A 115038-nucleotide genomic window follows, 5' to 3' on the forward strand; every position below is an offset into this window, starting at 1 on the left:
GGTGATGACGTTGCCATTGAGGACCAGGTTGTTCTCGCTCGCCGCCGTCAGGTTGACGTCGCTCACCGCCGTCGGCACGTCGTCCAGCACCACGACATCCAGACCTGCACTGGTCGTGTCGCCATCAAGGTCCGTCAACACGACGTTGAAGCTCTCCGTCAGAGCCCCATCATTTGCAGGTTTATTATGTGCTTCGTTATCGTTCAGGGTGTAGCTGTAGGTCACGCTGCCAACCCCTGTCACCGGGTTGTAGCTGACGCCGGTCACCAGCAGTTGATTGCCCAAAGGACTGGGGATCCCCTGGGGGAAGGTGGTCAAGACCTGGCCATTGCTGATCAGCGTCACACCTCCCAGCGTCAGGCTTTGCACTCCATCTGCCGCATTGAATGTAAAGGTACTGCTCTTGGTCAAAGCGGCGCCATCGGGGGCTGAGCCATCCGGCAACGCGGCTTCATCAAGGACAAGCTCACCACCCTCGACCTGCAATCCATTCAGCGAGACAGGCTCATCTACAGGGGTGATGGTGATGGTCAGAGTGGAGTCGTTGGTATCATCCCCATCCGTTACGGTGTAATTGACCGCAGGTACGGGGCCTGTGTAGTTCAGCGCGGGGGTAAAGGTATAGGAGCCGTCCGCATTGATGATCAGCGTACCAATCCCATCCAGCGTGCTCTCAACGCCAGCAGCAATTCCCTGATTGCTGCCCCAGCTATAGGAAATGACAGACGAATCAAGGGGACCATCCGGATTGTTGCTGTTGTCGAGCACATTGCCACTGATGGCCTGATCTTCCTGGGTAACAGCAGACTCATCCTGATCATCGAGCTGATTCTCGGGCAGAAGATCGTCTTCCTGCAGCACATTCTGATCGATCAACGTGTCATAGCCGGTATCGAATCCGGCCTCGGCTATGGTCGCATCTCCGATGCGATCTATGACAACAAAACCACCATTGCCACTGGCCCCAGCGACCCCGCCGATACCGCCACCACCACCGGCGGCAGGTGCCCCACCGGCAGCAGAGGCTTCGAAGTTCTTGGTCGGGTCAACCCCTTGCAGGATGGATTGTTGCAACGCCGCAATTTCTGGCGACACTTCAGGCGAGCCTTGCTGATGATTGGCAACCGATGAGGAAGATTGCCCCTCTGGAGGCATCTCTGTCCCTGCCGGGACACCATTGCCCTCTGCAGGTTTGTCATCGTAGGGCGCCAGCATCAATTTGGCATCATCAGCGATATTGAGTCTGGCGCCAGGCTGCAGGATCTCGCCAGGCTGGAGAGGGCGACTGCTGCCATCGGCAAGCAGGATCTGAACGTTGCCTTCTACGGAAGAGACGACCACGGTTTTGTCGATGATTTGGGTGCGCATATCCATTGCTCCAGGGTGACAGATCTTGATGCCTACACTCTAGATACGCCCCCGTCCTGCTTCCGTTGCAAAAATGTACAGGGTTGAGTCTCTTTGACTTCATCCGATGCAGCGAATCGAACGAATATTTTTTACATATAAAAATCAATTAAGTAACAGCGCGAGTTTTAGTGATATTACCTGTTTGTCGCGTAAAAATGATGTACATATTCTAAACAGATATAAAAAAGGGCCCTTAATGGGCCCCTTTCTATCGAGTTGTACCGCTTATGCCAGTGGAAATGCAGGGTGAACGAACCCCTGATAACCATCGATATGCAAACTGGACAACAATTCAACCTGCCGTTGATCTTCCACCCGGGTGGCGATCGTCGTGACACCCGCATTGTGGGCAGCCCGACAGACAGCCGCCAGGAAGGAGGTATCGGCGCCTGGTTCCATGACCTGGCTGGTATACCCGTGGTCCACCTTGACATAGGTGGGGGTCAGCTCTTCCAGATAGCCGAGGGACTGGAAGTGCCGGCCATAGTGATCGACCCCCCACAAGAAGCCGTGCTCTCGCAACAGCTCAACCAGATGAGTCACATACTCTTTGTGTTTCATGATGGCCGCTTCCGGGATCTCGAACAGCAGTCGCTCCTTCAGCTCCACGTTCAGCGACAGATAGCCTCTGAGCCATGTCAGGAACTCATCCGAACAGAGAGAACCCGCCGTGATATTGACTGCCAACACCAATTCCGGTTGCTGCTTGAACAAGGGGACGCAGGCTTCAAGCACCGCCTTGTCAAACTCGGCCCCCATCTTGAACTGCTCGATCGCAGGCAAGAACTGCCCTGCGAAGTAATCCGTTCCATCTCGCGAGATGGCCGCGAACAACTCGGCATGCAGGCGGGTACCATCATCGAAGCGACATGCAGGCTGTGCCTTGAAGCGCCAGAGATGTCTGGCAATGGCATCCTGCACCAGGTCTCGCCAGGCAAGGCGTCCCATCAGTCCCTGCTCATTGCCGCCTTCCATCACGACGGCACCGCGCCGCTCATTGCGCGCTTTGCCAAGGGCGTTATCCGCCTTCGTCAGCAGCGCCGAGAGATCGTCATTGCCATCACGGCCGGCGATGCCGACGACGGACAGCGCACCGCTTTCTCCCATGGGATTGACAACCAGATCGGCGATACGGCTGTTGATGAGCTCCGCCAGCTCCTTGAGCTGAGACAGATCATCGGTGGGGCAGAGCAAGGCATACTCGGTCGCCGAGATCCGGGCCAGCGCCGCGCCATCCCAGCCATCCAGCAGTTCCCTGAGCACCTGTGCAATGGACTTGACCATGTTGTCCCTTGCAGCAAAGCCCTCTTCCCGATAGAGATCGTCCAGCATGTCGACGGCCACCAGCATGACCCCGCCCTGCCCGGCCTCCGCAATCCAGGCATTGACCTGCCCGACGAAGTAAGAGCGGTTGCCAAGCCCGGAGACGGCATCCACATAGACGCGGGCTCGCAGATTCTCGGCCTCGTCGGCCTGCTCTTTGAATTGCACGGCAAGCTTGCTGGAAAGGGTATTGATGGCCTGTACCACTTGCCGCAGCTCGCGGGTCTTGGGCTCGGGAATTGCGTGGCCGAAATGGTGCAGCTCGATTTCAACCGCCTGATCGCAAATCAGCTTGAGCGGTTTGAGCAGATAATTGAGCGCCCGCATCAGCAAGAGAGTAGTGACGAGAAAGCCGACCAGGAACCAGGTGGCCAGTTCGCTCATTCCTTTCCAAAGCTCGTAGTAGGCTTGTCCAGGGTGGCCGACGACCTTCAGCTTGCCCAGTTGCAGCCAACCCGACGTCAAAATCGATTCATTGGCCACTTCAGGGAACAGATCCAGCCCAATGAACCACTGTGGGACCCCTTCAATATGGCTGCTGTTCTCCAGCTCGATGACATCCTTGGAGGCCAGCAGATCGAGACGGACCAGCTTGTAGTAACCCCCGTCGAACACCGCCTTGATCACGGATTCGGCACTGACCTTGTCGCCGTTCTCCAGATAGGGGGTCAGCGCCAGACCCAGTGCGGTGGACGTATTGATGACGGTGGTCTCCTGCTGCTGCGCCAGGTAGTTGCGGGTCGAATTGAATTGCACCCAATAGGTGGCGGCAAACAGCAATCCGAACAGCAGCAGCATGGTTGCCAATAGTTGTCTGTAGAGCGTCATAGGTTAATCATCCAAATTGACCGCAGGCCGAGCCAATCGCCCCGATGTCATGCGATTGCGTAAGTCTGTCCATAATCCCAAGCGGGATGATTGCCCGGCCAGTTCCCCTTGACCACGCGCTTTCATCAGCCACAAGTGACTACCGTTAAAACTGTAAATTGGCAACAAATCCGCCCGTTGGGTCGCCGGGCGAATTGAGCCGACAAGATTGTCCAGAATCAGGGGTACTGCCGCAGGCGTCTCATAGTAGGCAACGACCATATGAAACTGGTTATAATCCAATGCCTTGACATATACCATTCGCATTTTTTCATCAGGGATGCCAAGTTCCAGCAAGGTAAAATACTTGGAAATGCTGAAGTCTTCACAATCTCCTCCCGCTGCGCCCAGAAATTCCAGCGGTGTCGCCCAATAATCCTTCTTGTGCCACAACTTGATGTCATCGATGAAACGCATCTGGTTGAAGAACTGGTTCACCTTCTCCAGCTTCTGCCGATCCGTCAGCCCCGCCGCCTTGTTCTGCATTGCCAAAGTGCGCCAGCTGGTGACCCGTTTGCCGGCCCTGGGGCCATAGGTCTCCTCCGCGCGCTTGACCAGTTTCATATCCTCCGGTGAGAGAGGCTGGCTGGCGCTGAGCAGCAGGGGGATCGCCAGCAGGGCCAGCCACAGCAGGCGAACCCGCCAGGGCGCACGTGCACCTGCGACAGCTCGATACCCATCACGTCGGCTCCAGCCTGTCGATGCCACCTCTTTCTGTGTCATGACGCCGCCATCATCCCCTGACCACCGGACGCATAAAAGAATGACTGCAGCACGCTGCAGCCATTCCCCTTGCCTGATATGACATCAGTGGCAGGGCCATCAGTTGTTGTTGGCCTGCCATTCAGCCGGTTGCTGCACATTCAGGGCATTGAGCAGACCACCGGTGGCATTGAGGATACGATAATCTGCCAACAGGGAGTCGTACTCGGCCGTGATGTAGCTGCGGCGAGCCTCGAACAGTTCGTTCTCCGTGTTCAGCACGTCCAGCAAGGTCCGTTGGCCCAGGCCGAATTGCTTCTTGTAGGCCTGTACGGTGTCATAGCTGGCGTCCACGTGCTCTTTGAGGAAGACTTTTTGCTTGGCCAGCGACTCTTTGGCGTTCCAGGCGAGGCGGGTCCCCTCTTCCACCTGACGGAAGGCATTCATGTGAATGTCTTTGGCCTGGGAATAGAGGGCTGAGGTTGCCTTGCTTTCTGCCAGATCGGACCCACCGCGGAACAGGTTGTAACGCATCCGGACCATGGCGGTGAGATCGTCGTTACGGCCTTTGACCGCATCGATGTCCTCGTTCCAGTTCTGATCCACTTCAAAGGCTACGTTCGGGTAGAACCCGGACTTGGAGCCTTCATGCTGATACTTCGCCTCTTCGATGTCCTGCAGGGATGACAGCAGGGTCGGGTGAACCTCTGTTGCCGTCTTCAGCGCATCTTCCAGCGTTGCGGGCAGGAGTTGGGTGTTCGGTACGGGCTGAACGAGATCCTTGGGCACTTCATTGACGACACGGATGAACTCGCTCTCGGCATCCCGATAGTTGTTCTCCGCCGCCGCCTGGTTGGAGTACGCCCGAGCCACACGACCGTCGATCTGGGTCTGGTCAGCGGTCGACCCCAGACCGGAGTCGGTCCGTTTCTGGATGTCACTGCGGATCTGTTCGTGGGTTTCAAGGTTCTGCTTGGACAGCTCCAGGATCTCCTGCTGACGCAGCATGTTGAGATAGACCTCGGCCACGCGCAGGGCCGTGTTCTCCGCCTCGGAGATCATCGCCAAGCGCTGGGCCTGGGCGGCGGCATCGGTCCGTGCCACGTTGCTGCTGACATCAAAGCCGTCAAACAGCATCTGGCGAAGGCTGATCCCGGCCTCCTTGCGCGTCATGGAGTCATCGATCGTGGGACCTGCGGCACGGGTCGAGGGACTGTCAGTCTTCTCGTAACCGACGCCACCACGCAGATCAATGGTGGGGTAATAGCCGCCCTTGGCTCCATCATGCTGATACAGTCGTGCCTGATAGAGATCAAAAGCTTCCTTGATTTTCGGATGGGTAGCCAGTGACTGCGCCACTGACTGTTCCAGCGTCTGTGCCTGGCTCAGGCCCGGGAACAGTATGGTGCCACTAACCAGCATGGAAACAATCGTCTTCTTCATGGTATCTCCAGTCATGTTGTTTTTAGATTGTTGGCTTATCGTTCTCTCAGTGCCGACTGCTTAGCCCTCAAGATGGGTTTCAGCAAGTAGTCTAGGACACTTTTTTTACCAGTAATAATATCTGCACTGGCTAACATACCGGGGATGATGGGAAGTGCGTTAAGCTCATCGCCCAGATAACTCTTCTCGGTTCGTACTCGCACCAGATAGAAGGAATTGCCCTCCTCATCCTGGATTGAGTCGGCACTTATCTGTTCAACCTTGCCATGTAAACCTCCATAAATAGTGAAATCATAGGCAGTTATCTTGACCACGGCCTCCAGTCCGGGTCTGAGGAACGCGATGTCCTTGGGCGACACCTTGGCTTCAACCAGCAGGGTGTCTTCCAGCGGCACTATCTCCATCAGGTCCATGCCCGGCTGAACGACCCCACCCAGCGTATTAATCTTGAGCTTTTTGATGGTCCCCTTGAGAGGCGCGATCACACTGGTACGATCGACTCTGTCCCTGAGGCCGACCTGACCCTCCGACAACTGGCTCAACTTGCCTTGACGTTCGTTCAGCTCGGTCTGGGAGTCCGCCCGGAATTTCAGGGCGATATCATTTCGCTTCGAGATGGTCTCCCGCAGTACCGAGTTAAGCTTGGGCACCAGCAGGCGGTTCGCCTCCAGCTCCCCTTGCATTTCGTTGACCTGCCGCTCCAGTTTAATTAGCTCCACTTGAGGAACTATACCCTCTTTTGCGAGAGGACGGCTGATGTTCAGCTCCTGACGAGCCAGATCAACGCTGCGGCCCACGGTCCGGATCTTGGCATTGAGCTCTATGGTCTCCTGCTCTTTCTGCTCGATCTGCTGTCCCAGGATGTAGAGCTGGTTCTTGAGGTTGTTTAACCGCGCCTCCTGCACCGATCTTTCACGGGCGGCATATTCGGCAAAGACATTCTCATACCCTTCGGGGAACTCGATGGCCTGTTTGTCGATGGCAACCTGTTCACGCCAGCCCAGATTGGGCTCGTTCTTGACCACCACGCTGCGAATTTCGGCGCGCAGGCGGGCGATATCCCCCTTGAGGGTGACCAGCTCCTGCTCCCGTTCGCGAAAATCCGACTTGAAGCGGGTATCGTCGATGCGCAGCAGTGGCTGTCCCTTCTCGACGATGTCCCCCTCCTTGACGAAGATCTCCTTGACGATCCCCCCTTCCAGGTTCTGGATCACCTGCAACTGGCGCGACGGTATCACCTTGCCCTGGCCGACGGTCACTTCATCCAGCTCTGCCCAGGCTGCCCAGACGATGGCGCTGACAAAAAACAGGAAGCAGGCCCACAGCAGGACTCTGGCACGGGTGGGTGTCGTCAGCAGCACGGCGGCGGCGCCGTCATCCACGTACTCGAGATGCTCGGGTGCAGGCAAGACCGTATCTGAGGGCGTTTTCTTGAACCAGTGGTTAGCCATTCGCCGTCTCCTGCACCCGCACCTTGCCTTCCTTCAATTGCTGCAACACCACCTCTTTGGGACCGTCCGCCACTATCTTCCCCTGCTCCACGACGATGACCCGGGAAGCGACATCCAGCATGGAGGTCTTGTGGGTGATGAGGATAAGGGTGGTTTCGGGGCCGAGCCGCGCCAGCTCCTGCTTCACGTGCATCTCTGACTGGTTGTCCATGTTGGAGGTCGGCTCGTCCATCACCAGAATGGGGGGATCGTTGAGCAGGGCGCGAGCCAGCAGGATGGACTGACGCTGGCCACCGGAGAGCTGACGTCCCCCTTCGCCTATCTGTCTGTCGAGGCCGTTGGGATCCCGGTTGGTAAAGTTGGTGACCCCGGCCCGCTTGGCGGCGCGCAAGACACGGGCATCGTCCACCAGGGGATTACCCAGCATGATATTGTCCCGCACGGAACCAAAGAAGAGGGTCACATCTTGCGGCACGCAGCCGATGTTGCGGCGAATGATGGTCGGCGGCAGTTGGTCCAGCTCAAAGCCGTCCAGACGCACCAGACCGTCAGTCGGACGGTAGAGACCCATCAGCAATTTCTCCAGCGTGGTTTTACCCGCACCGATCCGCCCGATGATGGCCACCTTCTCACCCGGCTCGATGCGCAGGTTGATGTTGTGCAGGGTGCTGCTCTCCATGCCCGGATACTTGAAGGAGACATTTTCAAACTCGATGCGCCCCTGGATGACCGGATGGTGGATGTACTGCCTGCCCTCCTCCTGCTCACCCGGCGTCATCATGATCTTCTCCAGGATTTCGAGCGCCGACTTGGCCTGGTTGTAGCGAGTGGAGAGTACCGAGAGCTGCACCATGGGGGCGATGGCCCGGCTCGACAGCATCACGGCCGCTATCATGCCCCCCATGGTCACCAACCCTTCCGAGATCTGGTAAACACCGACGATCACCAGTCCCACTGTCACCACCTGCTGGATGTAGCTCGCCAGAGAAGACATGGAGTTGGTGATGCGCCGGGTCTGCACGCCCCAGGTCGAGATGTGGGACACCGCCTGCTCCCAGCGGTGCTGGAACATGCTCTCGGCCCCGAAAATCTTCACGGTCTCAAGGCCCGAGATGCTTTCGATCAGATTGGCGTTCTTCTGGGAGGCGAGCCGGGAGCCCTCCTCGATGGATTGCTTCAGCGGTGCCTGAATGTAGAAGCTGTAGGCCACCAGGATCAGGATGGCGATGATGGGCACCACCACCATGACACCAGCGAAAATCCAGATGATGAAGAGGAAGAAGATGGCAAACGGCAGATCGATCAGGGTGGAGACGGTGGCCGACGTGAAAAACTCGCGCACCGATTCAAACTCCTGCAAGTGCTTGGCAAAGGCACCGGTCGACGCAGGCCTGGACTCCATCTTCATGCCCATCACCTTGGCAAAGATTTTGGCCGACAACAGCACGTCGGATTTCTTGCCTGCAATATCGATGAAGTAGCTGCGCAGCTGGCGCATCACGAAGTCGAAGGTGAACACCACCATGGCTCCAACCGCCAGCACCCAGAGGGAGTCGAATGCCAGGTTGGGCACAATCTTGTCATAGACGTTCATGGTGAACAGGGGGCTGGCGATGGCAAACAGGTTGATGAGGATCGAGGCCACCAGCACATCCCGATAGATACCGCGGGACTCGAACAAGGTGCTCCAGAACCAGTGACCATCACGGGTCTCCAGCACTTTGGGCGAGCGCTCATCAAACTTGAACTGCCGCTTGACGTAGAACAAACGACCATTGTACTCGTCACCCAGCTGGGCAAGAGTGACCCATTGGGCCGCGTCTCCGGCCTGGGGAAAGATGACCCTCGCCTGGGTCCGTTCTTCATTCCATTCAAGCAAGATGCAGGCGCCGCCATTGCGCGTCTGCAAGACGCAGGGCAGCAGCAGGGAGGAGATCTGTTCAAGGGGCTGGATCACTTCGCGGGCAGAGAGACCGCCCCGCTCGGCGGCACGACTGAAGAGCGCCGTGCTGAGACGCCCGGAGACCAGTGGCAAGCCGGTGGTGAGAGCATCCTGACTGTTGGGCACCCCGTAAAAGCGGGTCAAAAAGACCAGGCACTCCAACAGTTCATCTATATGGCTGGTTTCTGCTTGCATAGCATCCCATCAAACATGATTCAGAAGGTTGTCTCGGGGCCGAATATCCAAAGCCCGGCGGCGATCCGGAAAAACAGAACAGACCTCGCCACCCAGACCCACAACCCGATTAGCGCACAGAGCCGGGACACTGCATGTCTCGCCTCCCTCACAGATTTTCATGCTGGAAACGGAGGGGACATGCCGGGCACCTGATGTTGCCAAGAAATATGCCACCCGGTACGAAGAAAGCCCGCCCGGTATACAAACTGCAAAGAGTTATTGATAACTATATCTTTTTTCAAGCCGACCATCTTATCAAGGTGACTTGAACGAAACTATACTCCAAAGACTGAATTTCATCTAATAACCCACTGTTTTTTTGACGAAATTAGAGTTGGCACTCGCCCGTGGAAGGGAGAGAAAAAGGACGTCCCAGGCAGTGCCCCTGAGGGCCTGAGCGTGCCAGCGCCGCGGCAATGGCGGTCATGGCGCTCCAGCGATTCTCGCACCAGGCGGGAGCCAGCAGGGTCGGGCGGCGCGCCGACGCCGAGACCCTGTGATAAACCACCTCGGGCGGCGTGTGCTGGATCATGGCGACCGCCGCCGCCACATACTGCTCTATCGTCAACACATCCAGCCGTCCCGCCTGCCACGCCTTGCCAAGGGTGCTCCCCTCCACCACATGCAGTGGGTGAAGCTTGATCCCCTCGACGCCGGTCTCCACGACACGGTGGAGGGTTTCCAGGCTGTTCATCGGCACCTCGCCGGGCAGGCCGACGATGAGATGGGCACACACCTTGATGCCTCGCAGATGGGCTCGGGCAACGGCATCGGCATAAGCGGCATAGCCGTGACCCCGATTGATGCGTTGCAACGTCTTGTCGTTGGCACTTTGCAGCCCAAGCTCCAGCCACACCTCGTAACCTCTGGCCTGATAACCTGCCAGCAGATCCAGCACCGCATCGGGTACACAATCAGGGCGAGTTCCGACGCAGAGCCCCACCATGTCGCTCACCGACAAGGCTTCTTCATACATGCGCTGAAGGTACTCCACTTCGGCATAAGTACTGGTATAGGCCTGAAAGTAGGCCAGATAGCGCCTGGCCCGGGTCACCTCGTCCCGGCGTGCCAGCAGTTGCTGCACCACGGAGAGTTGCTGGGCCGACTCGTCGGCAAAGGAGGAGACATTGCAGAAAGTGCAGCCACCCCGGCCCAGGGTGCCGTCCCGGTTGGGGCAGGTAAAGGCCCCGTGGATGGAGAGCTTGTGGATCTTCTGGCCGTGGCGCTGCTTGAGATCCTGGCCAAATGTATTGATGAGTTCGTGTAACTGCATGACACCTCCGAAATGAGGTGTCATTCTAGCGACACAGCCCGGCGGGCAGGCTGCGCTGGATCAATCCCGCTCTCTACCCAAAAATCATATAAATATTCACGTTAGATGCGATAAATACCCAACAGTCGGCATTCACGGTCACTTTTGACAACCTGTCACTCCTGCCACCTGGAGAAAAGTGTCATAACCTCTCGCCCATAACCGGCTGTAACTACTGAAAAAATCCTGTTTAGTCTGCTTATGGACAAATGCAAGCCGCAGGATCCTGAAATGTGATCCCCGCCAAGCACACCAGAGATGACTTTGTAAAATTACTACAGTTTCCCGCCACCATGCAGTCAACCACCAAACCGTCCATAACCAGAATATAAAGCCAACAAATAAATAAAAAGCAGTTATAAATACAGAAAAATGCTGATTGAGTCTCAAAAACCCACATTTTGTTATGGCAATGTAACATTGCAAACAAGCGGGATGTCCAATTGACCTTGCCCGAAAATCCCATTAGTTTGGAGATTCGCCACCTCAGGCGGACGGAACCACAAGAGCCAATCGCAATTTATGCAGTCTGTTGATGACAGTGCGATGGAAGGCCGAGCAAGGGAGAAATGCAATGTCACTATATGATCCAAAGCTGGAGAGGGATAACTGTGGCTTCGGCCTGTTGGCCCACATGGAAGGGGAAGCCAGCCACAAGCTTGTCCGTCTCGCGATGTCAGCCTTGGCTCGCATGCAGCACCGCGGCGGTATCTCCGCCGATGGCAAGACCGGCGACGGCTGCGGCCTGTTGCTGCAAAAACCCGACAGCTTCTTCAGAGCTGTCGCCGAAGAGAAGGGATGGCACCTGGGCCGCAACTACGCGGTCGGCATGCTGTTCCTCAACCCCGATCCCATCCTGGCCCAGGCCACTCGCGACATCATCGACGAGGAGCTGGAAAGAGAGACCCTGAGTCTGGTCGGCTGGCGCAAGGTGCCCATCGATACCAACGTACTCGGTTCCATCGCCAAGGCGTCCCTGCCCAGCATTGAACAGGTCTTTGTCAACGCGCCCCCGGGCTGGGTCGACAAGGATCTCGAGCGCCGCCTCTATATCGTGCGCCGCCGCATCGAGAAGCGCATCAGCGACGACTACTTCTATGTGGTCAGCCTTTCCAACCTGGTCACCGTCTACAAGGGACTGTGCATGCCGGTGGATTTGCCGCGCTTCTATCTGGATCTGGCCGACATCCGCATGCAGGCCGCCATCTGCGTGTTCCACCAGCGTTTCTCCACCAACACCAGCCCACGCTGGTCGCTGGCGCAGCCGTTCCGCTACCTCGCCCACAACGGCGAGATCAACACCATTGCCGGCAACCGCCAGTGGGCCAAGGCGCGCAGCTACAAGTTCGCCACCCCGCTGATCCCCGATCTGCAAGAGGCCGCCCCCTTCGTCAACACCACGGGATCGGACTCCTCCAGCCTCGACAACATGCTGGATCTCTTCCTGGCCGGCGGCATGGACCTGTTCCGTGCCATGCGCCTGCTGATCCCGCCTGCGTGGCAGAAGCACCCGAACATGGATGACGACCTGCGCGCCTTCTACGACTTCAACTCCATGCACATGGAGCCCTGGGACGGCCCGGCCGGCATCGTCATGACCGACGGTCGTTACGCCACCTGCGCACTCGACAGAAACGGTCTGCGTCCGGCACGTTACGTCATCACCAAGGACAAGTTCATCACGCTGGCCTCCGAAGTGGGCACCTGGGACTACACCCCGGACGAAGTGCTGGAGAAGGGCCGTGTCGGCCCGGGGGAGCTGTTCGTGGTCGATACCAGCAACGGCAAGATCTGGACCAGCTTCGAAATTGACGACGATCTCAAGAGCCGTCACACCTACAAGCAGTGGATGGACAAGCACTGCAAGCGTCTGGTGCCCTTCGAGCAGATGGACGATGCCAGCACGGGGTCGCGCGAATTCCCGGATGACCGGCTCAAGACTTACCAGAAGCTGTTCGGCTACTCCTTTGAAGAGCTGGATCAGGTGATCCGCGTGCTCGGCGAGAATGGCCAGGAGGCGGTGGGCTCCATGGGGGATGACACCCCGATGGCGGTGCTCTCCTCCAGCCAGCGTACCCTGTACGACTACTTCCGCCAGATGTTCGCCCAGGTGACTAACCCGCCCATCGATCCCCTGCGGGAAAATCACGTCATGTCCCTGGCCACCTGTATCGGCCGCGAACAGAACGTGTTCAACGAGACCTTCGGCCACGCCCACCGGGTGCTGTTCCAGTCGCCGATCCTGCTCTACTCCGACTTCCATCAGTTGCTGGCCCTGGAGGGGGAACACTACCGCCATGCGGTGCTGAGCCTCAACTACCTGCCCGAAGAGGGGCTGCAAGCCGCCCTCGAGCGCCTCTGCCACGAGGCAGCTGAAGCGGCCCGCAGCGGCGCGGTGCTGCTGGTATTGTCAGACCGGGACATCAGCCCGGACACCCTGCCCATCCCGGCCGCCATGGCGGTGGGGGCGGTGCAGCGTACCCTGGTGGACAACAACCTGCGCTGCGACGCCAATATCCTGGTGGAGACCGCGAGCGTGCGCGACCCGCACCACTTCGCCGTGCTGCTGGGCTTTGGCGCCACCGCCATCTACCCCTATCTCGCCTACGAGACCCTCGCCAAGCAGGTAGAGGAAGGCGTGCTCAAGATGAGCCTGCGCCAGGCCATGCTCAACTACCGCAACGGCATCAACAAGGGCCTCTACAAGGTGATGTCCAAGATGGGCATCAGCACGGTGGCAAGCTACCGCTGCTCCCAGCTGTTTGAGGCGGTGGGCCTCTCCAAGGCTGTTGTCGAACTCTGCTTCCGCGGCGTATCGAGCCGCATCCAGGGTGCCGACTTTGCCGACATCCAGCAGGATCAGATCAATCTGTCCCGTCTGGCCTGGCTCGGCCGCAAGCCGCTGACCCAGGGCGGCCTCTTGAAATTCGTCCACGGTGGCGAGTACCACACCTACAACCCGGACGTGGTGCAGACCCTGCAAGTGGCGGTGCGCTCCGGCAACTACGCCGATTACAAGGAGTATGCCCGTCTGGTGAACGAGCGCCCGGTCGCCACCCTGCGGGATCTGCTGTCGCTCAAACAGGGCACCACCCCGGTTGCGCTGGATCAGGTGGAGCCAGCCACCAGGCTGTTCCCCCGCTTCGACTCCGCGGCCATGTCCATCGGCGCCCTCGGCCCTGAAGCCCACGAGGCCCTGGCCATCGCCATGAACCGCCTCGGCGGTCAGAGCAACTCCGGCGAAGGCGGTGAAGATCCCAAGCGTTTTGGTACCGAGAAGAACTCTCGCATCAAGCAGGTGGCTTCTGGTCGCTTTGGCGTCACCCCGCACTACCTGATGAACGCGGACGTGGTGCAGATAAAAGTCGCCCAGGGTGCCAAGCCCGGCGAAGGGGGCCAGCTGCCCGGTGACAAGGTCACCGCGCAAATCGCCCAGCTGCGCTACTCGGTGCCCGGCGTGACCCTGATCTCCCCGCCGCCGCACCACGACATCTACTCCATCGAGGATCTGGCCCAGCTCATCTTCGACATCAAGCAGATCAACCCGAACTGCCTGGTGTCGGTGAAACTGGTGTCCGAACCTGGCGTCGGCACCATCGCCTGCGGCGTGGCCAAGGCCTATGCGGACTTCATTACCGTCTCCGGCTACGACGGCGGCACCGGCGCAAGCCCGCTCACCTCGGTCAAATACGCCGGCTCCCCCTGGGAGCTGGGCCTGGCCGAAACCCAGCAGGCGCTGGTGGCCAACGGCCTGCGCCACAAGGTGCGTCTGCAAGTGGATGGCGGCCTCAAGACCGGTCTGGACATCATCAAGGCGGCCATCCTCGGCGCCGAGAGCTTTGGCTTCGGTACCGGCCCCATGGTGGCGCTCGGTTGCAAATACCTGCGTATCTGCCACCTGAACAACTGCGCCACCGGCGTCGCCACCCAGGATGAGAAGCTGCGCCGCGAACACTTCACCGGCCTGCCGGAGATGGTGATGAACTACTTCAAGTTCATCGCCGAGGAGACGCGCGAGCTGATGGCCGAGCTGGGCGTCACCCAGCTCACCGACCTCATCGGTCGTACCGACCTGCTGGAAGCCCTGCCCGGCCTCACCGCCCGTCAGGCCAAGCTGGACTTGTCCGGCATCCTGGCGGCCCCGGTTGCACCGGCAGGCTCCAGTCTGTTCAGCCAGCAGCACAACCCCACCTTCGACAAGGGGCCCTTGAACCTCAAGATGGTGGAAGACCTGCTGGACGCGGTGGAAAACATGAGTGGCGGCGAGTTCCGCTACGACATCCGCAACACCGACCGCTCCGTGGGTGCACGTCTGTCCGGCGAAATCGTCAAGCGCCACGGCAACCAGGGCATGGCGGCCGATCCGGTCAAGGTGCACTTCAACGGCACCGCCGGCCAGAGCTTCGGCGTCTGGAACGCCGGCGGCCTTGAGATGATCCTCACCGGGGATGCCAACGACTACGTGGGCAAGGGGATGACCGGCGGCAAGCTGGTGATCAAACCCCACGTCGGCGTGGCGTTCAAATCCCACGAGGCGGCCATCATCGGCAACACCTGCCTCTATGGCGCCACCGGCGGCAAGCTCTATGCCGCAGGGACCGCAGGCGAGCGGTTCGCGGTGCGCAACTCAGGGGCCTTGGCGGTGGTCGAGGGGATTGGCGACAACGGCTGTGAATACATGACAGGCGGCATCGTCACCGTGCTCGGCAAGACCGGTGTCAACTTCGCGGCGGGCATGACAGGCGGTTTCGCCTACGTGCTCGACGAGTGCGGCAACTTTGCCAAGCGCACCAACCCCGAGCTGGTCGAACTGCTGGAGGTGGCGGATCTGGCCATCCACCAGGAGCACCTGCGCGGTATCATCACGGCGCACCTCAACGAGACAGGCAGCTCGCGTGCCGAGGAGATCCTGGCCAACTTCGACTCCTATGTGCCCAAGTTCAGGCTGATCAAACCCAAGTCCAGTGACGTCAAATCGCTGCTTGGCCACACCAGCCGTTCCAGTGCAGAACTCAGAATCCAGGCGCAATAAGGAGGGAACCCTATGAGCCAGAACGTATTCCAGTTTATCGATGTCCAGCGGGTCGACCCGCCCAAGAAGCCGCTCAAGATCCGCAAGATCCAGTTCGTGGAGATCTACGAGCCCTTCAACCAGGCCCAGGTCGGCATGCAGGCGGATCGCTGCCTCGACTGCGGCAACCCCTATTGCGAGTGGAAGTGCCCGGTACACAACTACATCCCCAACTGGCTGAAGCTGGCCAACGAGGGACGCATTCTGGAGGCGGTGGAACTCTCCCACCAGACCAACAGCCTGCCGGAGGTATGTGGCCGCGTTTGCCCGCAAGACAGACTGTGTGAGGGTGCCTGCACCCTCAACGACAGATTCGGCGCCGTGACCATCGGCAACATCGAAAAATACATCACCGACAAGGCGTTCGAGATGGGCTGGCGCCCGGATCTCTCCAAGGTGGTCAAGACCGGCAAGCGGGTCGCCGTCATTGGCGCGGGCCCCGCGGGCCTTGCCTGTGCCGACGTGCTGGCACGCAATGGCGTCACCCCTGTGGTGTTCGACAAGTACCCGGAGATCGGCGGCCTGCTCACCTTCGGTATCCCCTCCTTCAAGCTGGAGAAAGAGGTGATGCAACGCCGCCGCGAGATCTTCGAGGGGATGGGGGTGGAGTTTCGCCTCGAGACCGAAGTGGGCCGTGACGTCACCTTCGCCGACCTGCTCGGCGAGTTCGATGCGGTCTTCCTCGGGGTCGGCACCTACAAGTACATGAAGGGCGGCTTTGCCAACGAAGAGGCGCCGGGGGTCTACGACGCCCTGCCCTACCTCATCTCCAACGCCAATCGCTTGCTGGGCTTTGAGAAGGCGCAAGCCGATTACATCGACTTCGCCGGCAAGCAGGTAGTGGTGCTGGGGGGCGGCGATACCGCCATGGACTGCGTGCGCACCGCCATCCGCCAGGGGGCCGATCGGGTGATCTGCGCCTACCGCCGGGATGCCGAGAACATGCCGGGCTCCAAGCGGGAGGTGAAAAACGCCCAGGAGGAAGGGGTGGAATTTATGTTCAACCTCCAGCCCATCGGCGTGGAGCTGGACGCCCACGGCCGCACCTGCGGCATCAAGGTGGTGAGCACCGAGCTCGGCGCCCCCGATGCCAATGGCCGCCGCAATCCTGTGGTCATTGAAGGCTCCGAGCAGGTGCTGCCCGCCGATGCGGTGGTGATGGCGTTCGGCTTCCAGCCCAACCCCCAGCCCTGGATGGCAGAGCACGGCGTCGAGCTCGACGGCCGGGATCGCATCAAGGCGCCCGAGAAGGCCGAGTACGCCTTCCAGACCAGCAACCCCAAGGTGTTCGCCGGTGGTGACGCGGTGCGCGGCTCGGATCTGGTGGTGACCGCCGTTTACGAGGGTCGCAAGGCGGCCGAAGGGATCATGGACTACCTGGCCGTGTGATCTGCTGTCGCAACCACGCTGTCATGCAAACAGCCCCGCTCGTGCGGGGCTGTTTTTTTTATCTCGCTCTCAATCCGCCAGAACCGGCTAGATACTCCAGCTCTCCGGCAGCCGTTCGGTGAGGGTGGAGATGTATTCGAAGGTACGTGCCCGCTTGGGGGTGGTGAACATCTCGCGCGCACTGCCCGCCTCCACCACCTCCCCGGCCTCCAGGAAGATCACCTGCTGCGCAATCTGGGCTGCAAGGCGCAAGTCATGGGTGGCGATCAGCATGGTGGTCCCCTCACTGGCCAGCTGGCGCAGCACGGTCACCACCTCCTGGGCAAGCTCGGGATCCAGCGCCGAGGTAGGCTCGTCACAGAGCAGCACCTTGGGGGATGGCGCCAGCGCCCGGGCAATGGCGACCCGCTGCTGCTGACCGCCGGAGAGGGTGGCAGGCACCGCCTCGGCCTTGTGCCTGAGCCCCACCTTGTCGAGCAGTTGCAGGGCGCGCGCCACTGCCCTCTCCCTGGGCCACTTCAACACGGTCACCAACCCTTCCATCACGTTCTCCAGCACCGTCATGTGCGGGAACAGCTGGAAATTCTGGAACACCATGCCGGTCTGCTGGCGCAGGGCCAGCACGCTTTGCCGTGACAGATGCCGGGTAAAGTCGAGCTCGCTGCCCCCCAGCACCAGCTGGCCTGCATCGGGTCGCTCCAGCAGGTTCACGCAGCGCAGCAGTGTACTCTTGCCGCTGCCGGAGGGACCGATCAGGGCGGTGACGCTGCCCGCGGCCATCGCCAGCCCCACCCCTTTCAACACGCGCTGCCCCGCAAACTGTTTCTCGATGCCACTCAAGCGGATCATAGGGCGACCTCCCGGGTCTCTTTGTGAGCCAGTCGCTGCTCCAGCCTGTCTTGCAGGGTGGAGAGCACCGAGCTGAACATCAGGTAGATGAGGGCCGTCTCGATATAGAGGATGAGCGGCTCATAGGTGACGGAGGCGAGCCGCTGGGCCGCCTGAAACAGCTCGGGCACGGTCACCGCCGCCGCCAGCGACGTGTCTTTGACCAGGGAGATGAAGGTGTTGGAGAGCGGTGGCACCGCGATGCGCGCCGCCTGCGGCAGGATCACCCGCCACATGACCTGGGGCCAGTTCATGCCGATGGAGTAGGCCGCCTCCCACTGCCCCTTGGGGATGGCCGCCAGGGTGGCACGAATGATCTCCGAGCTGTAGGCACCGATGTTGAGGGTGAAACCGATGACGGCGGCGGTGAAGGCGTCCAGCACGATGCCGGCGCTCGGCAGACCGTAAAAGATCAGAAACAGCTGCACCAGCAGGGGCGTGCCCCGAATAAGCCAGACATAGAAGCGGACCAGCATCACCAGCGGGGCCGGACCATATAATCTGGCCAGCGCCACCGACAAGCCGAGCACGATTCCCAGCACGAAGGTAATCAGAGTGAGTGGCACGGTAAAAATAAGCCCCGCACTGAGCAGGGGCCAAAAAGAGTCGATCATTAACTGCAACCAGGCCGGCACGTTAATATCCTCAGTTGTTATTATGTTGCCACGATATTATTGCGAGACGTCGGTGCCGAAATATTTCTGCGATATTTTCTGATATGCGCCATCCTGCTTGGCATTGCGCAGCGCCTGATTGATGGCAGCCAGCAACTCGGGTTGCCCCTTGGCGAGCAGGGCGGCAGATTGATCCCCCTTGGCCTCGCTGGCCGCCACCTTCAATTTGGCGTCTGGCTTCTGTTTCTTGAAGTCGAGGAAAGAGAGGCTGTCGTTGATGGTGGCATCCACCCGCCCGGCCAGCACCAGTTCGAGTGACTGGTTGAATCCCTCGGTGGCTACCACCTCGGCGCCCGATGATTTCGCCAGCTGGGCGAAGTTGCTGGTCAGGGACTGGGAGGATTTCTTGCCCTTCAGATCGGCAAAACTCTTGATGCTTTGGTTGTCGCTGTGCACCACGATCACCGCCTTGGAGATGATGTAGGGGTCTGAAAAATCATATTTTTTCAGCCGTTCAGGGGTGATGGCCACTTCGTTGAGCACCAGGTCGTAGCGCTTGGCGTCCACCCCGGCGATGAGCCCGTCCCACTTACCCTCGACGAACTGCGGCTTCACGCCCAGACCGCTTGCAATCAGCTCGCCTATCTCCACGTCAAAGCCCACCAGCTTGCCGCTCTTGTCGTGGTAGGTGAAGGGAGGATAGGTCCCTTCGGTGCCGATCTTGATCACTCCAGCCCGCTGGATCTCGGCCAGGCTTGACTGTGCCTGTACCGATGTCATCAGTGCCAGCGGAAGTGCCGCCATTAAAAACAGGGAGTGCCGTTTTTTCATTATTCACCTCGTTATATTTATGAACATCCAGAGCGCTTGCCAACCACCACAAAATAAAACCAGCCGGTTATCATGTTTAATTTAAATTAATTATCGGCAGAGATAACCTTCATAGTGCTTGCTGGCGGTATGGATGAAACATAACGTGGCTCATGGCATGACCCAACCATGAAATACGGGGATATTTAGCGAAATAATGGATAACGAATAAATAATGGCCGGGCTAGCCGAGGAATTGCCCCGCTGGCGGCGCTCCGTCAGCGGAAACCATATCAGGCGGGTTGCAGCTCCCGCGGGATGGCAGTGGCCCAATCACGACATAACGTATCAATCGGGCCAAAATTCAGTCTGATGGCAAATGGGATTGCCACGCACCACGTGGAGGGCAAAGGCGCGATGGCGCGCACCTTGACGTCACCGTCGGTGATCACCCCTTCGGTCACCACCTCCCGCCCTGCTCCGGCAGGCGGACGATGTCGATATTCCAGGGCTCGGCCGCCGGGTAGCGCCGATGGACCTCGACGAAGTTGACCCGCCCCTCGCGCCGCCCCCCCGACGTTGGCCAGTCACAGAGAAAGTCATCGCTCAGCCACCTGGGGGTCTTGACGAAATCGTTGCTTTGCATGGCCTGCCAGTAGGCCTCCACAACTGCTTTTGGTTCCATGGTCTTGTTTTCCATGCCTTTCCCCTACAACCGCACCACCAGCCACTCCCCCTTGCCCACCGGCACCAGGGAAGTCAGGAAATCGGGGTCACGCCGCACCTGTGCCATCCACTCCCTCATCTCGTCTTCATGGGAGATGGCATTGTCCACCACCAGCAGGCCACGAGGGGCAAGCAGGCGCTGGATCTCGGGCCACCAGGCCTGGTAGTGGCGGCGATCGGAGTCCAGAAAAATGAGCTGATAGCCCGCCGTCGGCAGGCAGGGCAACAGGCTGCCGGCCTCCCCCGCCAACTGCTCAATCCAGGGAGTGAGCCCGGCCCGCTCAAAGTTGGTCGCCGCCATGGTCCGTTTGCCCTCGTCCAGCTCGATGGTGGTGACCCGGCCCCCCAGCCGTTTCACTGCCTCGGCCAGCCAGAGGGTGGAGTAACCGTTGGAGGTGCCGATCTCCAGCACAGCCTGCGCCCCCCTCGTCTGCACCAGCATCGCCAGCAGTTCGCCGGTATCGCGGGTAATGTTGAGCATCTTGCTGCCACGAGAGTGTTGCGCTCCGTCATTCTGCTCGCCAAAGCGCTCCAGCTCCCGTTTCAGTTGTTCCAGTGCCATGTCCCCTCCTTGACGGTGTAAACGAGTCGGCCCGGTGCATGGCATGGCTGGACCGCCCCTCATGTTCATCATTTTGCTATCGACCCACTCGGTGGCCCATCCCCTGTATCATCCGGATAAAGACGATACCCTGGATGACCATGTGATCACGCTGGTGCACTGCTGCTGGCGGGAAAGCCAATCGTCACGCGGTCTGGCGGTGGCCCCCCGCGCCGTCGGGCTGCTGGATACCAAGGGCAAGCCGCAGATCGCCTAGGGGGCCACCCGGGTAAAGTCGACGGCGGGGCAGCTGGGCGCCACGCCCTTGGTCAGCGTCAGGGGCTGGGCACGATAGCTGAGCCGGTAGCGGCCCGGTTGGGACAGATCGTAGGCCTGCGCCAGATCCGCATCGGCCTGGCTCTGCTCCCCTGCCCCCAGGTGCAGGAAGTCGCCGTCCCCGGGGGTACCTCGCTTGGCAAGCGGCCCTCGATAGTCCAGCGGCTGCCCATCGCGGGTCAGGTCGATGGCATCGGCAAACCACCCCTCGAAGGGGGTGAACCAGGTCAATACCTCGAGGGGCGTCTCCCCCCGGTTGGTCAGGGTCATCACCAGGGGCAGGGGTTCGTTCACCCCGCTCTCTGCGCTGACCGACAGCTCGCACTGCAAGGGCGCCAGTGCCAGGGTGGTGAGCAAGAGTGTCATCATGGTGCCTCCGTCAAAAAAGGGGCCATCCGGCCCCTGTTTGCAACTCAATTTTCGCTCGGAGTATTCTCGGCGAAATATTCGTGGTTGTCGGCATTGTTCAGGGCCTTCTGGGGATCCGTGCTCGCCAGATTGCGCGCATTGGCCTGACCGTATCCCAGATCGTCGGTGCCCGCCACCACGTTGAAGTGGCTCAGCTCGTGGACAATGGTGCCGGCGCGGGAATCGGTCCCGGTGACCGGCGCAGTCCAGAAGCTCTTGCACAGATAGACCTTGTAGGGCTGGTCCGGATAGACATAGGCAAAGTAGCTCTGCTTGCAACCGCAGTCGAAGGTGAGCGGCTTGTTGTCGATGGCATCCTTGATCTTGCTGAAGTTGGTCTCGGCCTGGTTCCAGCGGGTGGCGTCATAGGCGCCAAACCAGCTGCGGTAGCGCTGCCCATTCGGCTTGTCCACCGCGAGGTAGCTGCTGGAGTTGTTGGCGATGCCACTCGCGGCATCGAGCGCCGCCAGGATGTCGCTCTTCTGGGTGTTGGTGCAACGGCCGCTGAAGCTGACCGAGGCGCTCACCGCCTGGGGCTCGGCCACCTCAGCCTTGGCCAGTACCCGATCGTCGCTCACCCCGTCCACCCAGAGGGTCACGGCATTGGACTCGCTCGCCTGGGCCTGTTTGGCCTTGGCCGCTTTCCCCTCCTGCGCCACGGTCGGCAGCAGGTAACGGATGCTGTACTGGCCCTGGGCGTTCATGTCGTAGAGACCGGAGACCTCCGCCTGCACTGTCAGGCTCTGGCCCGCCTTGAGCAGCTGGTAGTCCTTGTCACTCGGGGCGGCCCGCTTGATCAGGGCCCCTTCGTAATCCACCGGCTGGCCGTCACGCTCTACCTGGAACAGGGGAGCATCCTCGCTGCCCGGCAGTTGCCATTTGAGCAGACGAACCGGCTTCTCCCCGGTGTTGGTCAGGGTCAGGTTGACGCGCACATCGTCTGTGCTGCCCTCCACCAGGGTGAGCCGGGCATCGAGTCCGGCGGCGCAGAGCGGGGACGCCAGCACGCCGGCCAGCAACAGGGCAATTGGAGTCGCTTTCATCATGTTTCCTCATTCATTGAGTGTCGCCTTGTCAGGCGGTCTGCTTCCTTTAAGGCCCTCTTTGGGGCCCATCCACCCTAGAGCAGAAGCACCACCCCACCATCCCTCCATATGGGGGACGCCCCCCATCAGAGGGGGAGCCCCTTGGCTGCGACAAAGATTGCCCGCCCGGCCCTGGGCGTGCAGGCAACCCCGTGGGGTGCATTTGCCATAAAAAAACCCGGCGCAGGGCCGGGTGACGGGATGAGAAGGCGGGATCAGGAGGACAGCAGCGCCAGGGCAGGCTGCGCGTTGCCCGGCATCAGCCGATAGGCCTTGTGGTGCTTGACCAGGGTGGTTTTCTTGTTGCCCTGGCTCAGCAGCAGGCCCCGGGCAAATGCCGCCTCGGCCAGTACCTGCTCGTCCCCGCGCACATAGAGGGTGAGGGGCTTGACCAGCTCACCTCCCTCGATATGGCCCTGATACTCGCTGGCAGAGATGATCAGGCTGGATTGCCCCTGGCTCAGCAGCCGCTGCCGGGTGTTCAGTTCGCTGTCGGTGAACACCAGCCAGCCCGCCCCCTCCAGCGCCAAAAGCAGATCGGCCAGGCGCGTCCCCAGCTGTACCGGCTCATGCATGGCGCGCTCATACTGGCGCTGCACCCGCTCAAGCAGCCCCTTGAGATCGGCCCCCGCCCCCAGCGTCCGCCCCAGTTGCACCCAGGTCTTGAGATCCTCCATCACCAGCCGGGAGAAGCGTTTCTCCTTGAGAGAATCCGCCATCCAGGTACAGAGAAAGTGGCTCTCCTGGGCGGGGGTGCGTTTGCCCGTCTTCTGGGCGGCGGTGCGCTCCAGCTCCGCCAGGCTCTGGCGGGCCATCTCGAGCAGGGCCTGATTGTAAGCAGGAAGGGTCATCTCGGATCCTCTGAAACGGGGCGGCCAAGGGGCCGCGTCATCGACAGCACAAAGGCGCCAGTGGCGCCTTTGGAGAGTAAACGCCCCTCCCCGACCGGGAGGGTGCGACGTTGCCTTATTTCGGCTGACGGGGCTTCTTGGCCGCCGCCAGACGCTTGAGGCGCTGGCCTTGCAGTTTCGCCTCGGCCATGGCCTGGGCGGCGGCATTGTCTTCACGCTGCGGGCGCTTGCCGAAGCGGCGGCGCTCCTGCAACTGCTTGATGAGGTCGTCACGGCTGCTCACCTCGTAACCCGGCACCATGATGCGGCGGATCTTCTGGCCGATGAGGGCCTCGATCTCCAGCAGGGTGCGCTCCTCCTCGCGACTGACGAAGGAGATGGCCATGCCGCTCTTGCCAGCGCGACCGGTTCGGCCGATACGGTGCACGTAATCTTCCGCGAGGAACGGCAGATCATAGTTGACCACGTATTCCAGGCTCGGAATGTCCAGGCCGCGGGCGGCCACCTCAGTGGCCACCAGCACCCGCAGCTTGCCTTCGGTGAATTCACGCAAGGCGCGGCGACGGCTCCCCTGGGCCTTGTCACCGTGCACCACGGCAGACTTGATGCCGTCGAGGTTGAGCTCCTCCACCAGTTCATCGCAGCTCTCGCGGGTGCTGGCAAACACCAGCACCTGCTGCCAGTTCTGCTTGCCGATAAGCTCGGAGAGCAGCTCGCGTTTGCGCTTCTGCTCCACCGGATAAACGGTGTGGCTCACGGTGTCGGCGGTGGAGTTCTGCTTGTCGACGGCCACCACCTGGGGTTTGTCCAGCATGAGGTTGGCCAGCTTTTTCACCGCCTCGGAGAAGGTGGCGGAGAAGAGCAGGTTCTGGCGGGTCTTGTTGACCGCCTGCAGGATCTGCTGCACATCGGCGCTAAAGCCCATGTCGAGGATGCGATCCGCCTCGTCCAGCACCAGGGTCTCGACCCCGGAGAGGCTCAGGTTGCAGGCGGTGAGGTGCTCGAGCAGACGGCCAGGGGTGGCCACTATGATGTGTGCGCCCGCTTTGAGCTTCTTGGCCTGCACATCCTGTTTGCCGCCACCCACGATGGTGAGGGTAGTGATATCAAGATACTTGGCAAAATCGTTGATATTGCTCGCCACCTGGGCTGCCAGCTCGCGGGTCGGGGTCAGGATCAGCACGCGGGCATTGGAAGGCTGCACCGGCGCCGGGTTGTCTACCAGACGTTGCAGGATGGGCAACGCAAAGGCGGCGGTCTTGCCGGTACCGGTCTGGGCACTGGCCAGCACATCGCGACCACGGCGAATGGCCGGGATGGCCTGGCTCTGCACAGGGGTCATCTCCTGATAACCGCAATCTGAGATGGCGCGCAAAATCTCGGGGGCAAAATCGAACGATTCAAATCTCATGTTGGGTTCCTGTGTTCCAGCGGAGCTGTAGTTGGCGTGGATGGCCTGGGCCGGCGTGTGGCCTGGCATCGGCGAGGCGTGGAGCCAAGGACGGCTGGGTCTGACATCAGATCAGAAGATGAGCCGGAAAATGGCGGGCGCGAAGTGTAACAGATAGGCGACAGGAATGCCGCCTCAAATGGCCTGTATTTTTCCGGGGGCTGCGCTCTCCAGACGCGGCAGCAGGCGCAGCCCGGGCAGTGAGATCAGCGCACCCGCTTGCTCGGACGCTTGAGCAGCCGCATGCCGATGGCCGCCACCGCGATGACGAACAACCCGAAAGAGGTGACAAGCAGGCACTTGGTCAGCAGCTCCTGATGATGGGCAAAGACCGGGGTCGCCATCACCATCTTGCCGGCCATGCTCAGCACCAGGGACCAGAGGAAGGCGCTGGCAAAACTCGCCACGGCCACCCGCAGCAGGTGCAGGCGGGAGACTCCCATCAACATGGGGGTCAACACTCTCACGAAGGGGATGAAACGGGAGACGAACATGGCCCAGAAGCCGTAACGATCCAGCAGTCGGGAGGCCCTGGGCAGGCTCCCTTCCGGGATCATTCGCTCCACATGGCCCATGAAACGGGTGCCATGCAGTGCCTGCCCCTGCCAGTAGGCGAGCACGCTCCCTATCCCGGCCGCGAGTGGCAGATAGAGCAAGGTCACCTCGGGTCCCAGCACCCCCATGCCCACCAGACCGCCCGCCAGCAGCACCAGGCTGTCACCGGGCAGGGGCAGAAAGACGAAGCTCGATTCAAGGAAGAGGATCACCACCAGACAGGTGACGAGCAGACCGATTGCCTGCATTTGTATAAGCTGATCAAAATCCTGATGCCATATGGCAAGCAGCATGTCCTGCATCTGGTGTGACTCCCATCAACGTAATGCGCATTCGTCATGATGACCCGAAGGCCCCGTCTGGTAATCCATCCCTGCTACCACCCCAATGTTCGTATGGGAGGCCTCTTATACACCCGGGGAACTGAACAATAAATTAATGTCTGTGATTTCTGCCCAGCGGTTCACCCTTCTCGCGGCCCCCTGCCCCCGCCAAAGCGAGGGCAGCTTGGCCCATCAGGCCAATGCGCCCCCCCAAAACAGGACGGGTCGGCCCTTGCCAAGCTGCCAAGCCAGATGAAACCCGTTACAGTGTGAACATGCCCCGATGGACGGGGTACTCATGGAGCCAGGTATGGCAAGACAGCTCTCTTCTCACACACTTTCCTTGCTGGCGGTGCTTGCCGGCGTCTCTGCCGGTCTTGTGACAAAGGCCCGTGCCAGCGACGAGAGCCTGGTGCAACAGCGCGCCAACGCCGTCGTCTCCCTGATGAGCTACGCCGTGGTGCCGGATATCACCGCCAGCAACCTGGATATCGGCAGCGGCACCAACGACACCTCCGCCCTCACCATCACCCAGCTCGGGGGTGGCGCCACCCTGAGCGAGGATGTTCCCCTCTATCTGGAGGGCACCCTGGGTTACAGCCGCTACGATCCCCAGTTTGTGTTCACCGATGGCAACGAGACCCGCACCATACCCACCAAATGGAACAGCCTGAGCGCCACCGGCGGCATCGGCTGGGATATCGGCGTCCACCGGGATCGCTTTGGTGGCAATCTGGTGCTGCGGCCCATCGCCAATGTCACCCTGGGCACGGTGGCCAGCGACCTTCGCATCGGGGCCGCCCTGCTCGAGCACAGGAGCGGCCAGAATCTGGACTTCCTCGACGGCGGCACCCTCAATGTCTATGGCCTCGGCGGCTCATTGATGCTGGACTATGAACTCTTCTCCGCCGCCCAGGACATCGATGCCGAGCTGCGCTACTCCTACCAGCATCTGCAAAGCTTCACCGGCACCGCCGAGAGCGTCAGCGGTCAGGCCGATGCGGAAAACCTCGGGCTTTACCTGCGCCGCCGCGCCCCCCTGTGGCACTGGACCCTGCTGGACAGGCCCCTTCGCTACGTGCTGGAAGGGGCCAGAACCGAATACCTGGGGCAGCAACGGGGGCTGCTCGGTTTCAACAGCCTCAACTCCCTGGGACTTGGCCTCGAACTCGACAGCAGCAAGTACGACATCTTCATCACCCGCACCCGGCTGGTGGCCCGCTATATGTTCAGCAACAGTACCAGCGGCTACTCCATCGGACTGGCGATGAGTTTCTAGCGCAGCAAGGCGACATGAACCGTCCCCATCACCAAATCTCTGACTGAACGCACATTTGACTCCATTACCGCTATGAGGTCCCACCTGTATCTCCTAGCATGGGGATACGGACGGTGGGTGAAGACGTGAAGCAGAACCACGCCGGGGATTGTGGTCAGGCTGACTACCTACTGTTGAGCAGAGAACACATGACATTTCCAGGGACAGGGAGCTTGTTATGGCCAAATTTCTGAATACCAGCGCAACCAACTATTTCCTCGAAGAGCTGATAAAGGATGCCAAGGAGCGGTTAATCCTGATCAGCCCCTTTCTCAAACTCAATGACAGGATCAAGGAGCTGCTGACCGACAAGAACCGGCTCAAGATCGATGTGCGGATCGTCTATGGCAAGAGCGAACTCCAACCGGAAGAGATCAGCTGGCTCAAGGAGCTCACCTATATCCGCACCAGCTTTTGCAAAAATCTCCATGCCAAGTGCTACCTCAATGAGGAGATGTGCATTGTCACCAGCCTGAACCTCTACGAATTCAGCCAGGTGAACAACAACGAGATGGGGGTGTTGATCCGGCGGGCGGATGACAGTGAGCTGTACCGCGATGCCTACGATGAAGCCCAGCGCATTATTCGGGTGAGCGAGGAGGTGCGCATCACGTTGGAGCGCGTCGCAAGCGACAGTGACCCGCAGGACAACGTGGCCGCCCATGCAGGTACAGCACCGGTTTGTCCAAAATGCGGCACAACCATGGTACTGAGGACCAGCAAACGGGGAGATACCAAGGGCAACAGCTTCTGGGGCTGCCCCGAATACCCCAAGTGTCGCAGCATCATCCCCATCGAGACCCATCCCTGACCGGGATCTGTGAAGGCTAAATCACATGGATATCACTGCTGCCATAGCGCCGCTGCTGACTCAGCTCTGGTTTTTCCTGCCACTGCTGTTGATTGCCACCCTGCTCAAAACGGCCTGGTTCAAAGGGATGGTCGGGGAGTGGTTTATCAATCTCTGTATTCGGCTCTTTCTCGACAAGCGGGAATATCGCCTGCTCAAGGACGTGACCCTGCCCACCCCCCAGGGCAGCACCCAGATCGATCACGTGATCGTCTCCCGCTTCGGGGTATTCGTGATTGAGACCAAGAACATGAAGGGCTGGATATTCGGCAACCCGACCCAGAAAAGCTGGACCCAGCAGATCTATCGCCGCAAGCACCACTTTCAAAATCCGCTGCATCAGAACCACCTGCACATGATGACCCTCAAATCCCTGCTGGGGCTCTCAGACAACCAGCTTCACTCCGTCATCTTCTTTATCGGTGACTGCACCTTCAAGACCCCTATGCCGCAGAACGTGATGAACCGCGGGCTCATTCGCTACGTCAAGGGTATAACCACGCCGGTATTGGCCGAGAACGAGGTCGCTCACGTTGTCGACACCATTCAACAAGGGCGACTTGCCGCCAACTGGCAGACTCACAGACAGCATGTGGCACAGCTCAAGGCCCGCCACGGGGAAGCCCCCACCAAGCCTGCGCCAGCCAGCGTGCCGAGCGCTCACCACCCTGCACCGCCAACGGCCATTTATCCGGCAAACCTCCAGAGCCCCATGTGCCCCAGATGTGGCAACCCCATGGTGCTGCGCACTGCCGGTCGAGGTGACAACAAGGGAAAACCGTTCTGGGGATGCCATGAATTCCCCACATGCAGGGGGACCAGAGCGCTGATGAAGTAGATGGGAAGGCTGAACGACGGAGGCATAAAACAAAGGCGGCCAATTGGCCGCCTTTGTTATTTCAGCAAATCAGCGGATCGTTGCCATCTTCTGCACGCAGCGCTGCTCGCGCTCATCCACCCGCTTGGCAAACCAGGCGGTGGTGAGGTTGCGGGTGATCTTGGGGCTCTTTAGCTGGATACCGGGCAAGATGGCGCGGGGTTGCCGTGTCCCGGCCTGTTTGTCGGCCAGGGCGAAGACCCTGTGGTAGAGATCGCTTTTGGCAAAGTCGCTGGTCTCCCCGAGCTTCAGGCTCTGGTGAATGGCCTGCTTGCTCATGTTGACGCGGCTGGCGATGCTGTGCACTGCGAGCTCGGTCTTGCCGGGCAAATCCGAGTCGTAGCGGATGAGATCCCCGTCCAGGGCCAGGGACTTGCCACTCACCCGGCTTACCGCCGCCTGGAAGGCCGCATTGCGGCTCGCGTACCAGCCCGCATTGAAGTCGGCGAAGCGATAGAGGGTATCCGGGTAGTCGGCGGGATAGCCGAAGATGTGTTTGGTGCCAAACCAGATGCCGCCCCGACGAGTGAACACCTCGTGGCGAATGGACTCCTTCACGGGATAGGGGTAGCCACGGGCGTTGGCTTCGGCAAAGGCGACGCTCACCTGCATGGGGCCGCCGGTGCGCACCGGGTTGAGGTTGCCAAAGAGCTGCTTGCCCATGGGGACGCTGCCTATCATGTCTTCGAAGATCTCGCTCATCTCCCGTTCGGTGCGAAGCTTGTCGATGCGCTCGGCATAGCTCTTGCCAGTGGGGGATTGGATGGAGAGGGCCGTGCGCACCATGAACTCGGGGATGAGCAGCTTGCCAGCCCGGGCATTGATCTCCTTCCAGGCAATCTTGTTGAGGTTGGGCACCACGGGGTCCGCCTGATAGGTCGCCTCCTGCTCCGCCACCGCCAGCACGCTGCAGACGTTGTGATCGCTCACCGTCAGCCCCTGGGTGGTGAGCGCCGTCACCACGTCATTGGCCCAGCCCGGCTTGTCCACCACGTTGCGCGGCAGGAAGCGCACGATGCGGCTCTTCATGTCGGCCGGTTTTTGCGGCTGCATCGCCTTGGGAATGGGGCGCCCCGCCGGCGTCGCCGGGCTGGTCGGGGCGGGAGGCTCGCTGGCACAACCCGACAGCAGGGCAAGGGTAAGCAGTGACAACCAGCGCCAATGGGCATGAAACAAAGAGTGAGAGGGGATCATGAAGGCTTCCTGAAGAGCGGGACCTGCCCCTCATCGTGAATGAGAGGGCTCGAATGCATGGAGGCGGACATTGTAGGGAACAAGTCTGACAAGATGAAGGCGGATGAACCTGCTGGCCCGCTGGCTGCGGCATTCCCTGGCGCCATCACGCCAGCTCCACCCGGTTGCGTCCCAGGTGCTTGGCCTGATAGAGGGCGAGATCAGTGCGCTGGAGCAGGGCATCCACTCCCTCCCCGCTCTGGCTGATGCCCAGGGCAAGGCTCACGGTGAATCTTACCCCGTCACCTGAGACCAGCTCTTCGGTCGCGCACCTTATCTGCTCCGCCAGCGCACGGGCTTTGTCGCCCGTCATGCCGGGCAGCCAGATGGCAAACTCCTCTCCCCCAAGGCGTGCCACCACCCCATCCAATGGGCAGAGCTGGCGCAGCAGGGTGCTGAATTCACGCAGTACGTTGTCGCCGATGGCGTGGCCATAGCGATCGTTGATCAGCTTGAAGTGATCGAGATCCAGCAGCAGGAGCGGCGTCCCCTCCTCTCCGTGCGCCTCCAGCACGGCGCGAAACGCCCGGCGATTGGAGAGCCCGGTCAGCTCGTCTGACATGGCGAGAGAGGAGAGCCGCATCTGGGTGCCATACATCTGCTGCACCATCAGCAGCACACCCCAGGCCGAGGCCAGCATGCCGATCGTGCGCAGGCTGTCTTCCACCGTGGAGAGCCACCAGGGCTGGAAATAGGCCTCATCCATCAGATCGATGACGCCGGAGACGAGCCAGAGGGTCAGCCCGCCGGTGAGGGAGAGATAGGTTTTCAAGGTGATCTGGGCACACTGCACCACCCAGAACATGAACAGCAGGGTCAGCACGTTGAGCGCTTCGGCCAGAGCCCCGACGGTATAGAGGTTGTGCTCCGCCAGGGGATCAAAACTGGCCCCGGCCAGGATCCCCGTCAGCAGCAGCAGACAGGGCAGGCTCACCAGCGCGAGACGACGGCAGGGAGGAAGCGAGAAGAACCGGGCGGGGTGAACGGATAACCTGAGGGGAGTCTTCATCATGTTTTGGGCTCCAAGCGCGCATGTCTTCTATCCCGAATGGCAGCCGTTGGCTGCCATCGCCAGCGAACCCCGACGGCATTCCTGGTGGCAAATCACTGATATTGTGGGCCGATTTTTCCATAAAAAACAATCCCCTCACCATATGGGTCAGGGGATTGTTGCAACAGGGACGGCGCGATCTGCCGTGAATCCGGGCGGGCGGCCCTTCCCTGCTCGCCCTCACGGCAAGCGGGCAGTGCAGCCTCAGGCGCTCTGGCGCAGGGCCTGATGCTGGGCGGCGCCGTTGATCACCGCCTGCAGGGAGGCGTTGACCACATCGCGACCGACGGCGACGCCACACATCCGGGTGCCCTCGACGCTCAGCAGCACATAGGCGGCGGCGCGGGATTCGGTGCCGGCGGTGAGCGCATGCTCGGAGTAATCCAGCACATCGATGTGCATGCCGGTCTGACGCTGCCAGCCGTTGACCAGGGCCGTGATGGCACCCTCCCCTTCACCGCACAATTGCAGGGTGCCGTGGGGGGTCTGCAACTCCAGGCGCAGCCTCTCCTGACTGTCATGACCGAGCTGGAAGCGCCCGATGCGATAGCCGTGGGCCGGCTCAAGATAGTGCTGCTCGAACAGGGTGCGGATCTGCTCCGGGCTGATTTCGCTGCTGCTCGCCTCAGCCTCGGCCTGCACCCGGCGGCTGAAGTCGATTTGCAGCCAGCGCGGCAGTTGCAGACCGAGGTCACGCTCCAGCAGATAGGTCACCCCTCCCTTGCCGGACTGGCTGTTGATGCGGATCACCGCCTCGTAGCTGCGACCGAGATCGGCAGGATCGATGGGCAGGTAAGCCACATCCCAGTAGTGATCCGGTTTTTCTGCCGCGAGAGACTTGCGGATGGCGTCCTGGTGGCTGCCGGAAAACGCCGTGTAGACCAGCTCGCCGGCATAGGGGTGGCGAGGGTGCAGGGCAATCTGGGTGCAGGCCCCCACGGTGGCGACGATGGCATCCATGTCGGACAGGTCCAGCTCGGGGTCAATCCCCTGGCTGTAGAGGTTCATGGCCATGGTGACGATGTCCATGTTGCCGGTGCGCTCCCCGTTGCCGAGCAGGGTGCCCTCGATGCGATCCGCCCCCGCCAGCACCGCCAGCTCGGCGGCGGCCACCCCGCAGCCTCTGTCGTTGTGGGTGTGGATGGAGATGCTCACCTCGGGTCGCGCCTTGAGGTGTCGGCAGAACCACTCCACCTGATCCGCAAACACGTTGGGGGTGCTCACCTCCACCGTGGCGGGGAGGTTCAGGATCATCGGGCGGGCAGCGGCGCGCCACTCGTCGATGACGGCGTCACACACCTCGACGGCGAACTCCACCTCGGTACTGCTGAAACTCTCCGGGGAATACTGGAAACTCCACTCGGTGCACGGATTGCGGGCCGCATACTCCCGCACCCAGCGCGCCCCCTGCACGGCGATGGCCTTGACCCCGTCCTTGCCTGAGTTGAACACATAGTTGCGCTGGGTCGGGTTGACCGAGTTGTAGACGTGGACGATGGCCCGCTTCGCCCCCTTGAGGGCCTCGAAAGTGCGGGCGATCAGATCTTCGCGCGCCTGCACCAGCACCTGGATGGTGACGTCATCGGGGATGAGGTTGCGCTCGATGAGTTCGCGCACAAAATCGAAGTCGGGCTGGGAGGCCGCCGGGAAGCCCACCTCGATGTGCTTGAAGCCGATGTGGGTCATCAGCGCCCACATTTGCAGCTTCTGGGCCACCGTCATGGGCTCGACCAGCGCCTGATTGCCATCGCGCAGGTCCACGGCGCACCAGAGCGGTGCCCGCTCCAGTACCCGGTTGGGCCACTGGCGATCCGCCAGGTTGATCACGGGGGCACGGCGGTATTTGCGATGATCGAAGCTCATATTCAGATTCCCTTGACGGATGGGCGAGGCGCCGGACGACCGGGCCGACAGGCGGGTGGGGCAAGGAGGGGAAGCGGGTTGGTGCGGTAACACCGTCCCTGACGAGTCGCGCGGCGGTAACCCCGCGACCGGTTTTCCTGCGGCCCCCGTCGGTCACCGGGGCCGGCCACGGCAGCCGGATCGGGCTGCGGGCGCTGATCCTCTCGCACGCCACCTTTCGGTGTGTCGGCGCAGACGACCTTGTTTGTATGAGCATCCAGTATAGGGAGGTCGTGGGGGCGAGAGATTGCGAAGATTGCACCATTTCATGTCAATTAAGCAGTATGGATGCAGTGAATACCCAATAACGGGGTGAATATCACCACCCCTGATGGATTATTCGCCATCTCACCCATCTTCCTTGCTGGCGCCCCCCCGGAAGTGGCAGGGCGCAGGCAATAAAAAACCCCGCCATCGCTGGCGGGGTTTGCGTGCATCGAGCGGGCAGTGTGCTGCCGGTGCTCTTAGCGGTTGTTCACCTTCTCATGCAGCTCCTGCACCGAGTTCACATTGGCGGTGGCATCGACACTGATGGCCATGCAGGTGGCGAAGGCCGCGTGCAGCGTGGTGGTGTAGGCCACCTTGTGCTGCAGGGCGCCACGGCGCAGCTGCTTGGAATCCTCGATGGCCTGACGACCCTCGGCGGTGTTGACGATGTAGGTGTACTCGCCATTCTTGATGCGATCCAGAATGTGCGGACGACCCTCGTGCACCTTGTTGACCAGACGCGGGTTGATGCTCGCCTCGCCCAAGGTCACGGCGGTGCCGTGGGTGGCGTCGAGGTCATAGCCCAGCTCCAGCAGCTTGGCGGCCAGGTTGACCACCCGTTCCTTGTCGCCGTGGCGAACGGACAAGAGGGCGCGACCTTCGCTCGGAACCTGGTGACCGGCACCCAGCTGCGCCTTGGCATAGGCCTCGGCGAAGCTGCTGCCTACCCCCATGACTTCACCGGTGGAGCGCATTTCCGGCCCCAGCAGCGGATCCACACCCGGGAACTTGGCGAACGGCAGTACCACTTCCTTCACCGAGTAGTAGGGCGGGATGATCTCGGTGGTGAAGCCCTGTTCTTTCAGGCTCTGACCGGCCATGACGCGGGCGGCGATCTTGGCCAGCGGGGCACCGGTGGCCTTGGAGACAAACGGCACGGTACGGGCGGCACGGGGGTTCACCTCGATGAGGTAGATCTCGTTGTCTTTCACCGCGAACTGCACGTTCATCAAGCCCACCACACCGAGTTCCAGCGCCAGCTTGCGCACCTGCTCGCGCATCTCGTCCTGGATGGACTTGGACAGGGTGTAGGGCGGCAGGGAGCAAGCGGAGTCACCGGAGTGGATACCGGCCTGTTCGATGTGCTCCATGATGCCGCCGATGACCACGTCAACGCCGTCGCAGATGGCGTCCACGTCCACCTCGGTGGCGTCGTCAAGGAAGCGGTCCAGCAGCACAGGCGACTCGTTGGAGACGCTCACTGCCTCGGCGAAGTAGCGGCGCAGGTCCTGCTCGTCATAGACGATTTCCATGGCGCGGCCACCCAGTACGTAGGAGGGGCGAACCACCAGCGGGTAGGTGATGCGCGTGGCCAGTTGCACGGCCTGCTCCAGGGCGGTGACAGTGCCGTTTTCCGGCTGCTTGAGCCCCAGGCGCTCGACGGCGGACTGGAAGCGCTCGCGATCTTCCGCGCGGTCGATGGCATCCGGGCTGGTCCCGATGACCGGCACGCCGTTGGCTTCCAATGCCCGCGCCAGTTTCAGCGGAGTCTGGCCGCCGTACTGGACGATGACGCCCTTGGGCTGCTCGACCCGCACGATTTCCAGCACGTCTTCCAGGGTCACAGGCTCGAAGTAGAGACGGTCCGAGGTGTCGTAGTCGGTGGAGACGGTTTCCGGGTTGCAGTTGACCATGATGGTCTCGTAACCGTCTTCGCGCAGGGCCAGGGCCGCGTGCACACAGCAGTAATCGAACTCGATGCCCTGACCGATACGGTTCGGGCCGCCACCGATGACCATGATCTTGTCGCGGTTGGTGGGGTTGGCCTCGCACTCCTCGTCGTAGCTGGAGTACATGTAGGCTGTGTTGGTGGCGAACTCGGCCGCGCAGGTATCGACCCGCTTGTAGACCGGGAAGATGTTGTGGCGGGCACGCAATTTACGCACTTCACCTTCGGCCACGCCGAGGATCTTGGCCAGACGGGCGTCGGCAAAGCCTTTGCGCTTGAGGGCGCGCAGGAAGTCGGCGTCGAGACCGGCCATGCCGCGCTCTTTCACCTGCTCTTCCAGCTTGACCAGCTCTTCAATCTGGACCAAGAACCAGGGGTCAATCTTGGTCAGCTTGAACACGCCGTCCATGGAGAGGCCGGCGCGGAAGGCGTCGGCGATGTAGAAGATGCGCTCGGCACCAGCATCCTGCAGCTCGTGACGGATGCGGGTCAGGGAGTCGGGGGCGTTCAGGTCAACCATGGGGTCGAAGCCGGTCTTGCCGGTCTCGAGACCACGCAGGGCCTTGTGCAGGGACTCCTGGAAGTTGCGGCCGATGGCCATCACTTCACCCACGGACTTCATCTGGGTGGTCAGACGGTCGTTGGCGCCGGCAAACTTCTCGAAGTTGAAGCGCGGTACCTTGGTGACCACGTAGTCGATGGCCGGCTCGAAGGAGGCCGGGGTGCGACCGCCGGTGATGTCGTTCATCAGCTCGTCCAGGGTGTAACCGATGGCGAGCTTGGCGGCGATCTTGGCGATGGGGAAGCCGGTCGCCTTGGAGGCCAGCGCAGAGGAGCGCGATACCCGCGGGTTCATCTCGATGATGACCATGCGGCCGTCTTTGGGGTTGATGCCGAACTGGACGTTGGAGCCGCCGGTCTCGACACCGATCTCGCGCAGCACCGCCATGGAAGCGTTGCGCATGATCTGGTACTCCTTGTCGGTCAGCGTTTGGGCTGGCGCGACCGTGATGGAGTCACCGGTGTGGATGCCCATGGGGTCGAAGTTTTCGATGGCGCAGACGATGATGCAGTTGTCGTTGCGATCCCGCACCACTTCCATCTCGTACTCTTTCCAGCCGATGAGCGACTCGTCGATGAGCAGCTCCTTGGTCGGGGAGAGATCCAGACCGCGCTCGCAGATCTCCACGAACTCTTCGGTGTTGTAGGCGATGCCGCCGCCCGAGCCACCCATGGTAAAGGAAGGACGGATGATGCAGGGGAAGCCTACCATCTGCTGCACGCCCCAGGCCTCTTCCATGTTGTGGGCGATGCCGGCACGGGGGCACTCGAGACCGATGCTGCGCATGGCCTTGTCAAAGCGGGAGCGATCTTCGGCCTTGTCGATGGCGTCGGCGGTGGCGCCGATCATCTCGACACCGAACTCCTTGAGCACGCCATGCTGCTCCAGCGCCAGGGCGCAGTTCAGCGCAGTCTGACCACCCATGGTGGGCAAGATGGCGTCCGGGCGCTCTTTCTTGATGATCTCGCGCACCACTTCCCAGGTGATGGGCTCGATGTAGGTGGCGTCGGCCATCTCCGGGTCGGTCATGATGGTGGCCGGGTTGGAGTTCACCAGGATGACGCGGTAGCCCTCTTCTTTCAGGGCCTTGCACGCCTGGGCGCCGGAGTAGTCGAATTCGCAGGCCTGACCGATGACGATGGGGCCGGCGCCGAGGATCAGGATGCTCTGTAGGTCGTTACGTTTTGGCATGGCTCTCTTTATCCTCTTAGGCGCGATACTGCTTAATCAATTCAATAAAGTGGTCGAACAGACCGGCACAATCGTGCGGGCCCGGGCTCGCTTCGGGGTGACCCTGGAAGCTGAAGGCCGGACGGTCGGTGCGATGGATGCCCTGGAGCGACCCATCGAACAGGGAGACGTGGGTGGCACGCAGGCACTCGGGCAGGGTCTGCTCGTCCACCGCAAAGCCGTGGTTCTGGGCGGTGATCATCACGGTGTTGTCGTCCAGGCTCTTCACCGGGTGGTTGGCACCGTGGTGGCCGAACTTCATCTTGATGGTCTTGGCGCCGGAGGCCAGGCCCAGCAACTGGTGGCCCAGGCAGATACCGAACACCGGGGTGCTGGTATCAAGGAAAGCCTTGATAGCTTCGATGGCGTAGTCGCACGGCTCGGGGTCGCCGGGGCCGTTGGAGAGGAAGATGCCATCCGGGTTCATCGCCAGTACCTCGGCGGCCGGGGTCTTGGCCGGCACCACGGTCAGGCGGCAGCCACGGTCCACCAGCATGCGCAGGATGTTGCGCTTCACGCCGAAGTCGTAGGCCACCACGTGGTATTTCAGCTCATCGGCCGCCGGGGTGACGTGACCCTTGCCGAGCTGCCAGCTGCCTTCAGTCCAGCTGTAGGATTCGCTCACGGTCACTTCCTTGGCCAGGTCCATCCCCTTCAAACCGGGGAAGGCGCGGGCCTGTTCGAGGGCATGGGCTTCATCGAGCTGCTTGCCGGCCAGGATGCAACCGGCCTGGGCGCCTTTTTCACGCAGGATGCGGGTCAGCTTGCGGGTGTCGATGTCGGCGATGCCAACGATGTTGTGAGACTTGAGGTAATCGGAGAGGGATTGCTGATTGCGGAAGTTGGAGGCCAGTATCGGAAGGTCCCGGATGATGAGGCCCTGAGCATGGACCTGACTGGACTCTTCATCTTCGCTGTTGGTGCCGGTGTTGCCTATATGAGGGTAAGTGAGGGTAACGATCTGACGGGAATAGGAGGGATCTGTGAGGATTTCCTGATAACCCGTCATCGACGTGTTGAAAACCACTTCACCAACGGAACATCCCTCGGCGCCTATCGACACGCCTTTGAACACAGTTCCATCTTCCAGCACTAGCAATGCAGTGTGATTCAAGACAACCTCCAGTTATTTAGCTTTAAATTCAGCAATTTACCTGGGTGTTGCGGGCTCGGTTCCGGTCTTTGACAGGACTCGAACCCGGCAGATTTCTGGCAAATTGGGCGCATTCTACTTAAAAACGATCTCATTTCAACGTCTTTTCTCGTTTGAAATGCATCTAAATTCAATAAAAAAGCAACATTACCCATTATCTATGCACTCACTCGCTTTGCAACCCCCTCTTCAAAAAGAAAAGCCAAACACAGACCACAAAGCGGTACCCGATGCCATGCAACGTACAAAAATCCAAATTTACCACTTAATAAACAGCAAGATAGAAAATTAAAAAATAAACAACACAACAGCAAAAACACCATTTGAAGCCAGAAAAGTGAACACCAAGAATAGAAAACGTTTTTCTTTGGTTGCATTTTTAGTCTATTTCACATCAGGGCAAAATGCCCCCCGCAGGGGAATATTGAGACCCAAAGCCGTTACCCCTTGATGACATTTTTGTCGCAAGAGGGTGGCAGGCTTGTAAGAATGGCAGGATTTAGCGAGGTTCACTCAAAAAGTGATGATTAAGGCTTATTTCTACAAAAAAGTGACAAAAAACCCCGGCGGACCGGGGTTTGGCAACCAGTACGGGAGTCTGCACTCCCCCTGAAGACGGTTTATTTCAGACCGAGCACATCCTGCATGTCATAGAGACCGGCCCCTTGCTGGCCGAGCCACTTGCCCGCCCGCACTGCACCGTTGGCGAAGGTCAAACGGCTGGAAGCCTTGTGGCTGATCTCGACCCGCTCGCCGATGTCGGCGAACATGACGGTGTGCTCCCCCACCAGATCCCCGGCGCGGATGGTGGCAAAGCCGATGGTGTTGCGATCCCGCTCACCGGTGATCCCCTCACGGCCATAGACGGCGCACTCTTTCAGATCCCGGCCCAGGGTTTTCGCCACCACTTCCCCCATGGAGAGCGCAGTGCCGGACGGAGCATCCACCTTGTGTCTGTGGTGCCCCTCGATGATCTCGATGTCGGTGTACTCCCCCATCACCCTGGCCGCCTGCTCCAACAGCTTGAACACAAGGTTGACCCCGACCGAGTAGTTGGAGGCGAAGACGATGCCGATCTGCTTGCCGGCCTCGTGCAGAGCCGCCTTGCCCGCCTCGTCAAAGCCGGTGGTGCCGATCACCATCTGCTTGCCATGAGCCAGTGCAAAGGCGAGGTTCGCCAGGGTCACCTCGGGGCGGGTGAAGTCGATGATGAGATCGAACTCGTCCTTCACCTTCTCCAGACTGTCGCTGATGATGACGCCAAGGCGCCCCAGGCCGTTGAGTTCACCCGCATCCAGACCGATCACGGCAGAGCCCGGTCGTTCCAGCGCCGCTCCCACCACCACGCCCTCGGCGTTGGCGATAGCCTCCAGCAGCACCTTGCCCATACGACCATTACAGCCCATCACGGCCACACGGATCGGATTGTCCATCTCCACCCTCTCATCTCTTTATTATGGAAAGAGACCGTTTTACCAGCCCGCGTCCCCTTTGAAAAGCCCGATCTGGCCCGCCAAACCACCCCGACATTTAAACGATAAATTCAACAAAAACAGAATAAATGACGGAATAACAAGACAAGTCAGAATCGCGAAGTAAAAAGCCCTATCCATCTGGACGGCTATCTTGACCCGGGCGGGCCGACTCACTACTGTTGGCCCCCCATGGTGGCAGGATGCCCGCCCTGTGCCCGCCCTGGAGGCGCCACAGGCAACGACAGGAGGTCATTGTTCAAGTTTCGAGGAACACATGATCCAGACCCAACCCCGTGCCAGAGCCCTGCTGCCCCTTCTGGTCTTTCTTGCCCTCTTCATCGGTACCGGTACCTGGCTGACCCTGCAGGGGGTCGAGTTCGCCTTCTACCAGCTCCCCGCCCCCGTTGCCGCCCTGCCTGCCGTCATGCTGGCCCTGCTGATGGGACGCGAGGGGTTCAACAAGAACCTCGAGACCTTCTTCAAGGGGGTGGGCGAGAGCAACATCATGGCCATGTGCCTCATCTATTTGCTGGCGGGCGCCTTCGCCACCGTGGCCAAGGCCACCGGCGGGGTGGATGCCACGGTCGCCCTCGGCCTCTCCCTCATTCCGGGCTGGTGCCTGCTGCCGGGGCTCTTCCTCATCTCTGCCTTCATTGCCACCGCCATGGGTACCTCCATGGGCACCATCGGCGCCGTGGCACCGGTGGCGCTGGGCGTCGCCCAGGCCGCCGGCATCGATCCGATGCTGATGGCGGGGACCATCCTCTCCGGCGCCATGTTCGGGGACAACCTCTCCATCATCTCAGACACCACCATCGCCGCCACCCGCAGCCAGGGCTGCGAGATGAAGGACAAGTTTCGCGAGAACATCAAGATTGCCGCCCCCGCCGCCGTGCTGGTGATCCTGCTCTATCTGGTGCTGGGCTCCACCGGTGAAGCGCCGGCCCCCACCGCCGAGGCGGACTTGCTCAAGGTCGCCCCCTATCTGCTGATCCTGGTGCTTGCCCTCTCTGGCATGAACGTCTTCATGGTACTGGGGCTCGGCATCCTGGCGGCCGGTGGCGTGGGGCTGCTTGGCAGCTACTCTCTCGGCCAGTTCAGCAAGGACATCTATCAGGGCTTTACCAGCATGCAGGAGATCTTCCTGCTCTCCATGCTCATCGGCGGTTTGGGTGCCCTGATGGAACGCCAGGGGGGGCTCGCCTGGATAAGTGAGCGCATCGCCGCCCTGATTGCCCGCTTCACCCGCCACCACGATGGCGAACAGAACGAGAAGGCGGCCGAGCTCGGCATCGCCGGCGTGGTGAGCCTCACCAACCTGTGCACCGCCAACAACACCGTGGCCATCATAGTCGCGAGCAAGGTGGCCAGGGATCTGGCGGACCATCACGGGGTCACCCCGCGCCGCGCCGCCTCCATGCTGGACATCTTCTCCTGCGTGGTACAGGGGCTCATCCCCTGGGGCGCCCAGGCGCTGCTGCTGGGTTCCATCTTCGCCCTCTCGCCGATCCTGGTCGTGAGCATGAGCTTCTACCCCATGGCGCTGGCCCTGGCCGCCATCTTGGCCGTCTTCCTCAAGCACCAGATGGGAGTAGTGGCTCCCGCCCCCCACCGTTCCTGACGCCCGACCTCAGGGGCCGCCCGGCTGGCGGCCCCGCCATCGGCTTTTCATCCCGTCGGCCCCTTGCTAAGGTAGCGCCAGCCCACCTTTGCCCAGGAGTCCCCATGCCGGATACCCAACCCGAACGCCAGAACCTGCGCCAGCTCATTCGCCAGCGCAGAAAAAGCCTGAGCCAGGCCGAGCAGCAGGCGGCGGCCCAACAGCTGGTCGAGCGCTTCCAGGAACACCCCGGCATCCTCGCGGCCAGGCGCATCGCCCTCTATCTGGCCAACGACGGGGAGCTCGATCCCCTGCCCGCCATCCACTGGCTGTGGGCCCGGCAAAAGGAGGTCTACCTGCCGGTGCTGCACCCCTTCACCCCGGGTCACCTGCTGTTCTTGCGCTACACCGCCACCACCCCCATGACCCGCAACCGCTACGGCATCGCCGAGCCCGAGCTCGACGTGCAGCAGGTACTGCCCCACAGCATGCTGGACATCATCTGCACCCCGCTGGTGGCCTTCGATGAGGCTGGCAACCGCCTCGGCATGGGGGGCGGCTACTACGATCGCACCCTCGCCTGCTGGCACGAGCACCAGCTCGGCCCAAGACCCCTGGGGCTCGCCCACGATTGCCAGCAGGTGGATGCCGTCCCCCGGGAGCAGTGGGACGTGCCGCTCCCCCAGATCATCACCCCCAGCCGCAGCTGGCACTTTGCCTGATCAGACGGGGCGCCCCCTTCGGTTCAATAAACAGGCAAACGATTTACATCTTGGGGATTTTTGCGCCGGAACGTGAGCACCATGGTCGCTCTGGGGGGCATGCTTGGATATAATGCGCCCGCTTTTTCCATAAGGATCCATCATGACTCAAGATGAAATGAAGAAGGCGGCCGGTTGGGCTGCGCTCAAATACGTGGTACCCGGCACCATCGTCGGGGTGGGCACCGGCTCTACCGTCAATCACTTCATCGACGCACTGGCGACCATGAAAGACCAGATCAAGGGCGCGGTGTCGAGCTCCATCGCCTCCACCGAGCGCCTCAAGGGTCTCGGCATCCCGGTGTTTGACCTCAACGACATCGATGCCCTCTCCGTCTACGTGGATGGTGCCGACGAGATCAACGCCAGCCGCGACATGATCAAGGGGGGCGGCGCCGCCCTGACCCGCGAGAAGATCGTCGCCGCCGTGGCCGACCAGTTCATCTGCATCATCGACAACACCAAGACCGTCGACGTGCTGGGCACCTTCCCCCTGCCGGTGGAAGTGATCCCCATGGCCCGCGAATACGTGGCCCGCGAGATCCGCGCCCTTGGCGGCAACCCGGTGTGGCGTGAAGGGGTAGTGACCGACAACGGCAACATCATCCTGGACGTCAAGGGCATGGCCATCACCGATGCCAAGGCTCTGGAAACCCGCCTCAACAGCATCGTGGGCGTGGTCACCAACGGCCTGTTCGCCCACCGTGGCGCCGACGTTGTGCTGATCGGCACCCCCGAGGGTGTGATCACCAACTAAGGCCTGCTCCCCGGACCTCTCCCTCCGGGCAAGCCCCCGCCCCGGTCAGTCAATCTGACTGCCCCAAATGGACAACGGCGCCTCATGGCGCCGTTTCTGGTTATCCCTCAATGGCTTGTAGCAGCACATCTGCAACAATCGTTGATAACTTCAAAGAATTTGACTTTCGTCACAAATATTCCCTCTCCCAAACGTTTTTGCTACTTTACGGTTTTCTTCACTGCAAGCCTGAACGCATTTTTCAAAACAATAGAGGGAACGTCATGACAGCCAAGTTTTCGCTGGACAAGGATAAGATCAAGGTACTGCTGCTGGAGGGAGTCCATCCCAACACGGTGGAGACCTTTCGGGCAGCCGGCTACACCAATGTGGAATATCTGAAGACGTCCCTGTCGGAAGAGGAGTTGATCGAGCGCATTCGTGACGTGCATTTCGTGGGCCTGCGTTCACGCACCCAGATCACCGAGAAGGTGCTGGATGCCGCCACCAAGCTGGTGGCCATCGGCTGCTTCTGCATCGGCACCAACCAGGTCTCCCTCGACGCCGCTCACGTGCGCGGCATCCCCGTCTTCAACGCCCCCTTCTCCAACACCCGCTCCGTGGCCGAACTGGTACTGGGGGAGATCCTGCTGCTGCTGCGCGGCATTCCCGAGAAGAACGCCAAATGCCATCGCGGCGTCTGGGAGAAGCTGGCCAACCGCAGCGTCGAAGCCCGCGGCAAGAAGCTCGGCATCATCGGCTACGGCCACATCGGCACCCAGCTTGGCATCATCGCCGAGATGATCGGCATGAAGGTCTACTACTACGACATCGAGAACAAGCTCTCCCTTGGCAACGCCATCCAGGTGCCGAACCTGGTGGAGCTGCTCAACATGTCTGACGTCATCAGCCTGCACGTACCGGAAACCGCCTCAACCAAGGATCTCATCGGTGCAGAGCAACTGCGCATGATGAAACCGGGCGCCATCTTCATCAACGCCTCCCGCGGCACTGTGGTGGACATCGACGCCCTGGCCGACGTCATCAAGAGCGGCCACCTCTCCGGCGCCGCCATCGACGTCTTCCCGGTGGAGCCCAAATCCAACGACGAGGAGTTCCTCACCCCCCTGCGCGGCCTGGACAACGTGATCCTGACCCCCCACATCGGCGGCTCCACCCAGGAAGCCCAGGAGAACATCGGTCTGGAAGTGGCCAACAAGCTGGTCAAATACTCCGACAACGGCTCCACCCTCTCCGCGGTCAACTTCCCGGAAGTCTCCCTGCCCGGCCACAAGGGCTCCAGCCGCCTGCTGCACATTCACCGCAACCAGCCCGGCGTGATGAACCAGATCAACCAGATCTTCGCCGACGAGGGGATCAACATCGCCGGTCAGTACCTGCAGACCAGCAGCGAGATCGGTTACGTGGTCATCGACGTCGAAACCGAGCACAGTGAGAAGGCCCTGGCCCGTCTCAAAGAGATCAATGGCACCATCCGTGCCCGGATCCTGCACTGATAAGCCCTTATCTGCGCAGCAAAAAGCCCGTCGTGATGACGGGCTTTTTTATGTCAGAAGAAAGGTTGCTCTCGCAACCTACCACCAGCCCAGCAGGTTGCGGCCCACCAGGGCACCCCACACCAGGGCATTGAGGGCCAGGGCGATGAAGACGGCAGCGGAGCCCAGATCCTTGGCGCGGCCCGAGAGTTCGTGATGCTCGGAGCCGATGCGATCCACCACCGCCTCCACGGCGGAGTTGAGCACCTCGACGATCACCACCAGCCAGCTGATACAGACGAGCAGCAGGATCTCGTTGAGGGAGTCACCTATCCAGAATGCCAGCGGCATCAGCAGCAGGATGAGCAGCAGCTCCTGACGGAAGGCGGCCTCGTTGATCCAGGCCGATTTGAGACCTTTCATGCTGTAACCGGTTGCGTTGATGATGCGGGTGATCCCGGTCGCGCCTGGCTTTGCCACGATAACTACCTCATTTGAAATGGCTTTTGGGTTCACATCCTATCAGAGCCGCCCAAGGTTTCCATCGGGTGACTTTTGCTTTATTTTATTCCCTTGCATTTTGGCATCCCGCCCACCTTATCCACTCGAGAATTGAGTCGTATGTCCATTCACACCGATGAATTGCGCACCCGTCGCCTGGAGGCCCTGATCACCCCCAGCGAGCTGGCGCACGCCTTCCCGTTAACCGACACCATCGCCCAGAACCTGCTGGATGCCCGCCGCCAAGTGGAAGCCATTCTGTCCGGTGAAGATCAGCGCCTGCTGGTCATCGTCGGCCCCTGCTCCATCCACGATCCTGCCGCCGCCCACGAATACGCTCTGCGTCTGAACACCCTGCGTGAAGAGTACAAAGAGAGCCTGTGCATCGTGATGCGCACCTACTTCGAGAAGCCGCGCACCATCGTCGGCTGGAAGGGGCTCATCAATGATCCGCGCCTGGACGGCAGTTTCGACGTCAATGAAGGGCTGAAACTGGCCCGCAAGCTGCTGGTGGACATCAACGAGACCGGCATGCCCACCGCCACCGAGTTCCTCGACATGGTGACCGGCCAGTACATCAGCGATCTCATCACCTGGGGCGCCATCGGGGCGCGCACCACCGAGTCCCAGGTTCACCGGGAGATGGCCTCCGCCCTCTCCTGCCCGGTGGGGTTCAAGAACGGCACCGACGGCAACACCCGCATCGCCATCGATGCGGTGCGCGCCGCCCGTCACAGCCACATCTTCTACTCCCCGGACAAGGACGGCAAGATGACCATCTACCGCACCGCCGGCAACCCCTACGGCCACGTGATCCTGCGCGGCGGCCACAGGCCCAACTACGACACCGCCAGCATCGATGAGGCGTGCGAGGCTCTGGCCCAGGTGGGCCTGCCGGAGCGCCTGGTGGTGGACTTCAGCCACGGCAACAGCATGAAGGATCACCGCCGCCAACTGCTGGTGGCCCAGGATATCTGCGATCAGCTGCGCCGCGGCCGCACCGGCATCGCCGGCATCATGGCCGAGAGCTTCCTGGTGGAAGGGCGTCAGGACGTGGAGAACGGCTGTGCCGCCACCTTCGGCCAGAGCATCACCGATGCCTGTCTGTCGTGGAGTGACACCGAAACCCTGCTGGCCATGCTGGCAGAAGCCGCTCAGGTGCGGCTGGAGAAAACCCGCCAGGGTTAACGGCTGCGCCATCATCCTTCGGCCAGAGCATCACGGATGCCTGCCTGTCATGGGTAGACACCGAGACCTTGCTCGCCATGCTGGCCGAAGCGGCCAAGGTACGTCTGGACAAGCTGGGCTGAACAGCGAATAAAAGCAAAGGGGCCAGTATTCCTGATACTGGCCCCTTATTCTTGCAGGCGGCCGATTACGCTTCGCTAATCGACCCTACAAACGCTATCTCTCCTCTGCGCCCCGTTCTCAAAGACTCGGCATAAACCAGGTGCGGCCGGCTGCCTCGATACGATCGGTGCGGATCTGGAACACCCGCTCCAGCAGCGCCTCGTCGATGATCCCGACGTCCCCTTCCCCCACCACGCGGCCCTGTTGCAGGCAGAGCACGCGATCCGCCCAGTCGATGGCCAGATTGATGTCGTGGATGGCCACCACCACCAGCAACCCCTGCGCGGCCAGTTGCTTGAGCAGCCGCAGCAGCGCCATCTGGTGATGCAGATCCAGCCCTGCCAGGGGTTCGTCCAGCAACAGCACCCGCCCGGTCGGATTGAGGCTTGGCCACAGTTGCAGCAGGGTGCGGGCGATCAGCACCCGCTGCTGCTCCCCCCCGGACAATCGGCTGAAGTCCCGTGCAAGCAGGGGCGCGAGTTCCAGGGCGTCGCACACATCCGCCACCGCCTGCGCCTGGGCATCGGGGCCCCCCTCCTCCAGCCCCAGGCTCAGCACCTGGAACACCGGGATGTGGAACAGCTGGGGCTGGCGCTGGGGCAGCATGGCGCGCCGCGTTGCAAGCTCGGGCCAGCTCAGGGTCGTGATGGCCTCTCCCCCCAGCAAGACGGCGCCATCGGCGGGCAGCAGGCCCGCCAGGGCCCCGAGCAGGGAGGACTTGCCGCTGCCGTTGGGGCCGAGCAGGGCCACCAGCTGACCGCCGGGCCAGGCCAGATCCAGGGGGGCGAGGCGATGGGGGATGGCCAGGGCGCGGGCCTCCAGCCGCCAGGGGGCGGGATCAGCGGGACACATCGGCATCTTGCCTCAGCAGCAGATAGATAAAGAGCGGGGCGCCCACCGAGGCGGTGATGACCCCGATGGGCAGTTCACCGGCGTGCAGCGCCGAGCGGGCCACCAGATCGGCCCCGAGCAGCAGGGCGCCGCCCCCCAGCGCCGAGGCGGGCAGCAGGAAGCGCTGATCGCTGCCACCGCACAGGCGCAGCAGGTGAGGCACCACCAGGCCGACGAAGCCGATGACGCCGCACAGGGAGACCGCCACCCCGGTGAGCAGGCAGACCGCCAGCACCAGGCGTACCCGCATGCTGTCCACGTTCAGCCCCATGAGGCGGGCCTGGGTCTCTCCCAGCAGCAGTTGTTGCAGTGCCCGCCCCTGCCAGCAGAGCCAGCCGAGGGTGAGGGGCAGCACCAGCCACCACCAGGCGAGCTGCTGGCTGCCGTAGGCGAGGCTGCCCATCATCCAGAACATGAATTCCCGCAAGGCGCCGTCGTCGGCGAAATACATCAGCCAGGTCATGGCCGCATTGGTGAGGATGCCGATGGCGACCCCGAACAGCAGCAGCCGCCCATGGCCGAGCCGTGCCCGACGTGCGAGACGGATGAGCAGCATGGTCACCACCAGGGCGCCGCCAAAGGCCGCCAGCGACAGCCCCCAGCCCGGCAGATAGAGCCCGAGCCCCTTGGCCACCGCCATCGCCACCATGGCGGCCAGCCCAGCGCCGCTCGAGACGCCGAGCAGGCCGGGTTCCGCCACCGGATTGTGCAGCATCACCTGGAGCACGGCACCGCCGCAGGCAAGGGAGGCCCCCGCCAGCAGAGCCAGCAGGGCGCGCGGCAGGCGCAGCTCCAGCAGGATGCGCAGCTCCAGATCCCCCAGCGGCTGCCAGGGCAGCAGCACGAACTCCCCGAGGGCGAGGGAGAGCAGGAACAGGGCCAGGGTCAGCAGCGACAGCAGGAGCAGCCAGCGGCGCTGCCAGCGCTGCTGGCGACGGATGAGAGCGAGATACACGGGATCCCCAAGAAGCGAGGCCCGCCGGGGGGCAGGCAGGAAAGCTGCATGATAACAGCGCGTTACCACCCAAGGTCAAGGCTGGTAGGGCTTGGCCAGCGCCGCTATCTCGCCGCTCTCCACCATGGCTTGCAACGCCTGCGCCAGCTTGGGGCCCAGCTCGTGGTGGGGTGAGTGCTTGCTCATCCCGAGGTAGAGCACCACCGGGTTGGGGGGCTGGAAGGGCGCCTTGACGAGGCCGGCGTCGTTGCGCTGGCTCAGGGCGTAATCCACCTGGCAGTCGGTCCCTATCATCAGGGGCAGGTGACCCCGCTCCACCATGCGCTGCAACTGGTCTTCGGTGGGGACCCCGTGCTTGTCGAGCTGGGTGTCGCCATCGAAGGGGGGGAAGTAGGCGGAGTTGAGCACATAGCCTATCTCGCGGCCCCGCAGATCCTCGTAGCGCCTGAGGCCGGCCACGGCGGCGGGCTTGCCATAGAAGGCAGGCCGGCACTGGTAATAGGACGGCTGCAGGTAGTCGATGAAGGCGGCCCGCTCCTCGGTGTGAGCCAGCCCTATCATCAAATCCGCCTGACCGGTCTGCATCTGTTTAAGTGCCCGTCCCCAGGGCACCCGTTTGAGGGTGAGCACAATGCCGCTGCGTGCCTGCAACTGGCGCAGAATGTCGATATCCAGCCCCTGGAAGTCGTCGTCCTCTGCCAGCATGCGAAACGGCGGCCAGACATCGGTGGCCACCGTCAGGGTCGGCGCACCTTGCGCCCAGCAGGCAAACAACAGACAAAGCGCACCCCAGCTTGTCTTGCCCATCCAGCTTTCGCCTTCTTTTGTTACATCCTTGTGAGCTAAAAATACCCTCAAGCACCACTTATGAAAACCCATGGAGTCGAGATAAAATGCATTGATTTAAAAGGAGAACCTAATGAACCCCATCATGACCAGTATCGGCCTGCTCATCTGCAGCAACGTCTTCATGACGTTTGCCTGGTACGCCCATCTCAAGAGCATGAATCACAAACCCTGGATCATCGCCGCCCTGGTGAGCTGGGGGATAGCCCTGTTCGAATACCTGTTGCAGGTGCCCGCCAACCGCATCGGCCACACCGTGCTCTCCGTCGGCCAGCTCAAGATCCTGCAGGAGGTGATCACCCTCACCGTGTTCGTTCCCTTCTCCATCTTCTATCTGAAAGAAGACCTGAAGTGGGACTACCTCTGGGCAGGTCTGTGCATCCTGGGCGCGGTCTTTTTTGTGTTCCGCGAAAAACTGACCGGCGCCTGAGGCTGTACACTCAAGCCATTCATCATCCCCCAGCCCTTTGAGCGACGAGGCCCCTCATGGAATTGAGAGACATGCTGCAGATCCTGGCCAAACAGGACGGTTCCGATCTCTATCTCTCCACCGGCGCCCCCCCCTGCGCCAAGTTCAACGGCGCCTTGCGCCCCCTCACCCAGGAGCCCCTGGGGCCGGGCGAGGTGGCCCGCATCGCCTACGACATCATGGATCTCGAGCAGAAACAGCAGTTCGAGAAAGAGCTGGAGATGAACCTCGCCATCTCCCTGCCCCAGATAGGCCGTTTTCGGGTCAACATCTTCAAGCAGCGCAATGAAGTCTCCCTGGTGGCGCGCAACATCAAGACCGAGATCCCCCGCTTCGAGGATCTCAAACTCCCTCCGGTGCTCCTCGACACCATCATGGAGAAGCGGGGTCTGGTGCTCTTCGTCGGCGGCACCGGGTCTGGCAAGTCCACGTCGCTCGCGGCCCTCATCGATCATCGCAACCGCAACAGCGGCGGCCACATCATCACCATCGAGGATCCGGTGGAGTTCGTCCATCGCCACCAGAAGAGCATCATCAACCAGCGGGAGGTGGGGGTGGATACCCGCAGCTTCCACGCGGCCCTGAAGAACACCCTGCGCCAGGCGCCGGATGTCATCCTCATCGGCGAAATCCGCGATCGGGAGACCATGGAGCATGCCCTCGCCTTCTCGGAGACCGGGCATCTGGCCATCTCCACCCTGCACGCCAACAACGCCAACCAGGCGCTGGATCGCATCATCAACTTCTTCCCGGAAGAGCGCAGACCCCAGCTGCTCAACGACCTTGGCAACAACCTCAAGGCCTTTGTCTCCCAGCGGCTGGTGAAGACCACGGACGGCGGGCGCCGGGCGGCGGTGGAGGTGATGCTCGGGACCCACACGGTGCGCGATCTCATCAAGCGCGGCGAGTTTGGGGGCCTCAAGGAGATCATGGAAAAATCCAGGGCCCTTGGCATGGTGACCTTCGACAGTACCCTGTTCGATCTGGTGGTCGAGGGGGTGATCGACGAGGAGGAGGCGGTGAAGAACGCGGACTCCCAGAACAACCTGCGCCTCAAGATCAAACTCTGGCGGGAGAAGGGCCAGATTGGCAACAGCGCGGCGGCGAGCGGCTGGAGCCTGGAGCCCACCAAGGACGAGGGCGACCTCTTCTAAGACCGGGCCCGGCGGCCACGAAAAAGGGAACCCTCGGGTTCCCTTTTGCATATGGGCAGGCGTCAGCCCTTCTGGACCAGCCCTATCTGGCCGGGCTCGCACCACTCGAACGTCACCTCTTCGTGCTTGCCGCAGCAGGAGCCGCTACACAGGCGGCTCTCCCGCTTGGCGACGCGCCCCTTGCGCATCCAGACCCCGAGCATGGCCTCTACCGCATCCTCGGAGGTGTGGAAGTGGCGGGCCAGCGCCCGTCGACTCACCTTCTTGTGCAGGGCCAGATAGTCCCCCAGTTCACGCAGGATCACAGAATACCCTCCCTCTCGGCGCACTCGCCCCTGACCATGAGCCCCTTCACAGGGTCACCACCTTGCGGGCGACGATGTCGCCGTGACGACGCCCCAGCCACCAGAGCAGCACCAGGGAGAGCAGATAGCTCAGGCTCCAGACCAGGCTCTGCGCCGGGTGGGCGGCGAAGGTCGCCAGTTGGTAGAAGAGGGTGGCGCACAGGAAGGCGACGTAGTTGCACCAGGCTGCGGTGAACAGGGCCCACTGGCGACCGGTCTCTCGCACCAAAGCCCCCATGGCGGCGGCGCAGGGCATGTAGAGCAGCACGAACAGCAGGTAGGCAAAGGCTCCGGCCACGCCGTCGAAGTGGGTCTGCATGTTGCCGTAGGTGGAGGTGTCCACCTCCTGGGCCTCGGCGGCCGCCTGCTTGTCCTCCAGATCCCCCACCTTGATCCCCATGGGATCGGCGGGGTCGATGTCCGCCAGGTTGGCGGGAATGGTGGCCAGCGCCGCTTTCAGGCTGCCCAGCAGGGAGTATTCACTCTCCTCCTCATCACCGGCGCCGCCAGCGTAGAGGCTGTTGAGGGTAGCGACCACCGCCTCCTTGGCAAAGATGCCGGTGAGGATGCCCACCGTGGCCTGCCAGTTGTCGTCCCGCACGCCTATGGGATGCAGCACCGGGGTCACGGACTGGCTCAGCTTGCTCAGCACCGAGTTCTCCTGATCCTGGTTGCCGAAGCTGCCGTCGGTGCCGAGGGAGTTGAGCACGCTCAGCACCGCCACCATCAGGACGATGGTCTTGCCCGCGCCGAAGATGAAGCCCTTGAGTTTCTGCCAGGTGCGCAGCCCCACGTCCACCGGACGGGGCCACTCGTAATCGGGCATCTCCATCACCATGGAGTCGCTCTTGCCCGGCAGCAGGGTGCTGCGCAGGAAGAGGCCGGTGAGCACCGCCACCAGGATGCCGAACAAATAGAGACCGAACACCAGGTTCTGCCCCGACTCGGGGAAGAAGGCCACCGCGAACAGGGCGTAGACCGGCAGACGGGCACCACAGGACATGAAGGGCGCCATGGCCGAGGTCATCAGCCGCTCGCGCTCCGACCCCAGGGTGCGAGTCGCCATCACCGCGGGCACGGTGCAGCCAAAGCCCATCAGCATGGGGACGAAGGCCTTGCCGGGCAGGCCGAGGCGACGCATCAGGGCGTCCACCACGAAGGCGGCGCGGGCCAGATAGCCGGAGCTCTCCAGCACCGCGAGGAAGAGAAAGAGGCAGCCCACCACGGGGATGAAGGTCGCCACCGTCTGCAAACCGGCACCCACGCCGTCCGCGAGCACGGCCCCCAGCCAGTCGGGGGCATTCATCAGCCCCAGCAGGTGGTGCACCCCGTCCACGAAGAGGGCCCCCCCGAGGATGTCGAAGAAATCGATGAAGGCGCTACCCACCTTGATGGCGAACATGAACATCAGGTACATCACCAGCAGGAAGAAGGGGATGCCCACCCAGCGGTTGAGCAGCACCCTGTCCAGCCGTTCGCTCTGGGCGACCGTGAGCTTGTCCTGATGGCGGCACGCCTGCTGGCACCAGTGGTGGATATGGCCGTAGCGCAAATCAGCGAGTTGCAGGTCGATGTCCTGGGCGTGGTGGGCGCGGCTCACCACGTTGTCGGCCGCCGCCTGCTGCCCCGCCGCCAGGGTCTCCTGCATGGCGATGTCTTCCTCCAGCAGGCGCAGGGCGCGACCACGGCGATGCAGATGATGGGGGGCGAGCAGAGTCTCCAGCTCGGCAATGTCCCCCTCGAGGGGCTGACCGTAGTCGAGCATCAGGGCGGGCTGGGACTGGCCGATAAACTGGTGGATCCCCTCTTTGAAGGCCGCCACCTGCTGGCGATTGTGGGCCGAGAGCGACACCACGGGGCACCCCAGCGCCTTGGCGAGCAAGGCCTCGTCGATGGTGATGCGTCGCTTTTGCAGCAGATCCATCTTGTTGAGCACCACCACCATGGGCAGCCCCAGCTCCCGCAGTTGCAGGGTGAGGTAGAGGGAGCGCTCCAGGTTGGCGGCATCGATGACGTTGAGCAGCAGATCCGGCTGCTGGCGCTGGACGAAGCGGCTGGCGATCTGCTCGTCCAGGCTCGCCTCCTGGTTGGCCAGGGCATAGATGCCGGGCAGGTCCACCAGGGTGTATTCCTGCCCGCGGGCAGCAAAGGCCCCCATCTTCTTGTCGACGGTGACCCCGCTCCAGTTCCCCACCTGCTGGCGGGAGCCGGTCAGGGCGTTGAACAGGGAGGTCTTGCCGCTGTTGGGATTGCCCACTGTGACCAGGTTGTAGCTCATACCGGCTCCACCTCGATTTGCTGGGCCAGACTCCGCTGCATGGAGAGGCAGATGCCCTGGCACTGGATCTGGAGCGGGTCCCCCAGGGGAGCGGCCCGCAGATAGAGGATCTCGGTCTGGGGCAGCAGCCCCATCACCATCAACTTGCGCCGCAAGGCGCGGCCAAGGTGGTTCATGTGCGTGATGCGAGCGCTCTGTCCCGGCGACAGCTCTGTGAGTACCATGACGGGCTCCTGAAGTTAAACAAGAATAATTCGCTTTTAATGGGGGGGATTATAAGCTGTGCCCTCAACATTTATTTGCGTAAAATCAAACTCCGCTTAGCTAACCGACAAAGTATTGCCATGAGTCACGACAACAACAGCCGCCTGGTCTACAGCACGGACGGCGGCATGATCAAGGAATCCGCCCCCGCCCAGCACGCCTCCCCCTTCCCCGCCGACGGGGTCGTGCGCATCCGCCGCGAGACCAAGGGACGCAAGGGGGCCGGGGTCATCAGCATCCACGGCGTTCCCGTCGACCAGCAGAAGGCCCTCGCCACCCTGCTCAAGAAGAAGTGCGGTACCGGCGGCGGTCTCAAGGAGGGGATCATCGAGATCCAGGGGGACAAACGGGACCTTATCAAGGCCGAACTGGAGAAGGCCGGCTTTCAGGTCAAGCTGGTGGGGGGATAATTCCCCATCCCGCGCCTTGCCTCACCGGGGGTTTTTCCCTAGAATGCCCGCTCCCATCGAGGGGGAGTAGTCTCGCCACGGACCCGTTTCGTGCGCGATCCTGATCAACATACTTGGTGCCAACTCACCATGGTCAGGGTGATCCGGGCAATGCCGGATTTGACAAGACCTTTGACGGGCCAGTGCCAAAACCGGGGACGGATGGCACAGGCTTGTCTTTGGTTTATAACAATTCCGTCCCCCGGTCATTTTTATGGAAGCCTTGTTAACCTCCACCATCAGCGTTGCCATCGCCGAGATCGGCGACAAGACACAGCTGCTGGCCCTGTTGCTCATCTGTCGTTTTCGCAAACCCTGGCCCATCATCGCCGGCATGCTGGCTGCCACCCTGCTCAACCACGCGGGTGCCGCCTGGATAGGGGAATTCATCAGTCGCTGGATGGATCCCAAGGTGATGACCTGGCTGGTCGCTGGCGCCTTCATCGCCATGGCCGCCTGGATCCTGGTGCCGGACAAGATGGACGATGAAGAGAGTTCCCTGGACAAGTACGGCCCCTTCATGGCCACCTTCGTGCTCTTCTTCATCGCCGAGATCGGTGACAAGACCCAGATAGCCACCGTGCTGCTGGCAGCCAAGTACGACTCCCTGATCCAGGTGATCACCGGCACCACCCTCGGCATGATGCTGGCCAACGTGCCCGTGGTGCTGCTCGGCAAGCTCGGGGCCGACAAGCTCCCCCTCAAGGGGATCCGCATTGCCTGCGCCATCCTCTTTGCGGGGCTTGGCATCTCCACCCTGATCTTCGCCTGACCTCCATAGAAGCCGGCGGGGGATCAGCGTGAGCACTGATCGCCACCGCCGCCCCGGACGTCCTTCAGGCCCCCTCCTCACGGCGGGGGCCTTTTTAGTGCAAAGACATGGCCCCGTGCCGCGACCTGTGTCGCAGCGCCGACGGCGCCCCTGCCCCGAGACGCTTCGCCGTGCCATAATGCCTTATCTTTCAGGCATCACGGCTTCAGGAGCCCCCATGCACCTCACCTCAAGACAGACCCTGCTCGACTGGGTCAGGCGCGGCCGCCTGCCACGGGCCTCGCTGCCTGCCGCCCTGGCCCTGTGCGATCTGCCCCCCGGCCCTGCCCGCTGGCAGTGGCTGTTCGACAGGCTGCTGCTCTGGCTCGGCTGCCTCTGCCTTGGCGCCGGCCTCGTCTTCTTCGTCGCCTTCAACTGGCAGGCCCTGGGGCGCCTCTCACGTCTCGCCCTGCTGGAGCTGCCGTTGCTCACCATGCTCCTGGTGCTCTGGCGCAAACCCATGAGTGATACCCCGCGCCAGGCCCTGCTGCTGGCCCTGGCCCTCAACCTCGGCGCCCTGCTCGCCCTGGTGGGCCAGACTTACCAGACCGGCGCCGACCCCTGGCAGCTCTTCGCCACCTGGGCCCTGATGCTGCTGCCGTTGGCGGCCCTTGGCAGAAGCCCGCTGCTCTGGACCCTGGCCTGGCTGCTCGGTCAGCTCGCCCTGGTGCTCTACTGGCGGCTCGGCCTTCTCGATCTCTTCTTCTCCTTCAACGAGGAGGCCCTCGGCTGGTGCCTGACCCTGCTCAACGCCGCCCTCTGGGGTCTGCTCATCCTGGTGCCCGCCCGCTACGCCCTGATGCCCTCCTGGCTCGCGGGGCTGGCCGCGGGGCTCGGCATCACCCTGCTTACCCTGCTGGCCCTGTTCGATGCCGCCTCTCCCTGGGTCTGGCCTGCCTGGCTCGCCTGGCTCGGCGCCGCCTACCTGCGCTGGCACCACAGGTTCATCGCCGGGCTCGCCATGGGGTGCCTGAGCCTCATCGCCGTGATCCTCGCGGCCCTTGGCAAGTGGATGGAGCCGGACATGAACGGCTTTTTGCTGCTGGCCCTCATCGCCATCGGCCTGTCGGTGATGGCCAGCCGCTGGCTGCAACAACAACGGAGGCAGCATGTCTGATCTCACCCCCTGGGAGCGCCTGCGTGCTGCCCAACTTGTGGAAGGGGATGCCCCCCGGGATGAACAGCCCCACTGGTCGGGCCGTTTTCTGCTCGGCATGGTGGGCTGGATAGCCGCCCTCTTCCTGCTCTTCTTCCTCTTCATGGCCTTCGAGCAGCTGACCCGCGACCCCAACAACGCCCTCACCATGGGGATGGTGCTGATGGCCGCCGCCCTCGGTCTCAACCGCATGGCGACCCGCAGCGATCTCTGGGATCAGTTCGTGCTGGCGCTGGCGCTGGCGGCAGATACCTGGCTGCTCTACGGCCTGCTGGACAGGCTGGCTCTGAACGTCGCGTGGCTCTGGTTCGGTCTGACCGCCTTCTCCCTCGGGGTGGCAGCCCTGTTCGAGCACTGGCTGATCAGGCTGTTCCACAGCTTCGCCGCCGCCATCCTGCTCACCCTCGCCCTCGCCTGCCTCGGCCTGCACCTGCTGGCCCTGCCGCTGGTGATGGGCGCCGTCGCCCTGTGCTGGCTGCAGGCGGAGCGCGATCCCGCCCGCCATCTGCTCTATGAATCCCTCACCCTGGGGCTGGCACTCTCCCTGCTGGTGCTGGGACGGCTGCACCACCCCCTGTGGGAGGGAGGCACCAGCGTGCTCAATGAGCTCGGCAGCTCCCGCCTGCCTCTCTGGCTCAATCCCCTGCTCTGCGCCGCCCTGCTGCTCGCGGTCATGGTTCGCCTCAGGCTGCCGCTGCGCTACGGGCTGCCGCTGGTGGTGATCAGCGCCATCATTCCCGGCATGGGGGCTGGCGCCCTGGTGCTGGTGCTCGGCTTCTACGCCGGCAGCCTGGCCCTGATGACCCTGGCAGGCCTCCTGCTGCTCGGCTTTGGCTCCCTCTATTACTACGATCTGGGGCTGACCCTGATGACCAAGTCCTGGCTGCTGCTCGCCTCGGGGGCCCTGCTGCTCGGTACCCGTCAGTGGCTCAAGCACCTTCACAACGGGAGCCCCTCATGAGACGCCTCGCCTTTTTGCTGACCGGTCTTGCCCTGCTCGCCGGCATCAACGCCGCCGTCTGGCGCTTCGAGCACGCCATGAGCCAGGGGGAGGTGGTGCTGATCGAGCTGGCACCGGTCGACCCCCGCTCCCTGATGCAGGGGGACTACATGCGCCTGAACTACGCCCTCGCCCGCCAGCTGGCGGGCCGCCAGGCCGCCATCGGCCCCCACACCCTGGTCGTTCGCCTGGATGAACATCAGGTGGTGCACTGGGTAGAAGAGGGCAAGCCCGAGGCCCCTGGCCCGGGGGAGCGCCTGCTCAAGGTGCGCCAGCGCGACGGCCAGTGGTTTATCGGGCCTGACGCCTTCTTCTTCGAAGAGGGCACGGGAGATCAATATGAGTCGGCCCGCTACGGCGAGTTTCGTCTGCAAGAGGATGGCAGCACCCTGCTGGTGGGGCTGAGGGACGAGGCGTTCACACCCCTGGGTCACACCCGCCCGGCCTGGTAAAAAGGGGGCGCCGACACGGTTGTGAGTGGCGAGAGAATGACGGCCCCCGGCGGATAACGTCTTCGCCGGGTGGCGAAACGCCGTGACTTGGCAACACTTGAAACTGGGCACTCGGCAGCAGGACGGTCAGGATGAACATAGACATTGCAGTCCCCCTTCGCAGACTGGTCGCCTGCGCCGCCCTCGCGGCCATGGTCTGGGGCACTCCCGTGACCCAGGCCAGCCCGGCGCTCGCCAGCCTGCACTACCTCACCGAAGAGTACAAACCCTACAACTTCACCGGGGAGGATGGCGCCCCGACCGGCTTTGCCATCGACCTGCTGCACCTGGTGTGGCAAAAGACCGGTACCCCTGTCCAGCCCGTCAGCATCCTCCCCTGGGCCAGGGGTTACTACCTGCTGACCCAGAAACCCAATGTGGTGCTCTTCTCCACCGCCCGCACCGAGGCGCGCAATCCCCTGTTCAAGTGGGCCTGCCCCATCGGCTATGCCGAGATAGTGCTGATGGGGCTCGCCAGTCGGCCCCTGACCCTGACCCGCCTGGAAGATGCCCAGCGCTACACCATAGGCGCCGTGCGATCCGATGTGGGGGAGCAACTGCTGCTCAACGCCGGCTTCGACGAGCAGAAGATCATGACCGCCAACCGCCTCTCCCAGGCCCTGCGCATGCTCACCTCGGGCCGGGTCGAGCTGATCTCCAGCAACAAATCCACCCTGCTGGATCTCATCAAGACCCAGCAGCTGGATCCCGCCCAGTTCGAGGTGCGCTGGATGTTGAGCTCCGAGCAGTACTGCTTCGCCTTCAGCCACCCGGTTGACGATGCCCTGGTCAGGGAGTTCCAGATCGGCCTGACACAGGTGCTGGCCAGCAGCGACTTCCAGCAGCTCCAGCACAAATACTTCCCCTCCCCCTGACCCCTTCCCCCGCCGGGGCCGCCAAGGCCCCGGCCCGCCTTTGAGCCAGCGCACGAAACCCGTTTAATGTTCGCCACTTGCAACGACAAGGGGTGACGCAGACCGCCTCGGGTCCGTAATATAGGGCGCAGGAGCCTGTTGGCCCCTTTTTCACGGCAAGGGGCAGGGCGCACGGTGGCAGCGACAGTCAGGGGCGGCAGCGTGCCCGCCGACCGCCTTCATCGGGCAGCGCCGCGCTCACGCCCTTCCCCGCCATCTCTGCGATCTCTTGGGAATACACATGCACAACACAGCGAAATGGTTGATGAGTCTCTCGGTCTGCGCCCTTCTGATGGCCTGCGGCGGTGACAAGACCACCGGCAAGGCCTGTCTCGGGTCAAACAACGACACCCTGGTGGAGGGGATGCAGGACAAGTGCAAGGCGGGAGACATTGTCGCCACCAAGCACCCGGCCTATTTCTGCGATTTCAACTACGCGGTCACCTTCAACAGCTACAACTCCGCGATTTGCGTCTACTCCGGCGGCCTGAAACCGGAGAGAACCACGGAAAAATCATGACTGGCGACCCATTTTCCCCGTCTGACACGAAGAGGGCGGCAGGATATGTGGTCAATGCCCGGGCGGCGGTGCCGCCCAGGCCATCCGGGGGCGGCTTCGCCCCTATTTCACCCGCATCAGACGGTGATGCTGCCCGGCGCACTCGAGCTGGAGCACCTGGGATCGGGCCATGGCTTCCACCCTGGCCAGCATCTCGGCGCTGTAGCCCTTGCGACGCATCCATTGCAAGGGCTCCTCGAAGCCCCCTTCGTTGACCACGAAGGTATCTGTGTAGGACTCCTTGACGATGCTGACCACCCAGATGCGCTGCTGAAACTCGCAGAGTCCGGCCACCAGGGTGGCCGCCCGCCCGGCCAGGGCGCGCACACGGCGGGCAAGAAGATGAACCATGGTATGGGCTCCGAACTGATAAAAGGGAAAACAGACTGGCACCCGGGTGGACGCGCCACCCTGTGCCCTCTCAACCCGCCCCGCTGCTATCGCGGGGCAGACACCTGACTGGAAGGGGGCGGGTTCCCGCCCTCCCCTGCGGCCCGGCGCTGGCGCTTGACCGCATACATGCTCGCATCGGCCCGGTTCAGCGCCTCCTCGACGCTGACCTCGGCCGGCATCACGGCCACCGCCCCCACGCTGGCACCGGGATAATGGATCACCTTGTCCCCCACCGGCAGTGACAGCACGCTGTGCTCGAACAGGCGCTGGCGAAACGCCGCCACCGCCCCGTCCAGCGTGTCGGCGTCCGGGAAAGGCCCCATGCCCACGGCCACGAACTCGTCCCCCCCAAAGCGGGCCAGCAGATCGCCGCCGCGCAGGGTCTCCCCCAGTTGCCGCGCCATGGCGGTGAGCAGCCTGTCCCCCGCCTCGTGGCCATGCTCGTCGTTGATGGCCTTGAAGCCATCGAGATCCACAAAGGCGATGAGCACCGGATGCCCCGCCCGCTCCGACAACGAGAAGAGGCGGGTGAGTTCGAGCATCAGGGCGCGGCGATTGGGGAGCCCGGTGAGGGGATCGGAGAGGGCCAGGCGCGAGAGCTCGTCGTTGGCTTGCTGCAATTGCCGCAGCAGTTGCTCCCGCTCCACCTGTTCGGCAATCAGGTGCGCGAAGAAGGCGATGAGCTGCTGCGCCCCCGCCACCGCGGGCTTTTGTTCGGTACTGGCGCCGCACAGGGTGCCATAGAGGGAGCCGGTAGAGGTGCGCACCGGGCTGCTCAGATAGGAGCGAATGCCGAGCTCGCTGGCCGCCTGGGAGTCCCCCCACAGAGCGGCGACGTCGTCGGTGTAGCTAATCTCATCGTCGATGGCACGGCGACACAGGGTATCGCTCCACTCCACCGTCATCCCCTCGGGGATCAGCAGCCCGGCCGCATTGCGGGCAAACAGAACATGCTGGCTGCTTTGCCCGAGGTCAATCTCGGTGAGATAGGTCGACTCCAGCCCGGTCACCGACTCCAGCATCTCCAGCAAAGGGCGGGTCAGGCTCTCCAGATCCCGCGCCTTGATCACCTGCTCCGAGAGCGCCAGCAATAACTTGTCCATGCCTACCTCCACAACTGCGTGCATGTAATGGGCGACCACCTTAGCCAACTCGGGGCGGGCCCGACAAGCAGGAGACCGCGATTGACCGGGGGAAAGATCGATTTGTTCACATTTTGGCATAACCGGCCCCCAAGCGGCGTCGCCATGCGAAACACAGGGACACAACCCTGCCCTCGCCCCTGGGTGCCGGCTCGATTCCCGCCGCGTATTCGCCCACGGTCACCATCCCCTCGCCCCTTGGGGGGAGAGGGTCAAGGTGAGGGGTGGGTAACCTCATTGCCTGGTGCAATGTCGTCCCACGTGTGAATGGCACGGCTTCGCCGCGCAGTAACCGTCCCCTCTCCCTTATGCGGGAAAGGGGTAAGGTGCCAATAAGCCTGTTGGGTGCAATAAGCGTGTAGGGTCGATTAGCGCAGCGTAATCGTCCGCGGTAACCATTCCCTCTCCCCTTGGGGGAGAGGGTTAGGGTGAGGGGTGGGTAACGGCATTGCCTGGTGCAATGTCGCCCCACGCCTCAATGGCACGGCTTCGCCGTGCAGGACGCGAGGACTCCGTCCCCGACGGGATTTCGCCCGCCAACCTCAGCGACTTCGGTTTGATCCCCTCTCCCCTTGGGGGAGAGGGCTAGGGTGAGGGGTCGGTAACGTCATTGCCTGGCGAATGCCGCCCCACGCCTCAATGGCACGGCTTCGCCGTGCAGGACACGAGGGCGCGGCCCTCGACGGGGTTTCGCCCGCCAGCCTCGGAGACTTCGGCTTGATCCCCTCTCCCCTTGGGGGAGAGGGTTAGGGTGAGGGGTCGGTAACGGCATTGCCTGGTGCAATGCCGTCCCACGTGTGAATGGCATGGCTTCGCCGCGCAGGACACGAGGGCGCTGCCCTCGATGGGGTTTCGCCGCCGCTGCGCGGCTTGGCGAGTGACTTTTCTTTGCGTGGCCAAAGAAAAGTCACCAAAAGAAAGGCCACCCCCGCTTGTTCGCCCTCCTGCGTCGGGTTCCCTCGGTTCAGGCAAAAGGTCTGGCGGAACGACGCAGACGGTACATCCCTGTACCGCCTGCGTCTGCGCCGTCGTCCATGACGGCGCTCCTGACCTTGTGCCCTCACCTCGGCGAACAACAGGGGGGCAACACCCAACCCGCAGCACCGAAGCCAGTTAATTGACCATGACCTTGTGTTTACGGGGTCAGGGTCGGGAGGGCTGTTCTCTCAGAGCCAACCCCTCGCCCACCCCATGGCGAGATCAGATTGTCGCACCTATGCAACAAACCTTATCAAGATGGTTGCATAGGTGAAAAAATCATGGTGAATACAACGACAAGCAGCAGATGTCCCTATCGGGAAACGGTTTTGTATTGAAGGCCCGATAGTGAGTATTTCACCGTAATAACACCTTATTTCTCGAACGTCCGATTACGCTTCGCTAATCAAACCTACGGCCTGAACCATATATTCATTTTAAGAGACGAACCTTTCGGAATTTATATGAGCAATAAACTAATTGAAAACCTGAAGTCATTTAACCGTAAAGAGCGGTTTTACTTGGTCGGTCAAATGCTGGGAAATCCAGACTTTCGCATGGACAAAACACAGCTTGCGGAGATATCTAAACTCATCGACACCACAATCCCTAGCGAATACTTTGCCGCAATGGACTATCATCTTGACTGGATCTATGCCAGTTTATTTCTCATCCAAGAGCATGATAAAAAAACATTTCCACGCAACTTCATAGACAATAAACAACAGATAGACTTGCAAATATCAGGCACTCAAGAGGATGTCGACTTTCTTCTTGCCTTTGTTGACCACGAAAATACAACCCATATTGTGATGATTGAGGCTAAAGGCGATAGCTATTTTAGCAACGCTCAGTTAAACAGTAAAAACAAACGATTCAATGCTATTTTCGGCGATGAAAATACATGGCCAAATGTAAGGCCTCACTTTTTACTTTGCAGCCCAAAAGAACCACAAAACGTAAGCATTGAAGAACCCGCCTACTTCATATTTAAAAGCTCTAAGTTACTTTGGCTAGAACTCGATATGGGTGATGGCAAAAACAAAGTAACTCGATGGGGAAAAAATGATAAACCATGTAGCGATGGTAAATACTGGGTAGTGGAAAGTCGTTCTTAAGACTTAAGCTTCTCTCTCTTCCGAAATACTCTAACACACCATTGTATAATCTGGAAAAATGCTCTTACCGACGTACCACTTAGTTATATAAATCACAGTTCTCAGCCCGACCATTAAATAACCTGACGCTGAGTAATTATTCCACAACAATATATAGCATCTCAAACATTATAAAAATCTAAATCGCTAAAAACCATATAGAGCCACATTTATTATGAGTGACTATGACTTCAGCACATTAAATGACAAAGAATTTGAAATTCTCGCAACAGATCTTCTTAGCAAAAGAGATAATGTGAAATATGAACGTTTCAAACCAGGACGTGATGCTGGTGTTGATGGTCGTTTTTTTCATCCAAATGGAACAGAGACAATTCTACAGGCCAAACACTGGCCTTCCTCATCATTCCAACAGCTAAGATCTCACATTGAGAAAACTGAACTACCAAAAATAAAAAAACTACAACCATCACGATACATATTAATAGTATCAAATCCACTTTCACGAAATGATAAAGCTAATATTCAAATTGCTTTATCTCCTTATGTTATATCGCCAAGTGACATCTTAGGAAGAGAAGACCTCAATGATCTTCTATCAGTTAATCGTGACATAGAAATGCGTCATTATAAACTTTGGATTAAAAGCACAAATGTACTTCAGTATATTATAAATAAGCCAGTATACGATCGCAGCATCTTTTCATTACAAGAAATACAAGATTCTGCTCATGTTTATGTGCGAACAAAAAATCATGAACTAGCATTAAAAAAACTACAAGAACTTGGAACAGTCATTATAACTGGCCCAGCAGGAATTGGAAAAACCACCCTAGCAAACCATCTTTCCTTACATTACGTAAGTCAAGGGTTTACTTTCATTCAAATAGCAGAGGAAATCAAAGAAGCTGAAACTTTATTCAATAACGATGAAAAACAAATATTTTATTTCGATGATTTTTTAGGTCGAAACTACTTAGAAGCATTAAATGGTCATGAAGGCTCGCATATAGTTCAGTTCATAAAAAGGATATCACGTAATAGTAGAAAGAAATTTATCCTGACATCTAGAACGACAATTCTAAATCAAGGTAAAATCCTCATGGATGTGTTCCAGCAACATAATATAGAACACAACGAATTTGAGGTGTCATTTGATTCATTCTCAAAAATTGATAAGGCAAAAATACTATACAATCATATTTGGCACTCTTCATTGGAAACAGCAATAATAGATCAAATATATCATAACAAAAGATATAGAAAGATAATTGAACATAATAACTATAATCCAAGGCTTATTAACTACATCACTGATAACAATAGATTAAAAGATTGCCATCCTATAGATTATTGGCAATACGTACAACAACTTCTAGATAATCCAGCAACAGTTTGGGAAAATCCTTTCGAGGCACAGCATGACGACTGTGGCCGCGCAGTCATTTTATTAGTTACACTAAATGCACGTCCAATCAATCAGAGTGAGCTTTCTGAGGCCTTTTCAAAATTCATTGCTCATTCAGATTCCAGAGCAATACAAGGACGTCGTGATTACATTCAAATATTGAAGCACTTGGTTGGTTCAATGCTCACTAGAACGATGCTTTCTGATAATGAAGTAATAATTAACCTCTTTAATCCATCTATTGGTGATTACGTACTCCATCGTTATAAATCTGATATTCCATCACTGCGCGCTGGATTTTGTAGCCTAAATTCAACCTCATCAATAAGGTCGCTATTAGATCTCGCTACAAACAAATTCATTGACTCATCAGTGACATCAAATATTCTTCATGACATTCTAAAAAATGCCTATAGTAAAAATTACTTAGGATATAGCCCTGAATATATCTCATTAGTCTTAGTAAGTTATATTGAAAATCTGGGATGCATGCTAAAAAATGACAAAATAATATTTTCAGCATCTGACTTCGTCGTCAATTCAAAAGAATCCGGATACCTAAAGGATATTGCTAAAATATTTTATTGGCGAATAAAAGAATCCCTATCAACTCAGCAAGACGCGCACAATTTTATAACACGCGCCTTTATGATGCAGACAAGCTACCTAGAGATAAAAGCTATCTCAGAGTTGATGAGCATCCTGTCTGATGACTTCAAATCAGAGCTATATCCAGAAATGGAAAGCTTTGCAAGAAACTATTTTGTAGCTAATGCAGATGATCTTTTCCCTCTAGATCAAGTCTTTGATTATGACTATCCAGATAATGAAGACAAAGCTACGGAAAGTCTTTTTAAATTAATTCAAAAAAACTTCAATGAACTCAAAATCCCTCTTTCTGACGATACAGTTGAATCTATTGTTGATGCATTTGACATATACGGTCAAATGTCTAATTATTTTGATGGATTCAGGGATGAACAACATGAAAAAGAGCAATATTTTGTGAACGAACATGTTGATGAAATAGATGATCTTTTCGAACGAGATATTAACACCAAGTGATTATTTTGCTTGAAATAAGATAAAGTTTAAAATCCTCATCACTAAACATTAGATAAAAACCTCAGCCTTAAGCTGCGGCCAACATGAACGCTAAAGCCACGGGCGGGCACGGTATTGGGTTCCCCCTGCAAACCGCCGAGTCAAGTTCAACGGGTTAGGAGCGCCATCAGGGATGATGGCGCAGCCGCAACCGGCATAGGGGCCATATCGGATCAGGGCGAGCACTGCTCGTCCCCGATTTGGCGCGAGAACAAGGATGTTCGAAGCGGGCGGTTTGCCGGGGGGAAGACTTTTGGTGTTATTTGCCAAAGAGAGCGGGTCTTTCCAAAGTCACTCGCCAAGCCGCGCAGCGGCGGCGAAACCTCTTCGAGGGCAAAGCCCTCGCGTCCTGCATGGCGAAGCCATGCCATTAAGGCGTGGGACGATATTCAGCCAAGGAATGACGTTAGTCCCCTCACCCTTGCCCTCTCCCGCAAGGGGAGAGGGGATCTGAGCGAAGGATGCCGAGGCTTCGGCAAACCACAAAAAACCGCAGCCTTGATCTGCGGTTTTTATTTCTATTCCCCAAACACTTTTTCACTCAAGCCAAAGCCCTATTTCCCCAACCCCTTGCACTGCTCTCCCCCTGCGGCGGGATAGGCGGTGAGCGTCTCATAGAGGGCGGCGCGCAGGCTGCCGGATTGGCAGAAATCACAGCTGCCGCCAGCGTCGATATCGGTGATGCGAGCTCCTTGCGGCCCGTCCAGTACCAGATAGGTGCTGACAAAACGGTAGGTGCCGCTGGGGGCATCGAGCGGGGTGCCCGGCTCGCCAAAGGTAAAGCGCACCTTGACCTCGCTGCGATCACGGCTGCCGGCGATGGCGCGTGACGAGAGTATCTCAGAGCCCAGCAGGTGATCCCAGGCATTGGGCAGGAAGGGGTTGCCCTCGACGAAGGGGGGCTTCTCGTCCGGGGCTTCGCGGGCGGCTATTTCGCGCGCCTTGGAGGCGGCATTGAGCAGGCAGAGCAGCTCGGGGGAGACGATGTTGGGCAACGCACCGCCCAGGTCTGCCTGATAGAGGCCGCTCGGTTTGACTTGGCGCTCCCAGTCGAGAAACTCGGCCACCTTGGCGCGTACTTGGGCCTGCATATCGGGGGCAGTGGCGGCCACAGACAGCCCGGACGCCAGCAGAGGCAGGGCCAGAAACGGCATCCAGTTCAACTTCATGACGTCATCTCCTTGTTATTCTTGAAAAACAGAGCCGCCATCGGGCCGGTTTATGCCGTATATTGGCCCTCTCCCTACCACAAAGGAACTGCCTTTTGAGACCCTATCCCGCCCTGTTGCTCTTGCTGGCAACCACTGCCGTTCAGGCCGAACAGGATTGTACTGCGCCGGTGACACAAACCGACATGAACATCTGTGCGTTTCAGGATTACCAGCGAGCCGATGCCAAGCTCAATGCCGCCTATAAAAAGCGGGTTGCCTCCCTGGAGAAGGCACAGCTGGAGAGGCTGAGAACTGCGCAACGGGCCTGGATCACCTTTCGCGATGCCCAGTGCAGCTACGAGGCCGGCGTCTATGAAGGGGGATCAATGGCGCCCATGGTCCACAGCAGTTGTCTCACCCAGTTGACCGAGGCGCGCACCAAAGACCTGAACACACTGCCGGACCAGCCATGATCAGAGGCGCCAACCAGGTCAGGTAGGAACTGGGGGCAAGAAACAGACGGCTTGCTGGCACTCCGGTGAGTAATGATGCGAGCCCCCCTCACCCTGACCCTCTCCCCCAAGGGGCGAGGGGATCAGACCGAAGGATGCCGAGGCTTAAGAGGTGTCGAGGGAAAAGGCCCAAACAAAAACCGCAGCCCAAGGGCTGCGGTTTTTTATTTGGTTAACCGGTTGGCCTAACAGGCCACCGGCCTTAGGCACGGCGCCAGCTGGTCTTGCCGGCGCTGTCTTCCAGCACGATGCCCATCTCGGTGAGACGGTTGCGGGCGGCATCCGCCGCGGCCCAGTTCTTGTCGGCGCGGGCCTGATTGCGCTCGGCGATCAGGCGCTCGATTTCGGCGACCTCTTCGTCCGCCTCAATACCCTTCAAGAAAGCATCCGGATCCTGTTGCAGGATGCCGAGCACGGCTCCCAGCTCCCGCAGACGGGCACCGAGGCCGGCGGCGACAGCGATGTCTTCGGCCTTCTGGCGGTTGATCTCGCGCACCAGATCGAACAGGGCGGAGTAGGCTTCCGGGGTGTTGAAGTCATCGTCCATCGCTTCCTTGAAGCGAGCCACCTGCTCGTCGCCACCGGCGGCCGCCGCCGCCGGCAGATCGCGCAGGGCGGTGTACATGCGCTCCAGGGCGGCGCGGGCCTGCTTGAGGTTGTCTTCCGAGTAGTTGAGCTGGCTGCGGTAGTGACCGGACATCAGGAAGTAACGGACGGTTTCGGCGTCATAATGGGCCAGCACGTCACGGATGGTGAAGAAGTTGCCAAGGGATTTGGACATCTTCTCTTTATCCACCATCACCATGCCGCTGTGCATCCAGGTGTTGACGTAGTCGCCACCGTGGGCGCAGCAGGACTGGGCAATCTCGTTCTCGTGGTGCGGGAACTGCAGATCGGAGCCGCCGCCGTGGATGTCGAAGTGGTTGCCAAGGTGCTTGGAGTTCATGGCGGAGCACTCGATGTGCCAGCCAGGGCGACCCGGGCCCCAGGGGCTGTCCCAGGTCGGCTCGCCCGGCTTGGACATCTTCCACAGCACGAAGTCCAGCGGATTGCGCTTGGCATCCACCACGTCGACCCGGGCGCCGGCCTGCAGCTGCTCCAGATCCTGGCCGGAGAGCTTGCCGTAGTCGGCGTAGGACTCGACGATGAACATCACATCGCCGTTGTCCGCCACGTAGGCGTGCCCTTTTTCCAGCAGGGTTTCAACCAGGGCGATGATCTCACCGATGTGCTGGGTGGCGCGGGGTTCGATGTCCGGACGCACCATGCCGAGGGCGTCGAAATCCTGGTGCATGTCACCGATGAGGCGCTCGGTGAGATCGTCACAGGTCACGTGCGTTTCGGCGGCGCGCTTGATGATCTTGTCGTCCACGTCGGTGACGTTGCGCACATAGGTGAGGTCGTATCCTGCATAACGCAGGTAGCGAGCGACGACGTCGAAGGCGACGAAGGTACGGCCATGGCCGATATGACAGTGATCATAGATAGTGACGCCACACACATACATGCCCACCTTGCCCGGGTGGATAGGTTTGAATTCTTCTTTTTGACGAGTGAGTGTGTTGTATATCTTCAGCATCTTATGACCACTGCCTGTGAGTAAAATGGCCTGCCATTCTAACCGCATCCGGTATAGAAAACGAGGCAGAAAAAGCCCCCTCTCCCCCCTGCCATCTATGCCGCAGGGCCTTGATGGGCTAGAATTGCCACCACTTTATGCCATACACCTGCGGGCACCTTGCTGCCCGCGTCAAAATGAAAGGACAACTCATGGTTACTCTGCACACCAACCACGGCGACATCACCCTGACCCTGAACGCGGAAAAAGCCCCGGAGACCGTGGCCAACTTCCTGCAATACTGCCGTGACGGTCACTACGACAACACCATCTTCCACCGCGTCATCGACGGCTTCATGATCCAGGGCGGCGGCTATGCCCCGGGCTTTGAAGAGAAAGAGACCCGCGCTCCCATCAAGAACGAGGCGGCCAACGGTCTGTCCAACAAGGTCGGCACCATCGCCATGGCCCGCACCATGGAGCCGCACTCCGCCAGCGCCCAGTTCTTCATCAACGTGAACAACAACGACTTCCTGGACTTCAAGTCCGCCACCACCCAGGGCTTCGGCTACTGCGTGTTCGGTGAAGTGACCGCCGGCATGGACGTGGTCAACAAGATCAAGGGCGTGAAGACCGGCAACTACGGCCGCATGCACCAGGACGTTCCGACCGAAGACGTCGTCATCACCAAGGTGACCCTTGCCGAGTAATCCCTGCCGGCCAGGCTCTGATACCACTGCGGCCCCGGCCGCAGTTTTTCCATCTGCTGCCCCCAACTGGCGCCGCCTCGACTATCTGGCCCAGGGCAACGAACGTCAGCGCTCGGCCCACGCCCTGCTGAGCGGCGGCCTGTGGGATGAGCTTGGCCCCCTGTGCAACGATCTGGCCCTGGTGAGCACGATCGCCATCGGGCTGGATAGACCCGGCAGCGATCTCGACATCCTCTGCCAGCATCCGGACCCGGCCTTCCTTGCCGCGACACTGGCAGCACAAGGCTGGCAGGTGCGAAGCAAGGGCGAGCAGGTCTGGATCGCCGAACAGCGACGCCACGGGCCAGATGGCCAGTGCTGGCCAGTCGAGCTCTACCTCACCCCTGATCCCCTCGAGGCGTGTCATGGCTGGCGCCACCTCAGCCTGATGGCCGCCCTGCTTGAGCGCTTTGGCGCCCCCTTCCACCGGGAGGTGCTGCGCCTGCGTGTTGATGAAGGGCTCAAGGGGGAAGCGGCCATGTGCCGCCTGCTGGGCCTGTCCGGCGACCCTTACGAGGCGTTGCTGACCCTGGAGGGCGTCAACCTTACGGGGCTCTGCTGCCCTTCCCTCCCCCACCCGCTCGACGAGCAAGGTCACAGGCCTTGTCCGCCCCCAGGCGGGACTCTCTTACCATGATGCCCAGGAACTCATGAGCACCCTCTTTATCAGTGACATTCACCTCAGCCAAGGCAGGCCCGACATGACGGCGGCCCTGGTGCGCTTTCTGGCCGAAGACGCGCCCGGTGCCGACGCCCTCTATGTGCTGGGGGATCTGTTCGAATTCTGGATTGGGGACGACGACCCCAACCCGCTCCACCGCGAGGTGGCCGATGCCTTTCTCGCCCTGAGCCAGCAAGGGGTGCCCCTCTACTTCATTCACGGCAACCGCGACTTTCTCTTGGGGCGCCAGTTTGCCAAACAGGCCGGCATGACCCTGCTCGGCGACCCCTGCGTCATCGAGCTGTACGGCGAGCAGGTGCTGCTGAGCCACGGGGATCTGCTCTGCACTCGAGATGAGGGCTACCAGAAGTTTCGCCGCATCACACAACTCAAATGGCTACGCTGGCTCTTCCTGCGCCTGCCGCTCTCGCGCCGCCAGGCCATCGCCCACAAGATGCGCGGCCAGAGCCAGATGGAGAATGCCCAGAAGAGCCAGATCATCATGGACGTGACCCCGGAGGCGGTGGACGACATGCTGCGCCAGCACGGCTGCCGCCTGATGATCCACGGCCACACTCACAGGCCCGCCATCCACGACTTCACTCTGGATGGGCGTGCGGCGCGGCGCATCGTGCTGGGAGACTGGTTCGAGCAGGGGTCGGTGCTGGTGTGCTCCCCCGCCGGGCAGCGCCTCGACACCCGCGCGCTTGGCTGAGGCCCTCTGCCTGCCATGGTCAGGAGCGAGTCTCATATGACCGTTTCTGACTCACGCCGTGCTGCGGCGGGATACAAACTGGATCCCTGCATATACTCTGGTTCTCTGCACACAACGAGGAGAAGACCATGGGATTTCTTACTTGGGTGGTACTGGGGCTGATCGTCGGCATCCTGGCCAAATGGATCATGCCGGGCAAGGATGGCGGCGGTTTCTTCATGACGGTGATCCTGGGGGTGGTCGGTGCCATGGTGGGGGGCTATGTCAGCACCTTGCTTGGGATGGGAACGGTCACCGGCTTCAACCTGCCGAGCATCATCATCGCCACCGTTGGCGCCCTGATCGTGCTGTTTGTCTACAACAAGCTGCGCAGCTGAGACGCAGCCAAACATCGATGCGAGGGCGCCACTGGCGCCCTCGCTGTTTTCAGCCCCGCTGGCGCCAACTTGTCTCGACTACCCGATCTCATCCACTCGTTTCGTCCGTTCGATGCCGCGCTTGCATCATTTCTAGTTGAGACGTCTAATAAGCCCCATGCAAGCCAATGACCCCCTGCCTCGCCGCCCTCGCGGCCGCCCTGCCCAGCACGGGCACACCTATGCCGATACCCGGGATCTGTTGATCCGCCGGGGCATGGAGCTGCTGACCGAGCAGGGCATCGCCGCCACCTCCATCGAGCGGGTGTTGCAGTCGACCGGGATCCCCAAGGGCTCCTTCTATCACTACTTCACCACCAAGCACGACTTCACCCTGGCGGTCATGGATGCCTATCACCACTACTTCTGCCGCAAGCTGACGCGCTATCTGGAGGATGAGAGCCTGCCCCCCCTGGCCCGCCTTGTCGCCTTCGTCGACAGCGCCTGCCGGGGCATGACCCGGTTTGCGTTCCAGCGGGGCTGCCTTGTGGGCAACCTGGGTCAGGAGGTGGTGCAACTGCCCCCCGAGCTGCGCCTGCGCCTCGAGCAGATCCTCCTCGACTGGGAGGCGCTGCTCGCCCGCTGCCTGAGGGACGCGGTGACGGCGGGGGAGCTGCCCCCTGATTGTGACTGCCCTGCCCTCGCCCATCAGTTCTGGATCGGCTGGGAAGGGGCCGTACTGCGCGCACGCCTAGTGGGCGATACCGAGCCCATGCTCTCTTTTCTCAATTTTTTCATGAAGTTAGCAAAGTGATTTTTTTACGGAGATTAATAGTCAGTCAGTCCAATTAATGGGAGTAGACAAGATGTTCAACGGTATTCTGATCGAGAAAGACGAGGCGGGTTATCGCGCCAGCTACCAGAGCCTCTCCGAGGAGATGTTGCCTGCCGGGGATGTGACCGTGGCGGTAGAGTGGTCTTCCCTCAACTACAAGGATGGCCTGGCCCTCACCGGCGCCGCCCCCGTGGTACGCCGCTTCCCTCTGATCCCCGGTATCGACTTTGCCGGTACCGTGCTGGAGAGCCAGCATCCCGACTGGCGCCCCGGCGACAAGGTGGTGCTCAACGGATGGGGCGTGGGCGAGACCCACAGCGGAGGGCTGGCGGAGCGGGCACGGGTCCGGGGCGACTGGCTGGTTGCCCTGCCTGAGCGCTTCCAGCCCCGGGACGCCATGGCCATCGGCACCGCAGGGTACACCGCCATGCTCTGCGTGATGGCGTTGGAGAAGCACGGCATCACCCCCGGTGACGGTGACATTCTGGTGACGGGCGCCAACGGCGGCGTGGGCAGCGTGGCGATCACCCTCCTGGCCAAGCTGGGCTATCGAGTGGTGGCCGCCACCGGGCGGCTGCACGAGGCCGACTATCTGACGTCCCTCGGCGCCGCCGAGGTGATCGATCGCGCCGAACTGGCCGCGCCGGGACGCCCGCTGGGCAAGGAACGCTGGGCAGGCGTCATCGACACCGTCGGCAGCCACACCCTGGCCAATGCCTGCGCCACTACCCGCTACGGCGGCGCCGTGGCCGCCTGCGGTCTCGCGGGAGGGATGGACTTCCCCTCCACCGTCATGCCCTTCATCCTGCGCGGCGTCACCCTCTATGGCATCGACAGCGTGATGGCACCGCGCCCGCTGCGCCAGCAGGCCTGGGCCCGACTGGCCGAGGATCTCGACCTGACTCGCCTCAACCTCCTCACCCGGGAAGTGCCCCTCTCCCAGGTCGTGACCCTGGGGAATGCCTTCCTGGCAGGCCAGGTGCGCGGCCGGATCCTGGTCAATGCCCAGGGGTGATGACTGACGCGATATGAGCCGGCTCGCCTGACCAGGTCAGGCGAGCCTCTCCAGGGCATTTCGCAGCCACACGGAACGTCACCCCTCCTTCCCATCGTCCATGACAATGGACAACAGATGCGTTCAAACACTCAAGTGCAGGTTTCCCGGACAGAGGGACCGAGACACCTCTATATGCCGCACCTTCCCGCTGCGCGCCCTCCCCCATCGATGCAGACAACCGTCACGCCTCACCGACAAGCCCCTGCCCTGGATACCCGTATTCGCCGACATGAGGCCCTGTTCGCCCACGACTGCGAACCATTGTCTTGCCCACTGACAGACCCCCGTTAAATAATCGATGCATCGAACAAATCATTCAGAATAGGAATACGTTTTATTTATCACCGCATATAAGAAGGGCGCATCATCTTGTATTAAACCTGCTTTTTGTATGGAAAAGACCGAATCAAATGACAGGGGTGCATTACACTCAAAACAACGCTTGATACCCAGAAAGTGTGAAGGGTTCGTCAACGAAGAGATGTCGGATGATTCTATTTTCTTGGCTGGGGTGTGCTTATGTTCGACTCGAAACTTAAAAAAGAGCTGGCAGCAGAACGAGAGAGGGCCTTGAAAAGCGAGGCACTGGATCATGCCATGCACGATCATCTTCCCATGATTGAATTCACTACCGATGGTTATATTCTCGATGCCAGCCCGCTTTTTCTTCATTCCGTCGGCTACTCCCTCAATGAGATCGTGCAGCAGCATCACGCCATGTTCTGCATGAAAGAAGATACCGACTCTCCCTCCTATCGGGAATTCTGGCGAGATCTGGCAAATGGGCACAGCCAGCATGGCTGCCTTCCACCGGGTTGGCAAACAAGGCAAGGAAATATGGCTGGAGGCCACCTATTTCCCCGTCAGCCATGGTGGAAAAATAATCAAGATCATCAAAATAGCGTCAGATGTGACGGTGCAACATGATCTGCTCATGACTCAAAAAGCAATATTTGAGGCGCTGGATCGCTCCCTCGCCGTCATCGAGTTTGAACCGACTGGTGTTGTTATTTCCGCCAACCGTAATTTCCTGGATACCATGGGCTATCGACTCGATGAAATTAAAGGCCATCAACATCGCATGTTTTGTGATGAGCTGTTTTATCGGGAACATCCCGATTTCTGGCAGGAGCTGGCTCAGGGGACGTTCAAATCGGGGCGCTTTCAGCGATTTGATAAAAAAGGCCATGAAGTCTGGCTGGAGGCAACCTACAACGCTGTGCGGGGCAGCCATGGCAAGGTGATCAAGGTCATCAAGTTTGCTTCCAATATCACCCAGCAGATCAGCAAAGATCAGGCCGTACAACATGTGGCCAAGGTGGCAAATGAAACATCTGTCACAACCAAATCCTCCGCCATCAAAGGAGAGGAGATGTTGACCACCGTCGTCTCCACTTCGGACAATATTGTCAGGCAGATGGAACATGCCAGCACCTTGATGAACAAGCTTCACGCTCAATCCCAGAATATCACCGCCATCGTATCCACCATCAGCAGCATTGCAGACCAGACCAACCTGCTCGCGCTCAATGCCGCCATCGAAGCGGCGAGAGCCGGCGAACAAGGCAGAGGCTTTGCCGTCGTGGCCGATGAAGTTCGTCAACTGGCGGCAAGAACCTCCCTATCGACCAACGAAATAGCCAATGTCGTCAGCCAGAATCAGCAGCTCACCAGGCAGGTCAGCGAGCAGATCCAGTCCGCGGCAGACGGTGCCATCCACGGGCAAAAGCAGATCGATGACGTTGCAAAAGTGATGGAGGAGATAAGACACGGAGCAGAAGAGGTGTCGACCATCATCTCGGAACTCTAGAGAATTCTGGAAAGCACTCAGGAGCCTGCCATCGAGCAGGCTCTTTGATGTTCACACCAGGGGTCGTAGCTTGGCACGTGCAGATTCAAGAGATGAACCGGCTCTTCAGGCCGCTGCCATTCTGGCTGTCAATTAGCTAGTAACAAAAAGGCCACTATTGCTAGTGGCCTTAGTAACTCTTTGATTTTAATGGTGCCCGAGGCCGGAATCGAACCGGCACGACGCGAACGTCGAGGGATTTTAAATCCCTTGTGTCTACCGATTTCACCACTCGGGCACCGCAATCGGTATCAAGCTCGCGTGGCGGGCTTGTCAATATGGAGGCACGTTCCGGAGTCGAACCGGACTAAACGGATTTGCAATCCGCTGCATAACCGCTTTGCTAACGCGCCATGCAAAAGAGAGGAACTCTCTATTGTCTGAATTTGGAGCGGGAAACGAGACTCGAACTCGCGACCCCGACCTTGGCAAGGTCGTGCTCTACCAACTGAGCTATTCCCGCATCGGTCTGGCTGACTGCCTGACTGTGAGAACGCATTCTAGCGATGTTCCCCGCCCAGTCAACCAAAAACATTTAATACGCTGATCGTTCGGGTGTTTTTTACCCTTGTCCCACACTTTTGGCGCTCATGGCCGTTTCTCGGCGCCAGTGGCAGAGAAACGGCCATCTTCCCGTCGGGACTAGAACCGGGAGTGGTAGCTGAGATCGCCCCAGGCGGCCTTCATGTACTGGAACATGGACCAGAAGGTGAGCACGGTGGCCACGTAGAGCAGCACATAGGCGAGCCACACCATCCAGATGTCGTATTGCCAGATGAGGCCGGTGAGCGACACCATCTGGATCATGGTCTTCCATTTGCCAATCCAGCTGACGGCCACCGAGGAGCGCTTGCCAAGCTCGGCCATCCATTCACGCAGGGCGGAGATGATGATCTCCCGGCCAATCATGGTCATGGCGGGGATGGTGACCCAGACGGTGTTGTAGTGCTCGACGATGACCACCAGGGCCGCCGCCACCATGATCTTGTCGGCCACCGGATCGAGGAAGGCGCCAAAGGCGGTGGACTGGTTCAGCTTGCGGGCAAGATAGCCGTCAAACCAGTCGGTTGCGGCCGCCAGGATGAAGACGATGGCCGCCGCCATGTAGGACCACTGATAGGGAAGGTAGAACAGGATGACGAAGACGGGGATGAGCAAAATCCGAAAGAACGTCAGCAGGTTAGGAATATTTGTCATTATTTTCAGCCACTTCTTGTATGCCGCTACATGGTAGCCCCAAGCCGATCGCGGATGCAACCGAACTGGCGCCCGCCTTGGTCCATTAATCCATCAATAACCTCAGGATGCCGGTCATTATGGCATTTGGGAGCCCCCTGCGTCACGGCTCTTGTGCGCAGGCGGCACGCCCTGATGCCCCCTGGCGTGACCTCCTTCACACCAAAGGCAGCGCTAGAGCGAGTGCAATGCGTCGTGGATGGACTGGGCCAGCTCCTGGCTGATGCCGGGCACCTTGGCGAGCTCGTCCACCCCGGCTTTTTTCACTTCCTGCAAACCCCCCAGGTATTTGAGCAGCGCCTGCCGCCGTTTCGGCCCCACCCCGGGAATGTCCTCCAGGGTACTGGTGGTGCGCGCCTTGGCGCGCCTGGCCCGGTGGCCCGTGATGGCAAAACGGTGGGATTCATCGCGAATGTGCTGGATGAGGTGCAAGGCGGGCATGTCCGCCGGCAGGTGCAGCTCTTCGTGGCTGTCCCCCAGGATCAGGGTCTCCAACCCCGCCTTGCGGGTCACCCCCTTGGCGATGCCCACCAGCAGCGGATATTTGCCGCCGAGAAACTCCAGCTGGCGCGCCAGGATCTCCTCCGCGCGGCGCAACTGGCCGAGACCGCCGTCGATGAACAGCACATCCGGCACCTTGTCCGGCTCCTGCTGCTTGCCAAAGCGACGCTCCAGCGCCTGCTCCATGGCGGCATAGTCATCCCCGCCGGTGATACCGTCGATGTTGAAGCGGCGGTATTCCGAGGAGAGCGGCCCCTCCCGGTTGAACACCACGCAGGAGGCCACGGTGCGCTCCCCCATGGTGTGGGAGATATCGAAGCACTCCATGCGGGCGATGGGGGTCTCGAGCTCCAGCAGCTCCTCCAGCTGATCGTAACGGGCGGTGATGGTGCTCTTGTGGGCGAGGCGCGAGCGCAGCGCGGTCTGGGCGTTGATGGAGGCGAGCTTGATGAAGCGGGCCCTTTCGCTGCGCGTCCGGCTCACCACCCGCACCTTGTAGCCGGCGGTCTGGCTCAGGGTGTCGGCGATGACGCTCTCATCCTCCAGCGCCACGTCCAGCAGCACCTCGCTCGGGATCTGCCGTCCCCCCTGCCCCGACAGATAGAACTGCAGCAGGAAGGATTGCACCACCTCGTCAAGCGGGGTATCGGCCGGCACTTTCGGGAAGTAGCTGCGCGATCCCAGCACCTTGCCCTGGCGGATGAAGAGCACATGGATGCAGGCGGTCCCCTGCTCGAAGGCCACCCCCACCACGTCGAGCTCGTCCAGCACGTTGCCGCTCACCGACTGCTGCTCGGTGACCCGGCGCAGGGCCTGGATCTGATCCCGGTAGCGGGCCGCCTCCTCGAAGCGCAGATCGCCGCTGGCGGACTCCATCTTGCCCACCAGTTCGCCGATCACCTGCTGGTTCTTGCCCGCGAGGAACAGCTTGGCCAGCGCCACCTGCTGGGCATACTCGGCCTCGCTCACCAGCCCCGCCACGCAGGGGCCGGCGCAGCGCTTGAGCTGGTAGAGCAGGCAGGGGCGGGTACGGTTGACATAGACGGCATCCTCGCACTGACGCACCGGGAAGATCTTCTGCATCAGGTGCAGGCTCTCGCGTACCGCGCCACCGGAGGGGTAAGGGCCGAAATACTCCCCCTTCACCTTGCGGGCGCCGCGATGGACGCCGATGCGCGGGTGCCGATGGTCGGTGATGATGATCCAGGGGTAGGATTTGTCATCCCGCAGCAGCACGTTGTAGCGGGGCTGGTACTGCTTGATGAGGTTGTGCTCGAGGATCAGCGCCTCGGTCTCGGTGTGGGTGACTGTTACCTGCACATCGGCAATCTGGCGCACCAGGGTGCGGGTCTTGATGCTGTCGACGTTGGCTCGAAAGTAGGAGGCGAGCCGTTTCTTGAGATCCTTGGCCTTGCCCACGTAGATGACGGTGCCGCCGCTGTCGTACATGCGGTAGACACCGCTCTGGTGGGTGACGGCGCTCAGAAACGCCTTGCTGTCAAAATGGGGCTCGGGAGAGAGGGTCATGGGCAACTCGACTCAACGGATGAATGCAAAAAGACGGGGAGAGCATACTGCCCACAGCCTGCAAAAAGCAAAAGGCGGCCGGTGCCGCCTTTGGTGTCCACACGCCCCCGTTACAGGGTATCGGCATCCAGCATGCCGTAGCGAATGGCCAGATGGGTCAGCTCCACGTCGCCGTTGATCCCCAGCTTGCTGAACAGGCGGTAGCGGTAGCTGTTGACCGTCTTCGGGCTCAGGTTGAGCTGCTCGGAGATGTCGGTCACCTTCTGCCCCTTGGTGATCATCATCATGATCTGCAGCTCCCGCTCGGAGAGGGACTTGAAGGGGTTCTCGTCGGCGGAGGCGAACTGGCTCAGGGCCATCTGCTGGGCGATCTCCGGGGAGATGTAGCGCTGACCGGAGTGAACCAGGCGAATGGCGTGGATCATCTCGTCCGGCGCGGCCCCCTTGGTGAGGTACCCGGCGGCGCCCGCCTGCATCACCTTGGTAGGGAACGGATTTTCTGAATGAATGGTCAGCACTATGATGCGTACATCGGGGCGGATCCGCAGGATCTTGCGGGTCGCTTCCAGACCGCCGATGCCCGGCATGTTCATGTCCATCAGGATCACATCGGGGTGATGTTGCCGACAGAAGGCCACCGCGGTTTCCCCGCTCTGCGCCTCGCCCACCACCTTGATCCCGCGGACGTCTTCCAAAATGCGTCTTATCCCTGTACGCACCAACTCATGATCATCGACCAGGAATACATTAATCACCCAAACACCCCGTTTTTTATCTCGTTATATGCCAGTTAGGGTTAACACGGCGTCTTGCATCATAACCAAACTCGATGATTTGGCAAACCATGGGCGGGAAAAGTTTGAAATTGCTCGTAAAATCCGTTTTAAATCAAATTATTATACAAAGAATCAATTAAAAAACGGCGCCCTTGGGCGCCGTGTTGCATCAAAGCCGTTCCGCCAGCCTCAACCGGCCAGCAGCGCTCGCACCTTGTCCAGATCGGCCTGGGTATCCACCCCGACCGGCGGCGCCTCGAGGGCCTGGGCCACGTGGATCTTCTCCCCGTACCAGAGCACTCGCAGCTGCTCCAGCGCCTCGACCTGCTCGAGTGCGCTCGGCGCCCAGTCCACATAACGCTGGATGAAACCGGCGCGATAGGCGTAGATGCCGATGTGACGCTGGTAGTGATCACCAATCTGCTCGCGGCTTGCGGCAAAACGATCCCGATCCCAGGGGATGCTGGCGCGACTGAAATAGAGGGCATACCCCTCCCGGTCGGTCACCACCTTGACGGCATTGGGATTGAACGCCTCTTCGGCATCCCTGATCGGCACCGACAGGGTCGCCATGGGCGCGCTGGCAGCGGCCAGGTTGTCCGCCACCTGACGGATGATGACCGGCGGAATGAGCGGCTCGTCCCCCTGCACGTTGACCACTATGGTGTCGGCGGCAAAACCGTAGTGACGGCACACCTCGGCCAGACGCTCGGTGCCGGACTGGTGATCCGGTGAGGTCATGCACACCTCGAACCCGGCAGCGGCGGCAAAGGGAGCCAGAGCCTGCTGCACCCGCTCGTCATCGGTGGCGACGATCACCCGATCGGCGCCCGATTGCAGGGCCTTCTCCACCACGTGCTGCACCATGGGCTTGCCGTGAATGTCGGCCAGCGGCTTGCCCGGCAGCCGGGTGGAGGCGTAACGGGCAGGAATGACGACGACGAAACTCATGGCTTCAGCTCTTCCAGCGCCAGGTGACGGGCCCGGTTCTCCAGCAGCACCGGGATCCCCTCCTCCAGGGGATAGGCCAGTCTGTCGAAGCGGCAGATGAGCTCCTGAGGGCCCTCGGCGTGCGCTTGATAGTGCAGTTTCCCCTTGCAGACCGGGCAGGCGATGATGTCGAGCAGTTTAATATCCAGTGCCACAACGAAACTCCTTTAACGATTTCCCACAGGCGATCTTGCCTGGCATATCAATGTGCAGGGCCAGCCCCCGAGTCCGGGCGCTGGCCGTCTGTTCCAATCCGGTGGCGCCCGTCAGGGCGCCTGATGCCCGTCCCCTCTTCCGGGCTGCGGGCCCAGGGTGCGCAGCAGCGTCTCCCCCAGGGCATCGGGCAGCTCGGCGCTGACCGGCAGATACCACCAGTTGTCCGGGGCGAAGGGGCGGCACTTGACCGCATCCTTCTCGGTCATCAGCAAGGGGCGCTGGCCGAAGCGGGCCAGCAGCTCGGCGGCGTCGAACGCCTGGTGATCCCCGTAGCCGACGCTCTGCACCAGCTCGTAACCAAGGGCGGTCAGGGTGGCGAAGAAACGGGGGGGATGGCCGATGCCCGCCAGGGCATCCACCGGCCCCGAGAGGGAGGCAGTGAGAGGCGCATCGTCGCACACCCGGCGCAGGGTATCCGGCACCAGGCGCATGGCGTACTCGCCACGGGCGGGTTCGCCGCCGTTGCAGATGATGGCGTCCACCCGCTTGAGGCGGGTCGTGGGCTCGCGCAGCGGCCCCATCGGCAGCAGACAACCATTGCCAAAGCGCCGCGCCCCGTCCACCACCACCAGTTCGATGTCACGGGCCAGGGCATAGTGCTGCAAGCCGTCGTCGGTGACGATGATGTCCACCTCACCGCTTTGCTCCAGCAACCGCACAGCATCGGCCCGTCTGGGGGCCACCGCCACGGGGCAGCCGCAGCGCCTTGCGATGAGCACGGGCTCATCCCCGGCCTCGGCCGGGGTGCTGCTCTCATCCAGTCGATAGGGGTAATGGGGCGCCTTGCCGCCATAGCCGCGGCTGACCACGCCGGGGCGCCAGCCCCGGGCCAGGAGTTGTTCCACCAGCCAGACCACCACCGGGGTCTTGCCGTTGCCCCCCACCGAGAGATTGCCCACCACCACCACCGGCAGGGTGGCCCGATAGGCGCTGAGCCAGCCCCGGCGATACCCCAGACGGCGGACGCCGCTGATCACGGCAAACAGCAGGGCGAAGGGGGCCAGCCCCCAGCGCCAGAGGCTGTTCCCGTACCAGAGTCTGGCCAGCATCAGCCCTTGTTACCCGTGGCTGTATTACCAAACTGAATGGCCCGCAGCTGGGCATAAGTACCATGCATGTCCATCAGGGTTTGGTGGTTGCCGCGCTCGACGATGTGTCCCTCGTCGATCACCAGGATCTCGTCCGCCTTCTCGATGGTGGAGAGGCGGTGGGCGATCACGAGGGAAGTGCGCGCCTTGCACAGCTCGTCGATGGCCGCCTGGATGTGACGCTCGGACTCGGTGTCCAGGGCCGAGGTAGCTTCGTCCAGCAGCAGCACCGGAGAGTCCCGCAACAGGGCGCGGGCGATGGCGATGCGCTGGCGCTGGCCGCCGGAGAGGGAGGCGCCGTTCTCGCCGATGACGGTGTCATAGCCTTCCGGCATCTTGCTGACGAAGTCGTCCGCATGGGCGATGCGGGCCGCCTGCTGGATCTCGTCGCGGCTGTACTTCTCTTCCGCCGCGTAGGCGATGTTGTTGGCCACGGAGTCGTTGAAGAGGTGCACGTGCTGGGAGACCAGGGCGTACTGCTTGCGCAGCTCGCTCAGGCGGTATTCGCGGATGTTGACGCCATCCAGCAGAATTTCCCCCTCTTCGATGTCATAGAAGCGGGTCAGAAGGCTCGCGATGGTGCTCTTGCCGGAGCCGGAACGACCCACCAGGGCCACCGATTTGCCCGCCTCCACCTTGAAGCTGATGTTGCGCAGCGCCGGTGTCTCCTTGGTCGGGTAGGTGAAGGTGACGTTGCGAAACTCGATTTCACCTCGGGCACGTTCCAGAGTGCGCGTGCCGGTGTCCTGCTCCGGGGTGGAGTCCAGCAGACCGAACAGGCTCTGGCAGGCGGTGATGCCGCGCTGGAACTGGTTGTTCACGTCGGTCAGGCTTTTCAGCGGCTTGAGCAGCATCATCATGGAGGTGACCATGACGGTGAAGGTGCCCGCGGTCAGGGTCGCCTTGACGCTGTCGATGGTGGCGACATAGAGGAAGACCGCAAGGGCCACGGAGGCCACCATCTGGACGATGGGGCTGCCGATGGCGTCGGCGGCGACCATCTTCATGGTCTGCTGGCGCATCCGGTTGCTCACCTGGTAGAAGCGCTTGTCCTCCACCTCCTGGCCCCCGAACATCAGCACCTCTTTGTGCCCCTTGAGCATCTGCTCGGTGGAGGTGGTGATGTCACCTACCGCCTGCTGGATGTGGCGGCTTATCTTGCGAAAACGTCGGCTGATGATGCTGATGAGGATCCCGACCAGGGGCCCCACCACCAGGAAGATCACCGACAACTGCCAGGAGTGCCAGAACATCAGGCCCAGCAGGCCGATGACGGTGGCCCCTTCCCGCACCAGGGAGACCAGGGTCGAGCTCGCGGCGGACGACACCTGACCGGCGTCATAGGTCACCTTGGAGAGCAGGTTGCCGGTGTTCTGGCGGTCGAAGAAGCTCATGGGCATGGCCATCAGGTGGCTGAACACCTGCTGCTGCAGGCGCATCACCACGTGGTTGCCGACCCAGGCCATGCAGTAGTTGGAGAGGAAGGCGGCACAGCCGCGCAGAGCCACGATGCCGAGGACGAAGAAGGGCATCCACTTGAGCACGCTGCTGTCGTTGCCGTTGAGCCCCTGGTCGATGAGCGGTTTGATGGAGTAGACGAAGGTGGTATCCACGGCCGCGTAACCCAGCATGCCAATGATGCCGCCCACCAGACCCAGCTTGCGATCCCGGACATAACCGAGCAGGCGCTTGAAGACGGTCCAGCTCTCTTGTGAGGTTTCTTGTTGCATGAATAGCCGTTAATAAGGGAAATGACGGGCTATTCTAGCCAAACCTTGGAGCTACACCAAGCGCCGCTGGCGCGATGGCTACAACCCGGGTCACAAATGAAGGCCGCCCCTTGCCGGGCTGGCTCACCGGATCCTCACTCCCTTCCCCATACCTGCGGCTGCCACCAGGGGCCGCCACGCCTGTACCAGGGCCCCTGCTCCCGCTCGGCCCGGATCCTGAGGCCCGCGTCCCCCGGCTCGATCAGGATGGCGCCCGCCTCCCCCGTGACCCACTGCCGCGCCCCCTGGTATCGCGCCACCACCTCGGGGCGGGGAAAGCCCCACTGGTTCATGAAGCCTGCGCTGTGCACCACGAAGGCAGGTTGCACCGCCGCCACGAAGGGGGCCGTGGAGGAGGTGCGACTGCCATGATGCGGGCTCACCAGCAGGGTGCTGGCCAGCCCCGCGCCATCACCCTCCTCCAGCGCCAGTGCCAGCAGGCGGCGCTCCGCCTGCTGCTCGATGTCGCCGCTCAGCAGCAACCGATGACGTCCGTCGTCCAGCTGCACCACGCAACTGTCGTTGTTGCGCCCCGCCCCGGCTGCCAGGGGCCAGAGCACCCGCACATCCAGTCCCTGCCAATGCCACTGCTGACCTCGGCGGCAGGCCTGGGTAGCCGGTCCAAAGGGGAAGGAGGAGAGCTCCCGGCGCACCGCCATGCTCTGCAGCAGAGCCTGCCGGTTGCCCGCGTGATCCCTGTCTCTGTGGCTGATGATCAGGGTGTCGATCACCCGGATGCCGAGCCGGTTGAGCAGGGGCAGGATGGCCGCATCCGCCATGTTGTAGCCCCCGGGGTAGCGATCCCCGGTATCAAACAGGATGGCCCGATCCCCTCGGGTGACGAGCACCGATAGCCCCTGCCCCACGTCCAGCACCCGCACCTGCCAGGAAGCGGGAGCAGGCCAGAGGGCGAGCAGCAGGGCCGCCGCCACCGGCCCCCCCAGGGCGCGCCCTCCCGGCAGGTGCCATCCCGTCCACAGCAGGATCAGCAGGGCGCTGGCGGGCATCAGCCAGCCGGGCACCGGCCACCAGAGCTGCAGGCGATCCGCCAGCTGCGTGAGCCCCCACAGCACCCACTCCAGGCCGAAGGCGGAGACCCAGAGCAGGCCGTGGGCCAGCAACGTGGAGAGGGGCGCCACCAGCACGCCGATGAGCGCCAGGGGAATGATGACAAGGCAGAACAGCGGCAGTGCCAGCAGATTGAGCAGAAACGCCAGGGGCGCCATCCCCTCGAACAGCAGCAGTTGCAGGGGCAGCAATCCGAGCAGCAGCAGAAGTTGCAGCCGCACCAGGCCGGGGCGATCGTGCAACAGGCTCGCCAGCAACAGCAGGGCCACCGCCAGAAAAGAGAGCCAGAACCCCGCAGAATAGAGGGCGAAAGGGTCCCACAATGTCAGCACCACGAAGGCCCACAGCCAGATCCGGTGGCTCGGCCAGTCCCGCTTTAGCCAGCGCAGCAGGCTCCACACCAGCACCATGATGAGGGCACGCTCGGTGGCCACCGCAAACCCCGCCAGCCAGCTGTAGGTGGCCGCGAACAGGAGTGACACGCAGATAGCCCCGCGCAGCCCGAACAGCCGCCCGAGCCACCAGCCGAGCACCGCCACCAGAGCGATATGCTGGCCCGAGATGGCGATGATGTGGGTCAGGCCGCTGCCGCGAAAGAGTTCCCACTGGGCATCCGTGATCCCTCCCTGTTCCCCGAAGGTGAGGGCTGCCAGCAGGGGGGCCTGCGCCATCCCCTCCCAGGCGCGACTCGCCGCCGCCAGCCAGCGATCGCGCACACCCGGGGGCACGGCATCCAGGGCGATGACCCGGCGCAGGTTGCCGGTGGCGGTGATTCCCTTGCCAAGGAGCAGGCGCCGCCCATCCATCCCCGCTTCGTTGGCCAGGCCATGGGCCGGCTTGAGAGAGGTCACCAGGGTGACGCGGCTGCCGGCAGGCAACGGCGGCAACACCTGATAGGCATTGACCCGCACCAGGGGTGGCACGATGAGGGGGCGATCGTCCAGGGTGTCGAGGCGCAGCAGCAGGCGCGCAAATTTATCCCCCTCTTTCTCTCCCGAAGACTCCGTACTTTGCACGTGTGCGGTTATGATGTGGCTCGTTTTTTTGCCAAGCTGATCCAGCCAGGCAAGCCGGTAGTGCAAATTCACCTGCATCCAGAGGATGCCGAGCAGCAGAAACAGCAGCCGCCAGCAACGACCACCGGCGAGGGGGAGCGCGAGCAGTAGCATCAGGCCACCCCATTCCCATGAAGGCAGCCATGGCCAAAGCAGTGAGGAGCTTGCCCCCAGGGCAAACGACAACAGACGCAGATCCATGGAGCAAGTATTTAGCAAGGTTCAGAACATGCCCAAACGAATCATACAGCGCTGGCTACCCGACCCGGCGACCCTCAAGGAACACAAGCACTTGCGACTCTTTGGCAAGCTGCTGCTGGATGCCAACCTCTGGCATCTCAACCGGCGCTCCGCGGCCGGTGCCTGTGCGGTCGGCCTCTTCATGGCCTGGGTTCCCCTCCCCTGCCAGATGCTGCTGGCCGCGGGCGGCGCCATCGCCTGCCGGGTCAACCTGCCCCTCTCGGTGGCCCTGGTCTGGCTCTCCAACCCCCTGACCATGCCACCGCTGTTTTATGGCGCCTATCTGGTGGGCTGCCAGTTGCTGGGGCAACCCTCCCAGCACATCGAGATCACCTTCACCTGGGCCTGGCTGGTGTCGGTGTTCGAGACGGTGGCCCCGCCGCTCTTGCTGGGCTCCCTGGTGCTTGCCCTGCTGAGCGCCCTCGTCGGCTATCTCCTGGTTCGCGCGGGCTGGCGCCTGAGCACGGTGCGCCAGTGGCAAAAACGCAAGGTGGCGCGCCCATGCTGAATCGCTGGTTGGCCCGCTTCAAGATTGACCCCGATACCCTGCGCCAACAGAAGTGGTTCGCCCTCTTTGGCGAGCGACTGCTGACCCCCGCCCTTTGGCAAGGGGGAACGCGGGCCCTCTGTGGCGCCGTGGCGGCCGGGCTGTTCGCCAGCTGGGTCCCCATGCCCATGCACTCCCTGGTGGCCGTCGCCCTGGTGCTGGCGTTCAGCTTCAACCTGCCGCTGGCCCTCTTGGCGGTCTGGTTCAACAACCCGCTGACGCTCCCCTTCATGTACCTCTACGCCTATCGTACCGGTTGCCTGGTGCTGAACGAGACGCCAGCCCCCTTCCATCTCACCTGGTCCCTGCACTGGCTGGAGCAGGAAGCGGCTATCCTGGTGCCCCCCTTCCTGCTCGGCAGCCTGCTGCTGGCGGTGCTGAGCGCCGCCGCCGGCGCCTTGCTCACCCTGCTGCTGTTGCAACTGGGCAAACTGGCCCGCCCCCGCTAGGTTGCCAGCACGCCGTCCTTGTCTCGGGCGGCGTGCCTTGCCATCGTCTGCCTCTGCCACCACACTCCTTGTAACCCGTTGTTTTTCGACCCCCATTCGAAACAAGGAGCCCACCATGGCCGAACCGCTCACGCTGGCCCATGCCAATGGCAACCCCCTCTCCCTGCTCCCCGCCATGGCCAATCGCCACGGCCTTATCACCGGGGCCACCGGCACCGGCAAGACAGTCACCCTGCAGGTGCTGGCGGAGGGGTTTTCCCGCCTCGGCGTGCCGGTCTTTCTGGCAGACGTGAAGGGGGATCTGAGCGGCCTGGGCGCCGCCGGCACCCCCTCTGCCAAGCTGGATGCCCGTCTGGCCCAGCTTGGCCTTCAGGCACCCGACTTTGCCGCCAGCCCCACCCTGTTCTGGGATCTCTTCGCCGAAGAGGGCCACCCGGTGCGGGCCACCGTCTCCGACATGGGGCCCCTGCTGCTTGCACGCCTGCTCGGCCTCAACGACACCCAGAGCGGGGTGCTGGAGCTGGTGTTCAAGGTGGCGGACGACGAGGGGTTGCTGCTGCTCGATCTCAAAGACCTGCGGGCCATGGTGCAGTTTGCGGGGGAGCACGCCAAGACCCTCACCACCCGCTACGGCAATGTGTCGACCGCCTCCATCGGCGCCATCCTGCGCAACCTCCTCACCCTGGAGAGCGCGGGCGGCGATCACTTCTTCGGCGAGCCCATGCTGGACATCCAGGATCTGATGCAGACCGACGAGGCGGGCCACGGCCATATCAATGTGCTGGCCGCCGGCAAGCTCACCCAGTCCAGCCGCCTCTATGCCTGCTTCCTGCTCTGGCTGCTCTCCGAGCTGTTCGAACAGTTGCCCGAGATAGGGGATCCGGAAAAGCCCGTGCTGGTGTTCTTCTTCGACGAGGCCCACCTGCTGTTCAAGGATGCGCCCAGGGCGCTGCTGGAGAAAATTGAGCTGGTGGTGCGCCTCATCCGCTCCAAGGGGGTGGGCGTCTATTTCGTGACCCAGAGCCCGGCCGACATCCCCGACAGCGTGCTGGGGCAGCTTGGCAACCGGGTGCAGCACGCCCTGCGCGCCTTCACCCCGAGCGATCAGAAGGCGGTACGCATCGCCGCCAACACCCTGCGGGCCAACCCTGCCTTCGACGCCGCCGGAGCCATCACTGAACTGGGGGTCGGGGAGGCGCTCATCTCCCTGCTCGACGAGAAGGGGCGGCCCAGCGTGGTGGAGCGCGCCTTCATCGCGCCCCCGGCCAGCCGCATCGGCCCCCTGAGCGCGGCCGAGCGCCAGGCGCTTATTCAGGGCTCATTGCTCTACGGCAGATACGACACCCAGGAGGACAGGGAGTCCGCGTTCGAGCGACTTCAAGAGACATCGCCCGCCGCCGGTGACGAGACCGCTTCCCCACAGAGCGACCAGGGCGGCGGTCTGCTGGATGCCTTGAATGGCATCCTGTTCGGTCGCACCGGCCCCCGTGGTGGCCAGCATGACGGGGTGGTGCAGACCGCCGCCAAGAGCGTGGCCCGCACCCTCGGCAACGAGGTGGGACGCCAGCTGATGCGCGGGGTGCTCGGCTCCCTGCTGGGAAGCAGCAAGCGGCGCCGCTGATGCCGGAAAATGAAAAAGCCCGCCGATACGGCGGGCTTTTTATGGCTGAAGCAAGGCGCTGGGCGCAGATGCTTCTCTCTTACAACACCTTGGCGATGGCGTCGCAGAGGGGATCAATGTTGGCGCGGGTGATGCCTGCCACGCTGATCCGGCCGGAGCCGACGATATAGATGGCGAATTCGCTCTTGAGGCGCTCCACCTGATCCTTGGAGAGACCGGAGAAGGAGAACATGCCGTTCTGTTCGCGGATGAAACTGAAATCCTGGTTCACCCCCCGCTCGGCCAGCTTCTCCACCAGCAGCTCGCGCATCTCGCGAATGCGCACCCGCATGGCGGCCACTTCTTCCACCCACTCCGCATAGAGGGCCGGGTCGCTCACCACGGTAGTGACAACGGCGGCGCCATGTGACGGCGGGTTGGAGTAGTTGGCACGAATGACGGTCTTCACCTGGGTGAAGGCGACGTCGGCCACCGCCTTGGTCGCGCAGACCAGGGTGAAGGCGCCGACCCGCTCGTTGTAGAGGCCGAAGTTCTTGGAGAAGGAGCTCGCCACCAGCAGCTCGTCGTGGCACTCGGCGAAGATGCGAAGGCCTTCGGCATCCTCTTCGATGCCGCGGGCAAAGCCCTGATAGGCGAAGTCAAAGAGCGGCAGCCAGCCGGCGGCGGCACTCTGACTGGCCAGGGCGCGCCACTGCTCGGTGGTCGGGTCGATACCGGTCGGGTTGTGGCAGCAGCCGTGCAGCAGCACCAGATCCCCCGCCTGCGCGTCAGACAGGGAGGCCTGCATGGCGGCGAAGTCGAGTCCCTTGGTGGCGGCGTCGTAGTACTTGTACCACTTGACGGTCAAACCGGCCGCCTGGAACACGCTGACGTGGTTCGCCCAGGTGGGATCGGAGATCCAGATGGTCTTGGCGAGATTGTTGCGTACCACGAACTCGGCGGCGATGCGCAGGGCACCAGTACCGCCCGGCGCCTGCGCCGTCTTGGCGCGGCCGCTGGTCACCAGGGCGGCATCACGGCCGAACAGCAGTTGCTGCACGATGCGGCCGTATTCGATATTGCCTTCGATACCGAGGTAGTTCTTGGTCTTCTCGTCGGTCAAGAGCTTCTGCTCGGCTTGCTTGACGCAGTGAAGGATAGGAGTGGCACCGGTCTCATCCTTGTAGATACCGACCCCCAGATTGATCTTGTGGCTGCGAGTGTCGGCACGGAAGGCTTCGGTCAGGCCCAGGATCGGATCCGCTGGGGCGGCAACAACCTTTTCAAACATGGTATTCCCTGTAGTCCGTTGAGTTCGTTGGCTGGCAAAGTAGGTTGGCAAACAAAAGCGCCCGTCCAGGGAGCGCTTCGTCAGCTCTTTATACCACTGCCTTCCATAGGGGAAAACCGCTTTCTCGGCGCCGCCTCAACCAATCCCGTGCCAATCCGGTGCCAGGGCACACACCTCGACCGACAGACCCCGATTCGACTCCACCAAATCATTGCACTGCGCCATCAGCGCACGGGGGATACGGCTCGGCTCCCAGGGCCGGCCATCCCCCAGGGGAGCCCCGTAGGCCGCCTTGATGGGCACCAGATCCCGGGGCAGCCACCAGCTCGCCGGTCTCCCCAACCGCTGGGCCAATGCCAGTACTCTGTCGACCCCGGCCGGATCCAGGGCAGTGAGGTGGCTCCAGAGGGTCTGGGGCGGCAAAGCGGCGATCAGGGGCTCCAGCGTGCCGGGATCCTCGGCGGGATACCAGACCAGCAGGGCGTCGGCGGGCAGTGGCAACTCGGCGAAGGCGCCGACGGCATCGGTCGTGATCACCCGCTGTATCTCCCCCTCTCCCCAGAGGATCTTGCCAAGCTGCGCCAGGGTGCGGGCTGGCAGCGCCACCTCCCCCAGGGTCTGGAGCCAGGGAGCGGCATCCAGCAGGGTGCCGCCGCTGAGAAACAGGCTGAACGGCCGTGTGGCCCGCAGACGAAGGGGCAGATCGCTGCACAGCCGGATCCCCTTGTCTTCGAAGTCGATCTGCTCGATGGGGCTGAAATGACCCTCCCCCTTGCGATACAGGGCCGCCAGCACCCGCTCGTTGACCCGCTCCCCCAGTTGCCAACCGTGGGATTGCAGCCACTCCTCGGGTTCCGGCGGGGCACTGGCCATCTTCGCCAGCATCAGCTCCCGAGTCAGATAGCGGTGCCCGGCAGGGGTGAGCTCATAGTGATGATTGCCAAGGGCCAGCAGCAACTGGTTGTCCCGAAGCATGCCGATGAGCGGCTGCCATTGACGACCGCGAACAGCCTGGGGGCCGCCGCTCAGCAACTGCTGTGCCAGCGCGCGCCACTCGGGGTGGGTGAAATCGATCAAAGGCATCCTTCCCTGTCGGCAAACCATCCTTCAACGAATTGAATAATCTAGCGATTTACGACGAAGGAGCCAAGGGCGGAAAAGAGACAACGTGACCTGGCGCAGCACCGGACGTCGAAAGGAAGCGAAAGAGGTGAAAGGCAGATAAAACAAAACGGCCAAGCAAGCTTGGCCGTTTCATCAACTCTTTCACGATTCCCTATGAGAGGGAGCCTTGATTAGAAGTTGTATTGCATACCAACAGTCCACTCGTCATCTTGCTGACTCAGGCCTTGGATTTTGTATTCGGTGTAAGCTTTCAGCTTGGAGTTGAAGGCGTATTCAACACCCATGGAGGTGAAATCTACGGTGTCTTCGTAAGAAGTTACACCTTCCACTTTCGCTTCAGCGAAGTTGTAGCCAGCCAGGAAGGTCCAGGCGTCTACGTTGTAGGAAGCAGCCAGCTCGTAGCCACGCGCCTTGGCATCGTTGAAGCCGTCGAACTTGTAGGTGGATTCGTTATACAGGGCAGCGAAGTAGAAACCCTGATAGGTGTAGCTTGCGGCAACAGCCCAGTCATTCTTGTCGGTCAGATCAGCGCGACTGAAAGTACCGTTTTCGGAAGTGATGGTGAGGCTGGAGGCATCTTCGAAGCTCTTGGACTCGTAACCTGCGGCCAGACCCAGACCAAAGTCGAAGTCATAGGTTGCGCCCAGGGTGTAGCCGTGGTCCATTTTACCTTCAACACCAGACCAGCCAGCGTAGTTCGCATCATAGCTGCCGTTGTTGGTGATGTAGCCACCTTTCAGGCCAAAACCGTTCCACTGACCGTTATAGATAGCCTGACCTTCTTGACGACCATCATAGACGTTGGCCTTGTCACCGTAGTCGTTGAAGATATCGGTCTTGGCGACGGTTGCATTGTAGAAAGCAGTTTCTGTCTGACCAAACAGGAACTGGCCATACTGGGAACCATCGAAGCCAGCATAGATGTGACGAACCTCCAGCTCACGCTTGTCGCTGTCATAGGAGTTTTCGGAGGCCAGTTGCCACTCAGTTTTGGCAACGCCAGACCAGGTGTCATTCAGAGCCATTTTACCGGACCAGCCCAGACGGGCATAGGTGGTCAGCTCACCATCATTCTTGGAGTAAGAATCTGCGTCTGCATCGTAGGAGTCGTACTCGCCGAAGTACTGGGCATGTACACGACCGTAGATGTCGAAGGTGGTACCGTCTTTGTCATAGATGACGGCAGCGTTAGCTGCGGATGCAAACAGAGCCGGGATAGCAATAGCCAGAATTGTCTTTTTCATAGTTTCCAATGCCTACTGTAATTAAACACTAAGTTGTTGTTATTCCCTGTGTTAGCGATGTTCTTTGCATCACTATGGGGCCTGAGACTAGCACCGGGTTTTGCAATCCGCAATGAAAAAACTTGGAACTTTCCCGTGATTCCATAGTCATAGGGGAAAAAATGTGATCCAGGTCCCACCCCATTCCCTCGATGCGAGGACAACGTTTGTAGCGAAAAACGCTGCTTTTTTATGCCGGCTGAGGGGAGTCGTCCATCCCCAACCGCTGTGTTGGCATATTTGGCGGCGGCCATGCAAGGGGCTGTCATCCCTGCCTCGACCCGGGCGCCGGGTTGCGGGTATCCTGTCACTCCAATCCCAGCCATGACCCGCCAAGCCATGTTATCGACCCGTCTCAAAGCCAGTATTCGCGCTACCTATCGCCAGATAGCCGACGGCCTGCCCGGCTTTGTGCCCCGCAGGGAGCAGAACTTCCTGGTGGCCGAGATAGCCAAGACCCTCACCGGGGAGTACGACAGGTCTCGCCGCATCCTGGTGGCCGAGGCAGGCACCGGCATCGGCAAGTCCCTCTCCTATGCCCAGGGGGCCATACCAGTGGCACGGCTGACCCAGAAGAAGCTGGTGATCTCCACCGCCACCGTGGCCCTGCAGGAGCAGCTCATCCACAAGGATCTCCCCTTTTATCACCGTCACAGCGAGCTGCCGTTTCGTTTCATGCTGGTCAAGGGGCGCCAGCGCTACTGCTGCGAGCACCTGCTGGAGCAGGCGGCAAACGGCAGCGAGATGGCCAATTTCGAACTCGACTTCGGCGCATTGAGCAAACACAAGCCATCGGACGCTGACAAAGCGTGCTACCAGGGGCTGTGGCAGGCCTACACCGAAGGCAAGTGGGACGGGGATCGGGACAACTGGCCCAAACCCATTACGGACCCTTGCTGGGATCGCATCGCAGCCGACCGCCACACCTGCAACAAGGCCCTGAGCCACCATCAGCACTGCCCCTTCCATCGGGCCCGCAACGACATGGACGCAGCAGACGTGCTGGTGGTCAACCACGCCCTGCTGCTCTCCGACCTCACCATGGGGGGCGGCATCATATTGCCGCCGCCGGACGAGTGCATCTATGTGCTGGACGAAGCCCATCACCTGCCCACCATCGCCCGGGATCACGGCGCCGCCAGCGCCAGCATCAAGGGATCCCGCCGCTGGCTGGAAAAGCTGGTGCAAAGCGCGGGCAAGCTGGCCAGGACGCTGAACAAGGAGAGCCTGCTCGATCCCCAGCTCAAACTGCAGGATGCCCTGGCCTCTCTCCAGCCGGATCTCAAGGCCCTCGAGCAGTGGCTCGCCAGCAATGATCACCTCTTTGGCGGCGAGCCCCACCACAGATTCGCCGATGGGGTGCTGCCGGATCCCCTGCCCATGCTGGCGGAAAACCTCAAGGAGGCGAGCAAGAAGGCGTTGCGGGCGCTGGACAGAATGCAGGGGGCCATCGGCGAGGCGCTCAAGAATGGCGACATCCGTCGCAAGGAGGCCGAGCCTCTGCTGGCGGAGAGCGGTTTTCACTTGCAACGGCTCGAGAGCTTCTGCGCCCTCTGGGAGATGCTGAGCCGCCATGTTCCCACCGGCAAGACCCCCCTCGCCCGCTGGATGGCCAGAAGCGAGGACGGGGACATTTGGCTGCACGCCTCCCCCATCGAGGTGGGGTATCTGCTGGAGGAGTGGCTCTGGTCCCGCTGTCTCGGGGCCGTGCTGGTGTCGGCGACCCTCACCGCCCTCTCCTCCTTCAGTTATTTTCGCCACCAGGTGGGGCTCAAGGAGCATGACGGCACCCGCTATCTGCGGCTGCGCTCCCCCTTCGACTACCACAAAGCCGAACTCTATCTGCCCAAGATGGCCCATGAACCCAGTGCCCCCGCCTTCACCCAGGAGTTGATCGATACCCTGCCCCGCCTGCTGGCAGGCAAGGAGGCCAGCCTGGTGCTCTTCTCCTCCTATCGCCAGATGAACGAGGTGGCGGTGGGGCTGCGGACCAAGGGGATGTCGCTCCTGGTACAGGGGGAAGCGTCCCGCAGCGCCCTGCTCCTCTTGCACAAACAGAAGTGCGACGGCGGCCAGGCCAGCATCCTCTTTGGCACCGGCAGCTTCTCGGAAGGGCTGGATCTGCCCGGCCACTACCTCACCAACCTGGTGATCACCAAGCTCCCCTTCGCGGTGCCCAACTCCCCCGTGGAAGAGGCGACCGCCGAGTGGATAGAGCAGCGCGGCGGCAACCCCTTCCTGCAACTGACGGTGCCGGAGGCGTCGCGCAAGCTCATCCAGGCCTGTGGCCGCCTCATCCGAAAAGAGGCGGATCGGGGGCGGGTCACCATCCTGGACCGGCGCCTGCTGACCAAGCGCTACGGCAAAGGGCTGCTGGACGCCCTCCCCCCCTTCACCCGACGCATCGAGTGACACGGCTGAGCCCGCCATGCCCCCCCCTGTCCCTCATGTCAGGAGGGGGCAGAAAGATAGAAGAGCACGCTGCCCGCAGGACTCGGGGCAGCGGGATCCACACCCCGCACACCAGAAGGCGCCATAAACGGCTATTGCCGCTGTGGGGCAAACCTGTAAAAATGACCCCCTATTTTTCAGTGGGCAATTGCCTGACTGTTCAAGGAGATGAAATGAAACTGACTGTTCTGGTACCGGCCCTGGCTGGTCTGTTGTGGGCAGGTAGCGCCCTGGCCGCTAGCCAACTGGAAATTACGAATCCCTATGTCATCCAGCTGCTCGATGGCGAACCCGTCAACCCCCAGCTGCTCGACAAAGCCACCGTCTTCTCCCTGGAGCCCGGCAGGCACCAGGTCGTGGTCGCCTTCGAGGGCAACTACTCCAGCCGCAGTGAAACCAAGCTGGTCACCGCAGAGCCCCTGGTGATCAACTTCACCGCCGCCGACAACCAGCAACTCTTCCTCGACTTCAAGAAGCCCCGCAAGGAAGAAGAAGCCAAGCGTTTCGTCAAGGAACAGAACGTCGTTCTGAAAGACAAATCCACCGGCCAGGTCCTGAAATCCGAGCAGTTCGTCATGCCGACCGTGGGTGGCTTCCAGCTGACCCGTGACTATCAGCAGGAGCTGCTGAAGATGGGCAAGGCCTTCAACCAGCCCAAGACCGTTTCCGTCTCCACCGCCGCCGTGATGGCTGCCGCCAGCGCACCGGTGGAAGTGGCCCCGAGCAAGGCCATGAGCAACCCGGAAGCCCTGACCCAGCTGCAGAGCTGGTACAACAAGGCTGATGCGGAGACCCGCAAAGCCTTCCAGATCTGGGTGATCCAGCAGCAGTAAGGCGCATCGCACGCCTGCATCGAGGGGAGCCTGGCTCCCCTTTTTCATACCCGTTCATGGCCGATGCTTCATGTCACTGCGCATCTTCTATCACCCCCACTACTCCGCCCTGACGCTGCCCGAGCGTCACCGCTTCCCCCTGGCCAAGTACCAGGCGCTGTTTGAACGCCTCGTCGCCCTCGACTATCCGCTGGCACAGGCCGCCCCTGCCAGCCGTGAGCAGATAGAGAAGGTGCACGATGCGGCCTATGTACAGGCCGCCCTCGCCGGCACCCTCGATGAAGGGGCAATTCGCCGGCTCGGCTTTCCCTGGTCTCCCCTGCTGATTGAACGTACCCTGCACTCGGTCGGCGCCACCCTGGCCGCCAGCCGCCACGCCCTTGCGCAGGGCTGCGGGCTGCAGATTTCCGGTGGCTACCACCACGCCCACCGGGGGTTTGGCAGCGGCTTCTGCCTCTTCAACGATCTGGTGATCGCGGCGCGAACCTGCCTGGACGAAGGACTCTGCGAGCGAGTATTGATTGTGGATCTCGATGTCCATCAAGGAGATGGCAGCGCCGCCCTGTGCACGGGCAGCCGTGACATCATCACTCTCTCCCTGCACGGGGAACACAACTTCCCCCGCCACAAGCCGGCCTCCCATCTGGACTTTCCCCTGCCAAGCGGCATGGAGGACGACGCCTATCTCGAGACCCTGGACCAGGCCCTCGCCCTGGCTCATCGCCTCTACGCCCCCGACTTCATCCTCTATCAGGCCGGGGTGGATGTGCACCGGGACGACGAGCTAGGCTACCTCTCCCTGAGCGACTCAGGCGTGCGCCAGCGCGATGCCATGGTCTTTGACTCTGCGCTTCGCCACGGGCTGCCCATCACCGCCGTACCGGGAGGGGGTTACCGGCGAGACTGGCAGCAGTTGATCCCGCTGCACCTCTCGCTCTTTGAAGCAGCAAGGCACCGGTTTGGTTGAGCGGCACCACCCGGCCCATGACGAAAAAGAGGCGACCCTTGGGTCGCCTCTTCTATATCAGAGCACAGGGATGATGACGCCGTCTGCCCTCAGGCATGGGCCATCGGCGTCGGGTGCTCGCCCATCTTGCGCAGCAGCATCAGCAGATAGACCAGGGAGACCCCGGCAATCACCATGAACAGCAGATGATCCGAGTAGTGCTGCATCAAGAGCGCCGTCAGGGTCGGCCCGAGCAGGCTGCCGATGGTGTAGCTCAGCAGCAGCGCCTGGTTCATGGCCACCAGTTGATGCTGCTCCACCTTCTCGCAGGCCCAGGCCATGGCCACCGGATAGAGCGTGAAGCCCGCGGCCCCCAGAATGAACAGCGTCGGTGCCATGGCCGCGTTGCCGAGCATCGCCATGGCCCCCAGGATCACCACCAGCACCTGTACCCGCAGCACCGGCAGGCGCCCGAAACGATCCGCCAGACGTCCCACAGGCCATTGCCCCAGGATGCCGGCGCTCACCATCACCGCCATCCAGTAGCCGATGGCCCCGTCGCTCACCCCCTGGTGGTTCAGATAGAGCGGCATCAGACCATAAAGCACCCCCAGCACGATGCCGGAGAGGATGCAGCCGTTCACCCCCAGACGCGCCTGACGCAGGCGCAGCATCGGCCAGACCGGAGTCCTGGCCTTGTGGTTGCCTGACGGACTGGCGATGCGGGTGAACAAGAGCGGCAGCATGGCCGTCAACACCAGGGCGGTCACCCAGGGCAGCACCGCCATCAGCGACGTCGGCACCTTGCTCACCAGCAGTTGCCCAAGCACAGTGCCCACGTAATAGACCATCATGTAGGCGGCCAGCAGGCGCCCTCGATTGCGGGCGTTGCCGCTGCACATCAGCGCGCTCTCCACCACCACCCAGATCATGGCGCAGCCTACCCCGGCGATGAATCGCCAGGCGAGCCAGCTCCAGAAAGCCACGGTAATGCCGAGCCCGACGCAGCCTGCGGCAAAGAGCGCACTGGCCAGGTAGTAACTGCGATTGAAGCCGCAGCGGGCGATGAGTCTGCCCGCCAGCAGGGTTCCCAGCAGGTTGCCGGTGAAATAGGAGGAGCCGACCATGCCGACCTGCCAGGTGGGCAGATGCTCATGGGCGAGCCAGAGCGGTACCAGGGTATTCAATACCGCGATGGCCAGGGTCAGCAACAGCAGGCCACAGAGCAGGAGCAGCACCGGGCGGGAGTATGTGGTCATGGATAGAACCGTGGGGAGAGGCAAAATGCGAGCGCATCATGCCACCGCCTGTGCCTTTGTCAATCGGCACTGAGGCCGGGTCGCAAGGTTTTTCTGCCCACCGCGATGGCAACGCGGCAAGGCCCTCCCCTGACGGGAGTCTCATCCCCTTGATTGGCCGACACCTTGGTCATGATGAGGGGAAGCGGGCCGTTGAATATCGACTCTGTGCCTCCCTCACGCCAGAGCGCCATGACCAGAAGAGGCGGCCCAGGGCCGCCTCTTCTTTCTATCAAGCACAACCTATCGTGCACAACGCCGGTCAGCGCTGGCGCTTCTTGGCGTACTTGCGACGAGCCCGGGCCTGGCGCTCCTCTTCCCGCTCCGCCTTCTCCCTGGCTTTCTGCTCAGCCTCGGCCTGGGCTTCCACTATCTCGACGCTCACCATCTCTGGCGTCTCCAGGGAGATCCGCCCCAGCATGCCGGACCGGAATTCATTGACCAGGATTTCCGAGGCCTTGTGCAGATCCGCAAGCCCCCCCTTGCGCATGAAGCCGCGCTGACGGGCAATGAGATCCAGCAGCTCGATCTCGGTCTCCGGCAGCTCGCTCAGCTGGTAGCGTGCCTTGATGCGCTCCGGATAGGCCTTGATGAAGTAGTCGGCGGCAAACATGGCGATGTCGGCGTAATCGAAGACGGTATCCTTGATGGCCGCCGTGATCGCCAGTCGATAACCGCAGGAGGGCGGGTTGAGCTTGGGCCACAGGAAGCCAGGGGTGTCCGTCAGGATGACGTGGTTGTCGAGCTTGATCCGCTGCTGGGACTTGGTCACCCCCGCCTCGTTGCCGGTCTTGGCGATGATGCGCCCCGCCAGGGTGTTGATCAGGGTGGACTTGCCCACGTTGGGGATGCCCATGATCATGGCGCGCACCCCGCGCAGCTCGAAGTTGCGCTCCGGCAGCATCTCGTGGCACAGGGTCAGCAGTTGCTTGATCATCGTAGGCTCCTGCTGGGTCAGGGGCAGTGCCTTGATCCCCTTCTCCTGCTCCATGTGGGCCACCCACAGCGCGGTGATCTCGGGGTCGGCAAGGTCTGCCTTGTTGAGCACCTTGATCACCGGCGTCTCCCCGCGCAGCTCCGGCACCAGGGGGTTCTCGCTGGAGAAGGGGATGCGGGCGTCGAGCATCTCGATGATGACATCGACCTGGGGCATGACCTCTGCAATCTCTTTGCGGGCCTTGTGCATGTGGCCGGGGAACCAGTTGATGGACATATCCGTTACTCTCTCATTGGCATGCGGTCCCCTCTCGGGGCTGCGGGCGCTCGGGGTTGCGGGTGCGTGGTGATGCGCCAGACCGCTGGCACTCATCGCAAGGGGGCGCATTTTACCTGCTGCGGCCCCGATTTGACAGGCTATTCTGGCCGGGTGTTGTCACCCGGGTGGCCGGATGCCCGCCACGCCACCGGGAGGTGAGTGGCAGAATACAATCAACATAACTCATTGATATAAGATAACATTTACAAGGCGCTTTCACCGCATTGTCATCTCTCTTCACTAAAAGTGTCATCTGCCCCCTCTAGGCTGCGCTCAGGTTTCACAAGGAGCGAACCCCAATGAGAAAGATGGCAGGACTTGCAGTGATGATAGGCGCCGCCCTGGCCGCCGGCTGCAACTCCAACAACGACAGCAACACCCCGGAACCCCGCGCCAAGAACGTGATCTTCTTCCTCGGCGACGGCATGGGTCTCAACACCCTGACCGCCTCCCGGATCTATGGCGTCGGCGAAGAGGGCAGCCTCACCATCGACACCCTGCCGGAAACGGCCTTCATCAAGACCTTCTCCCACGATGCCCAGGTGACCGACTCGGCCCCCTCCATGGCGGCCTACATGACCGGGGTCAAGAGCAACAACGGCGTCATCAGCATGGACAGCGACGCCACCCAGGAGAGCGATTGCAGCCAGAGCGGCGGCAAAGCGGTGACCACCCTGCTGGAGCTGGCCAAGGCCGATGGCCGCGGCACCGGCGTGGTCACTACCACCCGGGTCACCCACGCTACCCCGGCCGCCACCTATGCCCATATCTGCAACCGGGATCTGGAGGCTGATATCGCCGTCCAGATGGTGCCGGGGGGCAGCGGTTACAACAGCGCCCTGAAGGAGGGGCTGGACGTGGTGCTCGGCGGCGGCAGCGGCTTCTTCCTGCCCAGTGCCGACAAGGGCAAGCGGACCGATGGCCGCAACCTCATCGACGAGATGAAGGCGAAGGGCTATCAGTTTGCCGCCACCCTGGACGAGCTGAACCAGGCCGATGCGAGCAAGCCGCTGCTGGGCCTGTTTGGCTCAAGCCACATGAAATATGACCTGGACCGGCCCGCCAGCGAGCCGTCACTGGCCCAGATGACCCTGGCTGCCATCAAGCAGCTCAAGGGCAAAGAGAAGGGCTACTTCCTGATGGTAGAAGGGGGGCGCATCGATCACGCCCTGCACGACACCAACGCCAAGCGTGCCCTGCAGGATACCCTCGCCTTCGACAACGCCATCCAGGCCGCCATCAATGAAGTGAAGAAAACCGATCCCGAGCTGAAAAACACCCTGATCGTGGTCACCGCCGACCATGACCACACGCTTGTGCTCAACGGCTACGCCAAGCGCACCGGCAAGACCACCGCAGGCAATGCGGGCGTGCTCGGGCTGGTGAAGAACTACGAGACCGGCGAGCCGAGCAAGGATAGCGATGGCATGCCCTACACCATCATCGGCTTTGGCAACGGCTACAACCGGGTGGACGGCCCGCGCAGCAGCGTGGCGGCCCTCGACGACGCCACCGCCTCCGCCGACGACTATCACCAGGAGGTGGTGGTCAAGGTGGGCGAGATAGGCAACGAGACCCACGGCGGTACCGATGTCTTCCTCGGCGCCATCGGCCAGGGGGCGGAGCGCTTCCACGGCTCTCTCGACAACACCGCCGTGTTCGGCAAGATCAAGGCTGCGGCCAAGCTGTAAGGGATTATCAGGATGAACATCACCATGAAAAAGACGCTGGTCTGCACCGCCCTGCTCGGCACGCTTGGCGGCCTCTCCCAGGCGCACGCCGCCGATGCCAAGAACGTCATCCTCTTTATCGGTGATGGCATGGGTCCCACCGTGCTCACCGCCACCCGCCTGTTCAAGGTGGGGGAAGAGGGGGATCTCGAGATGATGAAGCTGCCCCAGAGCGCGCGTATCAAGACCTTCTCCCACGATGCCCAGACCACGGACTCCGCCCCCTCCATGGCGGCCTACACCACCGGCGTCAAGATGAACAACGAGGTGATCGCCATGAGCAGCGACACCAGGGCCGTGGCACCGTCCAAGGATGCCAACGGCAACAAGGGCATCAACAACTGCACCAGCGACAACGGGAGCCCGGTGCCCACCCTTCTCGAGCTGGCCAAGGCGGCGGGCAAGTCGGTGGGGGCCGTCACGACCACGGAGCTGACCCATGCCACCCCGGCGGCGACCTATTCCCATATCTGCCACCGGGATGCGGCCTACGCCATCGCCGAGCAGGCGGTACCGGGCGGCGCCGGCTTCAACCAGGCGCTGGGGGATGGGGTCGATGTGCTGATGGGGGGCGGCGCCAACCACTGGACGCCCTACAGCGCCAGCAACAAGGGCGGCCGGGCCGACGGCCGGGATCTCACCGCCGAGCTGACCGCCCGGGGCTACCGCTATGTCACCACCAAGGATGAGCTCTCTGCCGTCAACTCGGGCAAGGTGCTGGGGCTGTTCAGCACCAAGTCCCACCTCGACTACGAACTGGACCGCGTCGCCAAGGGGGCGGCCAGCACCCAGCCGTCCCTCTCCGAAATGACCGCCAAGGCGATCGATCTGCTCAGCCAGAACAGCCAGGGCTACTTCCTGATGGTGGAGGGGGGGCGTATCGACCACGCCCTGCATGCCACCAACGCCAAGCGATCCCTGACCGATGCGGTGGCGCTGGACGAGGCGGTCAAGACGGCCCTCGGCAAAGTGGATTTGAGCGATACCCTGATCGTGGTCACCGCCGACCACGACCACACCATGACCATCAACGGCTATTCCGCCAAGGGCAACAAGGTGCTGGATCTGGTCAAGAACGCCGATGGTTCGACCCAGAACGACGCGGACGGCAAGCCGTTCACTACTCTGGTATTCGGCAACGGCCCCAACCGCCAGGACCAGCGCCCCACCCTCACCAGCGATGAGGTGATGGCGGATGACTACCTGCAGGAAACCGGAATCAAGCTCGGCTCCGAGACTCACGGCGGCGGCGATGTGATGCTGTTCGCGGGCGGCGCAGGCAGCAGCCAGTTCAAGGGCACCCTCGACAACACCCGGGTGTTCGGCAAGCTCAGGGAGGCCCTCGGCCTGTGATAAAGGGGCCCGGCACCGCGCCGGGCCCGTTCTCCGTCGAGCGAGAGACGATGATGAAATATCTGCTTTCTTTATGGCTGCTGGGCAGCGCCCTCTCCTTCCCCCTCCTGGCCGACGAGGTGCCCGATCTGGCCGCCCGCATCCGCTACGTGGACAGGGTGACCGGCAGCGACGGCATCACCCGGGAGAGCCAGTGGCAGGAGAAGTGGCTGCGGGTCGGTGACCAGGTGTGGAGCCAGCGGCTCATTCCCGTTCCCCTGGCCCGTGCCTATCACGCCACCCACGATGCCCGCCCCGGCCACAAGCACTTCACTCACCAGATGGCGGCGCGCTGGGTCACCCGGAGCGCGGGAGACGCACTCCAGTTGCGCTACGCCGATGCCTGGCACAACCAGCTGGTGGAGGTGCCGCAGGAGGAGTACGGCCAGGTGGCCTTCAAACCGGAGTGGGCGCGGATCCGCCACCTCATCAACCCTGCCCTGTTAGAGGGAATGACACCGCTGGATGAGGCCGCCCCCGACCAGGCGAACTGGTATGAGACCCGTGAAGGTCGCCAGCGTACCCGCATCCTCTGGTCGAGCCGCTGGCAGTTGCCCCTGGTGGTGGAGTCGGCAAGCCTCGACGGTTATCGCAGCTACCGGATGGAGGTGACGCTCAAGCCGCTGCCAAAGACCCTCCCCTGGCAGCAACTGGCAGGGTACCAGACCCTGGATCTGCGGGATTTCTTCGACTGATCCCCCCAGGCGGCAATCGCCTGGCTGACATGGCGTAACGGGATGTTACACTCTCTGTACTCATCCCGGACCCGAACATCCATGCGCCTTGTTACTCTGCTTCTGCTGCTCTCCCCTCTGATCGTCTGCGCCTTTTCGGCCCATGCCGTGGTCGTCGTGGCCGCGGACATTCCCCCCTATGTGATCCGCGCCCAGCAGGGTGCGCCGAGCGGCATGGCCATCGAGGTGCTGGAAGAGGCTGCCCGCCGCCTCGGGGAACCGCTCGAGATCGAGTTGATGCCGCTGGCTCGCGCCCTCAGCCAGGCCAGCCACCGCCCGGATGTCCTGTTGTTGCCCCCGGCCCGAAATCCCCAGCGCGAACCACTGTTTCTCTGGATTGCCCCCCTGCTGGAGGAGGCCTTCGTGCTGGTCAGCCATCGCCGTCACCATCCAGCGCCGCTCTCCATGAAGACACTGCCAGGTCTCACCGTTGGCGTGATGCGTGGCTCCCATAGCCAGAGCCTGATCCAGCCGCTGACAGGAGTGACCCGGGAGCTGGTCACCGAGGAGGTCAGCAACGCCAGCAAGCTGGCGCGCGGCCGCATCCAGGCCTGGGCGGTGGCCTGGAACACCGCCCGTTACAACCAGCAGCGGGCGGGTCTGCCGCTCCCGGATCTGGTGCGGGGCGAGACCTTGCAGCAGAGCACCCTCTACCTGGCCGCCAGCCCCCGCTTCTCCCGCAGCGAGGCGCTGCGCTGGCGCCGGGTCATTCAGGAAATGAGGGAGGATGGCAGTCTCGCGCGCATCCTGCACCAGTACGATTACCAGGCTCCCTGATGAGAAAGTCAGCCCAATTGCCAAACCACCCCAGAATGGTTATGGTATCTCCATGAAAGCAATCATGATTTTTTCCAGTACGCTCACACCCCGCTGAGCCCCCGCCCTCGCCCCGCTGCGCGAGTCGCTCGGGGGCATCGCTTTTGCTGTCTGCTTTTTACCCTTGCACCGTTTTTTGTCGACCAGTCTGCCCGTCATCCTGGTCCCTTCAGTCATTGATAAGGAAATACCCTATGAAACAGCCTCATCTCGTCATCTCCAGCCTGGATCTGGATCGCATCGAACAGCTGCTTGGCAACCACCCCCAGCACCTTGCCCTGCAAGAGGAGCTGGATCGCGCCGAGATCCGCGAACCCGCCGACATGCCGCCGGACGTGGTGACCATGAACAGCACGGTGCGCTTCAAGATGCAAAACAGTGGCAACGACTTCTGCCTGACGCTGGTCTATCCGAAGGATGTACAGGGGGACGAATCGAAGATCTCCGTGCTGGCGCCAGTGGGCAGCGCCCTGCTGGGGCTCAAGGTGGGTGACAGCATCGCCTGGCCGGGGCCGGCCGGTCGCACCATCCAGGTGGAGATCCTGGAAGTGGTCTATCAGCCGGAACGCGCGGGGGAGTTGCACCGCTGACAGGCTGCCATTCTGGTCTGATGCGACCAGGTGGCTGACTCGGTATGCCTTTGTCCGGTCGGAGCCGACGGCCACCGGCCGGGCATGACCTGACGGGGGATCAGGCCCCCTGACAGATCCGGTTCTTGCCCTCCCGCTTGGCCTGATAGAGAGCGCGATCTGCCTGGCTGAACAGGGTGTCAAAGTGCCATTCACGGGCGCTGGGCACCCACCCCAGGCTGGCCGTCACCCGGACCCCCTTCAGCTCCAGCGTTTCTATCCCCTGGCGGATCTGCTCGCAGCGCGCCTGCTGGGCCAGGGGGTCCCGCTCGGGCAACAGCAGCACAAACTCTTCCCCGCCGAAGCGGCTGGCCACCAGATCCCGCTGGCCGGCAAGATAGCGACCCACCGCCTCCAGCACCCTGTCCCCGGTCTCGTGACCGTGGCGATCGTTGATCTGCTTGAAGTCGTCGAGATCCAGCACCACCAGCGCCCCCTGCCTTGCCATCGTCACGCAGTGATCCATGAAGCCGCGCCGGTTCAGGAGGCCGGTCAGGGGATCCTGGCTGGCCTGTCGACGCAGGGCCAGGGCCCGGTACTGGGTACAGAGCAACAGCACCCCGAAGGTCGACAGATAGTTGCCCATCAGCATGGAGAGGAAGGGGAGCACATTGACCGCATGCTGATCCATCAGGACACGCACCTCGCCGCCGAGCAGGGCCCCCATGCGCACCAGATTGAAACCGTAGAGCAGGATGTTGACCACGGTGAACACCAGCACAGCGGGCAGATAGTCAGGGTAGCCGTGGCGCCATATGAGCCAGACAATCACCGCCCCCACCATCATGTAGCTCAGGCAGGCCAGCAGCACCCGGGGGGCCATCTTGTCGTTGAAGATGACGCTCCAGCAGAGGATCAGCAGGTAGACCAGCATGAAGAGGGTGAATGCCCGCCAGTTTGGCGGCTCCCCGAAGAAGCGCTGGATGGCGAGTGGCATCAGGGCGAGGCAGAAGGTGATGAGCAGGTTGGCCAGCCAGATCCCCGCGATATGGGGGGCAAATGCCTGCATGAAGAAGAGCGATTGCGCCACGAGGGCACAGAGGCTGGACCACCACCAGAGCCCGAGACCGGGTATTTCCCTGTGGGTCGACCAGATGATGGAGAGGGTGATGAATCCCAGGCTGTAGCCCCCGAGGGCCATCAACATCAGGGTAAATACGTCCAGATTGAGCAGAATTGAGGCGTCCATTCCCGAACCTTCCAATGGGGATGGCTGAGTATATGGGAAGCCCATGACAAGACACAGAGGGAGCCTATGGGCCGGGCAAAAATATTTGACCGGCTCGCACGCCCCATTCCCCGTGAAGCGTGCCGGACAACGCCCTGTCTGTACCCGGATTTTCCACCGAGACGGCCGCCGGATATTTTGCACTTGAACCGGCGCCATTAGATAGATATGTTGTTTTCATGTGGTTTTATGAGTCACCACGAGGGATAAAAGTCTCCATAACTTATTGAGTCTTCTGGCACAAACAGGTTTTGGTACATTTTTCATCCAACGAACCATTCATAGAATCTCATATGGGGCTTTTGCCCCGACCAAGACAATAATCCTGTCTTGCCTGCTGCCGGATGCAGCAGTCTCTTGTGCCATGGAGTCGCACGGGAGCAGGTTCAAGGCCGACCACATTTACGACAGAGACGTCATTTATGATCAAAAAACTCATTCTTTCTACCCTGCTGCTGTGCGGGCTGGCCAACGCCGCGCCCACTTCCACCCTGGATGCCGTGCTGGAGCGCGGTGTGCTGCGGGTCGGCTTCGATGCCGGCTATCAACCCTTCGAGATGACCAACAAGCAGGGCCAGTACATCGGCTTTGACGTGGATCTCGCCAAGATGGTCGCCAAGGAGATGGGCGTGAAGGTGGAGTTCGTCAACACCGCCTGGGACGGCATCATCCCCGCGCTCTTGACCGACAAGTTCGACGTCATCATGGGTGGCATGACCGTCACTCCCCAGCGCAACCTGCGCGTGAACTTTGCCGATCCCTACATCGTCGTCGGCCAGACCATCGTGCTTCGCAAGGACAAGGCGGGCGAAATCAAATCCTTCCAGGACCTCAACGATCCCAAATACAAGATCGCGGTCAAACTCGGCACCACCGGCGAGCAAGCGGTCAAGCGCATGATCCCCAAGGCCACCCTGCTGCAGTTTGAAACCCAGGATGACGCCAAGCTGGAAGTGATCAACGGCAAGGTGGATGCCTTCGTCTACGACCTGCCCTACAACGCCATCTTCGCGTCCCAGAACCAGGGCGCCGTGGTACACCTCGACAAGCCGTTCACCTTCGAGCCGCTGGCCTGGGCCATCCGCAAGGGGGATCAGGACACCCTCAACTGGTTCAACAACTACCTGCGCCAGATCAAGGGCGACGGCAGCTACGACCGTCTCTACAAGAAGTGGTTTGAATCCACCGCCTGGCTGAACCAGCTCAAATAACCTCTCAAAGGGGCGGCATGCCGCCCCTTCACGCAGACTCCCCACACGATAACGACAAAAGAGGTTGTGACAGTGATCAACCCCAAACTCACAAGACAGATGGAAAAACAGCCCAATCAGCTGCTCTGGCACGGGATCTTCCTGCTGCTGGTGCTGGCCGCCATTTTCGGCATCTACAAGGCCGTGCAGGCAGTGGATTACACCTGGCGCTGGGAACGCATTCCCCAGTACATCGCCTATCAGGCAGAACAGAAACACTATGCCGAGTTTGACGGCACCGTGGTCGCGGACAAGGGACAGCTCTTCCTGCAAGACGATCTCGACCCCAGCCGCCGTCAGGCCATCGCTCCCAAGGGCTCCCAGCTGGCTGAAGGGGATACCGTCTTCCTCGGCGATACCCTGGATGTGCAACTGAGCTGGACCGCCGGCCCCATTGCCTGGGGAGTCTGGGTCACGGTCAAGCTCTCCCTGGTGGCGGGCATCTTCGCCATCCTGCTTGGCACCCTGGCCGGGCTCGCCCGCCTCTCCCCCAATCCGGCCCTGCGCAACCTGGCCGTGACCTATGTAGAGCTCATCCGTGGCACCCCGTTGCTGGTGCAGATCTTCATCGTCTATTTCTTTATCGGCACCGTGCTGAACCTCGACCGATTCACCGCTGGTGTGGCGGCGCTCGCGGTCTTCACCGGCGCCTACGTGGCGGAGATCGTGCGCGCCGGCATCAGCTCCATTCACAAGGGGCAGATGGAAGCGGGCAGAAGCCTTGGCATGACCTCGGCCCAGACCATGCGCTACGTCATCCTGCCCCAGGCCTTCAAACGGGTGCTGCCACCGCTCGCGGGTCAGTTCATCAACCTTATTAAGGACTCCTCTCTGGTCTCCGTCATCTCCATCACGGATCTCACCAAGGCGGGGCGCGAAGTGGTCAGCTCCACCTTCAGCCCGTTCGAGGTGTGGTTCACCGTGGCTCTGCTCTATCTGGTGCTGACCGGCACTCTCTCCTTCCTGGTGCGTCGTCTGGAGGTGAAATATGCACGCAGCAACTGATCCCGTTATCAAGGCGCCATCGGTGTCGAAACGTTCTGCCATCACCGGCACTCCCTGCCCCTTCCCGGTGCGTCGTCTGGAGGTGAACTATGCGCGCAGCAACTGATCCCATCATCAAGGCGAGCGGTGTAGAGAAGTTCTACGGCACCGAGGTGCACGCCCTGAAAAACGTCAGCACCCAGGTGGCCGAAGGGGAAGTGGTGGTGATCGTGGGGCCGAGCGGCTCAGGCAAGTCCACCTTCCTGCGCACCCTCAACCAGCTGGAAACCATCAACGATGGCAATATCGTGGTCGACGGCATCAGCCTCACCGAACCCGGGGATGTCAACAAGCTGCGGGAAGAGGTGGGCATGGTGTTCCAGTCATTCAACCTCTTCCCTCACCTGACGGTGCTGGACAACATCACCCTGGCCCCCCAGAAGGTGAGAGGGCTCTCTCGCCAGGAGGCAGAGGAGCGAGCCAAGGCCCTGCTGCTCAAGGTCGGTCTCTCCAACAAGGCCCAGAGCTACCCCTCCCAGCTCTCCGGCGGCCAGCAGCAGCGGGTGGCCATCGCACGGGCGCTCGCCATGCAGCCGCGCATCATGCTGTTTGACGAGCCCACCAGCGCCCTCGACCCCGAAATGGTGGGAGAGGTGCTGGACGTCATGAAGGGGTTGGCCCGCGAAGGGATGACCATGGTGGTGGTGACCCACGAGATGGGCTTTGCCCGGGAAGTGGCGGACAGGGTGCTCTTCATGGAGAGCGGCGAGTTGCTGGTGGACGAGAAACCCGCCGACTTCTTCGACAATCCCCCCTCCCCGCGCCTGCGCCAGTTCCTGAGCCAGGTACTCTGACGAGCGCACCGATATTGGCAATCCGGTAAAGGGGCAAACCCGGGCTCGATCAACCGCGCAGCGGTGTCATGCAAATCAAGAAGAGGGAGCCCAGGCTCCCTTTTTTGTTCCAGGTGGCTCGCCCCTAGAATCGATACATGCCCGTCAGGCCGGCGAAGTGCTGCTCGGGCAGCACCACGGGTGCCAGCAGCCAGCGATCCGTCCCGTAGGCACCGGCGGCGGCCCCCAGCGCATTGGCCCCCGCATCCAGGGCGGAGAAGGGCCCCTGACCACTGGCCCGCTCGATCAGCTCTGCGGCGATGCCGATGCCGATGCCGGTCGAGATGCCAAAACCAATCCAGCCCCTGTGCTCCCGATAGCCATAGTGATCCGCGATGGCCGTAAAGCCCGCCCCCATGGCTGCACCACCGACAACATGGCTCAACTCGCTGTTGAAACTGTCATTGGCCATCGCACTCGCACTGAGCAGGCCGAGCATGAGACAAACAGGCGTCCCGTTCATTTTCTCTCCCTCCCAAGGTACTGCCGCTTGCGGTAGATGCCGCGCGCGCTCCTTCTTCAGTGTAAACAGGGAGGGCAAGGCCGGGCCGCGTCAGACAGGAGGATCACCATCAAATGTTAATGAGTTTTTAACATCATCCGGTATGCTGACATCCAACTGGTCCAACCGGATGGCTCACATGGATGTGCAACTGCTCCTGCTCTACCTCTCGCCCCTCTTTCTGGTTTTCATCGGCTGGGAGATGCTCTACCTGCGAAAACACGGCGCCGCCTATCCCACGGCGGGCTACCAGTGGAAGGATCTCTTCGCCAATGCCACCCTGGCACTGATGCATCAGGGGGGCGATGCCCTGGCCGCCATTGCCATCGCCTATCTCTATGACATCCTCTGGGGCTGGCGACTATTCGATATCGAGCTGAACCTGTGGAGCCTCTTGCTGCTCTTTCTGTTGCAGGATCTCTGCTACTGGCTGTTCCACTTCGCAAGCCACCATGTGCGCTGGCTCTGGGCCTCCCACGTGGTGCACCACAGCTCGGAGCGGCTCAACCTCTCCACCGCCTTTCGCCAGAGCCTGATGTATCCGGTCTCCGGCATGTGGCTGTTCTGGATCCCCATGATCCTCATCGGCTTCCCCCCCGAGGCGGTGGTCGCCACCGTGCTCTTGAGCCTGGGTTTTCAGTTCTTCGTCCACACCCAGGTGGTGGGCAAGCTCGGCTGGCTGGAGTGGGTTTTCAACACCCCCTCCCACCACAGGGTGCACCACGCCAGCAACGCCAGATACATCGATCGCAACTTCGCCGGCGTGCTCATCATCTGGGACCGGCTGTTTGGCACCTTCGTGGAAGAAGACTTGGGCGAGCCGTGCCGTTTCGGCATCACCAAGCCAATCCACAGCTTCAACCCCCTCACCCTCACCTTCCACGAGTGGCGCGACATGCTGCAAGAGGCCCGGGGCCTCCCCTGGCGGCAAAAGCTCGCCGTGCTGTTTGGCAAACCGGCGGGCCCCACCAGCGGTTGACCCACGACCAGGATAAAAAAGAGCGCCCAGGGGCGCTCTTTTTCATGACAGGGACAACCCCCAGGTTCAGACGTGAACAAAGGACCAGACGGCGGGGATCAGGCTCAGCAGCGTCACCCCGGCCAGCAGCCGTTCACGCCCGCTGAGCCGCTGTTCGGCGCCGAGCTGGCGACGGCTGTAGAGAAACAGCAGCAGACCCGGCCCGTAGAGCAGAAGCGACAGCAGCAGGTACTCCACCCCGGCGGCGTAGAGCAGCCAGAAACCATAACCGCTCGACACCAGCGCCACCACCCGCATCAGGCCGCGGCCCTGCCCCCCCTTGCCACTGAAGACCAGCTTGAGCAGGAAGAGGCCGATGAGCAGGTAGGGCACCAGGATCATGGAGGTGGAGATGAGCAGCAGGTTGGTGTACCCCTTGCCAAGCAACCACACCAGCAGCAAGCAGCCCTGCACGGTCAGGCTGGTGAGCCAGAGCGAGGCGATGGGGGTGCCGTTGTGGTTCTCGCGCCGGAAGATGGCCGGGAAGGCCCCGTGACGCGCCGCGCTGAACGGCACCTCGGCAGAGAACAGGGTCCAGCTCACGTAGGAGGCGAGCACCGACACGATGAGGCCGGCGCTGATGAGCAACTTGCCCCAGGAACCCGTCATCTGGGCCATCAATCCCGCCATGGAGGGGTTGGGCAGGGCCGCAAGCTCCGGGCGGCTCAATATTCCGAGCGCCAGCACCGAGATGAGCACATAGAGCAGCAGCGCCAGCACCACACCGAGCACGGTGGCGGTGCCCACGTCCCGCTTGTTTCTCGCCCGGGCCGAGAGCACCGCTGCCCCTTCGATGCCGGTGAAGACCCAGAGGGTGATGAGCATGGTGTTGCGCACCTGCTCGGAGACCGGTACCGCCAGGGTGCTGCCCTCCTGATCCGCCGCAAAGGTGACCGGATCGAACCAGTAGCAGGCGAACAGGATGAACAGCAGCAGCGGCAGGCTCTTGGCCAGGGTCGCCACTAGGTTGAACAGGGCCGCCTGCTGCACGCCGCGGGCCACCAGCAGGTGCACCGCCCAGAGGATGCAGGACTCGCCGACAAAAGCTGCCAATGTATTGCCCTCGCCAAACCAGACCCGCTCCGGCGTGTCGACGAAGCTGCCCAGCGCCGCGAAGGCGATGACCAGATACCCCACCACGCCGATGGTGGCACAGAGCCAGTATCCCCAGGCGGAGAAGAACCCCACCAGCTCGCCAAAGCCAGCCCGGGCATAGCTGTAGATGCCGCCGTCAAGCTCGGGTTTGAGCCGCGACAGGTAGAGGAAGCTCATGGCCAGCGCCAGTATGCCGACCCCGGTGACGGCCCAGCCGATCAGCACGGCGCGGGCGCCCGCCACATCGGCCATGTTCTGGGGCAGGCTGAAGATGCCGGCCCCCACCATGGAGCTGAACACCAGCGCAGTGAGGGACCAGAGCCCGATCTTGCTCTCTTTCATGGGCGCTCCTTAACGCAGCCGGCTGGCCAGCGCCTCGATGTGTTCCGGGCCGATGCCGCAGCAGCCGCCGATGAGGTTTGCCCCGGCTCTGCGCCAGCGCTCGGCCCAGCCGAGGTAATCCAGCGGCCCCAGATCGCCGCGGATCTCGTCCAGACCATCGTTGGCAGTCGCCTCCTTGGGCTGGGGCGGGAAGGCGTTGGCATAGGCGCCGAGGCGAACGTCGGTGCGCCCCTGAACCTGCAACGCGGCGACGGCCACCTTGAGCGCCCCTTCAATCACCTCGGGCTGGCAGCAGTTGAACAGGATGGCATCCACCCCGGCCGACGCCAACGCGGCCACGGCATCCGCCACCCGCTCGCCGGAGCGCAGGGTGGGCTCGCTACCCGGCGCCTCATCTTCCAGAGTAAAGGAGACCCAGAACGGCTTGCCGTCCTCGGGCAGCAGGGCCTTGAGAGCCAGGGGCTCAGCGATGAGGCTCATGGTCTCCGCCAGCCAGAGATCCACATGGGGTGACAGGGCACGGATAAGCGGTGTCGCCAGCTCGCTCACCCGCTCGGCCTGATAGAGGTCCGCACGATAGGAGCCAAAGAGCGGCGGCAAGGAGCCGGCCACCTTGACGGCTCCCCCCTGTTCGTCGGCCACGCCTCGGGCCAGTTGCCCGGCCAGAGCCGCAAGTGCCTCCCCTTGGGCGGCAAAGCGCGCCTCGCCGATATGGAAGGGCACCAGGGCATAGCTGTTGGTGGTGATCACCCGGGCACCGCTCGTCGCATAGGCCTGGTGTACCTCGCGCACCGTCTCGGGCGCTTCCATCAACGCCAGCGCCGACCACTCCGGTTGACGGAACGGCGCACCACGCCGCGCCAGTTCACGGCCCATACCGCCATCGAGTACCCACAAATCCTGCTTGTCCATCTCTGTCTCTCTGCGTCTCCCCGCCATGACGGGTGTTTATTGTGTGAAACCACATTAAGCCATCAAAACATCTAGACGGCTAGAAATCCCAAATATCATGACCCAAAGTAGAACAAGAGGCAATCGGGGGCTACGAACAAATCCGGGCAAGCTCAGGATGATGGCGGCAAAGGGAAGTCTCCCCGGCACAGGCATCACCTGGCAAGGCACTGAAACGACAAGAGGCCACCCCGGGGGGTGACCTCTTGTGAAACAGGGGATCAAGGCGGGCACAGCCGCCGATAACCAGAGGGACTCAGCGCCCGGCCAGCACCCGCTTGGTCTGCTTGACCCAGTCGGAGACCCGGCCCTGATGGGGATAGCCCTGCCAGATCTGCTCCCACTGGGCGGGGCTGAGCGGGCGGCCCAGCCGACGCTGCACCCCGGCATAGAGGTAGTCGTGAGCCGTGGTGCGTGCCTGGGCGGAGGTGAGGAACTTGGCCACCGGGTCGGTCAGGCGCACATCCCGCATGCCGAGCAGCGGGTAGTCGCTGTGCACCGCCGCCAGCATGGTCTCGCGCATGGCGGATTCGATGTAACCCCGGGCAAACAGGGCGGTGACCGATTCAAGCGACCCTTGATCCGGGCCGTGATACTCCTCGTCGAACACCGGGCTGGGCTCTGCCACGGCGCTTTGCACCACCGCATCGGGATCCTGCTGCGGGACCACCACGGCAGGCTCGGGGGTAACGGGTTTGGCAGGCGTCACCGGCTTGCGCGGTGCGCTCTGGCTGCAGGCACCCAGTGCCAGGGCGAGCGCCACACAGGCCAGCGCACGGGAATGTGTCTTCATCTTCATGATTGCTAACGAACTCCTTTAGGATTCCTGAGCGGGCTTCTCATTGCTCGCAGGTTCTACCCGGGTGACCAGCAACTGGTCAATCTTGTAACTGTCGATGTCCACCACTTCGAACTTGTAACCGGCATATTTGACCGAGTCGGTGCGCTTGGGGATCTTGCGCAGCATGTACATGATGAAACCGGCGATGGTCTCGTAATTCTGGTTTTCCGGGAACTCCTCGATGTCGAAGGCGCGCATCACGTCGGAGATGGGGGTCACCCCGTCCACCAGCCAGGAGTTCTCGTCCCGCTGCACTATCTGCTCTTCCACCACGTGGGTGGCCCACTCCCCCATGACGGTACTCATCAGGTCGTTCATGGTGACGATGCCCACTACCAGGGCGTATTCGTTCATCACCACCGCAAAGTCGCCGCGATGGTTCTTGAAGTACTCCATCGCCTCGTAGAGGTTGAGGGTGTCGGGAATGATGATGACGTTCTGCACCAGGGAGCCGCTGTTGAGATCGATGCTCTGGCCGCCGATGACGCGGATCAGCAGCTCCTTGGCATCCACGAACCCCTTGATGCTGTCGAGGTTGTGGTCGCACACCAGGAACTTGTTGTGGGGGTGCTCGGCGATCTTCGCCTTGATGCTCTCCTCCCCCTCTTGCAGGGTGAAGTAGATGAGGCTCTCCCGCGCCGTCATGGCGGAAGTGACACCCAAGGACTGGAGCTCGAACACGTTCTCGATGAGCTGGTGCTCCTCGCGCTGGATGACACCGGCTTCGGCACCTGCATCCATCACCGCATAAATATCGTCGGAGGTGATCTCGTCGTTGCGCACCATGGAGATGCGCATCAGCCGGAACAGGCCGTTGGCCATGCCGTTGAACAGCCACACCAGTGGCATCAGCAAGGTGACGCACAGCATCATGGGACGCACCACCACCACGGCGATCCGCTCGGGCATGGTCATGGCGAGGCGCTTGGGCATCAGGTCTGCTATCAGGATGAACATGCCGGTGACGAAGACGAACGAGGCCGCAGAGCTGATCTCGCCAAGCCAGGGCCCCTGATAGAACTCGGAGATAAACGCCTTGATGGCCGGGTTCAGGGCAGACTCGCCCAGGATACCGCCCAGGATGGCGACGGTGTTGAGGCCTATCTGCACCACGGTAAAGAAGTTGCCCGGCTGGGCCTGCAATGCCAGCACCTTCTCGGCGTGGCGGTTGCCCTCGTCGGCCATCACCTGCAACTTGATCTTGCGGGAGGCGGCAAGGGAGATCTCGGAGAGTGAGAAGAACACGCTGCCGGCGACAAGCAGCATCAGAAAGAACAAACTATCGGCAAAACTCATGATTAACCTATTGCTACAGCCGCCTTAGCACAAGACGGCAAACTGGGCCCGGGAAACCGGACCGTGACTCCATCCGGGACTCACACAGGGGCCATATTCTAGCAGAAAAGCGCCCGCCGGGTGGCGTTATCTTGAACTGCCGTGCCATGCAATGAAAAAGGCGCTCAAAGCGCCTTTTTATTCAATCAGGGTTGGATTCCCATCGTGCAGCCGCGACAGAGTCTCCACCCAAGGCGCCCCATCAGCCCTTGCCCAGCAGATCGCTCAGGTCATCGGCCTTGGTGTGACGCACATCCTTGCCCTTGACGTAGTAGACGATGTACTCGCAGATGTGCTGGCAGCGATCACCGACCCGCTCGATGGCCCGCGCCGCCCAGAGCACGTTGAGCACCTGGGGGATGGTGCGCGGATCTTCCATCATGTAGGTCATCAGCTCGCGGATGATGGACTCGTACTCCCGGTCCACCTTGTCATCTTCCTTGTAGACCGCCAGGGCGGCATTCAGATCCATGCGGGCGAAAGCGTCGAGCACGTCGTGGAGCATCTTGATGGTGCGACGCCCCATGTTCTCCAGCGACACCAGCGGTGGCTGGGGCTTGTTGGCGTTGTCGGTCAGCATGCGGGCAATCTTGTCCGCCACGTCGCCAATCCGCTCCAGATCCGTGATGGTCTTGATGATGGCCATCACCAGCCGCAGGTCGGACGCGGTGGGCTGACGCTTGGCGATGATGCGGGTGCACTCCTCGTCGATCGCCACTTCCATGGCGTTGACCTTGTGGTCGTTGGCCACGATCTTGCGCGCCGCATCCAGATCCTGGCCATGGATGGCGGCGATGGCGTCGGTGAGTTGCTTCTCCACCAGCCCCCCCATCACCAGTACCTGGTTGCGCACGCTCTCAAGCTCGGCATTGAACTGACCGGAGATGTGTTTGTTGAGGTTCATATTGTCCATACCAGTAATCCTTGTTGCTCCGATTATGCCTTAGCCGTTGAACTGACTGCCAATCTGTTTGTTGATGCTCATCTTGCTCATCTTGCTCATCTCAATCAGCGGCATCCCTTAGCCGTAACGACCGGTAATGTAGTCTTCGGTCTTCTTCTTGGCCGGGGTGGTGAAGATGGTGTTGGTATTCGAGTACTCGATGAGTTCCCCCATGTACATGAACGCGGTCTGATCCGAGACCCGCGCCGCCTGCTGCATGTTGTGGGTCACGATCACCACGGTGAACTGGCTCTTGAGCTCGTTGATGAGCTCCTCGATGGTGAGGGTGGAGATGGGGTCCAGCGCCGAGGTCGGTTCATCGAGCAGCAGCACTTCCGGCTCGATGGCGATGGCACGGGCAATCACCAGACGCTGCTGCTGACCGCCGGAGAGACCAAAGGCGTTGTCATGCAGACGATCCTTCACTTCCTCCCACAGGGCAGCACCGCGCAGGGAACGCTCGGCGGCCTCGTCCAGGGTACGGCGGTCATTGATGCCCTGCAGACGCAGGCCGTAGACCACGTTCTCGTAGATGGACTTGGGGAAGGGGTTGGGGCGCTGGAACACCATGCCCACCTGACGGCGCAGGGCGGAGACATCCACGCTCTTGTCGTAGATGTTGTGGCCGTGCAGCTGGATCTCCCCCTCGATGCGGCAGATCTCCACCAGATCGTTCATCCGGTTGATGCAGCGCAGCAAAGTGGACTTGCCGCAACCGGACGGGCCGATGAAGGCGGTGACCTGACCCTTGGGGATCTTCATGTTGACGTTGAACAGCGCCTGCTTGTTGCCGTAGTACAGGTTGAGATCCTTCACCTCCAACGCAGTCTGCTCCGGGGTCAGGTTGAGCAGGTCGGTGGCGGTGTGCGGGGCCGAACT

General features: G+C 61.4%; 100 protein-coding genes, 3 tRNA genes and 1 pseudogene (1 of these 104 cut by a window edge). 46 read left to right on the forward strand and 58 right to left on the reverse strand.

The genetic code is table 11. The annotated features are described in order from the left end of the window. From OKC41_RS00595 to OKC41_RS00625, 7 genes are all read right to left on the reverse strand, one after another. On the reverse strand, positions 1-1368 hold a 1368-nt coding region (locus tag OKC41_RS00595), incomplete at its 3' end, for a retention module-containing protein (protein WP_270671578.1). Positions 1369-1635: 267 nt separating this feature from the next. After that, positions 1636-3561 carry an EAL domain-containing protein gene (locus OKC41_RS00600; protein ID WP_223920376.1) on the reverse strand — a complete coding sequence of 642 codons (1926 nt, stop codon included), beginning with the start codon at positions 3559-3561 and terminating at the stop codon, positions 1636-1638. 3 nt (positions 3562-3564) lie between these two features. Then, positions 3565-4323 (reverse strand): transglutaminase-like cysteine peptidase, encoded by a 759-nt coding sequence (locus OKC41_RS00605; RefSeq protein ID WP_223917454.1) that lies wholly within the window; start codon positions 4321-4323, stop codon positions 3565-3567. Between the two features lie 99 nt (positions 4324-4422). Beyond that, positions 4423-5745, reverse strand: a complete 1323-nt coding sequence (locus tag OKC41_RS00610; protein ID WP_270671579.1) for a TolC family outer membrane protein — start codon at positions 5743-5745, stop codon at positions 4423-4425. A gap of 35 nt (positions 5746-5780) precedes the next feature. Further along, positions 5781-7196, reverse strand: coding sequence for an HlyD family type I secretion periplasmic adaptor subunit (locus OKC41_RS00615; protein ID WP_010675165.1), 1416 nt, complete (start codon positions 7194-7196; stop codon positions 5781-5783). Beyond that, positions 7189-9333 carry a type I secretion system permease/ATPase gene (locus tag OKC41_RS00620; RefSeq protein ID WP_029314735.1) on the reverse strand — a complete coding sequence of 715 codons (2145 nt, stop codon included), beginning with the start codon at positions 9331-9333 and terminating at the stop codon, positions 7189-7191. The genes OKC41_RS00615 and OKC41_RS00620 overlap by 8 nt, the downstream gene beginning before the upstream one ends. A 370-nt stretch (positions 9334-9703) precedes the next feature. Next, entirely contained in the window at positions 9704-10648 is a 945-nt protein-coding gene (locus OKC41_RS00625; protein WP_244060563.1) for a TIGR01212 family radical SAM protein, read from the reverse strand. A gap of 613 nt (positions 10649-11261) precedes the next feature. Here OKC41_RS00625 and gltB point away from each other — a divergent pair. After that, positions 11262-15719: a glutamate synthase large subunit gene (gltB, locus tag OKC41_RS00630; RefSeq protein ID WP_270671580.1), complete on the forward strand. Its 4458-nt coding sequence runs from the start codon at positions 11262-11264 to the stop codon at positions 15717-15719. A 12-nt stretch (positions 15720-15731) separates the two neighbouring features. Next, positions 15732-17147: an FAD-dependent oxidoreductase gene (locus OKC41_RS00635; RefSeq protein WP_270671581.1), complete on the forward strand. Its 1416-nt coding sequence runs from the start codon at positions 15732-15734 to the stop codon at positions 17145-17147. Positions 17148-17234: 87 nt separating this feature from the next. Here OKC41_RS00635 and OKC41_RS00640 read toward each other — a convergent pair whose 3' ends face one another. The 5 genes from OKC41_RS00640 to OKC41_RS00660 form a co-directional block, all read right to left on the reverse strand. Next, complete coding sequence (locus tag OKC41_RS00640) at positions 17235-17996, reverse strand: amino acid ABC transporter ATP-binding protein (protein ID WP_042014664.1); 762 nt, start codon at positions 17994-17996, stop codon at positions 17235-17237. Then, positions 17993-18649 (reverse strand): amino acid ABC transporter permease, encoded by a 657-nt coding sequence (locus tag OKC41_RS00645; RefSeq protein WP_174217478.1) that lies wholly within the window; start codon positions 18647-18649, stop codon positions 17993-17995. Before OKC41_RS00645 ends, OKC41_RS00640 begins: the two co-directional genes overlap by 4 nt. 57 nt (positions 18650-18706) lie before the next feature. Next, a complete protein-coding gene (locus OKC41_RS00650) occupies positions 18707-19480 on the reverse strand; it encodes an amino acid ABC transporter substrate-binding protein (RefSeq protein ID WP_270671582.1) in 774 nt (257 codons plus the stop codon). Positions 19481-19919: 439 nt separating this feature from the next. Further along, a complete protein-coding gene (locus OKC41_RS00655; RefSeq protein WP_270671583.1) occupies positions 19920-20144 on the reverse strand; it encodes a hypothetical protein in 225 nt (74 codons plus the stop codon). Positions 20145-20168: 24 nt separating this feature from the next. Continuing rightward, entirely contained in the window at positions 20169-20747 is a 579-nt protein-coding gene (locus tag OKC41_RS00660; RefSeq protein WP_202016455.1) for an O-methyltransferase, read from the reverse strand. A 61-nt stretch (positions 20748-20808) separates the two neighbouring features. On the opposite strand from OKC41_RS00660, the gene OKC41_RS00665 reads away from it, so the two are divergent. Continuing rightward, a complete protein-coding gene (locus OKC41_RS00665) occupies positions 20809-21003 on the forward strand; it encodes a hypothetical protein (RefSeq protein WP_183150034.1) in 195 nt (64 codons plus the stop codon). Here the strand turns inward: OKC41_RS00665 and OKC41_RS00670 are convergent. From OKC41_RS00670 to OKC41_RS00690, 5 genes are all read right to left on the reverse strand, one after another. Further along, complete coding sequence (locus tag OKC41_RS00670) at positions 21000-21431, reverse strand: hypothetical protein (protein ID WP_029314737.1); 432 nt, start codon at positions 21429-21431, stop codon at positions 21000-21002. The two genes, OKC41_RS00665 and OKC41_RS00670, sit on opposite strands and share 4 nt — an antisense overlap. A gap of 44 nt (positions 21432-21475) precedes the next feature. Further along, a complete protein-coding gene (locus OKC41_RS00675) occupies positions 21476-22516 on the reverse strand; it encodes a M35 family metallo-endopeptidase (protein WP_270671584.1) in 1041 nt (346 codons plus the stop codon). Positions 22517-22770: 254 nt separating this feature from the next. Further along, positions 22771-23406 carry a DUF2913 family protein gene (locus tag OKC41_RS00680; RefSeq protein ID WP_270671585.1) on the reverse strand — a complete coding sequence of 212 codons (636 nt, stop codon included), beginning with the start codon at positions 23404-23406 and terminating at the stop codon, positions 22771-22773. Between the two features lie 115 nt (positions 23407-23521). Then, a complete protein-coding gene (locus tag OKC41_RS00685) occupies positions 23522-24817 on the reverse strand; it encodes a DEAD/DEAH box helicase (protein ID WP_010675179.1) in 1296 nt (431 codons plus the stop codon). Between the two features lie 245 nt (positions 24818-25062). After that, the gene (locus tag OKC41_RS00690) at positions 25063-25713 is read right to left on the reverse strand and encodes a DedA family protein (RefSeq protein ID WP_039040377.1); all 651 of its coding nucleotides are present in this window, start codon (positions 25711-25713) and stop codon (positions 25063-25065) included. 331 nt (positions 25714-26044) lie between these two features. Between OKC41_RS00690 and OKC41_RS00695 the strand changes: the two genes are divergently transcribed. From OKC41_RS00695 to OKC41_RS00705, 3 genes are all read left to right on the forward strand, one after another. Further along, positions 26045-27013 (forward strand): autotransporter domain-containing protein, encoded by a 969-nt coding sequence (locus tag OKC41_RS00695; RefSeq protein WP_128313826.1) that lies wholly within the window; start codon positions 26045-26047, stop codon positions 27011-27013. A 217-nt stretch (positions 27014-27230) separates the two neighbouring features. Then, on the forward strand, positions 27231-27863 hold the full coding sequence (locus tag OKC41_RS00700) for a topoisomerase DNA-binding C4 zinc finger domain-containing protein (RefSeq protein ID WP_052816477.1): 633 nt from the start codon (positions 27231-27233) through the stop codon (positions 27861-27863). Positions 27864-27888: 25 nt separating this feature from the next. After that, positions 27889-28740, forward strand: a complete 852-nt coding sequence (locus OKC41_RS00705) for a nuclease-related domain-containing protein (protein WP_270671586.1) — start codon at positions 27889-27891, stop codon at positions 28738-28740. Positions 28741-28809: 69 nt separating this feature from the next. On the opposite strand, the gene OKC41_RS00710 is transcribed toward OKC41_RS00705, so the two are convergent. The 6 genes from OKC41_RS00710 to dapB form a co-directional block, all read right to left on the reverse strand. Next, the gene (locus OKC41_RS00710; protein WP_270671587.1) at positions 28810-29973 is read right to left on the reverse strand and encodes a DUF1615 domain-containing protein; all 1164 of its coding nucleotides are present in this window, start codon (positions 29971-29973) and stop codon (positions 28810-28812) included. Between the two features lie 145 nt (positions 29974-30118). Next, entirely contained in the window at positions 30119-31024 is a 906-nt protein-coding gene (locus OKC41_RS00715; protein ID WP_050485241.1) for a GGDEF domain-containing protein, read from the reverse strand. A gap of 243 nt (positions 31025-31267) precedes the next feature. Further along, entirely contained in the window at positions 31268-32926 is a 1659-nt protein-coding gene (gene leuA / locus OKC41_RS00720) for a 2-isopropylmalate synthase (protein WP_048207940.1), read from the reverse strand. Between the two features lie 503 nt (positions 32927-33429). Next, complete coding sequence (gene carB, locus OKC41_RS00725) at positions 33430-36654, reverse strand: carbamoyl-phosphate synthase large subunit (RefSeq protein WP_182936117.1); 3225 nt, start codon at positions 36652-36654, stop codon at positions 33430-33432. 16 nt (positions 36655-36670) lie between these two features. After that, positions 36671-37807 carry a glutamine-hydrolyzing carbamoyl-phosphate synthase small subunit gene (carA, locus tag OKC41_RS00730; protein WP_010675189.1) on the reverse strand — a complete coding sequence of 379 codons (1137 nt, stop codon included), beginning with the start codon at positions 37805-37807 and terminating at the stop codon, positions 36671-36673. 659 nt (positions 37808-38466) lie between these two features. Beyond that, positions 38467-39279, reverse strand: coding sequence for a 4-hydroxy-tetrahydrodipicolinate reductase (gene dapB, locus OKC41_RS00735; protein ID WP_010675190.1), 813 nt, complete (start codon positions 39277-39279; stop codon positions 38467-38469). A 316-nt stretch (positions 39280-39595) separates the two neighbouring features. Here dapB and OKC41_RS00740 point away from each other — a divergent pair, with 316 nt between their 5' ends. The 4 genes from OKC41_RS00740 to serA all read left to right on the forward strand — a co-directional run bounded on the left by OKC41_RS00740 (position 39596) and on the right by serA (position 43935). Continuing rightward, positions 39596-40942 carry a Na+/H+ antiporter NhaC family protein gene (locus OKC41_RS00740; RefSeq protein ID WP_201893658.1) on the forward strand — a complete coding sequence of 449 codons (1347 nt, stop codon included), beginning with the start codon at positions 39596-39598 and terminating at the stop codon, positions 40940-40942. Between the two features lie 104 nt (positions 40943-41046). Continuing rightward, positions 41047-41643, forward strand: a complete 597-nt coding sequence (locus tag OKC41_RS00745; protein WP_039040382.1) for a 5-formyltetrahydrofolate cyclo-ligase — start codon at positions 41047-41049, stop codon at positions 41641-41643. Between the two features lie 142 nt (positions 41644-41785). Next, complete coding sequence (gene rpiA, locus OKC41_RS00750) at positions 41786-42439, forward strand: ribose-5-phosphate isomerase RpiA (protein ID WP_039040383.1); 654 nt, start codon at positions 41786-41788, stop codon at positions 42437-42439. Positions 42440-42702: 263 nt separating this feature from the next. Next, the gene (serA, locus tag OKC41_RS00755) at positions 42703-43935 is read left to right on the forward strand and encodes a phosphoglycerate dehydrogenase (RefSeq protein ID WP_039040384.1); all 1233 of its coding nucleotides are present in this window, start codon (positions 42703-42705) and stop codon (positions 43933-43935) included. A 78-nt stretch (positions 43936-44013) separates the two neighbouring features. Here serA and OKC41_RS00760 read toward each other — a convergent pair whose 3' ends face one another. After that, a complete protein-coding gene (locus OKC41_RS00760) occupies positions 44014-44394 on the reverse strand; it encodes a diacylglycerol kinase (RefSeq protein ID WP_039040385.1) in 381 nt (126 codons plus the stop codon). A 141-nt stretch (positions 44395-44535) separates the two neighbouring features. Here OKC41_RS00760 and OKC41_RS00765 point away from each other — a divergent pair, with 141 nt between their 5' ends. Next, positions 44536-45603: a 3-deoxy-7-phosphoheptulonate synthase gene (locus OKC41_RS00765; protein WP_041213104.1), complete on the forward strand. Its 1068-nt coding sequence runs from the start codon at positions 44536-44538 to the stop codon at positions 45601-45603. A gap of 240 nt (positions 45604-45843) precedes the next feature. On the opposite strand, the gene OKC41_RS00770 is transcribed toward OKC41_RS00765, so the two are convergent. From OKC41_RS00770 to OKC41_RS00780, 3 genes are all read right to left on the reverse strand, one after another. Continuing rightward, positions 45844-46617, reverse strand: a complete 774-nt coding sequence (locus OKC41_RS00770) for an ATP-binding cassette domain-containing protein (RefSeq protein ID WP_134997365.1) — start codon at positions 46615-46617, stop codon at positions 45844-45846. After that, positions 46604-47611 (reverse strand): vitamin B12 ABC transporter permease BtuC, encoded by a 1008-nt coding sequence (gene btuC, locus OKC41_RS00775; RefSeq protein ID WP_039041213.1) that lies wholly within the window; start codon positions 47609-47611, stop codon positions 46604-46606. Before btuC ends, OKC41_RS00770 begins: the two co-directional genes overlap by 14 nt. Positions 47612-47686: 75 nt before the next feature. Continuing rightward, entirely contained in the window at positions 47687-48418 is a 732-nt protein-coding gene (locus OKC41_RS00780; protein WP_223956519.1) for an ABC transporter substrate-binding protein, read from the reverse strand. A 112-nt stretch (positions 48419-48530) separates the two neighbouring features. Here OKC41_RS00780 and OKC41_RS00785 point away from each other — a divergent pair, with 112 nt between their 5' ends. Together OKC41_RS00785 and tapW are read left to right on the forward strand one after the other, a co-directional pair. Further along, positions 48531-48887: a DMT family protein gene (locus tag OKC41_RS00785; RefSeq protein WP_010675200.1), complete on the forward strand. Its 357-nt coding sequence runs from the start codon at positions 48531-48533 to the stop codon at positions 48885-48887. Between the two features lie 56 nt (positions 48888-48943). Continuing rightward, the gene (gene tapW, locus OKC41_RS00790; RefSeq protein WP_029314740.1) at positions 48944-50080 is read left to right on the forward strand and encodes a type IVa pilus ATPase TapW; all 1137 of its coding nucleotides are present in this window, start codon (positions 48944-48946) and stop codon (positions 50078-50080) included. Between the two features lie 62 nt (positions 50081-50142). On the opposite strand, the gene OKC41_RS00795 is transcribed toward tapW, so the two are convergent. From OKC41_RS00795 to OKC41_RS00805, 3 genes are read right to left on the reverse strand one after another with little or no spacing between them, the layout of a single operon-like run. After that, a complete protein-coding gene (locus OKC41_RS00795; protein WP_201927828.1) occupies positions 50143-50385 on the reverse strand; it encodes a FeoC-like transcriptional regulator in 243 nt (80 codons plus the stop codon). Between the two features lie 46 nt (positions 50386-50431). After that, positions 50432-52702: a Fe(2+) transporter permease subunit FeoB gene (gene feoB, locus OKC41_RS00800; protein WP_270671588.1), complete on the reverse strand. Its 2271-nt coding sequence runs from the start codon at positions 52700-52702 to the stop codon at positions 50432-50434. Then, positions 52699-52926: a FeoA family protein gene (locus tag OKC41_RS00805; RefSeq protein WP_010675204.1), complete on the reverse strand. Its 228-nt coding sequence runs from the start codon at positions 52924-52926 to the stop codon at positions 52699-52701. Before OKC41_RS00805 ends, feoB begins: the two co-directional genes overlap by 4 nt. A 120-nt stretch (positions 52927-53046) precedes the next feature. Between OKC41_RS00805 and OKC41_RS00810 the strand changes: the two genes are divergently transcribed. The 7 genes from OKC41_RS00810 (at position 53047) to OKC41_RS00840 (ending at position 58307) form a co-directional block, all read left to right on the forward strand. Continuing rightward, on the forward strand, positions 53047-53376 hold the full coding sequence (locus tag OKC41_RS00810) for a translation initiation factor (protein WP_010675205.1): 330 nt from the start codon (positions 53047-53049) through the stop codon (positions 53374-53376). Between the two features lie 253 nt (positions 53377-53629). Next, positions 53630-54187, forward strand: a complete 558-nt coding sequence (locus OKC41_RS00815) for a TMEM165/GDT1 family protein (protein ID WP_010675206.1) — start codon at positions 53630-53632, stop codon at positions 54185-54187. Positions 54188-54404: 217 nt separating this feature from the next. Next, entirely contained in the window at positions 54405-55343 is a 939-nt protein-coding gene (locus OKC41_RS00820; protein WP_039041207.1) for a DUF2157 domain-containing protein, read from the forward strand. Further along, entirely contained in the window at positions 55336-56343 is a 1008-nt protein-coding gene (locus tag OKC41_RS00825) for a DUF4401 domain-containing protein (RefSeq protein WP_270671589.1), read from the forward strand. The genes OKC41_RS00820 and OKC41_RS00825 overlap by 8 nt, the downstream gene beginning before the upstream one ends. After that, a complete protein-coding gene (locus tag OKC41_RS00830) occupies positions 56340-56834 on the forward strand; it encodes a GDYXXLXY domain-containing protein (protein ID WP_039041205.1) in 495 nt (164 codons plus the stop codon). The genes OKC41_RS00825 and OKC41_RS00830 overlap by 4 nt, the downstream gene beginning before the upstream one ends. A 191-nt stretch (positions 56835-57025) precedes the next feature. Next, complete coding sequence (locus OKC41_RS00835) at positions 57026-57748, forward strand: ABC transporter substrate-binding protein (RefSeq protein ID WP_039041220.1); 723 nt, start codon at positions 57026-57028, stop codon at positions 57746-57748. Between the two features lie 280 nt (positions 57749-58028). After that, positions 58029-58307: a hypothetical protein gene (locus OKC41_RS00840; RefSeq protein ID WP_029314742.1), complete on the forward strand. Its 279-nt coding sequence runs from the start codon at positions 58029-58031 to the stop codon at positions 58305-58307. Between the two features lie 102 nt (positions 58308-58409). On the opposite strand, the gene OKC41_RS00845 is transcribed toward OKC41_RS00840, so the two are convergent. Both OKC41_RS00845 and OKC41_RS00850 read right to left on the reverse strand, forming a co-directional pair. After that, positions 58410-58697: a hypothetical protein gene (locus tag OKC41_RS00845; protein ID WP_039041204.1), complete on the reverse strand. Its 288-nt coding sequence runs from the start codon at positions 58695-58697 to the stop codon at positions 58410-58412. A gap of 86 nt (positions 58698-58783) precedes the next feature. Continuing rightward, on the reverse strand, positions 58784-59842 hold the full coding sequence (locus OKC41_RS00850) for a sensor domain-containing diguanylate cyclase (RefSeq protein ID WP_270671590.1): 1059 nt from the start codon (positions 59840-59842) through the stop codon (positions 58784-58786). Between the two features lie 1481 nt (positions 59843-61323). Between OKC41_RS00850 and OKC41_RS00855 the strand changes: the two genes are divergently transcribed. After that, positions 61324-61977, forward strand: a complete 654-nt coding sequence (locus tag OKC41_RS00855) for a hypothetical protein (RefSeq protein ID WP_270671591.1) — start codon at positions 61324-61326, stop codon at positions 61975-61977. A gap of 214 nt (positions 61978-62191) precedes the next feature. Further along, entirely contained in the window at positions 62192-64450 is a 2259-nt protein-coding gene (locus tag OKC41_RS00860; protein ID WP_145983744.1) for a hypothetical protein, read from the forward strand. A 593-nt stretch (positions 64451-65043) separates the two neighbouring features. On the opposite strand, the gene OKC41_RS00865 is transcribed toward OKC41_RS00860, so the two are convergent. Further along, positions 65044-65658: a hypothetical protein gene (locus tag OKC41_RS00865; RefSeq protein ID WP_270671592.1), complete on the reverse strand. Its 615-nt coding sequence runs from the start codon at positions 65656-65658 to the stop codon at positions 65044-65046. Positions 65659-65753: 95 nt separating this feature from the next. Here OKC41_RS00865 and OKC41_RS00870 point away from each other — a divergent pair, with 95 nt between their 5' ends. Continuing rightward, positions 65754-66113: a lysozyme inhibitor LprI family protein gene (locus OKC41_RS00870; protein WP_039041200.1), complete on the forward strand. Its 360-nt coding sequence runs from the start codon at positions 65754-65756 to the stop codon at positions 66111-66113. A gap of 241 nt (positions 66114-66354) precedes the next feature. On the opposite strand, the gene cysS is transcribed toward OKC41_RS00870, so the two are convergent. Further along, the gene (cysS, locus tag OKC41_RS00875) at positions 66355-67731 is read right to left on the reverse strand and encodes a cysteine--tRNA ligase (protein WP_183149792.1); all 1377 of its coding nucleotides are present in this window, start codon (positions 67729-67731) and stop codon (positions 66355-66357) included. Between the two features lie 191 nt (positions 67732-67922). Between cysS and OKC41_RS00880 the strand changes: the two genes are divergently transcribed. The 7 genes and pseudogenes from OKC41_RS00880 (at position 67923) to OKC41_RS00915 (ending at position 73893) form a co-directional block, all read left to right on the forward strand. Continuing rightward, positions 67923-68420: a peptidylprolyl isomerase gene (locus OKC41_RS00880; RefSeq protein WP_010675220.1), complete on the forward strand. Its 498-nt coding sequence runs from the start codon at positions 67923-67925 to the stop codon at positions 68418-68420. Next, positions 68410-69096, forward strand: a complete 687-nt coding sequence (locus OKC41_RS00885) for a DUF4269 domain-containing protein (protein ID WP_201893646.1) — start codon at positions 68410-68412, stop codon at positions 69094-69096. Before OKC41_RS00880 ends, OKC41_RS00885 begins: the two co-directional genes overlap by 11 nt. Before the next feature lie 13 nt (positions 69097-69109). After that, on the forward strand, positions 69110-69835 hold the full coding sequence (lpxH, locus tag OKC41_RS00890; protein ID WP_201893643.1) for a UDP-2,3-diacylglucosamine diphosphatase: 726 nt from the start codon (positions 69110-69112) through the stop codon (positions 69833-69835). A gap of 128 nt (positions 69836-69963) precedes the next feature. Further along, positions 69964-70212, forward strand: coding sequence for a GlsB/YeaQ/YmgE family stress response membrane protein (locus OKC41_RS00895; RefSeq protein WP_010675223.1), 249 nt, complete (start codon positions 69964-69966; stop codon positions 70210-70212). 157 nt (positions 70213-70369) lie between these two features. Next, positions 70370-71005, forward strand: coding sequence for a TetR/AcrR family transcriptional regulator (locus OKC41_RS00900; RefSeq protein ID WP_201893641.1), 636 nt, complete (start codon positions 70370-70372; stop codon positions 71003-71005). Positions 71006-71057: 52 nt separating this feature from the next. Then, the gene (locus tag OKC41_RS00905) at positions 71058-72041 is read left to right on the forward strand and encodes an oxidoreductase (protein ID WP_270671593.1); all 984 of its coding nucleotides are present in this window, start codon (positions 71058-71060) and stop codon (positions 72039-72041) included. A gap of 561 nt (positions 72042-72602) precedes the next feature. Further along, positions 72603-73893, forward strand: a pseudogene (locus OKC41_RS00915) (methyl-accepting chemotaxis protein). Positions 73894-74083: 190 nt separating this feature from the next. On the opposite strand, the gene OKC41_RS00920 reads toward OKC41_RS00915, so the two are convergent. The 11 genes from OKC41_RS00920 to OKC41_RS00970 all read right to left on the reverse strand — a co-directional run bounded on the left by OKC41_RS00920 (position 74084) and on the right by OKC41_RS00970 (position 84272). Further along, positions 74084-74170, reverse strand: a tRNA-Leu gene (locus tag OKC41_RS00920). A 41-nt stretch (positions 74171-74211) separates the two neighbouring features. Further along, positions 74212-74285 (reverse strand) — tRNA-Cys (locus tag OKC41_RS00925). 34 nt (positions 74286-74319) lie between these two features. Continuing rightward, positions 74320-74395, reverse strand: a tRNA-Gly gene (locus tag OKC41_RS00930). Between the two features lie 179 nt (positions 74396-74574). Further along, entirely contained in the window at positions 74575-75129 is a 555-nt protein-coding gene (pgsA, locus tag OKC41_RS00935; protein WP_010675229.1) for a CDP-diacylglycerol--glycerol-3-phosphate 3-phosphatidyltransferase, read from the reverse strand. Between the two features lie 213 nt (positions 75130-75342). Beyond that, positions 75343-77196: an excinuclease ABC subunit UvrC gene (gene uvrC / locus OKC41_RS00940; RefSeq protein ID WP_270671595.1), complete on the reverse strand. Its 1854-nt coding sequence runs from the start codon at positions 77194-77196 to the stop codon at positions 75343-75345. Positions 77197-77306: 110 nt separating this feature from the next. After that, positions 77307-77951 (reverse strand): UvrY/SirA/GacA family response regulator transcription factor, encoded by a 645-nt coding sequence (uvrY, locus tag OKC41_RS00945; RefSeq protein WP_010675231.1) that lies wholly within the window; start codon positions 77949-77951, stop codon positions 77307-77309. A gap of 210 nt (positions 77952-78161) precedes the next feature. Continuing rightward, entirely contained in the window at positions 78162-78923 is a 762-nt protein-coding gene (gene kdsB, locus OKC41_RS00950) for a 3-deoxy-manno-octulosonate cytidylyltransferase (protein ID WP_270671596.1), read from the reverse strand. Further along, positions 78920-79117: a Trm112 family protein gene (locus tag OKC41_RS00955; protein ID WP_010675233.1), complete on the reverse strand. Its 198-nt coding sequence runs from the start codon at positions 79115-79117 to the stop codon at positions 78920-78922. The genes kdsB and OKC41_RS00955 overlap by 4 nt, the downstream gene beginning before the upstream one ends. A 111-nt stretch (positions 79118-79228) precedes the next feature. Further along, positions 79229-80227, reverse strand: coding sequence for a tetraacyldisaccharide 4'-kinase (gene lpxK, locus OKC41_RS00960; RefSeq protein ID WP_270671597.1), 999 nt, complete (start codon positions 80225-80227; stop codon positions 79229-79231). Further along, positions 80227-81996, reverse strand: a complete 1770-nt coding sequence (gene msbA / locus OKC41_RS00965; RefSeq protein ID WP_042014329.1) for a lipid A ABC transporter ATP-binding protein/permease MsbA — start codon at positions 81994-81996, stop codon at positions 80227-80229. The genes lpxK and msbA overlap by 1 nt, the downstream gene beginning before the upstream one ends. Positions 81997-82130: 134 nt before the next feature. Continuing rightward, complete coding sequence (locus OKC41_RS00970; RefSeq protein WP_235664832.1) at positions 82131-84272, reverse strand: DNA internalization-related competence protein ComEC/Rec2; 2142 nt, start codon at positions 84270-84272, stop codon at positions 82131-82133. 115 nt (positions 84273-84387) lie between these two features. Between OKC41_RS00970 and OKC41_RS00975 the strand changes: the two genes are divergently transcribed. The 3 genes from OKC41_RS00975 (at position 84388) to OKC41_RS00985 (ending at position 87015) form a co-directional block, all read left to right on the forward strand. After that, entirely contained in the window at positions 84388-84906 is a 519-nt protein-coding gene (locus tag OKC41_RS00975; protein ID WP_039040274.1) for a DUF2062 domain-containing protein, read from the forward strand. After that, positions 84900-85394: a DUF2062 domain-containing protein gene (locus OKC41_RS00980; RefSeq protein ID WP_102948610.1), complete on the forward strand. Its 495-nt coding sequence runs from the start codon at positions 84900-84902 to the stop codon at positions 85392-85394. The genes OKC41_RS00975 and OKC41_RS00980 overlap by 7 nt, the downstream gene beginning before the upstream one ends. Positions 85395-85509: 115 nt before the next feature. Then, positions 85510-87015: a helicase HerA-like domain-containing protein gene (locus OKC41_RS00985; protein WP_102948611.1), complete on the forward strand. Its 1506-nt coding sequence runs from the start codon at positions 85510-85512 to the stop codon at positions 87013-87015. 79 nt (positions 87016-87094) lie between these two features. Here the strand turns inward: OKC41_RS00985 and OKC41_RS00990 are convergent, their stop codons facing one another. From OKC41_RS00990 to OKC41_RS01000, 3 genes are all read right to left on the reverse strand, one after another. Beyond that, positions 87095-88285 carry an amino acid aminotransferase gene (locus tag OKC41_RS00990; RefSeq protein ID WP_041213134.1) on the reverse strand — a complete coding sequence of 397 codons (1191 nt, stop codon included), beginning with the start codon at positions 88283-88285 and terminating at the stop codon, positions 87095-87097. A 135-nt stretch (positions 88286-88420) separates the two neighbouring features. After that, a complete protein-coding gene (locus OKC41_RS00995; RefSeq protein ID WP_164882637.1) occupies positions 88421-89362 on the reverse strand; it encodes a hypothetical protein in 942 nt (313 codons plus the stop codon). Positions 89363-89580: 218 nt separating this feature from the next. Further along, the gene (locus tag OKC41_RS01000) at positions 89581-90654 is read right to left on the reverse strand and encodes a porin (RefSeq protein ID WP_270671598.1); all 1074 of its coding nucleotides are present in this window, start codon (positions 90652-90654) and stop codon (positions 89581-89583) included. A gap of 378 nt (positions 90655-91032) precedes the next feature. On the opposite strand from OKC41_RS01000, the gene dinG reads away from it, so the two are divergent. The 3 genes from dinG (at position 91033) to OKC41_RS01015 (ending at position 94944) form a co-directional block, all read left to right on the forward strand. Next, complete coding sequence (gene dinG / locus OKC41_RS01005) at positions 91033-93105, forward strand: ATP-dependent DNA helicase DinG (protein ID WP_223924833.1); 2073 nt, start codon at positions 91033-91035, stop codon at positions 93103-93105. Between the two features lie 212 nt (positions 93106-93317). Then, positions 93318-93977: a DUF2057 domain-containing protein gene (locus tag OKC41_RS01010; RefSeq protein ID WP_039040268.1), complete on the forward strand. Its 660-nt coding sequence runs from the start codon at positions 93318-93320 to the stop codon at positions 93975-93977. Positions 93978-94047: 70 nt separating this feature from the next. Next, entirely contained in the window at positions 94048-94944 is an 897-nt protein-coding gene (locus OKC41_RS01015; protein ID WP_045524170.1) for a histone deacetylase, read from the forward strand. Positions 94945-95033: 89 nt separating this feature from the next. Here OKC41_RS01015 and OKC41_RS01020 read toward each other — a convergent pair whose 3' ends face one another. Both OKC41_RS01020 and ylqF read right to left on the reverse strand, forming a co-directional pair. After that, positions 95034-96182, reverse strand: coding sequence for an MFS transporter (locus tag OKC41_RS01020; RefSeq protein WP_201893626.1), 1149 nt, complete (start codon positions 96180-96182; stop codon positions 95034-95036). Positions 96183-96483: 301 nt separating this feature from the next. Next, positions 96484-97434, reverse strand: a complete 951-nt coding sequence (gene ylqF, locus OKC41_RS01025) for a ribosome biogenesis GTPase YlqF (RefSeq protein ID WP_039040265.1) — start codon at positions 97432-97434, stop codon at positions 96484-96486. A 341-nt stretch (positions 97435-97775) separates the two neighbouring features. Here ylqF and OKC41_RS01030 point away from each other — a divergent pair, with 341 nt between their 5' ends. The 5 genes from OKC41_RS01030 (at position 97776) to rnk (ending at position 102738) form a co-directional block, all read left to right on the forward strand. After that, positions 97776-99167: an alkaline phosphatase gene (locus tag OKC41_RS01030; protein ID WP_270671599.1), complete on the forward strand. Its 1392-nt coding sequence runs from the start codon at positions 97776-97778 to the stop codon at positions 99165-99167. Between the two features lie 12 nt (positions 99168-99179). Beyond that, the gene (locus OKC41_RS01035; protein WP_270671600.1) at positions 99180-100559 is read left to right on the forward strand and encodes an alkaline phosphatase; all 1380 of its coding nucleotides are present in this window, start codon (positions 99180-99182) and stop codon (positions 100557-100559) included. Between the two features lie 50 nt (positions 100560-100609). Next, a complete protein-coding gene (locus OKC41_RS01040; RefSeq protein ID WP_213320248.1) occupies positions 100610-101293 on the forward strand; it encodes a hypothetical protein in 684 nt (227 codons plus the stop codon). An 81-nt stretch (positions 101294-101374) separates the two neighbouring features. Continuing rightward, a complete protein-coding gene (locus tag OKC41_RS01045) occupies positions 101375-102109 on the forward strand; it encodes an ABC transporter substrate-binding protein (RefSeq protein ID WP_270671601.1) in 735 nt (244 codons plus the stop codon). A 233-nt stretch (positions 102110-102342) separates the two neighbouring features. Then, on the forward strand, positions 102343-102738 hold the full coding sequence (gene rnk / locus OKC41_RS01050) for a nucleoside diphosphate kinase regulator (RefSeq protein WP_010675253.1): 396 nt from the start codon (positions 102343-102345) through the stop codon (positions 102736-102738). Positions 102739-102838: 100 nt separating this feature from the next. Here the strand turns inward: rnk and OKC41_RS01055 are convergent, their stop codons facing one another. After that, positions 102839-103966, reverse strand: coding sequence for a GGDEF domain-containing protein (locus OKC41_RS01055; RefSeq protein WP_201893624.1), 1128 nt, complete (start codon positions 103964-103966; stop codon positions 102839-102841). Between the two features lie 461 nt (positions 103967-104427). On the opposite strand from OKC41_RS01055, the gene OKC41_RS01060 reads away from it, so the two are divergent. The 4 genes from OKC41_RS01060 (at position 104428) to OKC41_RS01075 (ending at position 107093) form a co-directional block, all read left to right on the forward strand. After that, the gene (locus tag OKC41_RS01060; protein WP_010675255.1) at positions 104428-105216 is read left to right on the forward strand and encodes a transporter substrate-binding domain-containing protein; all 789 of its coding nucleotides are present in this window, start codon (positions 104428-104430) and stop codon (positions 105214-105216) included. A gap of 99 nt (positions 105217-105315) precedes the next feature. Beyond that, positions 105316-106260, forward strand: a complete 945-nt coding sequence (locus OKC41_RS01065; protein ID WP_041201654.1) for an amino acid ABC transporter permease — start codon at positions 105316-105318, stop codon at positions 106258-106260. Further along, positions 106244-106366 (forward strand): hypothetical protein, encoded by a 123-nt coding sequence (locus tag OKC41_RS01070; protein ID WP_268843096.1) that lies wholly within the window; start codon positions 106244-106246, stop codon positions 106364-106366. Before OKC41_RS01065 ends, OKC41_RS01070 begins: the two co-directional genes overlap by 17 nt. Beyond that, positions 106350-107093, forward strand: a complete 744-nt coding sequence (locus tag OKC41_RS01075; RefSeq protein WP_041213147.1) for an amino acid ABC transporter ATP-binding protein — start codon at positions 106350-106352, stop codon at positions 107091-107093. Before OKC41_RS01070 ends, OKC41_RS01075 begins: the two co-directional genes overlap by 17 nt. A 124-nt stretch (positions 107094-107217) precedes the next feature. Here the strand turns inward: OKC41_RS01075 and OKC41_RS01080 are convergent, their stop codons facing one another. Continuing rightward, positions 107218-107595: a hypothetical protein gene (locus OKC41_RS01080; RefSeq protein WP_201893622.1), complete on the reverse strand. Its 378-nt coding sequence runs from the start codon at positions 107593-107595 to the stop codon at positions 107218-107220. Between the two features lie 178 nt (positions 107596-107773). On the opposite strand from OKC41_RS01080, the gene OKC41_RS01085 reads away from it, so the two are divergent. Further along, the gene (locus OKC41_RS01085) at positions 107774-108613 is read left to right on the forward strand and encodes a sterol desaturase family protein (protein WP_201893873.1); all 840 of its coding nucleotides are present in this window, start codon (positions 107774-107776) and stop codon (positions 108611-108613) included. A gap of 66 nt (positions 108614-108679) precedes the next feature. Here OKC41_RS01085 and OKC41_RS01090 read toward each other — a convergent pair whose 3' ends face one another. The 6 genes from OKC41_RS01090 to pstB form a co-directional block, all read right to left on the reverse strand. After that, on the reverse strand, positions 108680-110089 hold the full coding sequence (locus OKC41_RS01090; RefSeq protein WP_201893620.1) for a basic amino acid/polyamine antiporter: 1410 nt from the start codon (positions 110087-110089) through the stop codon (positions 108680-108682). Positions 110090-110098: 9 nt separating this feature from the next. Further along, positions 110099-111001 (reverse strand): homocysteine S-methyltransferase family protein, encoded by a 903-nt coding sequence (locus OKC41_RS01095; protein WP_042017562.1) that lies wholly within the window; start codon positions 110999-111001, stop codon positions 110099-110101. Between the two features lie 295 nt (positions 111002-111296). Beyond that, positions 111297-111839, reverse strand: a complete 543-nt coding sequence (locus tag OKC41_RS01100; protein ID WP_010675261.1) for a hypothetical protein — start codon at positions 111837-111839, stop codon at positions 111297-111299. Between the two features lie 18 nt (positions 111840-111857). Next, complete coding sequence (locus tag OKC41_RS01105; RefSeq protein WP_201893618.1) at positions 111858-113177, reverse strand: hemolysin family protein; 1320 nt, start codon at positions 113175-113177, stop codon at positions 111858-111860. Between the two features lie 241 nt (positions 113178-113418). Beyond that, entirely contained in the window at positions 113419-114129 is a 711-nt protein-coding gene (gene phoU, locus OKC41_RS01110; protein ID WP_270671602.1) for a phosphate signaling complex protein PhoU, read from the reverse strand. Positions 114130-114237: 108 nt separating this feature from the next. Then, positions 114238-115038, reverse strand: partial view of a phosphate ABC transporter ATP-binding protein PstB gene (gene pstB / locus OKC41_RS01115; protein ID WP_010675264.1) — the 3' portion only. It continues 18 nt past the right edge of the window; 801 of the gene's 819 nt are visible here — the last part of the coding sequence; the start codon falls outside the window, past its right edge — the gene reads right to left on this strand; it ends in the stop codon at positions 114238-114240.

The sequence above is a fragment of the Aeromonas sp. QDB17 genome (assembly GCF_027705305.1).
Classification (GTDB): Bacteria; Pseudomonadota; Gammaproteobacteria; order Enterobacterales; family Aeromonadaceae; genus Aeromonas; species Aeromonas caviae.

Coding starts and splice junctions, on each gene's coding strand:
- OKC41_RS00600 (WP_223920376.1), bottom strand. CDS start 3,561: ATGACGCTCTACAGACAACTATTGGCAACCATGCTGCTGCTGTTCGGA.
- OKC41_RS00605 (WP_223917454.1), bottom strand. CDS start 4,323: ATGACACAGAAAGAGGTGGCATCGACAGGCTGGAGCCGACGTGATGGG.
- OKC41_RS00610 (WP_270671579.1), bottom strand. CDS start 5,745: ATGAAGAAGACGATTGTTTCCATGCTGGTTAGTGGCACCATACTGTTC.
- OKC41_RS00615 (WP_010675165.1), bottom strand. CDS start 7,196: ATGGCTAACCACTGGTTCAAGAAAACGCCCTCAGATACGGTCTTGCCT.
- OKC41_RS00620 (WP_029314735.1), bottom strand. CDS start 9,333: ATGCAAGCAGAAACCAGCCATATAGATGAACTGTTGGAGTGCCTGGTC.
- OKC41_RS00625 (WP_244060563.1), bottom strand. CDS start 10,648: ATGCAGTTACACGAACTCATCAATACATTTGGCCAGGATCTCAAGCAG.
- gltB (WP_270671580.1), top strand. CDS start 11,262: ATGTCACTATATGATCCAAAGCTGGAGAGGGATAACTGTGGCTTCGGC.
- OKC41_RS00635 (WP_270671581.1), top strand. CDS start 15,732: ATGAGCCAGAACGTATTCCAGTTTATCGATGTCCAGCGGGTCGACCCG.
- OKC41_RS00640 (WP_042014664.1), bottom strand. CDS start 17,996: ATGATCCGCTTGAGTGGCATCGAGAAACAGTTTGCGGGGCAGCGCGTG.
- OKC41_RS00645 (WP_174217478.1), bottom strand. CDS start 18,649: ATGATCGACTCTTTTTGGCCCCTGCTCAGTGCGGGGCTTATTTTTACC.
- OKC41_RS00650 (WP_270671582.1), bottom strand. CDS start 19,480: ATGAAAAAACGGCACTCCCTGTTTTTAATGGCGGCACTTCCGCTGGCA.
- OKC41_RS00655 (WP_270671583.1), bottom strand. CDS start 20,144: ATGGAACCAAAAGCAGTTGTGGAGGCCTACTGGCAGGCCATGCAAAGC.
- OKC41_RS00660 (WP_202016455.1), bottom strand. CDS start 20,747: ATGGCACTGGAACAACTGAAACGGGAGCTGGAGCGCTTTGGCGAGCAG.
- OKC41_RS00665 (WP_183150034.1), top strand. CDS start 20,809: ATGTTCATCATTTTGCTATCGACCCACTCGGTGGCCCATCCCCTGTAT.
- OKC41_RS00670 (WP_029314737.1), bottom strand. CDS start 21,431: ATGATGACACTCTTGCTCACCACCCTGGCACTGGCGCCCTTGCAGTGC.
- OKC41_RS00675 (WP_270671584.1), bottom strand. CDS start 22,516: ATGATGAAAGCGACTCCAATTGCCCTGTTGCTGGCCGGCGTGCTGGCG.
- OKC41_RS00680 (WP_270671585.1), bottom strand. CDS start 23,406: ATGACCCTTCCTGCTTACAATCAGGCCCTGCTCGAGATGGCCCGCCAG.
- OKC41_RS00685 (WP_010675179.1), bottom strand. CDS start 24,817: ATGAGATTTGAATCGTTCGATTTTGCCCCCGAGATTTTGCGCGCCATC.
- OKC41_RS00690 (WP_039040377.1), bottom strand. CDS start 25,713: ATGCAGGACATGCTGCTTGCCATATGGCATCAGGATTTTGATCAGCTT.
- OKC41_RS00695 (WP_128313826.1), top strand. CDS start 26,045: ATGGCAAGACAGCTCTCTTCTCACACACTTTCCTTGCTGGCGGTGCTT.
- OKC41_RS00700 (WP_052816477.1), top strand. CDS start 27,231: ATGGCCAAATTTCTGAATACCAGCGCAACCAACTATTTCCTCGAAGAG.
- OKC41_RS00705 (WP_270671586.1), top strand. CDS start 27,889: ATGGATATCACTGCTGCCATAGCGCCGCTGCTGACTCAGCTCTGGTTT.
- OKC41_RS00710 (WP_270671587.1), bottom strand. CDS start 29,973: ATGATCCCCTCTCACTCTTTGTTTCATGCCCATTGGCGCTGGTTGTCA.
- OKC41_RS00715 (WP_050485241.1), bottom strand. CDS start 31,024: ATGATGAAGACTCCCCTCAGGTTATCCGTTCACCCCGCCCGGTTCTTC.
- leuA (WP_048207940.1), bottom strand. CDS start 32,926: ATGAGCTTCGATCATCGCAAATACCGCCGTGCCCCCGTGATCAACCTG.
- carB (WP_182936117.1), bottom strand. CDS start 36,654: ATGCCAAAACGTAACGACCTACAGAGCATCCTGATCCTCGGCGCCGGC.
- dapB (WP_010675190.1), bottom strand. CDS start 39,279: ATGGACAATCCGATCCGTGTGGCCGTGATGGGCTGTAATGGTCGTATG.
- OKC41_RS00740 (WP_201893658.1), top strand. CDS start 39,596: ATGATCCAGACCCAACCCCGTGCCAGAGCCCTGCTGCCCCTTCTGGTC.
- OKC41_RS00745 (WP_039040382.1), top strand. CDS start 41,047: ATGCCGGATACCCAACCCGAACGCCAGAACCTGCGCCAGCTCATTCGC.
- rpiA (WP_039040383.1), top strand. CDS start 41,786: ATGACTCAAGATGAAATGAAGAAGGCGGCCGGTTGGGCTGCGCTCAAA.
- serA (WP_039040384.1), top strand. CDS start 42,703: ATGACAGCCAAGTTTTCGCTGGACAAGGATAAGATCAAGGTACTGCTG.
- OKC41_RS00765 (WP_041213104.1), top strand. CDS start 44,536: ATGTCCATTCACACCGATGAATTGCGCACCCGTCGCCTGGAGGCCCTG.
- OKC41_RS00770 (WP_134997365.1), bottom strand. CDS start 46,617: ATGTGTCCCGCTGATCCCGCCCCCTGGCGGCTGGAGGCCCGCGCCCTG.
- OKC41_RS00780 (WP_223956519.1), bottom strand. CDS start 48,418: ATGGGCAAGACAAGCTGGGGTGCGCTTTGTCTGTTGTTTGCCTGCTGG.
- OKC41_RS00785 (WP_010675200.1), top strand. CDS start 48,531: ATGAACCCCATCATGACCAGTATCGGCCTGCTCATCTGCAGCAACGTC.
- tapW (WP_029314740.1), top strand. CDS start 48,944: ATGGAATTGAGAGACATGCTGCAGATCCTGGCCAAACAGGACGGTTCC.
- feoB (WP_270671588.1), bottom strand. CDS start 52,702: ATGAGCTACAACCTGGTCACAGTGGGCAATCCCAACAGCGGCAAGACC.
- OKC41_RS00805 (WP_010675204.1), bottom strand. CDS start 52,926: ATGGTACTCACAGAGCTGTCGCCGGGACAGAGCGCTCGCATCACGCAC.
- OKC41_RS00810 (WP_010675205.1), top strand. CDS start 53,047: ATGAGTCACGACAACAACAGCCGCCTGGTCTACAGCACGGACGGCGGC.
- OKC41_RS00815 (WP_010675206.1), top strand. CDS start 53,630: ATGGAAGCCTTGTTAACCTCCACCATCAGCGTTGCCATCGCCGAGATC.
- OKC41_RS00820 (WP_039041207.1), top strand. CDS start 54,405: ATGCACCTCACCTCAAGACAGACCCTGCTCGACTGGGTCAGGCGCGGC.
- OKC41_RS00825 (WP_270671589.1), top strand. CDS start 55,336: ATGTCTGATCTCACCCCCTGGGAGCGCCTGCGTGCTGCCCAACTTGTG.
- OKC41_RS00830 (WP_039041205.1), top strand. CDS start 56,340: ATGAGACGCCTCGCCTTTTTGCTGACCGGTCTTGCCCTGCTCGCCGGC.
- OKC41_RS00835 (WP_039041220.1), top strand. CDS start 57,026: ATGGTCTGGGGCACTCCCGTGACCCAGGCCAGCCCGGCGCTCGCCAGC.
- OKC41_RS00840 (WP_029314742.1), top strand. CDS start 58,029: ATGCACAACACAGCGAAATGGTTGATGAGTCTCTCGGTCTGCGCCCTT.
- OKC41_RS00845 (WP_039041204.1), bottom strand. CDS start 58,697: ATGGTTCATCTTCTTGCCCGCCGTGTGCGCGCCCTGGCCGGGCGGGCG.
- OKC41_RS00850 (WP_270671590.1), bottom strand. CDS start 59,842: ATGGACAAGTTATTGCTGGCGCTCTCGGAGCAGGTGATCAAGGCGCGG.
- OKC41_RS00855 (WP_270671591.1), top strand. CDS start 61,324: ATGAGCAATAAACTAATTGAAAACCTGAAGTCATTTAACCGTAAAGAG.
- OKC41_RS00860 (WP_145983744.1), top strand. CDS start 62,192: ATGAGTGACTATGACTTCAGCACATTAAATGACAAAGAATTTGAAATT.
- OKC41_RS00865 (WP_270671592.1), bottom strand. CDS start 65,658: ATGAAGTTGAACTGGATGCCGTTTCTGGCCCTGCCTCTGCTGGCGTCC.
- cysS (WP_183149792.1), bottom strand. CDS start 67,731: ATGCTGAAGATATACAACACACTCACTCGTCAAAAAGAAGAATTCAAA.
- OKC41_RS00880 (WP_010675220.1), top strand. CDS start 67,923: ATGGTTACTCTGCACACCAACCACGGCGACATCACCCTGACCCTGAAC.
- lpxH (WP_201893643.1), top strand. CDS start 69,110: ATGAGCACCCTCTTTATCAGTGACATTCACCTCAGCCAAGGCAGGCCC.
- OKC41_RS00895 (WP_010675223.1), top strand. CDS start 69,964: ATGGGATTTCTTACTTGGGTGGTACTGGGGCTGATCGTCGGCATCCTG.
- OKC41_RS00900 (WP_201893641.1), top strand. CDS start 70,370: ATGCAAGCCAATGACCCCCTGCCTCGCCGCCCTCGCGGCCGCCCTGCC.
- OKC41_RS00905 (WP_270671593.1), top strand. CDS start 71,058: ATGTTCAACGGTATTCTGATCGAGAAAGACGAGGCGGGTTATCGCGCC.
- pgsA (WP_010675229.1), bottom strand. CDS start 75,129: ATGACAAATATTCCTAACCTGCTGACGTTCTTTCGGATTTTGCTCATC.
- uvrC (WP_270671595.1), bottom strand. CDS start 77,196: ATGACCCTCTCTCCCGAGCCCCATTTTGACAGCAAGGCGTTTCTGAGC.
- kdsB (WP_270671596.1), bottom strand. CDS start 78,923: ATGAGTTTCGTCGTCGTCATTCCTGCCCGTTACGCCTCCACCCGGCTG.
- lpxK (WP_270671597.1), bottom strand. CDS start 80,227: ATGCTGGCCAGACTCTGGTACGGGAACAGCCTCTGGCGCTGGGGGCTG.
- msbA (WP_042014329.1), bottom strand. CDS start 81,996: ATGCAACAAGAAACCTCACAAGAGAGCTGGACCGTCTTCAAGCGCCTG.
- OKC41_RS00970 (WP_235664832.1), bottom strand. CDS start 84,272: ATGCTACTGCTCGCGCTCCCCCTCGCCGGTGGTCGTTGCTGGCGGCTG.
- OKC41_RS00975 (WP_039040274.1), top strand. CDS start 84,388: ATGCCCAAACGAATCATACAGCGCTGGCTACCCGACCCGGCGACCCTC.
- OKC41_RS00980 (WP_102948610.1), top strand. CDS start 84,900: ATGCTGAATCGCTGGTTGGCCCGCTTCAAGATTGACCCCGATACCCTG.
- OKC41_RS00985 (WP_102948611.1), top strand. CDS start 85,510: ATGGCCGAACCGCTCACGCTGGCCCATGCCAATGGCAACCCCCTCTCC.
- OKC41_RS00990 (WP_041213134.1), bottom strand. CDS start 88,285: ATGTTTGAAAAGGTTGTTGCCGCCCCAGCGGATCCGATCCTGGGCCTG.
- OKC41_RS01000 (WP_270671598.1), bottom strand. CDS start 90,654: ATGAAAAAGACAATTCTGGCTATTGCTATCCCGGCTCTGTTTGCATCC.
- dinG (WP_223924833.1), top strand. CDS start 91,033: ATGTTATCGACCCGTCTCAAAGCCAGTATTCGCGCTACCTATCGCCAG.
- OKC41_RS01010 (WP_039040268.1), top strand. CDS start 93,318: ATGAAACTGACTGTTCTGGTACCGGCCCTGGCTGGTCTGTTGTGGGCA.
- OKC41_RS01015 (WP_045524170.1), top strand. CDS start 94,048: ATGTCACTGCGCATCTTCTATCACCCCCACTACTCCGCCCTGACGCTG.
- OKC41_RS01020 (WP_201893626.1), bottom strand. CDS start 96,182: ATGACCACATACTCCCGCCCGGTGCTGCTCCTGCTCTGTGGCCTGCTG.
- ylqF (WP_039040265.1), bottom strand. CDS start 97,434: ATGTCCATCAACTGGTTCCCCGGCCACATGCACAAGGCCCGCAAAGAG.
- OKC41_RS01030 (WP_270671599.1), top strand. CDS start 97,776: ATGAGAAAGATGGCAGGACTTGCAGTGATGATAGGCGCCGCCCTGGCC.
- OKC41_RS01035 (WP_270671600.1), top strand. CDS start 99,180: ATGAACATCACCATGAAAAAGACGCTGGTCTGCACCGCCCTGCTCGGC.
- OKC41_RS01040 (WP_213320248.1), top strand. CDS start 100,610: ATGATGAAATATCTGCTTTCTTTATGGCTGCTGGGCAGCGCCCTCTCC.
- OKC41_RS01045 (WP_270671601.1), top strand. CDS start 101,375: ATGCGCCTTGTTACTCTGCTTCTGCTGCTCTCCCCTCTGATCGTCTGC.
- rnk (WP_010675253.1), top strand. CDS start 102,343: ATGAAACAGCCTCATCTCGTCATCTCCAGCCTGGATCTGGATCGCATC.
- OKC41_RS01055 (WP_201893624.1), bottom strand. CDS start 103,966: ATGGACGCCTCAATTCTGCTCAATCTGGACGTATTTACCCTGATGTTG.
- OKC41_RS01060 (WP_010675255.1), top strand. CDS start 104,428: ATGATCAAAAAACTCATTCTTTCTACCCTGCTGCTGTGCGGGCTGGCC.
- OKC41_RS01065 (WP_041201654.1), top strand. CDS start 105,316: ATGGAAAAACAGCCCAATCAGCTGCTCTGGCACGGGATCTTCCTGCTG.
- OKC41_RS01070 (WP_268843096.1), top strand. CDS start 106,244: ATGCACGCAGCAACTGATCCCGTTATCAAGGCGCCATCGGTGTCGAAA.
- OKC41_RS01075 (WP_041213147.1), top strand. CDS start 106,350: ATGCGCGCAGCAACTGATCCCATCATCAAGGCGAGCGGTGTAGAGAAG.
- OKC41_RS01080 (WP_201893622.1), bottom strand. CDS start 107,595: ATGAACGGGACGCCTGTTTGTCTCATGCTCGGCCTGCTCAGTGCGAGT.
- OKC41_RS01085 (WP_201893873.1), top strand. CDS start 107,774: ATGGATGTGCAACTGCTCCTGCTCTACCTCTCGCCCCTCTTTCTGGTT.
- OKC41_RS01090 (WP_201893620.1), bottom strand. CDS start 110,089: ATGAAAGAGAGCAAGATCGGGCTCTGGTCCCTCACTGCGCTGGTGTTC.
- OKC41_RS01095 (WP_042017562.1), bottom strand. CDS start 111,001: ATGGACAAGCAGGATTTGTGGGTACTCGATGGCGGTATGGGCCGTGAA.
- OKC41_RS01100 (WP_010675261.1), bottom strand. CDS start 111,839: ATGAAGATGAAGACACATTCCCGTGCGCTGGCCTGTGTGGCGCTCGCC.
- OKC41_RS01105 (WP_201893618.1), bottom strand. CDS start 113,177: ATGAGTTTTGCCGATAGTTTGTTCTTTCTGATGCTGCTTGTCGCCGGC.
- phoU (WP_270671602.1), bottom strand. CDS start 114,129: ATGGACAATATGAACCTCAACAAACACATCTCCGGTCAGTTCAATGCC.